Annotated in this window: 86 protein-coding genes (1 of these 86 only partly in view); 77 read left to right on the top strand and 9 right to left on the bottom strand. The window is 61.3% G+C overall.

Translation table 11 applies throughout. The annotated features are described in order from the left end of the window. The 9 genes from H3221_RS14915 to fhuF form a co-directional block, all read left to right on the top strand. Nucleotides 1-2,515: alpha/beta fold hydrolase (locus tag H3221_RS14915; protein ID WP_224490612.1), on the top strand; the 2,515-nt coding region annotated here is incomplete at its 5' end. Continuing rightward, nucleotides 2,505-3,926, top strand: a complete 1,422-nt coding sequence (locus H3221_RS14910) for an aspartate aminotransferase family protein (RefSeq protein WP_196476432.1) — start codon at nucleotides 2,505-2,507, stop codon at nucleotides 3,924-3,926. The genes H3221_RS14915 and H3221_RS14910, both read left to right, overlap by 11 nt. 260 nt (nucleotides 3,927-4,186) lie before the next feature. After that, nucleotides 4,187-6,388, top strand: a complete 2,202-nt coding sequence (locus H3221_RS14905) for a TonB-dependent siderophore receptor (RefSeq protein WP_397428054.1) — start codon at nucleotides 4,187-4,189, stop codon at nucleotides 6,386-6,388. A gap of 72 nt (nucleotides 6,389-6,460) precedes the next feature. After that, nucleotides 6,461-8,497, top strand: coding sequence for a Fe(3+)-hydroxamate ABC transporter permease FhuB (fhuB, locus tag H3221_RS14900; protein ID WP_196476431.1), 2,037 nt, complete (start codon nucleotides 6,461-6,463; stop codon nucleotides 8,495-8,497). Between the two features lie 10 nt (nucleotides 8,498-8,507). Next, complete coding sequence (locus H3221_RS14895; protein WP_196476436.1) at nucleotides 8,508-9,419, top strand: iron-siderophore ABC transporter substrate-binding protein; 912 nt, start codon at nucleotides 8,508-8,510, stop codon at nucleotides 9,417-9,419. Between the two features lie 88 nt (nucleotides 9,420-9,507). Further along, complete coding sequence (locus H3221_RS14890; protein WP_003247048.1) at nucleotides 9,508-9,708, top strand: MbtH family protein; 201 nt, start codon at nucleotides 9,508-9,510, stop codon at nucleotides 9,706-9,708. Between the two features lie 25 nt (nucleotides 9,709-9,733). After that, nucleotides 9,734-10,720 carry a TauD/TfdA family dioxygenase gene (locus H3221_RS14885; protein ID WP_196476430.1) on the top strand — a complete coding sequence of 329 codons (987 nt, stop codon included), beginning with the start codon at nucleotides 9,734-9,736 and terminating at the stop codon, nucleotides 10,718-10,720. Continuing rightward, nucleotides 10,717-11,703 carry a GNAT family N-acetyltransferase gene (locus H3221_RS14880; protein ID WP_196476429.1) on the top strand — a complete coding sequence of 329 codons (987 nt, stop codon included), beginning with the start codon at nucleotides 10,717-10,719 and terminating at the stop codon, nucleotides 11,701-11,703. Before H3221_RS14885 ends, H3221_RS14880 begins: the two co-directional genes overlap by 4 nt. A 21-nt stretch (nucleotides 11,704-11,724) precedes the next feature. Then, entirely contained in the window at nucleotides 11,725-12,468 is a 744-nt protein-coding gene (fhuF, locus tag H3221_RS14875; RefSeq protein WP_196476428.1) for a siderophore-iron reductase FhuF, read from the top strand. A gap of 10 nt (nucleotides 12,469-12,478) precedes the next feature. Here the strand turns inward: fhuF and H3221_RS14870 are convergent, their stop codons facing one another. Next, on the bottom strand, nucleotides 12,479-13,246 hold the full coding sequence (locus tag H3221_RS14870; protein ID WP_196476427.1) for an ATP-binding cassette domain-containing protein: 768 nt from the start codon (nucleotides 13,244-13,246) through the stop codon (nucleotides 12,479-12,481). A gap of 155 nt (nucleotides 13,247-13,401) precedes the next feature. Then, on the bottom strand, nucleotides 13,402-14,625 hold the full coding sequence (gene sstT, locus H3221_RS14865; protein WP_196476426.1) for a serine/threonine transporter SstT: 1,224 nt from the start codon (nucleotides 14,623-14,625) through the stop codon (nucleotides 13,402-13,404). A gap of 380 nt (nucleotides 14,626-15,005) precedes the next feature. Between sstT and H3221_RS14860 the strand changes: the two genes are divergently transcribed. Together H3221_RS14860 and H3221_RS14855 are read left to right on the top strand one after the other, a co-directional pair. Beyond that, the gene (locus H3221_RS14860) at nucleotides 15,006-16,247 is read left to right on the top strand and encodes a glutamine synthetase family protein (protein WP_192981959.1); all 1,242 of its coding nucleotides are present in this window, start codon (nucleotides 15,006-15,008) and stop codon (nucleotides 16,245-16,247) included. Nucleotides 16,248-16,286: 39 nt separating this feature from the next. Beyond that, nucleotides 16,287-17,603 carry an MFS transporter gene (locus tag H3221_RS14855; protein WP_192981839.1) on the top strand — a complete coding sequence of 439 codons (1,317 nt, stop codon included), beginning with the start codon at nucleotides 16,287-16,289 and terminating at the stop codon, nucleotides 17,601-17,603. 15 nt (nucleotides 17,604-17,618) lie between these two features. Here the strand turns inward: H3221_RS14855 and H3221_RS14850 are convergent, their stop codons facing one another. The 4 genes from H3221_RS14850 to flgA form a co-directional block, all read right to left on the bottom strand. Then, nucleotides 17,619-18,368 carry a flagellar brake protein gene (locus tag H3221_RS14850; RefSeq protein WP_072425720.1) on the bottom strand — a complete coding sequence of 250 codons (750 nt, stop codon included), beginning with the start codon at nucleotides 18,366-18,368 and terminating at the stop codon, nucleotides 17,619-17,621. Nucleotides 18,369-18,459: 91 nt separating this feature from the next. Further along, nucleotides 18,460-18,927 (bottom strand): flagella synthesis protein FlgN, encoded by a 468-nt coding sequence (locus H3221_RS14845; RefSeq protein WP_196476425.1) that lies wholly within the window; start codon nucleotides 18,925-18,927, stop codon nucleotides 18,460-18,462. A gap of 50 nt (nucleotides 18,928-18,977) precedes the next feature. After that, nucleotides 18,978-19,313, bottom strand: coding sequence for a flagellar biosynthesis anti-sigma factor FlgM (gene flgM / locus H3221_RS14840; protein WP_192981834.1), 336 nt, complete (start codon nucleotides 19,311-19,313; stop codon nucleotides 18,978-18,980). 135 nt (nucleotides 19,314-19,448) lie between these two features. Further along, on the bottom strand, nucleotides 19,449-20,207 hold the full coding sequence (flgA, locus tag H3221_RS14835) for a flagellar basal body P-ring formation chaperone FlgA (RefSeq protein WP_196476424.1): 759 nt from the start codon (nucleotides 20,205-20,207) through the stop codon (nucleotides 19,449-19,451). 77 nt (nucleotides 20,208-20,284) lie between these two features. Here flgA and H3221_RS14830 point away from each other — a divergent pair, with 77 nt between their 5' ends. From H3221_RS14830 to flgE, 6 genes are all read left to right on the top strand, one after another. After that, nucleotides 20,285-21,217 carry a chemotaxis protein CheV gene (locus tag H3221_RS14830; RefSeq protein ID WP_160017585.1) on the top strand — a complete coding sequence of 311 codons (933 nt, stop codon included), beginning with the start codon at nucleotides 20,285-20,287 and terminating at the stop codon, nucleotides 21,215-21,217. Nucleotides 21,218-21,260: 43 nt separating this feature from the next. Then, nucleotides 21,261-22,088 carry a protein-glutamate O-methyltransferase CheR gene (cheR, locus tag H3221_RS14825; protein WP_160017586.1) on the top strand — a complete coding sequence of 276 codons (828 nt, stop codon included), beginning with the start codon at nucleotides 21,261-21,263 and terminating at the stop codon, nucleotides 22,086-22,088. Nucleotides 22,089-22,407: 319 nt separating this feature from the next. Next, entirely contained in the window at nucleotides 22,408-22,815 is a 408-nt protein-coding gene (flgB, locus tag H3221_RS14820) for a flagellar basal body rod protein FlgB (RefSeq protein ID WP_196476423.1), read from the top strand. Nucleotides 22,816-22,826: 11 nt separating this feature from the next. After that, nucleotides 22,827-23,270 carry a flagellar basal body rod protein FlgC gene (gene flgC, locus H3221_RS14815; RefSeq protein WP_196476422.1) on the top strand — a complete coding sequence of 148 codons (444 nt, stop codon included), beginning with the start codon at nucleotides 22,827-22,829 and terminating at the stop codon, nucleotides 23,268-23,270. A 22-nt stretch (nucleotides 23,271-23,292) separates the two neighbouring features. Continuing rightward, entirely contained in the window at nucleotides 23,293-23,958 is a 666-nt protein-coding gene (gene flgD, locus H3221_RS14810; RefSeq protein ID WP_196476421.1) for a flagellar hook assembly protein FlgD, read from the top strand. A 36-nt stretch (nucleotides 23,959-23,994) separates the two neighbouring features. Continuing rightward, nucleotides 23,995-25,365 carry a flagellar hook protein FlgE gene (gene flgE / locus H3221_RS14805; RefSeq protein WP_196476420.1) on the top strand — a complete coding sequence of 457 codons (1,371 nt, stop codon included), beginning with the start codon at nucleotides 23,995-23,997 and terminating at the stop codon, nucleotides 25,363-25,365. Here flgE and H3221_RS14800 read toward each other — a convergent pair. Beyond that, nucleotides 25,352-25,579 carry a hypothetical protein gene (locus H3221_RS14800; RefSeq protein WP_196476419.1) on the bottom strand — a complete coding sequence of 76 codons (228 nt, stop codon included), beginning with the start codon at nucleotides 25,577-25,579 and terminating at the stop codon, nucleotides 25,352-25,354. The genes flgE and H3221_RS14800 overlap by 14 nt on opposite strands. On the opposite strand from H3221_RS14800, the gene H3221_RS14795 reads away from it, so the two are divergent. The 57 genes from H3221_RS14795 to H3221_RS14515 all read left to right on the top strand — a co-directional run bounded on the left by H3221_RS14795 (nucleotide 25,578) and on the right by H3221_RS14515 (nucleotide 84,878). After that, nucleotides 25,578-26,318 (top strand): flagellar basal body rod protein FlgF, encoded by a 741-nt coding sequence (locus tag H3221_RS14795; RefSeq protein ID WP_196476418.1) that lies wholly within the window; start codon nucleotides 25,578-25,580, stop codon nucleotides 26,316-26,318. The genes H3221_RS14800 and H3221_RS14795 overlap by 2 nt on opposite strands. Before the next feature lie 46 nt (nucleotides 26,319-26,364). Next, nucleotides 26,365-27,150 (top strand): flagellar basal-body rod protein FlgG, encoded by a 786-nt coding sequence (flgG, locus tag H3221_RS14790; RefSeq protein ID WP_072425711.1) that lies wholly within the window; start codon nucleotides 26,365-26,367, stop codon nucleotides 27,148-27,150. Between the two features lie 38 nt (nucleotides 27,151-27,188). Continuing rightward, a complete protein-coding gene (gene flgH / locus H3221_RS14785) occupies nucleotides 27,189-27,911 on the top strand; it encodes a flagellar basal body L-ring protein FlgH (protein ID WP_196476417.1) in 723 nt (240 codons plus the stop codon). 16 nt (nucleotides 27,912-27,927) lie between these two features. After that, complete coding sequence (locus H3221_RS14780) at nucleotides 27,928-29,247, top strand: flagellar basal body P-ring protein FlgI (RefSeq protein WP_397428053.1); 1,320 nt, start codon at nucleotides 27,928-27,930, stop codon at nucleotides 29,245-29,247. 13 nt (nucleotides 29,248-29,260) lie between these two features. Beyond that, nucleotides 29,261-30,445: a flagellar assembly peptidoglycan hydrolase FlgJ gene (gene flgJ, locus H3221_RS14775; protein ID WP_196476416.1), complete on the top strand. Its 1,185-nt coding sequence runs from the start codon at nucleotides 29,261-29,263 to the stop codon at nucleotides 30,443-30,445. A 9-nt stretch (nucleotides 30,446-30,454) separates the two neighbouring features. Continuing rightward, a complete protein-coding gene (gene flgK / locus H3221_RS14770; protein WP_196476415.1) occupies nucleotides 30,455-32,500 on the top strand; it encodes a flagellar hook-associated protein FlgK in 2,046 nt (681 codons plus the stop codon). A gap of 67 nt (nucleotides 32,501-32,567) precedes the next feature. Beyond that, on the top strand, nucleotides 32,568-34,247 hold the full coding sequence (locus tag H3221_RS14765; protein ID WP_224490610.1) for a flagellar hook-associated protein 3: 1,680 nt from the start codon (nucleotides 32,568-32,570) through the stop codon (nucleotides 34,245-34,247). 236 nt (nucleotides 34,248-34,483) lie between these two features. Continuing rightward, nucleotides 34,484-35,257, top strand: coding sequence for a glucose-1-phosphate cytidylyltransferase (gene rfbF / locus H3221_RS14760; protein ID WP_196476414.1), 774 nt, complete (start codon nucleotides 34,484-34,486; stop codon nucleotides 35,255-35,257). After that, a complete protein-coding gene (rfbG, locus tag H3221_RS14755; protein WP_397428056.1) occupies nucleotides 35,248-36,321 on the top strand; it encodes a CDP-glucose 4,6-dehydratase in 1,074 nt (357 codons plus the stop codon). Before rfbF ends, rfbG begins: the two co-directional genes overlap by 10 nt. Next, nucleotides 36,318-36,878: a dTDP-4-dehydrorhamnose 3,5-epimerase family protein gene (locus H3221_RS14750; RefSeq protein WP_196476412.1), complete on the top strand. Its 561-nt coding sequence runs from the start codon at nucleotides 36,318-36,320 to the stop codon at nucleotides 36,876-36,878. The genes rfbG and H3221_RS14750 overlap by 4 nt, the downstream gene beginning before the upstream one ends. Beyond that, entirely contained in the window at nucleotides 36,875-38,128 is a 1,254-nt protein-coding gene (locus H3221_RS14745) for a methyltransferase domain-containing protein (protein WP_196476411.1), read from the top strand. The genes H3221_RS14750 and H3221_RS14745 overlap by 4 nt, the downstream gene beginning before the upstream one ends. Further along, nucleotides 38,125-39,198 (top strand): FkbM family methyltransferase, encoded by a 1,074-nt coding sequence (locus H3221_RS14740; protein ID WP_196476410.1) that lies wholly within the window; start codon nucleotides 38,125-38,127, stop codon nucleotides 39,196-39,198. Before H3221_RS14745 ends, H3221_RS14740 begins: the two co-directional genes overlap by 4 nt. Nucleotides 39,199-39,210: 12 nt before the next feature. Continuing rightward, on the top strand, nucleotides 39,211-40,032 hold the full coding sequence (locus H3221_RS14735; RefSeq protein WP_196476409.1) for an NAD-dependent epimerase/dehydratase family protein: 822 nt from the start codon (nucleotides 39,211-39,213) through the stop codon (nucleotides 40,030-40,032). Beyond that, complete coding sequence (locus H3221_RS14730; RefSeq protein ID WP_196476408.1) at nucleotides 40,022-40,669, top strand: LbetaH domain-containing protein; 648 nt, start codon at nucleotides 40,022-40,024, stop codon at nucleotides 40,667-40,669. Before H3221_RS14735 ends, H3221_RS14730 begins: the two co-directional genes overlap by 11 nt. 139 nt (nucleotides 40,670-40,808) lie before the next feature. Beyond that, complete coding sequence (locus tag H3221_RS14725; protein ID WP_224490608.1) at nucleotides 40,809-44,756, top strand: TIGR00180 family glycosyltransferase; 3,948 nt, start codon at nucleotides 40,809-40,811, stop codon at nucleotides 44,754-44,756. Nucleotides 44,757-45,010: 254 nt separating this feature from the next. Next, entirely contained in the window at nucleotides 45,011-46,489 is a 1,479-nt protein-coding gene (locus tag H3221_RS14720; protein ID WP_196476407.1) for a flagellin, read from the top strand. 72 nt (nucleotides 46,490-46,561) lie between these two features. Continuing rightward, the gene (locus H3221_RS14715) at nucleotides 46,562-46,954 is read left to right on the top strand and encodes a flagellar protein FlaG (protein ID WP_196476406.1); all 393 of its coding nucleotides are present in this window, start codon (nucleotides 46,562-46,564) and stop codon (nucleotides 46,952-46,954) included. 75 nt (nucleotides 46,955-47,029) lie between these two features. After that, complete coding sequence (gene fliD / locus H3221_RS14710) at nucleotides 47,030-48,499, top strand: flagellar filament capping protein FliD (protein WP_196476405.1); 1,470 nt, start codon at nucleotides 47,030-47,032, stop codon at nucleotides 48,497-48,499. 3 nt (nucleotides 48,500-48,502) lie between these two features. Beyond that, entirely contained in the window at nucleotides 48,503-48,895 is a 393-nt protein-coding gene (gene fliS, locus H3221_RS14705; protein WP_196476404.1) for a flagellar export chaperone FliS, read from the top strand. 113 nt (nucleotides 48,896-49,008) lie between these two features. Next, nucleotides 49,009-49,389, top strand: coding sequence for a flagellar export chaperone FliS (gene fliS / locus H3221_RS14700; protein ID WP_196476403.1), 381 nt, complete (start codon nucleotides 49,009-49,011; stop codon nucleotides 49,387-49,389). A gap of 25 nt (nucleotides 49,390-49,414) precedes the next feature. Then, entirely contained in the window at nucleotides 49,415-49,708 is a 294-nt protein-coding gene (gene fliT, locus H3221_RS14695) for a flagellar protein FliT (RefSeq protein WP_010302606.1), read from the top strand. Between the two features lie 260 nt (nucleotides 49,709-49,968). Then, nucleotides 49,969-51,444: a sigma-54 dependent transcriptional regulator gene (locus H3221_RS14690; protein WP_196476402.1), complete on the top strand. Its 1,476-nt coding sequence runs from the start codon at nucleotides 49,969-49,971 to the stop codon at nucleotides 51,442-51,444. A gap of 223 nt (nucleotides 51,445-51,667) precedes the next feature. Continuing rightward, nucleotides 51,668-52,882, top strand: coding sequence for a sensor histidine kinase (locus tag H3221_RS14685; protein WP_196476401.1), 1,215 nt, complete (start codon nucleotides 51,668-51,670; stop codon nucleotides 52,880-52,882). A 3-nt stretch (nucleotides 52,883-52,885) separates the two neighbouring features. After that, complete coding sequence (gene fleR / locus H3221_RS14680) at nucleotides 52,886-54,301, top strand: sigma-54-dependent response regulator transcription factor FleR (protein WP_196476400.1); 1,416 nt, start codon at nucleotides 52,886-52,888, stop codon at nucleotides 54,299-54,301. A gap of 250 nt (nucleotides 54,302-54,551) precedes the next feature. After that, nucleotides 54,552-54,881 carry a flagellar hook-basal body complex protein FliE gene (fliE, locus tag H3221_RS14675; protein ID WP_196476399.1) on the top strand — a complete coding sequence of 110 codons (330 nt, stop codon included), beginning with the start codon at nucleotides 54,552-54,554 and terminating at the stop codon, nucleotides 54,879-54,881. Nucleotides 54,882-55,047: 166 nt separating this feature from the next. Next, complete coding sequence (fliF, locus tag H3221_RS14670; protein WP_196476398.1) at nucleotides 55,048-56,832, top strand: flagellar basal-body MS-ring/collar protein FliF; 1,785 nt, start codon at nucleotides 55,048-55,050, stop codon at nucleotides 56,830-56,832. Beyond that, on the top strand, nucleotides 56,825-57,841 hold the full coding sequence (fliG, locus tag H3221_RS14665) for a flagellar motor switch protein FliG (protein WP_160017619.1): 1,017 nt from the start codon (nucleotides 56,825-56,827) through the stop codon (nucleotides 57,839-57,841). Before fliF ends, fliG begins: the two co-directional genes overlap by 8 nt. Nucleotides 57,842-57,844: 3 nt before the next feature. Next, nucleotides 57,845-58,645, top strand: a complete 801-nt coding sequence (fliH, locus tag H3221_RS14660; RefSeq protein ID WP_196476397.1) for a flagellar assembly protein FliH — start codon at nucleotides 57,845-57,847, stop codon at nucleotides 58,643-58,645. After that, on the top strand, nucleotides 58,635-59,981 hold the full coding sequence (gene fliI, locus H3221_RS14655; protein ID WP_196476396.1) for a flagellar protein export ATPase FliI: 1,347 nt from the start codon (nucleotides 58,635-58,637) through the stop codon (nucleotides 59,979-59,981). The genes fliH and fliI overlap by 11 nt, the downstream gene beginning before the upstream one ends. 46 nt (nucleotides 59,982-60,027) lie before the next feature. Then, nucleotides 60,028-60,477: a flagellar export protein FliJ gene (fliJ, locus tag H3221_RS14650; RefSeq protein ID WP_021489636.1), complete on the top strand. Its 450-nt coding sequence runs from the start codon at nucleotides 60,028-60,030 to the stop codon at nucleotides 60,475-60,477. Nucleotides 60,478-60,562: 85 nt separating this feature from the next. Then, nucleotides 60,563-60,868 (top strand): STAS domain-containing protein, encoded by a 306-nt coding sequence (locus H3221_RS14645; RefSeq protein ID WP_074916098.1) that lies wholly within the window; start codon nucleotides 60,563-60,565, stop codon nucleotides 60,866-60,868. A gap of 2 nt (nucleotides 60,869-60,870) precedes the next feature. Then, nucleotides 60,871-62,559, top strand: coding sequence for an ATP-binding SpoIIE family protein phosphatase (locus tag H3221_RS14640; RefSeq protein ID WP_196476395.1), 1,689 nt, complete (start codon nucleotides 60,871-60,873; stop codon nucleotides 62,557-62,559). Nucleotides 62,560-62,588: 29 nt separating this feature from the next. After that, a complete protein-coding gene (locus H3221_RS14635) occupies nucleotides 62,589-62,942 on the top strand; it encodes an Hpt domain-containing protein (RefSeq protein ID WP_196476394.1) in 354 nt (117 codons plus the stop codon). Between the two features lie 107 nt (nucleotides 62,943-63,049). Further along, nucleotides 63,050-64,276, top strand: a complete 1,227-nt coding sequence (locus tag H3221_RS14630; RefSeq protein WP_196476393.1) for a flagellar hook-length control protein FliK — start codon at nucleotides 63,050-63,052, stop codon at nucleotides 64,274-64,276. Between the two features lie 240 nt (nucleotides 64,277-64,516). Further along, the gene (fliL, locus tag H3221_RS14625) at nucleotides 64,517-65,038 is read left to right on the top strand and encodes a flagellar basal body-associated protein FliL (protein ID WP_196476392.1); all 522 of its coding nucleotides are present in this window, start codon (nucleotides 64,517-64,519) and stop codon (nucleotides 65,036-65,038) included. Nucleotides 65,039-65,050: 12 nt separating this feature from the next. After that, a complete protein-coding gene (gene fliM, locus H3221_RS14620; RefSeq protein ID WP_017679168.1) occupies nucleotides 65,051-66,022 on the top strand; it encodes a flagellar motor switch protein FliM in 972 nt (323 codons plus the stop codon). Between the two features lie 70 nt (nucleotides 66,023-66,092). Beyond that, on the top strand, nucleotides 66,093-66,569 hold the full coding sequence (fliN, locus tag H3221_RS14615; RefSeq protein ID WP_196476391.1) for a flagellar motor switch protein FliN: 477 nt from the start codon (nucleotides 66,093-66,095) through the stop codon (nucleotides 66,567-66,569). Nucleotides 66,570-66,571: 2 nt separating this feature from the next. Then, nucleotides 66,572-67,003, top strand: coding sequence for a flagellar biosynthetic protein FliO (gene fliO, locus H3221_RS14610; protein ID WP_196476390.1), 432 nt, complete (start codon nucleotides 66,572-66,574; stop codon nucleotides 67,001-67,003). Next, a complete protein-coding gene (gene fliP / locus H3221_RS14605) occupies nucleotides 67,003-67,788 on the top strand; it encodes a flagellar type III secretion system pore protein FliP (protein WP_160017629.1) in 786 nt (261 codons plus the stop codon). Before fliO ends, fliP begins: the two co-directional genes overlap by 1 nt. A gap of 11 nt (nucleotides 67,789-67,799) precedes the next feature. Then, a complete protein-coding gene (gene fliQ / locus H3221_RS14600; RefSeq protein ID WP_013714993.1) occupies nucleotides 67,800-68,069 on the top strand; it encodes a flagellar biosynthesis protein FliQ in 270 nt (89 codons plus the stop codon). A gap of 13 nt (nucleotides 68,070-68,082) precedes the next feature. After that, nucleotides 68,083-68,859 carry a flagellar biosynthetic protein FliR gene (gene fliR / locus H3221_RS14595; protein WP_196476389.1) on the top strand — a complete coding sequence of 259 codons (777 nt, stop codon included), beginning with the start codon at nucleotides 68,083-68,085 and terminating at the stop codon, nucleotides 68,857-68,859. 9 nt (nucleotides 68,860-68,868) lie between these two features. After that, nucleotides 68,869-70,005, top strand: a complete 1,137-nt coding sequence (gene flhB / locus H3221_RS14590) for a flagellar biosynthesis protein FlhB (protein WP_196476388.1) — start codon at nucleotides 68,869-68,871, stop codon at nucleotides 70,003-70,005. Nucleotides 70,006-70,108: 103 nt separating this feature from the next. Next, nucleotides 70,109-72,238: a flagellar biosynthesis protein FlhA gene (gene flhA / locus H3221_RS14585; RefSeq protein WP_397428051.1), complete on the top strand. Its 2,130-nt coding sequence runs from the start codon at nucleotides 70,109-70,111 to the stop codon at nucleotides 72,236-72,238. 11 nt (nucleotides 72,239-72,249) lie between these two features. Further along, nucleotides 72,250-73,560, top strand: coding sequence for a flagellar biosynthesis protein FlhF (gene flhF / locus H3221_RS14580; protein ID WP_160017633.1), 1,311 nt, complete (start codon nucleotides 72,250-72,252; stop codon nucleotides 73,558-73,560). Nucleotides 73,561-73,672: 112 nt separating this feature from the next. Continuing rightward, on the top strand, nucleotides 73,673-74,503 hold the full coding sequence (fleN, locus tag H3221_RS14575) for a flagellar synthesis regulator FleN (RefSeq protein ID WP_162843938.1): 831 nt from the start codon (nucleotides 73,673-73,675) through the stop codon (nucleotides 74,501-74,503). Further along, on the top strand, nucleotides 74,500-75,246 hold the full coding sequence (gene fliA, locus H3221_RS14570; protein ID WP_178094620.1) for an RNA polymerase sigma factor FliA: 747 nt from the start codon (nucleotides 74,500-74,502) through the stop codon (nucleotides 75,244-75,246). Before fleN ends, fliA begins: the two co-directional genes overlap by 4 nt. A 99-nt stretch (nucleotides 75,247-75,345) precedes the next feature. After that, complete coding sequence (locus H3221_RS14565; protein ID WP_169968482.1) at nucleotides 75,346-75,720, top strand: chemotaxis response regulator CheY; 375 nt, start codon at nucleotides 75,346-75,348, stop codon at nucleotides 75,718-75,720. Between the two features lie 19 nt (nucleotides 75,721-75,739). Then, nucleotides 75,740-76,528, top strand: coding sequence for a protein phosphatase CheZ (locus tag H3221_RS14560; protein ID WP_160017635.1), 789 nt, complete (start codon nucleotides 75,740-75,742; stop codon nucleotides 76,526-76,528). 13 nt (nucleotides 76,529-76,541) lie between these two features. Then, complete coding sequence (locus H3221_RS14555; protein ID WP_196476386.1) at nucleotides 76,542-78,761, top strand: chemotaxis protein CheA; 2,220 nt, start codon at nucleotides 76,542-76,544, stop codon at nucleotides 78,759-78,761. Nucleotides 78,762-78,806: 45 nt separating this feature from the next. After that, nucleotides 78,807-79,940, top strand: a complete 1,134-nt coding sequence (locus H3221_RS14550) for a protein-glutamate methylesterase/protein-glutamine glutaminase (protein WP_125834265.1) — start codon at nucleotides 78,807-78,809, stop codon at nucleotides 79,938-79,940. A 25-nt stretch (nucleotides 79,941-79,965) separates the two neighbouring features. After that, a complete protein-coding gene (locus H3221_RS14545) occupies nucleotides 79,966-80,706 on the top strand; it encodes a flagellar motor protein (RefSeq protein WP_017679181.1) in 741 nt (246 codons plus the stop codon). A 12-nt stretch (nucleotides 80,707-80,718) separates the two neighbouring features. After that, nucleotides 80,719-81,528 carry a flagellar motor protein MotD gene (gene motD / locus H3221_RS14540; protein WP_196476385.1) on the top strand — a complete coding sequence of 270 codons (810 nt, stop codon included), beginning with the start codon at nucleotides 80,719-80,721 and terminating at the stop codon, nucleotides 81,526-81,528. Nucleotides 81,529-81,610: 82 nt separating this feature from the next. Next, entirely contained in the window at nucleotides 81,611-82,399 is a 789-nt protein-coding gene (locus H3221_RS14535; RefSeq protein WP_160017639.1) for a ParA family protein, read from the top strand. An 86-nt stretch (nucleotides 82,400-82,485) separates the two neighbouring features. After that, entirely contained in the window at nucleotides 82,486-83,289 is an 804-nt protein-coding gene (locus tag H3221_RS14530) for a CheW domain-containing protein (RefSeq protein WP_196476384.1), read from the top strand. A 95-nt stretch (nucleotides 83,290-83,384) separates the two neighbouring features. Beyond that, the gene (locus H3221_RS14525) at nucleotides 83,385-83,864 is read left to right on the top strand and encodes a chemotaxis protein CheW (RefSeq protein WP_003243242.1); all 480 of its coding nucleotides are present in this window, start codon (nucleotides 83,385-83,387) and stop codon (nucleotides 83,862-83,864) included. A 3-nt stretch (nucleotides 83,865-83,867) separates the two neighbouring features. Then, nucleotides 83,868-84,290 (top strand): DUF2802 domain-containing protein, encoded by a 423-nt coding sequence (locus tag H3221_RS14520; protein WP_196476383.1) that lies wholly within the window; start codon nucleotides 83,868-83,870, stop codon nucleotides 84,288-84,290. A 144-nt stretch (nucleotides 84,291-84,434) separates the two neighbouring features. After that, nucleotides 84,435-84,878, top strand: coding sequence for a rhodanese-like domain-containing protein (locus H3221_RS14515; RefSeq protein WP_196476382.1), 444 nt, complete (start codon nucleotides 84,435-84,437; stop codon nucleotides 84,876-84,878). Here H3221_RS14515 and H3221_RS14510 read toward each other — a convergent pair. Beyond that, on the bottom strand, nucleotides 84,859-85,200 hold the full coding sequence (locus H3221_RS14510) for an EscU/YscU/HrcU family type III secretion system export apparatus switch protein (RefSeq protein WP_196476381.1): 342 nt from the start codon (nucleotides 85,198-85,200) through the stop codon (nucleotides 84,859-84,861). The genes H3221_RS14515 and H3221_RS14510 overlap by 20 nt on opposite strands. Next, on the bottom strand, nucleotides 85,197-86,726 hold the full coding sequence (fliK, locus tag H3221_RS14505; RefSeq protein ID WP_196476380.1) for a flagellar hook-length control protein FliK: 1,530 nt from the start codon (nucleotides 86,724-86,726) through the stop codon (nucleotides 85,197-85,199). Before fliK ends, H3221_RS14510 begins: the two co-directional genes overlap by 4 nt. Nucleotides 86,727-86,955: 229 nt before the next feature. Between fliK and ccmA the strand changes: the two genes are divergently transcribed. From ccmA to H3221_RS14490, 3 genes are all read left to right on the top strand, one after another. After that, on the top strand, nucleotides 86,956-87,600 hold the full coding sequence (gene ccmA, locus H3221_RS14500) for a cytochrome c biogenesis heme-transporting ATPase CcmA (protein ID WP_196476379.1): 645 nt from the start codon (nucleotides 86,956-86,958) through the stop codon (nucleotides 87,598-87,600). Then, a complete protein-coding gene (gene ccmB / locus H3221_RS14495) occupies nucleotides 87,597-88,268 on the top strand; it encodes a heme exporter protein CcmB (protein ID WP_196476378.1) in 672 nt (223 codons plus the stop codon). The genes ccmA and ccmB overlap by 4 nt, the downstream gene beginning before the upstream one ends. A 96-nt stretch (nucleotides 88,269-88,364) precedes the next feature. Continuing rightward, a protein-coding gene (locus H3221_RS14490; protein ID WP_196476377.1) for a heme ABC transporter permease crosses the window boundary here: on the top strand, nucleotides 88,365-88,948 show its 5' portion. The gene runs 172 nt beyond the window's last position; 584 of the gene's 756 nt are visible here — the first part of the coding sequence; the start codon lies at nucleotides 88,365-88,367; its stop codon lies off the right edge, out of view.

The raw sequence follows: 88,948 nt of genomic DNA, 5'->3' as shown, positions 1-88,948 counted from the left end.
CGCGGCAGGCAAGCGCCTGGTGGGCTACGTCAGCGGCCAGGGGCTGAGCGAAAGCGAGTTGAAAACGCAGCTCAAGCAACGTCTGCCAGCGCATATGGTGCCGAGCCACATCCTGGCGCTGGAGCGCCTGCCGTTGCTGCCCAACGGCAAGCTGGATCGGCAGAGCCTGCCGGAGCCGCAGGTGGAGGCGGGTGCCTACCAGGCGCCGCGTACCGAGCAGGAACGACTGCTGGCCGAACTGTGGACCGAGCTGCTCGGTATTGGCCCGATCAGCCGCGATGCCCAGTTCTTCGCCCAGGGCGGCGACTCGATCCAGTCCCTGAGCCTGGTGACACGGCTGCGCAAGGCCGGTTGGGAGCTGACGCCCAAGGCAGTATTCCAGCATCCGCGTCTGGCTGATCTGGCTGCGGTGCTGACACCTGTCAGCACTCAAACCGCGATGGTGCTGCGTGCCAGTGGCAAGCTGCCGCTGACGCCGATCCAGGCGCATTTCTTCTCGCTGCCCATGGCCAACCGTGCGCACTGGAACCAGGCATTGCTGCTGGATGTGCGCCGACCCTTGCAGGCCGCGCCTCTGCAGCGTGCGCTGCAGGGACTGATCGAGCATCACGATGCGCTGCGCCTGGCCTTCCGCCAGGATGAAGCGGGCAACTGGCAGGCCTTCTATCGGGACGAGGAGCAGGCCGAGCGTCTGTTCTGGCAGCGCCGCATCGACTCGGACGTAGCCCTGCAGGCGCAATGCGAGGCCGCCCAGCGCAGCCTGGACCTGCAGCACGGCCCACTGCTGCGGGTGCTGCTTGCAGACATGCCCGATGGCGGCCAGCGCCTGCTGCTCGCCGCTCATCACCTGATCATCGATGGCGTTTCCTGGCGCATCCTTCTGGATGATCTGGCCCGCGCCTACCAGCAGGCTGTGGCTGGCCAGCCGGTCGATCTCGGTGACCGGCCAGGCAGCTATCAGGCCTGGGCCGAGCACCTGTGGCGCCACGCGCAGGGTGCATCGCTGGCCAGCGAGATGGACTACTGGCAGGCGCAGCGTGCCCGCCAGCGGCTGCCCGTGGATGACCCGGCCGGTGAGGCCAGTCATGCCCAGGTGCAGACCTGTACCTGGCAGTTGAGCGAAGCGCAGACCCAGCGCCTGCTGCGCGAGACCCTGCAGCAGCAGGATGCGCGTATGGACGAAGTGCTGCTCGCCGCGTTGGCCGAAGGGTTGCGCCGCTGGGGCGGCCTCGATGACAGCCTGATCGCCCTGGAAGGTCATGGGCGCGAATGGCTCGACGAGCACGCCGAGCAGGATATCGGCCGTACGCTGGGCTGGTTCACCAGTCTCTACCCGCTGCGTCTGCAGGCGCAGGAAACACTGCCGCAAACCCTGGCCGACATACGCCAGCGCCTGCGCGGCGTGCCCAACAAGGGGCTGGGTCATGGCCTGCTGCGCCATCTGGGTAACGCGGAACAACGCCGCAGTCTGGCCGAGCTGGGCGAGCCCGAGATTGCCTTCAACTACCTGGGGCAGTTCGACGCGCAGCTCGGCGATGGTCACTTCGCACCCGCCAGCGAGTCGCCGGGCACTCTGGTCGATCCTGCCTCGGCGTTGACCCGGGAGCTGGAAATCAACGGCCAGGTGTTCGCCGGCCGTCTGAGCCTCAGTTGCCGGTTCAGTGCGCAACGCCATTGCCTGCAACGCATCGAGGCGTTGCTGGCGGCGGTGGGCGATGCACTGCAAGCCCTGATCGACGACACGCCGGCCGTGTCTGCACCACGACAGGAAGCCGCGGCTGCTGCCGCGCCCAGCCCCTTGCTGCGCCTGAACCAGGTGGATGCCGGGCGGCCCACGCTGTTCTGCGTCCACCCGGTCAGCGGCACGCTGGTCGGTTACTACCCCTTGGCCCGTGCCCTGGCGCCGCATTGGCAGGTGTTCGGCTTGCAGAACCGGCAATTGCTGCAGCCGTCCTGGCGTGACCAGAGCCTCGAACGGATGGCCCGCGATTACGTCAGGGTGATGCTGGAAACCCAGCCGCAGGGGCCTTACCACCTGCTCGGCTGGTCGATGGGTGGCGCCCTGGTGCTGGCCATGGCCCGTCTGCTGGAGCGCCTGGGCAAAACGGTGGCCTTCGTCGGCCTGGTGGACGGCTATGTACCCGGCGCAGGCCTGGCCCGTGCACCACGCGCTGACGTGGCTGAGGCGTCGGTCACGGGCGACGACGACTGGCAACAGTTGCTTGCCCTGGAGCGGCACATGCACGCGCTGGCCGCGCAGCACCGGCACATCCAGCCGCTGCGCAGCCCGGTGCAGGCCTGGTGGGCCGCGCACTCGCCGGAGAACAACCGCAACGGCGAGGCGCTGCTGCAGAGCGCCCTGGGCCGCGAGTTGCAGTTGTCGAGCTGGGTCCAGGCCGACCACCTGGGCATCGTCCGCGATCCATCCTTCATCGAACACCTGGGCCGGCAACTGGCCGCGCTCGATCAATCGTCACGGCCACTGGGCCTGGAGAGTCACGATCATGCAAATTGAACCGCATTACGATCCGCTGCCGATGCCTGTCGCGCTCGATCTCGGCCCTGAGGCCACGCTGCGCGGCGCCGACTATCGCTTCGCCAGCACGGCCAGGCTGCAGCACCAGAGCGAGGTGGAGTCCAACGCGCGCAGCTATCCCAGGCGCATCCCGCTGGAGCTGCGTCGCGCCGAGGGCATCCACGTGCAGGACAGCGAGGGCCGCTGGTTCATCGATTGTCTGGCCGGCGCCGGCACCCTGGCGCTGGGGCACAACCATCCCGTCGTCTTGCAGGCCATTCGCGGCCTGCTCGATGGCAAGCGGCCGCTGCACACCCTGGACCTGATGACCGAAGCCAAGGACGAGTTCATCAATGAACTGTTCGCCTGCCTGCCGGCCGAGTTCGCCCGCGATGCGCGCATTCAGTTCTGCGGGCCAGCTGGCACCGATGCGGTGGAGGCGGCATTGAAGCTGGTGCGCACGGCCACCGGGCGCAGCCAGATGCTGGCTTTCCACGGCGCCTACCACGGTATGACCCAGGGTGCCTTGAGCCTGATGGGCAGCCTGGGGCCCAAGCAGTATCTGGACGGAATGATCAGTGGCGTGCAGATGCTGCCGTACCCCTACGCCTATCGCTGCCCGTTCGGCCTGGGCGGTGTCGAGGGCGAACGGGTCGGCCTGCATTACATCGAGAATCAGCTGTGTGATCCGGAAAGCGGTGTACTGCCGGCCGCCGGCATGATTCTCGAGACAGTGCAGGGCGAGGGCGGGGTGATCGCTCCGTCCGCCGACTGGTTGCGCGGCATTCGTCGCATCACCCGCGAGGCCGGTGTGCCGCTGATTCTCGATGAGGTGCAGTGCGGTATCGGGCGCACCGGCAAGCTGTTCGCCTTCGAGCATGCCGGCATCACACCAGACGTGCTGGTGCTGTCCAAGGCCATCGGCGGCAGCCTGCCGCTGGCGGTGGTCGTCTATCACAAGGATCTCGACCGCTGGCAGCCAGGCGCGCACGCCGGCACCTTCCGTGGCAACCAGATGGCCATGGCGGCAGGCGCGGCCACCTTGCGCCTGATCCGCGAGGAGCGTCTGGACCAGCACGCCGCCGCCATGGGTGAACGCCTGTGTGCTCACCTGCAGGCACTGCAAGTGCGTTACCCGCAGATTGGCGAGGTGCGCGGCAGGGGGCTGATGCTCGGGGTGGAAATGGTCGATCCACGGGGCAGGGCGGATGCCATGGGGCATGCACCACACAACCGTGCGCTGGCCTCGGCGCTGCAGCAGCAGTGCCTGCGTCGGGGTCTGATTCTGGAGGTGGGCGGGCGCCACTCCAGCGTTCTGCGCCTGCTGCCGCCATTGATCATCACGGCGGCGCAGGTGGATCAGGTGGCGGAGATCTTCGCCAGTGCGCTCGACGCTGCGGTCAACCATTAAGAACGTTTCACCGTCACTCCCGAAGGCGGGAGCCCATTCGATGTGGGTTCCCCGCCTGAGCGGGGAATGACAGCCATTTAATTGGCTACCTAATCAATCGATAGCAGAACGTGCCCCTTTAACGGGTGATGGCAAGGTTGTATCAAATTGCCATCTAAATGATAAAAATTACTATTTAGTTTTGCATTGATATTGGTTAGGCTAGCCAGCGTTTTTTTGACAGGCCAGCGGATTGGCTGGCGGTATCGGGGGAGAAGATGATGTCGAAAGCAGTGCAAGGTGCTGGACGTTTTCAACTGAAGTGCCTGGCCGTGGTGATTGCAGCCACATGCCATGGCATGGTTCAGGCGCAGGAGAGCGATGAGGCCAATCAGGTGACATTGCCTGCGCAAACGGTCACCGGTGAACTGGACCGCCCACAAGGCCCGGATTACGGCTACAAGGCCGAGAAAAGCCTGACCGCCAGCAAGACCAGCACGCCGCTGTCGGAGACGCCGCGTTCGGTATCGGTGGTAACGCGCAAGCGCATCGAAGACCAGAAATCGCAGAGCCTCACCGATGTACTGGGTTACGTGCCGGGTATCTTCGCGCCGCCCTTCGCTGCCGGTGATGGCCTGGCGGGAGATCTGTTCTTCATTCGTGGCTTCAACGCCACCGACTACGGCTACGGCCTGCTGCGCGACGGTTTGCGCGTGCAGGGCAACCGCTACGACACCACCAGCGAGCCTTATGGCCTGGAGCGGGTGGAAGTGTTCCGCGGGCCGACCTCGATTCTCTATGGGGAGAACGCGCCGGGTGGCCTGGTCAACCTGGTCAGCAAGCGCCCGACTGCCGCCCCGCAGGGTGAGGTGCAGCTCAGCTACGGCTCCAACGACCGTCGTCAACTCAACCTGGACGTGTCCGGGCCGCTCAATGACAGAGGCAATGTGCTGGGTCGCGTGGTGATGGTCGGTCGCGAGGCCGATACCCAGGTCGATCACGTGCAGGACAACCGCATCTATATCGCCCCGTCGCTGACGCTGAACTTCGACGATTTCAACAGCCTGACCCTGCTGTCGACCTACCAGAAGGACCGCACCAAGCTGGAGCTGGGCCTGCCGGCGGCCGGTACGCTGCTGAACAACCCCAATGGCAAAATCGACAAGGACACCTTCCTCGGTAACGAGGACTGGAACACCTTCGAGCGCGAAGTGTGGACCCTGGGTTACGAGTTCACCCATCGCTTCAATGACGACTGGCAGTTCCGTCAGAACTCGCGCTACATGCAGTCGCGCATCCAGCGTAACGAAATCTGGCCGGGCGCACTGAACAACGCGGGCTTCGGCACCAACGTGAGTTCGCAGGCGTACGACCGCTACAACAAGTCCATCACCTATTCGCTGGATAACCAGCTCGAAGGCAAGTTCGATACCGGTGCTTTGCAGCACACGCTGCTGGTCGGCGCCAGTTTCGACCGTACTTCCTTCAACCAGGACTGGAGTGCAGGGTTCGGCCCGTCGATCAACGTATTCAATCCAGTCTGGACCAGCGAGCCGACCACGCCGTTCACCATCCAGAACTCGCAACTCGACCAGCAGATGACCGGTCTCTACAGCCAGCTGCAGAGCAAGTACGAGAACTGGATCTTCCTGCTTGGTGGTCGTTTCGATACGGTGGACAGCCAGTATCGCAACAAACGTGATGCCAGTAGCCCGGTCAGCAATGCCGAGTCCGACCTGGACTACACCGACCGCGACTTCACCTGGCAGACCGGAGTGATGTACCAGTTCGAGAATGGCCTGTCGCCCTACGTCAGCTATTCCACTTCGTTCGTTCCTGTGCAGCAAACCACCAGCGCCAACGGGCCTCTGGATCCGATTACCGCCGAGCAGTACGAGGTGGGTGTGAAGTACGAGCCCAAGGGTTGGAACACCATGTTCACTGCTGCCGTATTCGATCTGCGTAAAGAGAATGACGTCTACTTCGAGTCGGCCATCAATGATTACCGTCAGGTCGGCGAGAGCCGTTCCAAGGGTGTCGAGCTGGAGGTCAACAGCGATATCAGCGCCAACCTGAACGTCACTGCGGCGTATACCTATACCGATGTGCGTATTACCAAGGATGCGCCGGGGTCGCTGCTCGAGGGCAACCAGATGACCGGCGTGCCGCGCAATCAGGCGTCGATCTGGGCCAACTACCGCTTCCTCGATGGCGCGCTGCGCGGCCTGCGTCTGGGCGGCGGCGTGCGTCACTTCGACAGCACCTTTGCTTACACCGCCGAGAGCCTCTACGGCAAGCTGGACACCGGCGACGTGACCCTGGTCGATGCCGCCATCGGCTACGACATCGACGAGAACTGGTCGGTCGATCTCAATGCCAAGAACGTCTTCGATCAGGAGTACGTCGCGGGCTGCAACAATGCCGGGCGTTGCTACTGGGGTGATGAGCGCACCTTCCTCGGTAGCGTGTCGCTGCGCTGGTAAGCGACAACATTGAGTGAGCAAACCAAGGCGAGGGGGACACCCTTCGCCTTTTTGCATAGGTAAGGACAACGGATGACGAGTTTGAGTCGCCCCGGGCAGCCAGCGGCTGCAAGCGGTTTCAGTCACGCCGGCCTGGCGCTGTTGGGGCTCGTGCTGTTGCTGGCCATGCTGCTGTGGCAGGGCGTGTTGCGCCATCCCTGGCCAACCGCCGAGGCCTGGATGGCGCCGCTGTCGTCGAGGCCATCGCTGGAGGGGCTGCTGCTGTGGTGGACCCAGCTGCCACGCGCCTTTGCCGGTGTCCTGGTGGGTGCCTGCCTGGGCGTTTCCGGTGCGATCATGCAGCTGATAACGCGCAACCCGCTGGTGTCGCCGGATCTGCTTGGCATCACCGCCGGGGCGCAACTGGGGGTCATCTTCGGCATGCTTCTGCCCGGCGCGCTGGGCCTGCCGCTGATCTTCGTCGGTGGCCTGCTGGCTGCGTTGTTCACCTTTCTCATGGCTGGCGGCTGGAACACCTCGCCGCTGCGCCTGACCCTGGCCGGGGTGGCGGTGGCGCAGACCTTCGCCGCGCTGATCGCGCTGTTTCTCAGCCTCAATGACCAGGCCGCGATGGTGGTATCGCTGTGGAATACCGGTTCGCTGCAGCAGTTGGGTTGGGGCGCGATGCACCCGGCCCTGTATCTGTTGCCGCTGATTGCCCTGGCCCTGCTGGTGCTGATGCGGCCGATGAACCTGGCCGTGCTGGGCGATGGGCAGATGCGCGCGCTGGGGCTTTCGCCGGCCTGGCTGAAAGGGCTGAGCATCGTCCTTGGCAGCCTGCTGGCGGCGCTGGCCATTCATCTGGCTGGCCCCTTGGGCTTCATTGGGCTGATCACGCCGAACCTGCTGCGCTTTGCCTTCGCCGTGGTACGACCTTCCCGATTGATCCCCTTGTGCGCGATCTGGGGCGCGCTGCTGACGGTACTCGCCGATGCGCTGGTGGCGGCGGTGGAACCCTGGTTCCAGCTGCCGTTGGGGGTGCTGTCGGCGATTCTCGGTTCGCTGGCGATTCTCTTGCTGCTGCGTTACGGGCGCAGTGGGCCAGTGGCGGCGGTCACGGCGAGCATGCCGGGCGAGAACCGGACCATGCGCATGCCCTTGTGGTCGTTCGTCGTGCTCGCAGTGCTGATCTGCGTGGCGTTGCTGGTAGGGGGCACAGCGCAGGGTGAGTCGGGCGTCTGGGCATTCTGGCAGCGGGTGTGGGCCGGCGAGCCCTTGGCCATGACCCTGCTCGATCTGCGTCTGCCGCGCCTGCTGGTGGACATGGCCGCCGGGGCACTGCTGGCGACCGCCGGCATGCTGTTGCAGGCGGTCACGCGCAACCCGCTGGCCGGCCCGGAAATTCTCGGGGTGAGCCAGATGGCGGCGCTGGTGGTGCTGCTGGCCCTGATCTTCATGCCCGAGCTGGCAGTAGCCTGGCGCTTCCCGCTGGCCTGGTTGGGCGCCGTCCTGGCGCTGATGATCGTCATCGGCCTCAACCTGCGTCATGGCCTGGAGCCGCTGCGCGTGACGCTCACCGGCTTTGCCATCAGCGGTGTGGTGCTGGCCGTGGTGAGCCTGCTGATGGCGCAGTTCACCAGCAATATCGCCCAGGCGCTGATCTGGATGGTGGGCAGCAGCTACGGGCGCACCTGGAGTGATCTGCAGGCCATGCTGCCCTGGCTGGTGATTGGCCTGGCGCTGTGCGCGGCGACCACGCGCTGGATGGATCTGCTGCAGTTGGGCGATGGTGTGGCCGGCAGCCTCGGGCTGTCAGTGCCGAGCCGGCGGGTGCTGCTGATCGTGCTGGCCAGTGCGCTGATCGCCGCGGCCGTGGCAGTGGTCGGGCCGGTGGCGTTCATCGGTTTGCTGGTGCCGCACGGCGTGCGTTTGCTGGGCTTTCATCGTGCCCGTCAGCGCCTGCTGGCGGCGCCGCTGCTGGGCGCGACTCTGCTGGCCTCGGCCGATCTGCTCGGACGCGTGCTGCTCGCGCCGCTGGACATCCCGCTGGGCATCGCCACGGCTGCCATCGGTGCGCCGTGCTTCCTGCTGCTGCTCAGCCGCGTCTATTTCAGTGACAAAAGGAGCTAGGGCGGTGGCGATGCGTCTTGTCTGTTGCCTGCTGCTGGTCTGTCTGGCGCACGGCGCCTGGGCGGCCGATGCACAACTGGTGGCCCGGCAGTCGGCTGGTGTTGGAGACGCGCCGCAGCGGATCGTCAGCCTCGATGAGCTGAGTACCGAGCTGCTGGTGTCCCTGGGGATCGAGCCGGTCGGGGTGGCCAACCTGGCCAGCTATCGCCGTTACATCGGCATCGGCAATGACCTGCTCGAAAGCAGCGTGGCGCTGGGCAGCGCGCAGCAGCCCAATCTGGAGGCCATCGCCCGGCTCGAGCCGGATCTGATCGTTGGCGTGGCCTACCTGCACCTGCCGTTGTTCGAGCGTCTCGACGGCCTGGCGCCGACCCTCATCTATCAGGTGTCGCTGGCATCGACTGGCTACGACGGTGTGGCCATCGGCGAGGCCATGCTGGAGCACCTCGGCCGCTTGACCGGGCGCCAGGCGCAGGCCGCTGCCGTGATCCGTGAAGGTCAGCAGGCGCTGGAAGCTACGCGTCAGTCCGTCCGCGAGCAAGGCCTGCAGGGCGAGCCGGTGGCGGTGCTCTATCCGCTGGTGCAGCAGGGCAGTTTCATCGCCCTCAACCAGCAGACACTGATCGGCAGCCTGATGAACCGCCTGGAGGTGCGCTCGCCCTGGACCTTGCGTTCCGCGCACAGCCTGCACCGGCGTATCGACATGCGCACCTTCGCCAGCGAGCCGGGGCTGCGCGTGCTGTTCATCGGTGGGCAGGCGCAGGCGCCGTTCTTCGCCAGCCCTCTGTGGAAGGCCCTGCCGGTCGCCCAGCAGCAGCGTTATGCCTTTCTCCCCACGCCGTACTGGACCTTTGGTGGCCCGCGCTCGACGGCTGCCATCGCGACCCAGTTGCGCGATGCGATCGAGGCGATGAATCGTTGAATTTTGTCCCCGGCCATTCGTCCTTTAAGAGAATCCTGATGGCTATCGCTATTGGCCAGGGGCAAGTCATTTTCACAGAGGTCATCGCATGAGCTTCGACAACGAGAACGCGCGCTTTCTGGTCGTGATCAATCATGAGCAGCAGTATTCCATCTGGCCCGAGTACAAGGCCATTCCCGAAGGCTGGTCCGCCGTGGGCGTGTCCGGCGACAAGGCGACCTGCCTTGCCCACATCGAAGAGGTGTGGACCGACATGCGCCCGCTGAGCCTGCGTCAGGCCATGGCGTGAACAGCGACCTGCGGGGAGCGCGACGATGAATCAAGTGATCGATCTGGCGCAGGCCGCCCTGAGCATTGAGGCCGGCCTGCCCATGCGCGTCAGTCCGCTGCACTCCGGGCAGGGTCTGCACGAACATCTGCCAGCTCTGCAGCAGTTGGTGACCGAGCATCTTGAAGTGAGCGGTGGGCTGCTGTTCAGTGGCTTCGCCGATGTCGATGTGGCCAGCTTCCAGCAGTTTACCGGCGCCTTCGGCCATCCATTGCTGAGCTACGAGTTCGGCTCTACGCCGCGTAGCCGGGTGAGCGCAGGTGGCGTATATACCTCCACCGAATTTCCTGCTCATCGGCCGATTCCGCTGCACAACGAGCAGGCCTACACCACCGAATGGCCGCTGCGCATCTGGTTCTATTGCGCCCAGGCGGCCGAGCAGGGCGGCGAAACGCCGATTGCCGATAGCCGTGAAGTCTTTCGGCGCATCGATCCGGCCATCCGCCAGCGCTTCGCCGAGCGCGGCCTGCTCTATGTGCGCAATTACGGCAATGGTCTGGATCTGCCCTGGCAGCAGGTCTTCAATACCGAAGATCGTCAGGAGGTCGAGCGTTACTGCAGCGCTCGCCGTATCGACTTCGAATGGCTCGGCGACGACGAACTGCGTACGCGTCAGCTTTGCCAGGGCGTTGCCCAGCATCCGCGTACCGGTGACTGGGTCTGGTTCAACCAGGCGCACCTGTTCCACCTGTCGGCCCTGGACGCCGATACCCAGGAAGTGCTGATTGACGCGGTCGGTCTCGAGGGCCTGCCGCGCAACGTCTACTTCGGCGACGGCACGCCCATCGAGGCGAGCCTGCTGGACGAGGTGCGCGGCGTACTCGACGCCTGCACCATTCGTTTTCCCTGGCGTGACGGCGACATCCTGATGCTCGACAACATGCTCACGGCCCATGCCCGCGATCCCTTCAAGGGGCCGCGCAAGGTGGTGGTGGCGATGGCCGAGGCCTATGGCCAGGAGGGTTTCCAATGAATGCATTACCGCTGCCTGACGGGCGTGTGCTGCAAGGTGAGTCGCGCGAGTCGGCGATCTGGCTGACCTGCGACGGCCGGCCGCTGATGCAGCTGCGCATGGGCGAAGCAAACACCCTGCAGGTGCTGGAAGTGGCCACGGCCGATCTGGCCGATGCGCTGTGGTGCGCCAGCTATTGGTGGTTCGCCACTCATCCGCAGGTGGCGCGTCTGCTCTGGCAGGGGCTGGATCAGCAGGCACTGCAGGCCTGTGGTGACTGGCTGCGCAGTGATGCCGGTGCGCAGCTTGCGCACGCCGAGCGCGGCGTGTTCTGGCAGTTGCCGCAGCCCTGGTTGCGCCAGGCGCTGCCGCCTTATCCGCAGCAGATGATGATGAGCGACGGCAAGCGTCATCCCCGGCGCCGGGCCAAGCCCCAGGGCGAGGTCTACCGGCGCTTCGATGCGCAGTTGGGCGCCTGGATATCCCTGCGTACGCTGGACATCGAGCAGGACCTGGAGCGCTTCAATCGTTGGCAGAACACGCCGCGCGTCCTGCATTTCTGGCAGGAGGGCGGTGATCTGGCGCAGCACCGCAGCTATCTCGAAACCATCGCTGCCGATCCGCATGTCTGCAGCCTGATCGGTTGCTTCGATGACCAGCCCTTCGCCTACTTCGAACTCTACTGGGCCAGGGAGGACCGCATTGCGCCTTTCTATCGCGCGGACGACTATGATCGCGGCATTCACATGCTGGTGGGTGAGCAGGCGCATCGCGGGCCGCACAAGGTGGCCAGCTGGCTGGCGGCGCTGACCCATTACGCCTTTCTCGACGATCCGCGCACAGGCCTGGTGGTGGCCGAGCCACGTGCGGACAACGCGAAGATGATCGGCTATATGCAGGCGCTGGGTTACTACCGGGAAAAGGAGTTCGATTTTCCTCACAAGCGCGCGGCGCTGATGGCGATCGGTCGCGAGCGTTTTTTTGATAGCGGGGTACTGTGTTGAACGTATCGGGAATCGCTCAGGGTGATTGAGGCACTGGCGCCGCTGTTCATCGGCGATTTCTCCTCTTATCGGGACACCCTGGTGCTGCATGACGACCCACGGGCATCGGTGCCGCTGCGCGAACTGCTCAGCGACGAGGGGCTACCGGTGCTGCTGGCGCGTTTCGGCGAGTCGTACAGCGGTGGCGACCGTCGCGCGCTGCTGTCGCAGTGGTCGAAGCATTATTTCGTGCGTCTGATCCCGCCGGTGGTGGCCGCTGCGCTGGTGCTGAACCGGCGCCTGCCGCTGCATCTCGACGGCGTGGACGTGGTGCTCGATGCGCAGTACCTGCCACAGGCGTTCAAGCTGCGCGATGCGGGTGAAGCGTTCGCCCCTGGCGATCCCTTCGAGCGTTTTGCCCATCTCCAGCACGACCATCTGGCGCCATTGATTCAGGCATTCACCGCGCAGGTGAAGATCGCGCCCAAGGTGCTCTGGAGCAACGCCGGCAATTACTTCGAATGGATTCTGACAGCGCTGGGCAAGGTGCTGCCTGCGCCCGTGCTGGCCGATGGTTTCAGCCTCCTGCAGGCGACCCTGCAGCCTGATGGACGGCGCAACCTGCTGTATCAGCCGGTGCGTTATGTCGAGCTGCAGGGCGCTGCCCTGCCTTGGCGGCAACGGCGGGTGTGCTGCATTCGCTATCTGCTGCCCGAGCTCGAACTGTGCGAGAACTGCCCGCTGCTCGATGAGCCTCCAGCACAGGCAGTTGGTTCGACGCCTTGAGGCATGCCGCTCAGTGCAGGTAGCTGATCGGCGAACCGTCTGCCGGATTGGCCATCACGCCCATGGGCACTCCGTAGATGCGTTCCAGGGTTTCACCGTGCATCAGCTCGGCTGGGCTGCCTTGCGCCAGCAGACGGCCGCTGTGCAGGGCCAGCAGGTGATCGCAATAGCGCGCGGCCATGTTGATGTCGTGCAGCACCACCAGCACGCCCAGGCCCAGCTCGCGACTGAGGTCGTGAACGCGTGACAGGACTTCCACCTGGTGGGCGATGTCCAGCGCCGAGGTGGGTTCGTCGAGCAGCAGGTAGCGCGTGTTCTGCGCCAGCAGCATGGCCAGCCAGACGCGCTGGCGTTCGCCTCCGGACAGATGATCGACCAGGCGATCAGCAAACACGCCGGTATCGGTGAGCTCCAGGGCGCGCTTGATGTGCGCGCGGTCTTCGCTGCCCAGACGCCCAAGGGCGCCATGCCAGGGGTAACGGCCGAAGCCCACCAGCTCGCGTACGGTCAAGCCTTCGGTCTGCGGTAACTGCTGAGGCAGGTAGGCCACCTGACGGGCGAAGTCGCGCTGGCCCCAGGCCGGCAACGGTTTGCCGTCGAGCAGGATGTGGCCGCCGCTGGGAGACTGCTGGCGAGCGAGCAGTTTGATCAGGGTGGACTTGCCTGAACCGTTGTGGCCGATCAGGCCAACCATGCGTCCGGCATCGATGTGCAGGCTCAGGGGATGCAGCAGGGTGCGTTCAGGAATGCTGAAACTGACGCTTTGCAATTCGAACATGAAGCCGTCCGCTGTGGGGTTGCGAAGGGCGTCAATCTAATTCAAACGCTAATCGTTATCAATTTTGTGGTGCCTGCCGTGTCCCCGATCCGCAGGGTGCGCTGCGCGCACCGCTGGCGGGCAGTAGGCTCGTCTGATGGACGAGCCTCCGAGATTCAGGCCTGACGCTGCTCTTGCGCCATACAGGCAGCGGCAGTGAACAGCACGTCCGTGGAGGAGTTCAGCGCGGTTTCCGCCGAATCCTGAACGATACCGATGATGAAGCCGATGGCGACGATCTGCATGGCCACTTCGTTGGGGATACCGAACAGGCTGCAGGCCAGCGGGATCAGCAGCAGCGAGCCGCCAGCCACACCGGACGCGCCACAGGCACTGATCGAGGCCAGCACGCTCAGCAGCAGGGCGGTGGGCAGGTCGACGGGGATACCCAGGGTATGCACCGCTGCCAGGGTCAGTACGGTGATGGTGATTGCCGCACCGGCCATATTGATGGTGGCACCCAGCGGGATCGATACCGAATAGGTTTCCTCGTGCAGACCCAGACGCTGGCACAATTGCAGGTTGACCGGGATGTTGGCGGCCGAGCTGCGGGTGAAGAAGGCGGTGATGCCGCTTTCGCGCAGGCAGGTGAACACCAGCGGATAAGGATTGCGACGAATCTTCCAGTACACCAGCGCCGGGTTGACCACCAGGGCCACCAGCAACATGCAGCCGACCAGCACAATCAGCAGGTGCAGGTAGCCGAGCAGGGCGTCGAAACCGGACTCGGCCAGGGTCGCGGCGACCAGGCCGAAGATACCCAGTGGTGCCAGACGGATCACCAGTTTGACGATGGCCGTAACGCCATTGGACAGGTCGCCCAGCAACTGCTTGCTGCTGGCGCTGGCATGACGGAAGGCGAAGCCGAGGCCGATGGCCCAGGCCAGAATACCGATGAAGTTACCCTTCAACAGGGCGTTGACCGGATTGTCGACCACGTTCATCAGCAGGGTCCTGAGCACCTCGCCGATGCCGCCGGGGGGCGTCAGCTCAGCGGCCTGGCTGCTCAACACCAGCGACGACGGGAAGGCGAAGCTGGCAATCACCGCCACCAGGGCAGCGCTGAAGGTACCGATCAGGTACATCAGCAGGATCGGGCGAATGTGGGTCTGCTGGCCTTGCTGGTGGTTGGCGATGGACGACATCACCAGGATGAACACCAGGACCGGCGCCACCGCCTTCAACGCCGAAACGAACACGTTGCCGATGAAACCGACAGACAGCGCTGCCTGCGGGGCAATGACGGCAAGGGCGATACCTGCGAGCAGGCCGATGATGATCTGCGTCACCAGGCTGGTGCGGTTGAGAAGCTGCAGGGCAGGGTGGATGGCTTGGGACATCGCGTGGTTCTCTGGTTGCTGGGCGTGTGGCAATGGCCGTCGCGCCTGGGTCGAGAGGGCTTTCAGCGCAGCCTGTGGAAGGGCGTCCGAAAAATAGCGCGCGACTCTAGCACAGCCCCACGCTGCTTCGAGGCAGCGACAGGCATCTGGACGACAGGGTGCAAGCCGGTGTCGCATCTCGGCAAGCTTTGCCTGCTTGAAATATCGAACGACTGGTGCGTATTTTGTACGCATCGTCGCCGTCAGGCGGTATTCGCGTCATTCAAGGACAACAAAAGATGAGCACTGCCAGCCGCCAGGCACTGGAAACCCTGCTGCAGGGTATCGATGAGATCGATTGCGTAACCCCGGACCTCAATGGCGTTCCGCGCGGCAAGGTGATGACGGCCGAGGGTTTTCTTGAGGGACGACGCCTGCAGCTCGCTCGCGGCGTGCTGCTGCAATGCATCATGGGCGGCTATCCGCCGGCACGTTTCTACGGCGGTGACGACGGCGATCTGGTGCTTAACGCCGAACCTGGCCAGATACACCGTCTGCCCTGGAGCGAGTCGCCGCGCGCACTGGCCATCTGCGACGCGGACGAACTGGACGGGCGTAGCTCCGGGCTTTCCACTCGCGGTCTGCTCAAGCGTGTACTGGCACGCTACGCCGAGCATGGCTGGCAGCCGGTGGTGGCGACCGAGCTGGAGTTCTTCGTGTTCGCCGCCAATCCCGATCCGCAGCAGCCGTTCCAGCCGCCATTGGGGCTGGATGGACGTCGCGAGGATGGCGGTTCGGCGTTCAGCGTCAGCTCCGGCAATGGTCTGCGGCCGTTCTTCGCTGAGGTCTATCGCTGCATGGAGGCATTGGGGCTGCCGCGCGATACGTTCATGCACGAGATGGGCGTCAGCCAGTTCGAGATCAACCTGCTGCATGGTGACGCACTGCAATTGGCTGATCAGACCTTCCTGTTCAAGCACTTGCTCAAGGAGGTCGGCTTCAAGCATGGCCTTTCCGTGGTCTGCATGGCCAAACCGCTGGCGCATACGCCGGGCAGCTCCATGCATATCCATCAGAGCGTGGTGGAGCAGGGTAGCGGTCGCAACATCTTCAGCGCGGAGAAAGGTGAGGCGACAGCGGCTTTCCATCACTTCATCGGCGGTCAGCAGGCGGCGATGGCCGATTTCACCCTGCTGTTCGCACCACACGTGAATTCCTATCAGCGTCTGTGCCATCCCTATGCGTCGCCGAACAACGCCTGCTGGTCGGCTGACAACCGTGCTGCGGGGCTGCGGATTCCGGCCAGTGCACCGGTGGCGCGGCGGGTGGAGAATCGCCTGCCGGGTGCCGATGCCAATCCTTATCTGGCCCTGGCTGCCAGCCTGGCAGCCGGGCTGCATGGCCTGGAGCGCGAGCTGCAACCCAGTGCGCCGATCCAGGGTGAGTTCGAGGTGCCGGAAGAATTGGCGCTACCCTGTACCATGCACGCCGCGATCGAGCGTCTGAAACGCAGCGAGCTGGCAATCGAACTGTTCGGTGCGGAATTCATCGAAGGTTACATCGCCAGCAAGGCCCTGGAGCTGACCAGCTTCTACGATGAAATTACGCCCTGGGAGCGTCGTGTTCTCGCCGCACAGGCTTGACGCCATTCCCGGTTACCGTACAAGGAGCTTTACCCGCCAATGCGACTGATCTGGAAGTCATTCCGCTCGCTGTACTTTGCCACTTTGCTGATGTTGCTCGGCTCCGGTCTGCTCAGTACCTATCTGGCGTTGCGTCTGGCCGACACCGTGGATGGTCTGTGGGTCGGTGCACTGATGGCGGCCAACTATTTCGGCCTGGTACTGGGTGGCAAGCTGGGGCATCGGCTGATCGGTCGGGTGGGGCACATCCGTGCCTATGTGGCCTGCGCCGGGGTAGTCACCGCAGCGGTGCTCGGCCATGGCCTGGTGGAGTGGCTGCCGCTCTGGCTGTTCCTGCGCATGCTGGTAGGTCTGGGCATGATGTGCCAGTACATGGTGATCGAGAGCTGGCTCAACGAGCAGGCTGAAGCCAAGCAGCGCGGCCTGGTGTTCAGTGGCTACATGGCGGCCTCCTATCTGGGGCTTATCCTTGGCCAGCTGGCTCTGGTCATACACCCGACGCTGGGGCTGGAGCTGCTGATGCTGGTCGCCCTGTGCTTTGCGCTGTGTCTGGTGCCGGTGGCACTGACCCGGCGCCTGCACCCGGCGCCTTTGCATCCGGCGCCGCTGGAGCTGCGTTTCTTCCTCAGTCGCGTGCCGCTGTCGCTGACGACCATCGCGGTGGCCGGTCTGCTGATCGGCTCGTTCTACGGTCTGGCACCGCTGTATGCCACGCGGATGGGCCTGTCGACCGAGCAGGTGGGTCTGTTCATGGGCAGCTGCATTCTCGCCGGCCTGCTGGTGCAATGGCCGCTGGGCTGGCTGTCCGATCGGCATGACCGTGTGCGCCTGATTCGCGGCTGCGCGGTCTTGCTGCTGCTGACTGCCTTGCCGCTGGCGGCACTGCCAGAGGTCTTTCTCGGCTTGCTGTTCTGCGTCGGCTTTCTGGTCAGCCTGATGCAGTTCAGCCTCTACCCACTGGCGGTGGCCTTGGCCAATGACCACGTCGAGCCTGAGCGCCGTGTGTCTTTGACGGCCATGCTGCTGGTTACCTTCGGCGTGGGGGCCTGCATTGGTCCACTGCTGGCCGGTGTGCTGATGCGTTTCTACGGCGCCAACATGCTCTATGTATTCGTCAGTGTCTGCGCGTTGATTCTGGTCTGGCGCATTCGTCCTGAAGTGGTGACCCATTTGCATCAGGTCGATGATGCGCCGCTGCACCATATGGCCATGCCGGGTAACGTCACCAGCTCACCGCTGGTCGCTGCGCTCGACCCGAGGGTCGATGAGCAGGCGGTGCAGGAGCAGATGCAGGAGCCAGCCGCTGCTGCGGCAGCGGCTGAAGAGGATCAGCAGAAAACGCAGGCGGGCCAGTAAGGGCTGCTGTGGGCGTCAGAAGGGGCCGTCGCTCTCGGTGCGACGCGCCTCGCGCTGCAACTGATAGACGAAGCGCTCGACCTGGCGTTGCTCCAGGCCGTTCAAACGATGAAAACGCGTGCCGACGAACGTCATGTCGACCTTGTCCTCGTATTGCACGTGACGTAACTCCACGGCGCAGGTCATGTTGCCGAAGGGCAGGTAGGCAGTGAGTCGCTCGTGTACCTGGCCATTGCTCAGTTGCTGACTGAGGTTGCCGGCGAAACGCAGTTTGCAGCCGGTGGCCGAGATATCCAGCAGATGACCTGACAGCGGTTCGCGAAGCTTGTCGCCGCTGAGTACGACCTTGACCAGATCGCTTTGCTTCAACTGCGCACGGAAGGCGCTGCGGCGCTGGTGATAGATCACTTCGGTGGGCAGCGGTGCCCAGTAGCAGGGGGCTCCCTCGAGTTCGCCAAGCTGCACGTCGTGATCACAGGTCCAGGCTACGCGTACCCCGTCGCGGAATGCCTCGACGTTGAAGGTTTCGCCTTGCTTGAGAAAACGTTCGCCATCGGTAGGGATGATCTCGTCCAGCGCTAAACGCGCACGGTCTTTATCGATTTCGACGAGGTAGCTTTGAAAACGCTGGCCACGATCCTTGAACTGGATAACCAGGGGATCATGGTTCTGTTGCAGTTGACGCAGGGTGGCAATGATCTCGACGGATGTCTTGAGCACCTTGGGCGGTTGAGGACCGCTCTCGTCGTTGAACGCACTGGACACAGTTCGGAACTCTCCGAGTCATGGACTACATCGGCACTAGAATACTGGCAGAGTGCCTGCATGTCCCTGTGCTTTTTGTTGGGGGGATGGCTCAGGCCTGGCTGAGCGGCCTTTGCTGCGCGATTCTAGCGGCACCGCCGCGGCTGTCATAGAGGCCGGGAGTCTCTGCGCCACGCAAAATGCCGAGGACGCTGCGGACCGAGGCCTGGTTGGCGCGAATCACGCGGCCATTGCGCAGATTGGCCTCTTGGCAGCGCTGCAGGAGAGCGGACAATTCTTCACTGTGCGCCAGCAGTTGATCGCCTACGGAGGACGTGCTCGCCAGCGCGGTGAGCCCCTCGCGATCGGCACTCAGACCGGCGTTTTGCAGTAGACGGCTGCGCTCGTTGCCATGCTGCTGAAGCACGGCAAGCAGCGGTTGTTTTTCGCTGAGCAGGCTATCGAGGCGCGGTAGGTCGCGTTCGGTAAGGGCCTGGAATTCGCTATCGATCAGCTCAAGCAATTGCTTTGCAGTGCCGATATCGTTGGTGAAGAGGTCAAGCAAGGCTGTGTCGTTCATGGCGGGCTCTTGGGGGTCGGGCGTCCAACACCCCCAGCGCAGCCCTGAGACTAGCGCTGGGATTCGAAGTCGAGCAGTTTCTGGGCGACACGTTTGCTGTCGACCTGATAGCTGCCATCAGCGATGGCCTGTTTCAGCTGGGCCACACGCTCCTTGTTGACGATGGGCTGATCACGCAGCTTCTCGCCGATTGCTTGCAACTGCTGTGCCTCGCGGCTCAGTTGCACTGATTCGCCGCTCTTGGCGTTGGTTTGTTCATCGTTACCGATGGCAGACGCCTGGTTCGGCTGTGCCGACTCATTGCGATTGCCAGCCTGAGTCGCGCCGGTACGCCCCGCATTGGCGGGCGTATTGGCATTGTTCAGCCGGTTGAAGTCGATGACCATGATGCAGAACCTCGGACGATATGGTGGACGCTTGCCATGCTTCTCGGCTGCAGCCGGAAAAACTTTAGGATTAATTTCATCGCGTCGTTGAATAGTGTAGGGAATCGCCACGCTTTTGCGCTACAAGAAACATGCCTACATGGCTACTTCCACCTGACCAGGGCCAACCACTCGGGCTCGAACGACTCGCTGCGAGCGCAGGTTGCGTACATTGATCTGCTCACCCGGAGCACCGTCTGTCAGGGCTTCGCCGGGCATACGCACGTTGACCGTGGAACCGCGAGCGCTGATCACCACCTGATCGCCCCGACGGATGACCTCGGCTACTTGCAGGTGGGTAGAAAGCAGGATCTGGTCGCTACCGAGCTGTCGTGTCAATTTCTTGCCGATCGCCTGGTTCAGGTCGGTGAGAAAGTTCTGCCCCAATTGTCCGACATCGCGTTCAACCAGGCTCAGATCCGCAGCCTTGACTACGCTCATGCGCTTGAGGGGGCGAGTCAGTACGACGATTGGGCGATACAAACGCACTTCAGCCGGCACGAATACGGTCCACGGTGCGCTGCCGTCGCAGCGCACCCGCGTGGTGACACGGCCCAACGGCTGCGCCGGGCTCTCCAGCGTGGTGGTCAGCGGCTGATCGCACAGCGGCAGACGCAACCGCGGGTCGAGACGGTTGACGCGAATCTCATGGCGGCCCTGAATTTCGCTACGCTGTAGATATTCAGTGGTTGCCTGCTCAAGAAAGGCCTCGGTGGCGCCGATAAGTTGCTCAGTGCTGGTAAAGGTGGCAGCCGCCGTAGTGCTGTAGCCGAGTGTCGGCAAAGCGAGTAAAACGGGCAAAGGCGCAAGGCACTTTGCCAGTAGCTGACGGAATGATGACGTTCTCTGCTTCATAAGCAATGCAAAGCAAGCCCCGTGCCGCCTGCTAGGCTCAATGGGGTAGGCGTTACTAGACAAGAAGGAGTCCGGGCATGGCCGGGTTGATGGATTCGGTTAACCAGCGCACTCAGCTGGTGGGGCAGAACCGCTTGGAGTTGTTGCTGTTTCGCCTGGAGGGCCCACAGCTTTACGGTATCAACGTATTCAAGGTGAAAGAGGTACTGCAGTGCCCGAATCTCACCATCATGCCCAAGTCCAGTCCGGTGGTGCGGGGTGTAGCCAATATTCGTGGTGGCACCATTCCGATTCTCGACCTTTCCATCGCTACCGGCAGTGCCGCTCTGGAAAATCTGAAGACCAGCTTCGTGATCATCACCGAGTACAACACCAAGGTGCAGGGTTTTCTGGTGCGCTCGGTCGAGCGTATCGTCAACATGAACTGGGAGGAAATCCATCCGCCACCCAAGGGCACCGGGCGCGATCACTACCTGACAGCGGTCACGCGGCTCGACAAGCAGTTGGTCGAGATCATCGATGTGGAGAAGATTCTTGCCGAAGTCGCGCCGACCTCGGAAGTGATCTCCGCTGGCGTGATCGATGAGCAGGTGCAGAGTCAGGCAGTGACCAAGCATGTGCTGATCGTCGATGACTCCTCGGTGGCACGCAAGCAGGTTTCGCGCTGTCTGCAGACCGTTGGCGTTGAGGTCACGGCTCTGAACGATGGCCGTGAGGCGCTCAATTACCTCAAGAAAATGGCGGACGAGGGGCATAATCCCGACAAGGAACTGCTGATGCTGATTTCCGACATCGAGATGCCCGAGATGGACGGATATACGTTGACTACGGAGATTCGCAGCGATCCGCGCATGCAGAAGCTGCATATCCTCCTGCATACTTCGCTTTCCGGTGTGTTCAACCAGGCGATGGTGAAGAAGGTCGGCGCTGACGACTTCCTCGCCAAGTTCAAGCCAGATGATCTGGCGGCGCGGGTGGTCGATCGCATTCGTGTATCGGATGGGGGCTGAAGGGTGACCTTCGGCGAATGTTATGGTTGCAGAGGCGGCACTAGTGTCTTCAGGTAATTTGGATTTCGAGCAGTTCCGGACTTTCCTGGAAAAGGCCTGCGGTATTCTGCTTGGCAGCAACAAGCAGTACCTGGTCTCCAGCCGTCTGAACAAGCTGATGGAACAGAACGGTATCAAGACCCTGGGCGAGCTGGTGCAGCGCATGCAAAGCCAGCCGCGCGGAGGGCTGCGCGAGCAGGTCGTAGATGCCATGACCACCAACGAGACCCTGTGGTTTCGTGACACTTATCCCTTCGAGGTGCTCAAGAATCGCGTGTTGCCGGAGTTGATCAAGGCTTATCCGGCCCAGCGCCTGCGTATCTGGTCGGCAGCCTGCTCGTCCGGTCAGGAGCCTTACTCGCTGTCGATGTCCATCGATGAGTTCGAACGCACCAATCTCGGTCAGCTCAAGGCAGGTGTGCAGATCGTTGCCACCGACCTTTCGCCGTCGATGCTGGCCAATTGCAAATCCGGTGAGTACGACAGCCTTGCCATGGGGCGAGGCCTTGCACAGGAGCGTTTGCAGCGCTATTTCGATCCCAAGGGGCCGGGGCGTTGGCAGGTCAAGGCTCCCATCAAGAGCCGTGTCGAGTTCCGCCCACTGAATTTGCTGGACAGCTACGCGGCATTGGGCAAGTTCGACATCGTCTTCTGCCGCAACGTGCTGATCTACTTCTCGGCAGACGTGAAGAAGGACATCCTCACGCGCATCCACGCCACCTTGAAACCGGGCGGATATCTGTTTCTTGGCGCCTCCGAGGCACTCAATGGCCTACCGGACAAGTACCAGATGGTGCAGTGCAGTCCGGGGATCATCTACAAGGCCAAATAGGCGCAAGGCATGTTTGGTATCAGCAGCGGGAGGCCTTTGGCCTCCCGTTTGCGTTTCTGAGCTCTGAAAACCATGGGCTCGGTAGGGTGCGCCGTGCGCACCAGTGGTTTGGTGTGATGGTGAAGAGGGGCGGCGGCAATCTGCCCGATCAGCTTTGCCGCTTCCTTGCCTGGGGCGGTAATACTTTGCCGCTTTGCCGCTTTCGATCGTGTAATTTGATCTCAAGCCATTGATTTATAAGTAATTAAATATATGGCACAGCCTTTGCTCTATCTCTGGCAACAGTGATCAGACGGCCCTTGTGGCAAAGGTTCAGAGCATGAGCATCAACTTCGGCAGAGCACTCGGCATCCATGAGCAGGCACTCGGCTTTCGCGCCCAGCGTGCCGAGGTGCTGGCGAACAACATCGCCAACGCCGATACGCCGAACTACAAGGCTCGTGATCTGGACTTCGCCAGTGTGCTGGCCGAGCAGAACAGCCGCATGCAGCGTGGCGGCGTTGCCCTGAATCGCACCGACACTCGCCACATCCCGGCCGAGGGTGTGAGCAGTGGCGATGCTGAGCTGCCTTATCGTACGCCGTTCCACGCGTCGCTGGATCAGAACACCGTCGACCTGCAGATCGAGCAATCGAACTACGCCGAAAACGCGGTGCAGTTCCAGGCCAGCTTCACCTTTCTCAATAGCAAATTCAAAGGGCTGACCAATGCCCTGCGCGGCGAATAAGGAGCGCGATCATGTCCCTTGCCAGTGTCTTCAACATCGCCGGAACCGGAATGAGTGCCCAGAGCACTCGCCTGAACACTATTTCCAGCAACATCGCCAACGCCGAGACCGTTTCCTCGAGCCTGGATCAGACCTACCGCGCTCGCCACCCGGTGTTCGCCACTGTCTTTCAGCAGGCACAAGACGGAGGCCGTGGCTCGCTGTTCGCTGAGCAGGATGAAGCCGGGCGCGGTGTGCAGGTGCTGGGCGTGATCGAGGATCAGGGCAGCCTGATGCCGCGCTATGAGCCTGATCATCCGATGGCCAACGCCGATGGTTATGTCTACTACCCGAACGTCAACGTGGTCGAGGAAATGGCCGACATGATTTCCGCCAGTCGTGCCTTCCAGACCAACGTTGAAATGATGAATACCGCCAAACAGATGCTGCAGCGCGTGCTGACCCTGGGTCAGTAAGACGAGACGAGGAAATCAGGGTATGAGCACCGTAAACGGCACGAGCTCAGTACTGGATCAGTACCAGCTCAAACAGGATGCACCGAAAAGCAATGACCTCGGCAAGAACGAGTTCCTCAATTTGCTGGTGGCGCAACTCAACAACCAGAACCCGCTGGAGCCTCAGGGTAACGGTGAATTCATTGCCCAGTTGGCGCAATTCAGCCAGGTCGAAGGCATCGAGAAACTCAACACCAGCATGGGCTCGATGCTCTCCAGCTTTCAGTCTTCGCAGGCGTTGCAGGCGTCTTCTCTGGTCGGCCGCAAAGTGATCGTGCCGAGCGAGAAGGCCGTGGTCGATACCAGTGAAAGCTTCAAGGCCAGCACTGTTCTGCCGGTCAGCAGCAGCAACGTTTACGTCAACATCTATGACAACTCCGGGGCGTTGGTTACCCGCGTCAATCTCGGTGAGCAGAAAGCCGGCAACGTCAGCTTCATCTGGGATGGCAAGGATTCCGATGGCAACGTGGCGCCGCCGGGCACGTACAAGTTCGAGGCGCAGGCCACCTACGGTAGTGAGACCAAGGGGCTGTACACCATGCTGCCGGCCAACGTCGACAGCGTCACCCTGGGCGGCAGCGAGCTGATGCTCAATCTCGCCGGCCTGGGCAGCGTTCCGCTTTCTCAAGTGCAGGTCATCGGCCAATAACTATTGCCGCCGGCAGTTCCGGCAAAGGAGTCTTCCATGTCGTTCAATATTGGTCTCAGCGGCCTGCGTGCCGCGACCAGCGACCTCAACGTTACCGGCAACAACATCGCCAACGCCGGTACTGCAGGTTTCAAGCAGTCGCGTGCCGAGTTCGCCGATGTTTATGCCGCTTCCGTTCTGGGTACCGGCAAGAATGCGCAGGGCAGTGGTGTACTGCTGGCGGACGTGTCGCAGCTGTTCAACCAGGGCAACGTCAACTACACCAATAACGCCCTGGATCTGGCCATCAATGGCAACGGCTTCTTCATGACCAGCAACAACGGTGAGATTGGCTACACCCGCGCCGGATACTTCGGTACGGATCGCGATGGTTACATGGTCAACAACTTCGGTTACCGCCTGCAAGGTTATGCGGCTGATGACAGCGGCAATATCCTGCCAGTGCAGTCTGATCTGCGCATCAATGCCGGTCAGCAGGAGCCCCGGGCGACTACCACTGTCACCCAGCGTCTCAACCTGAACTCCAATGCCGTACGGCCTGCTAACGCAGGAACCATGGCGGCACCCACCTTCGATCCGAGCGATTCGAAGTCCTTCAACTGGTCCACTTCGACCAATATCTACGATTCGCAGGGCAATGCCCACGTGATGAGCCAGTACTTCGTCAAGAACGAAGCGCCGGCCAACAACGGCTGGGTCATGCATGTGCTGATCGATGGGGTCAACCCGCGTGACCCATCCAGCACTCAGCCATTCAGCTATGCAGTGAACTTCGATGCCGCCGGGCAACTGTCGACACCTGCATTCACCCCGCTGGCCAGTACGCCGGCCAACCCGGCCCTCGATGCGCCAGCCATTCCGGCGGGCACGCCCAATGGCATCTTCGCTCTGGCGGATACCGATTGGGTGCCTGCCGAGGAGGATCCGGGTAATCCGGGAACTCTGGTGCCCAACGGTGCTGACAGTGAGGCTTTCACCTTCGACATGCGTGGCTCGACCCAGTACGCCGCCTCCTTCGGCGTCAACGCCGTCAGTCAGGACGGCTACACCACGGGCCAATTGGCGGGTGTCGAGATCGATGACACCGGGGTGATCTTCGCCCGTTACACCAACGGCCAGTCCAAGGTGCAAGGACAGGTGCTGCTGGCGAACTTCGCCAACGTCCAGGGGCTCACTCCTGTCGGCAAGACGGCCTGGGCGCAGTCGTTCGAGTCCGGTGAGCCGGTGATCGGCACGCCGCGCAGCAGTACCCTGGGTGCTCTGCAGGCGGGTGCGCTGGAAGACTCCAACGTCGAGCTGTCGGATCAATTGGTGAACCTGATCGTGGCTCAGCGCAACTACCAGGCCAACGCCAAGACCATCGAAACCGAAAGCGCCATCACCCAGACCATCATCAACCTGCGTTGATGAGTCGGGGCTGAAGCAAAGCGGCAAGCCTGGCTTGCCGCTTTGCCGTTGCAGGGCCGGCAAAACCCCGCCGCTGGCTTTTCTTTATGATTTTTTCATACCTGTAAAATTCTTTAAAATCAGTATCTTGTATTTGTTTTTCGAGACTGGCACGGCGCTTGCTGTAGTCAATGCAAAGAGCCAAGGGCGTGTCGCCCACTCGGAGAATTTCCATGGACAAGATGCTGTACGTCTCCATGACTGGAGCGCAGAACAACACACTGGCCCTGCGCGCCCACGCCAACAACCTGGCGAACGTTTCCACTTCGGGGTTTCGTCGCGATTTCGAGCAGGCGCGCTCCATGCCGCTGTTCGGTGAAACCCACCCGGCGCGTGTATATGCCATGAGCGAACGTCCGGCTACGGATTTTCGCCCGGGCTCGCTGCAGGAAACCGGTCGTGACCTGGATGTCGCCATTGGTGGCAAGGGCTGGATCGCCGTGCAGACACCTGATGGCAGCGAGGCCTACGTACGTACTGCCAGCCTGAATATCGATGCCCTGGGCGTGCTGCGTACCGGCAATGGTTTGCCGGTCATGGGCAATGCCGGGCCGATTGCCGTGCCGCCAGAGCAGAAGGTGGAGATTGGCCAGGACGGCACCATCAGTATTCGTGCGCTTGGTGAAGATCCCAACGTATTGGCTGAGGTCGACCGCATCAAGCTGGTCAACCCTGATCCGAAAAGCATGGAGAAGGGCACCGACGGTCTGATTCGCGTCAAGGGCCGGCCCGAGGTAGAGGCCGATGCGACCGTTCAGGTGACGTCGGGTTTCCTCGAGGCGAGCAACGTCAATGCCGTTGAAGAAATGACCGCGATCCTCTCCCTATCCCGTCAGTTCGAGCTGTCGGTAAAGATGATGCGCACCGCCGAGGACAATTCGTCGGCCATGGCGCGGGTTTTGCAAATTAGCTAATTACCAGCACGCGGCGCCGTAAAACCGGCGTCCGAGGAGAATCGATATGCTTCCGGCACTGTGGGTCAGTAAGACCGGTTTGTCCGCTCAGGACATGAACCTGACCACCATTTCCAACAACCTGGCCAACGTGGCGACCACTGGCTTCAAGCGTGATCGCGCCGAGTTCGAGGATCTGCTCTATCAGATCCGTCGTCAGCCAGGTGGCCAATCCAGCCAGGACAGCGAGTTGCCCTCAGGTTTGCAGCTCGGCACCGGTGTGCGCGTGGTGGGTACGCAGAAGATCTTCACCGCTGGCAGTCTGCAAACAACCGAGCAACCGCTGGACATGGCGGTCAATGGCCGTGGTTTCTTCCAGATCCTGCAGCCCGACGGCACTGTTTCCTATACCCGTGATGGCAGCTTTCACCTGAATTCCGATGGGCAGATCGTCACGTCCCAGGGTTTTGCCCTGGAGCCGGCGATCGTCCTGCCCAACGAAGTGCGCACCTTCACCGTCGGCGAGGATGGCACTGTCTCGGTGACCACCACCGGCAATCCGCAGCCGCAGATCATCGGCAATATCCAGCTGGCCGACTTCGTCAACCCGGCGGGCCTGGAAGCCATCGGTAACAACCTGTTCCTGGAGACTGGTTCCAGTGGCGCGCCGCAGGTAGGCAACCCGGGCCTCAATGGCCTTGGCACCACGCTGCAGAACACCCTGGAAAACTCCAACGTCAGCGTGGTTGAGGAGTTGGTGAACATGATCACCACCCAGCGCGCCTATGAAATGAACTCCAAGGTGATTTCCACCGCCGATCAGATGCTGTCCTTCGTGACTCAGAACCTCTGATTTCTTGACACTGTTGTGAACGCCGCGAGGTAGTGGTTATGAACCGGCAAATTCTCTGTTTACCCCTGTTGGCCGGCCTGCTGCTGGGCAGCGGCTGCGTGGCGCCAACAGCCAAGCCGGATGATCCCTATTACGCGCCGGTGTTGCCGCGCACGCCGTTGCCGGCTGCGCAGAACAATGGCTCGATCTATCAGGCCGGCTTCGAAAATGGTCTGTATGACGACCGCAAGGCATTTCGCGTGGGTGACATCATTACCATCACGCTGAACGAGCGCACCCAGGCCAGCAAGAACGCCAACAGCAATCTGCAGAAAGACAGCAGCGGAAACCTCGGCGTACCGAATCTGTTCGGCATGACCGTCGCCCCGGACAACCCGCTGCGAAGTCTCAGCGCCCTGGGTATGACCAACAACAATCTGAGCCTGGATTCGAGCTGGAATTCCCAGCGTGACGCCACAGGCTCTGGTCAGGCAGGGCAGAGCAACAGCTTGTCCGGTTCGGTCACCGTGACCGTCGCTGAAGTGCTGCCCAACGGCATTCTGGCCGTACGTGGCGAGAAGTGGATGACGCTCAATACCGGCGATGAACTGATGCGCATCTCCGGCCTGGTACGTGCCGACGACATCTCCACTGACAACACCGTGTCTTCCACGCGGGTTGCCGATGCGCGTATCACCTATTCCGGGACGGGCGCCTTCGCCGATGCCAGTCAGCCCGGCTGGATGAGTCGTTTCTTCATGAGCCCGCTGTGGCCGTTCTGATCTCGGGGTGCTGCAGATGAAAACCTGGCTGACTCATTCTTCGTCCCTGTTACTCGAGCACCTGTCCAATGGGTATGCGCGAGTGACGACCGGTGGCTCGGCGCGCAAGGCCTTCGCAGTGACTTCGGTTACCAGGCGAGGGGGGCGAGCTCATGGCAGTGAGTCGACACAAGCCGGGGCATGCCGTCGACAGTTCGCGGTCGCTCATCGCGGCTATCGCCGCCGTGGCGCCAACGACTGGCTGCTGCTGGCAACCATGCTGGCGTGCCTGTTGTTGAGCTTGCCGACCCAGGCCGAGCGTTTGAAGGATCTGGCATCGATCCAGGGCGTGCGCAGCAACCAGTTGATCGGCTACGGCCTTGTGGTCGGCCTCAATGGCAGCGGCGACCAGACCACACAGACCCCCTTTACCGTGCAGACCTTCAACAACATGCTGGCGCAGTTCGGCATCAAAGTGCCGCCAGGCGGCAACGTGCAGCTGAAGAACGTCGCAGCCGTGTCGGTGCATGCCGACCTGCCGGCGTTCGCCAAGCCGGGGCAGACCATCGATATCACCATTTCCTCGATCGGTAACGCCAAGAGTCTGCGCGGTGGCAGTCTGCTGATGACGCCGCTCAAGGGCATCGATGGCAACGTCTACGCCATCGCCCAGGGCAACCTGGTGGTCGGTGGTTTCGACGCCAGCGGCGCCGATGGTTCGCGCATCACCGTCAACGTGCCGTCTGCCGGTCGTATTCCCGGTGGGGCGACCGTCGAGCGTCCGGTGCCGAGTGGTTTCGATCAGGGCAATTACCTGACGTTGAACCTCAACCGCCCCGACTTCACCACGGCGAAGAACATCGTCGATCAGATCAACGACCTGCTTGGCCCTGGTGTCGCACAGGCCATCGATGGCGGCTCGATTCGCGTCAGCGCACCGCTCGATCCGAACCAGCGCGTCGACTATCTGTCGATCCTCGAAAACCTGCAGGTCGAGGCCGGCAAGGCAGTGGCCAAGGTCATCATCAACTCGCGTACCGGCACCATCGTCATTGGCCAGGACGTCAAGGTACAGCCGGCGGCAGTCACACACGGCAGTCTGACCGTGACCATCACCGAGGACCCCATTGTCAGCCAGCCCGAAGCATTCTCAGGTGGCCAGACCGCGGTAGTGCCGAATTCGCGCGTGGACGCTGAGGAAGAGGCCAAACCGATGTTCAAGTTCGGCCCTGGTACCAGCCTGGACGAGATCGTCCGTGCAGTTAACCAGGTCGGCGCAGCGCCTTCCGATCTGATGGCCATCCTGGAGGCGCTCAAGCAAGCCGGCGCCCTTCAGGCTGACCTGATCGTGATTTAAAGAGGCACAACGTATGGATTCTCGACTCTCAGCTGGCCTGCTCGGTAACGGTAAAAGCCCGATCGACAGCGGTGCCTTCACCGACCTGAACCGTCTCAACCAGTTCAAGGTGGGCGGCGACACCGAGCAGAACATCCGCAAGGTTGCGCAGGAGTTCGAATCGCTATTCATGAATGAAATGCTCAAAGCCATGCGTTCGGCCAACGCCGCGTTTGGCGAGGGCAACTTCATGAACAGCAACGAGAGCAAAACCTATCAGGACATGCACGATCAGCAACTGGCGGTGACGCTCTCCAAGGAAGGACGCGGCATCGGCCTGGCTGACGTGCTGGTGCGGCAGATGTCGAAGATCAAGCAGCCGTCGAGCCGCCCAAATCCCTTCGCGCAGATCGAGCAACCAGTCGCAGCCGTGAGCGAGTCGAAGGCTGACAAGGTCGCCACTAGCGAAGGTTTCCGTGATGACGTGGCGCTGCTCAATCGCCGTCGTCTCTCCGTGCCGGGCAAACTGGCAGATCGCCTGTTGGCCGGTATCGTGCCATCGACTGCTGAAGGCGAGGGCAAGGCCCTGGCTGGCAGTGACTGGATTCCGGCGCAGGCCAGCGCCGCGCCCAAGGATCGAGGCCTGAGCCTTGGCAATAGCGATGCATTGACGGGCCGTCGTATTGCTCAACCGCCGTTGGCGCCGGGCAAAGCCGCATTCAGTTCACCACAGGAATTCGTCGCCACCATGCTGCCGATGGCGGAGGCCGCTGCCGAGAAGATCGGTGTCGACCCGCGTTACCTGGTGGCTCAGGCTGCGCTGGAAACCGGTTGGGGCAAGTCGATCATCCGCACCCGTGATGGCGAAAGCAGTCACAACCTGTTCGGCATCAAATCTCACGGCAGCTGGGAGGGCGAGTCGGCCCGCGTGCTGACCACGGAATACAAGGGTGGCAAGGCAGTCAAGGAGGCAGCCAGCTTCCGTGCCTATGACTCCTATGCGCAGAGCTTCGACGATTACGTCAGTTTCCTGCAGAGCAACGGTCGCTACGAAAAAGCGCTGAGTGCTACCGAGACCCCGGAGCGTTTCGTCAAGGAGCTGCAGCAGGCTGGCTACGCCACCGATCCGAACTATGCGCGCAAGATCTCGCAGATCGCTCGCAAGATGCAGACCTATCAAGCAATCGCCGCTGCCGATAGCGCCACCACAAGGACTTGAGGTTGAATCATGGCTGACCTATTGAACATAGGCCTTTCGGGCCTGGCGGCGAACAAGACTTCGCTGGCTGTTACCGGCCATAACATCGTCAACGTCAATACGCCTGGCTTCTCGCGGCAGGACACGATCCAGGCCACGCGCACGCCGCAGTTCAGCGGTGCCGGCTATATTGGCTCGGGCACGACCCTGACTGATGTTCGTCGCATCTACAACGAGTTTCTCACTACCCAGGTACGCAGCAGCACGGCGCTCAACAGTGATACCAAGGCCTACCTGAGTCAGATCAACCAGCTCGATTCCCTGCTCGCGGGTAGCACCACCGGTGTCACCCCCGCCCTGCAGAAATTGTTCTCGGCTCTGCAAACCGCAGCCGAAGACCCGGCCAACGTACCTGCACGGCAGTTGGCGTTGTCGGAGGCGGAGGGGCTGGCCAAGCGTTTCAATACCGTTTACGACCGTCTGAACGAGCAGAATGCGTTCATCAACAAGCAGCTGTCGGCGGTGACCGATCAGGTCAACCAGTTGGCGACCTCGATTGCCGGCTACAACGACGCGATTGCCATCGCTGCCTCTAACGGACAGGCGCCGAACGATCTGCTCGATGCCCGTGAGGAGGCCGTACGCAAACTATCCGAGTTCGTCGGTGTGACGGTCGTGCCTCAGGACGACAACACCTACAACCTGTTCATCGGCTCCGGACAGCCTCTGGTGGTTGGCAAGGATGCGGCGCGTCTGGAGGTGGTGCCGGGGCTGTCCGACCCACTGCGTAACGAAATCCAGTTCGTCAGCGGCAACTCTCGGCAGAACGTTACCTCGTTGATCACCGGTGGCGAGATGGGCGGCCTGCTGCGCTATCGCGAAGACGTGCTCGACACCTCGCTGAACGCCGTAGGCCGTCTGGCCCTGTCGATCACCGACCAGATCAACCGGCAGTTGGGCCAGGGCCTTGACCTCAATGGTCAGTTCGGCAACAACCTGTTTCGCTCGATCAATGACCCGCAGTTGCTCAGCCAGCGCAGCCTGGCGCGCGTCGGCAACAGCGATCCGAATGCCAACCTCAATGTCACCTTGACCGACACCACGCAGCTGACCACCAGCGATTACGAGGTCCAGTTCACCAGCGCGACCGAGTACACGATTCGGCGCCTCTCCGATGGCACGCAGTTTCCGGCCAGTCCTGCGACCTTCGATATCACCACGGTGCCGGCGCCCGAGGTGGATGGTTTCTCCCTTGGTGTGGCCAGTGGCACCTTCGCTGCAGGTGATCGTTTTCAGGTGATGCCGACCCGTAACGCCGGCCGTGACATCCGCGCGGACATGAAGAATGCCGAAGAACTGGCTTTCGCCGCGCCGCTGAAAGCGGAAACCAGTCCGGCCAACATCGGCACTGGCAAGATCACTCAACCGGCCCTGCTTACCGAGATCGACATCTATGACCCGGTCGCACAGGCCGATCTGGAAACCAGCCTGCGCAATGCGCCGCCGCTGCGCATCGTCATGGGCGCCGGCGGCGGAGCGACGCAGAGCTATGATGTCGTCGATATCAACGGCAACGTGATCGACACAGGTAGCATCGTTCCAGGACAGGACAACGCACTGACCATCAGCGTGCCGGCCAACCCACCTGCGGTGCCGGCTGCTTTCGACTATCAGGTGACCGTCAGCGGTCGGCCCTCTGGCGGCGACAACTTCTCGGTATCGTTCAATACCAATGGCGTATCGGATAACCGTAATGCGCTGAACCTGGTCAATTTGCAGAACAAAGCCGTGATCGGAGTCAACCCGGCGGCGCCTGATACCACGGGGTCGAGCTTTTCCGACTCCTATGGTGACCTGGTAGAGCGGGTCGGTACGCTGACCAGCCAGGCGCGTGTGGACGGCGAAGCGACCGGGGCGATCCTCAAGCAAGCCTCCGATAATCGCGACTCGGTTTCCGGGGTCAACCTCGATGAAGAAGCGGCCAAACTGATCCAGTTCGAGCAGTACTACCAGGCATCCGCGCAGATCATTCAAGTTGCGCGTAACCTGTTCGATACTCTGATCACTTCATTCTGATAATCGCTTTCCCGAGTTCGGGAAAGCGCGGCCTGTACAGATGACAGGCGTTGCAAGAGGCAAGCCCATGGTCATGCGCATCTCATCCATTCAGGCGTTCAATAACGGCGTTTCCGGCCTGGGGCGCAACTATTCGAATCTGATTCGCACTCAGGAGCAGATCAGCAGTGGCAACCGCATCCTCACCCCAGCGGATGATCCGGTGGCCTCGGTGCGCCTGTTGCAACTCGAGCAGCAACAGGCGGTGCTCAAGCAGTACAGCGACAACCTGACTGCCGCGAATAACAGCCTGACTCAGGAAGAGACCACGCTGAACTCGGTCAATACCGTGCTGCAGCGTGTGCGTGAGCTGGCGGTGCGGGCCGGTGGCGGTTCGCTGTCGGCGGAGGACCGAAACTCCATCGCCAAGGAACTCTCCGAGCGTGAGGCCGAGCTGCTCAACCTGATGAACAGCCGCAACGCCCGGGGGGAGTACCTGTTTGCGGGGAATCTGGGCAAGACCGAACCCTTCGTGCGCAACCCGGACGGCACCTATTCCTACTTCGGTGACGAAGGGCAGCGGACGCTGCAGGTCGCCAGTTCCACCAATGTGGCGATCAACGACAACGGCAAGCGCTTGTTCGAAGCCGTCACCAACGCCAACCGCGTCGCCAATGGCAATGGAGTCAATAATCCGGCGCTGCCGTCGCCGCCCTTGCCGGCGACCACCATTCCCGCAGTACCTGCCGCTGATCAACGGGTCTTCATTTCGCCGGGGCTGGTCGAGGACAACCGCGCGTTCAACTCCGATTTCCGCGGCGGCGAACCCTATTCGCTGGCCTTCGTCAGCGGTACTGAATTCCGCATCTACGACGCCAGCGGTGCCGATGTCACTTCCGAGATCCCTGGAGGCGGCAAGGTCGATCCGCTGGTTAACGGTGGCAACGTCATCAACTTCCGCGGTATGCGTTTTCAGCTCGATGTAGTGCTGAAAGACGGTGATAACGCCCTCGACCTGGATAATCTCCTGGCCGACACCGGGACACCTGGTGCGCCAGGAATAGGTACCCACAGTTTCACTCTGCAGTCGGCGTCCACCGAGTTCGCGGTGACTCGTGCCTCCACCAACGGTTCGGCCGCCGTAGTGGCGGGAGGCAACATCGTCAACCAGGCGGTATTCGACAGCCAGTTCCCGACTTCGGGCGTGGTGCTGCGCTTTACCGATGACAGCAATTACGAGGTGTATGCTCAGCCGGTAGGCCCCAACAGCCCTGTGCTGACGACCGGAACCGTCACAGGCCCTTATCCGGCCAACTTCACCGTCTATGGCGCCGAGTTCACCCTTTCCGGCCCAGCTGCCGTTGCGGGTGGCGACGAATTTGGCGTTCAGCCGCAATTCCAGGAGCAGCGCAGCATCCTCAACACCATCTCCCGCTTGCGCCAGGCCCTGGAGTCATCACCGACCTCTCCGGCGGGGAACCTGGCCGTGCGCGATGAAGTGGCCATCGCCCTGAAGAATCTCGACAATGGTATGGGCAACGTGCTGGAAGTACAGACCGAAATCGGCGCGCGCCTCAACCTGATCGAAACCACCGGTATCGACAATGAGGACGTGACGCTGGTGAACAAATCGGTACAGGCCGAGCTGCGTGAACTCGATTACGCCGAGGCGTTGTCGCGCCTGTCGTTCCAGACCATCATTCTCGAAGCGGCGCAGCAGAGCTATGTGAAGATCTCGGGGCTGAATCTGTTCAATCAGCTGCGTTGAATTTGCTTCCTCTCTTTTCTTCCAGGGTCAGCCATTCATGAGCGTGGTGCTTGCGGGGGCGCTGCAGTGCGTCTCAGTCGTGGTAGTCACCGCTCGTGGTCCGGCACGCTAGCTCTTGTCGCTTGGATATATGACGCCCCCGATTGGACTGGCCCGGTTGTTGCTAAACCTGTATATCGGACAACAAAATGTCGACCAATTGACGAATTGATCGGGTTCCGCGCACGGGAGTAGCTATGAAGGCGGTCATTCTTGCCGGTGGGTTGGGCACACGCATCAGTGAAGAGTCACATCTCAGACCCAAGCCGATGATCGAAGTCGGCGGCAAGCCAATACTCTGGCATATCATGAAGCAGTATTCGGCTCACGGTATCCAGGACTTCGTGATCTGTCTGGGCTACAAGGGTTATGCGATCAAGGATTTCTTCGCCAACTACTTTCTGCATACCTCTGATGTCACCTTTGATATGCGCAACAACCAGATGGATGTGCATCAGAACTTCAGCGAGCCGTGGCGTGTGACACTGGTTGATACTGGCGAAGACACGATGACCGGCGGGCGTTTGCGCAGGGTCGAACGGTTCCTCAAGGAGGACGAAGCTTTCTGTTTCACTTATGGTGATGGCGTTTCCGACCTTGATATTGCTGCTCTGGTTTCCTTTCACAAAGAGCACGGCAAGCTGGCCACTGTCACTGCCGTACAGCCGCCTGGCCGTTATGGCGCTCTGGACCGGAAGGAGGGGCTGGTAACTGGTTTCGTCGAGAAGCCGCGTGGTGATGGTGGCTGGATCAACGGCGGTTTCTTCGTCTTGTCGCCCAAGGTACTGCCTTATATCGCTGCGGACGACACGGCTTGGGAAGCTGAACCGCTGAGCAGTCTTGCTGCCGAGGGCCAGCTCATGGCATTCGAACATAGGGGCTTCTGGCACCCTATGGATACCCTGCGCGACAAGAATTATCTGGAACAGCTGTGGCAGAGCGGAGAAGCACCTTGGAAGCAGTGGAGCTGAATCCAGAGTTTTGGCGCGGCAAGCGCGTCCTGATTACTGGCCATACCGGCTTCAAGGGCGGCTGGTTGGCGCTGTGGCTGCATAGCTGGGGCTCCCGGGTTACCGGCTTCGCCCTCGACCCCTCGACTGATCCAAGCCTGTTCGAACTGGCGCGAGTGAGTGAGGGCATTGATAGCCGCATCGGTGATCTGCGCGATCTGCCGAGCCTGTCGGCGGTGGTGGCCGAGGTGAGGCCGGAAATCGTCTTGCATCTAGCGGCGCAACCACTGGTGCGTGAGGGGTACGACGACCCGTTGGGCACATACTCCAGCAACGTGATGGGCACTCTGCACCTGCTGGAGGCCATTCGCCAGACGGGCGGGGTAAAAGCTTGCGTGGCGGTCACTACCGACAAAGTCTATGCCAACAAAGAATGGGCCTGGCCCTACCGCGAAAATGAGGCGCTTGGTGGCCACGATCCTTACAGCAGTAGCAAGGCGTGCTGCGAATTGCTGGCGCAGTCTTTTACAGCGTCATATTTTCCGGCCCCCCGGTATGCCGAGCACGGCTTCGCTCTGGCGACCGCGCGAGCTGGCAATGTGCTGGGTGGCGGTGATTTTTCTGCCGGCCGCTTGGTGCCGGACGTGCTGGCCGCCTGGACCCGCAGTGAGCCCGTGACCCTGCGTCATCCGCAGGCCGTGCGTCCCTGGCAACATGCCCTGGAGCCGCTTGCCGGATATCTGCTGCTGGCACAAGGTCTTCATGAACAGGGTGTGTCCTTGTCCGGCCCCTGGAACTTCGGTCCCGCCGATAGTGACGCCTATAACGTTGGCGATGTGGTGCAACGCCTGGCGGAGCGCTGGCCGCAGGCTCCCGGTGTCAGGATCGAACTCGGCGAACTGCACGAGGCGGGGCTGTTGCGTCTGGACAGCAGTCGTGCGCGGCAGTTGCTCGGCTGGCAGTCGCGTTGGTCCCTGAACGATTGCCTGCAGCGGACTCTCGATTGGCATCTGGCCTGGCAACGTGGTGAAGACATGCGCGCGGTGACCCTGGCGCAGTTGGCCAACTATTGGGAGCAGGCATGAGTGAGCTGCAGTTGATCGAGCTGCCGTTGCCCGGCCTGTTTGCCCTGCAGCACCGCGAGCATCAGGACGAGCGCGGACGTTTCGCCCGCTTGTATTGCGAAGGGAGTCTGCAGGCGTTCGGTCAGCCCTTCCATGTGCGTCAGATCAATCAGTCTCTGACCCGCGAGCGCGGTACGGTGCGCGGCCTGCACTTCCAGTACCCACCGCATGCCGAGTGCAAGCTGATCAGCTGTCTGCGTGGCCAGGTGTGGGACGTGGCGGTGGACGTTCGTCAGGGCTCGCCGACCTTCCTGCAATGGCATGCCGAGCGACTGGAGGCCGGTGATGGCCGCAGCCTTTTGCTGCCGCCGGGGTTCGCTCATGGTTTCCAGGCACTCACAGATGATGTCGAGCTACTTTATCTGCATAGTGCCGACTACGAACCTGGTCATGAAGGTGGGCTATCCGTCAGCGACCCGCGTCTGCGTGTGGAATGGCCGTTGCCGTTGAGAAACGTATCGGTCCGTGATGCCTCCCACCCCGTTCTGGATGAGCATTTTCAGGGAGTGCGCCTGTGAATTGCCGTGGTTGCGGTATGCCGGTACACCTGACGATGATCGATCTGGGGACTGCGCCGCCTTCGAACGCTTACATCAGTGCTGCACAGCTTGATCAATCGGAGCAGTGGGTGCCTCTGCGAGTCCGGGTATGCGAATCCTGCTGGCTGGTGCAGGTTGAGGACTACCGTGCGGCCGATAGCCTATTCGATGCGGACTACGCCTACTTCAGCTCCTTTTCCAGCAGTTGGCTCGCCCACGCCGAACGCTATGTAGTCAGCATGATCGAGCGCTTCGGCCTGACTGCCGGGAGCAAGGTAGTGGAAGTTGCGGCGAACGACGGCTACCTGCTGCAGTATTTCGCCGGCCACGGGATTCCCTGCCTGGGTATAGAGCCTACGGCAAGTACAGCATGTGCCGCTCGCAAGAAAGGGCTCGAGATTCGCGAGCTTTTCTTCGGTCAGATGGTCGCAGGCCAACTGGCGGATGAGGGCTGGAGTGCCGACCTGATGGTGGCCAACAATGTGCTGGCTCATGTGCCCGATATAAACGACTTTCTCAGGGGCTTCGCTGCGCTGCTCAAGCCCAATGGCGTCGCTACTTTCGAGTTTCCCCATCTACTGCGATTGATGACCGAGCATCAGTTCGACACGCTCTATCACGAGCATTACTCCTACCTGTCACTGATAGCAGTGCAGGCGCTCTGTGCGCGTAACGGTCTGACTGTTTTCTGCGTCGAGGAGTTGTCGACTCACGGAGGCTCGCTGCGAGTGTTTGTGCAGCGTGCCAAGGGAGGACACCCGGTTGATCCTGCCGTCGATGCGATGCTGGCGCGAGAAGAACGATCTGGTTTGAGAACCGCCGATTACTACGCGACTCTTTCACCTGCTGCCGAGCGCATCAAGCATGAGCTGCTGCGCTTTCTGCTCCAGGCCAAGGCCGACGGCAAAAAAGTTGTAGGTTACGGGGCTGCGGCCAAGGGGAACACGCTTCTCAATTACGCTGGTGTACGCAGTGATCTACTGGCGTGGGTGGCTGATGCAAATCCGCACAAGCAGGGCAAGTTTCTACCTGGCAGTCGCATACCCATCCTTGCTCCTGCGCAAATCGCCGAGCAGAAGCCGGATTATGTGCTGCTGTTACCCTGGAACCTGAGTGATGAACTGGCCACTGAATTGGCTTATGTCCAAAGTTGGGGTGGGCGTCTCCTGGTTGCAGTACCGGTTATTCGTTTTTTGCCAAGCGCTAGTTCCAGTGGGAGAACTCAATGAGCAATGAAAAATTCGAGATCGAGCAGGTTGCGCCAGCGCTGCGAGCCATTGGCAGCAACGATGCGGCGCGCGAGAAATTCCTGGTGCTGTGCAAGGCGATTGAAAAAGACATAACGGACTATCCGGGTAGCGTTCGTGATGACATCACGGGACCCCTCGTAGATGCCTTGCATGATGAAAGTCAGGTTGTGCGCAAGGTGCTGGCAGATGGTGCTGTCTTTGATTTTCTCTACCGAACCAAGATCGCTCGTGATTTTGTCCTCAGTTCGCCGGTCAACCCAGACCACGTCTGGGAGCCACAAACCACCAGACTGTTGGTTCATTTTGCTTCACGCTGCCAGGATGTACTGGTGGGCGGTGCTTATTTCGGGGATCAGGCTGTGCTCATGGCCCGAGCCATGCGCGACAGCGGCGGACACTGCCATGCTTTTGAGCCAAACAAGGCGCAACTAGAGATGCTGCGCCACAATGCCCGGCTCAATGGCTTGCAGAACATTCACGCATGGGAGCTGGGCTTGTGGTCCGACAGCAGCGAGCAGCTGCGCCTGGTCGGTAACGACTCTTTTGCCCACGCCGAGCCCGCTGGCAGCGACAGTGAGGATAGCTTCGCCACCATTACCGTGGACGAATACTGCACTCGACAGAACATCAAGCGGCTCGGTCTGATCATGCTGGATATCGAAGGGGCGGAGAGCAGAGTGCTGGAGGGCGCGGTTGAGCAGCTTGCTCGTCCCGCCGGTGAAGCGCCTGACATCGTTTTCGAAGTACACAGGCACTATGTCGATTGGTCCGCCGGGCTCGAGAATGCGCCAATTTCACGCTTGCTTGCCGGACACGGATATCGCCTGTTTGCGGTACGTGATTTCAACTCCAACGTGGATATGTCCGGAAGGCCGATTGAGCTGATTGCCGTCGACAAGGTTTATTTGGAGGGACCACCGCACGGTTTCAACATGCTGGCTATCAAGGACCCCAGGACCCTCGAGGGGCTGGATGTCGCGTATTGCGAAGGGGTCAGCCCGAAGCTGTTATGGCACCGAGATCCGGCTTTGCACCATCCGCTGAATTGATGGGGACAGCGCATGCTTTTCACTGTTCTGGGGGGACATGGTTTCGTCGGTTCGCATCTTCTGGCCAGGCTGAGCGACCAAGGCCACAGGGTTCATGCGCCTGCTCGTGAAGATCAGAGCTGGTTGGATGAGGACCTGGGGCATGTTTTCTACTGCGTAGGTCTGACCAACGATTTTTATGATCGCCCCTTCGATACCGTGGAGGCACACAGTGCGTTGCTGGCCAGGGTTTTGCGCGCCGGTCGCTTCGAGCGTCTGGTCTATTTGTCTTCCACGCGGCTGTACGATGCGTTACCCGACGACTGTGTAAACGAGTCCACCGTGTTGCAGCTTGATACAGCAAACCCGAGAAGCCTCTATGACCTGTCGAAATCGCTGGGTGAGAACCTCTGCCTGAATCACTCCGGTGACCGAGCATGTGTTGCCAGGCTTTCCTGTGTCTACAGCGACACACTCAGGGAGGGAGGGTTTCTCGCGCAGGTTTTGCCGCGGGCATTGAGTGGCGAAACATTTACGCTCGACAGCTCTGCCGCTTACGCCCGCGACTATGTGCATATCGACGATGTGACTGCATTGTTGCAGGACATGCTGGTCGGAGCGGGCAATGGTATTTACAACGTATGCGCCGGTGGTAATACCAGCAATGAGCAATTGATGATGGAGCTGAGGAGAATTACGGGTGCACGAGTGACATGCAGTCGCACGGACACTCAGCACATGCCCCGGGTTTCCAATGGAAAAGCTAGCCAGGCATTCGGCTTTCGGCCGCGACAACTACTCGACCATTTGCCAGCAATGCTGGAACGACTGAAAGGGTCGAATCATGGAGCTTAAGGGGACGAGTCGCGAGGCGCTGCTGGACTACCTGTGCCGGCAACTGGATACGTTTTTCCCGGATGGTGTGAGTTGCAGAGGCGAAATAGAGCGCTGCCTGAATGAAGGCCTGGCGCGCGTCGGCCACTGTATCGATGGCGTGAAGATGTGGGAAAAAGGTCGCTTCGATTATCTGCACTCCACACAATACACCCTCTTTCTATACTACCTGGCCAATACACTCTGGCGGGCAGGCGGCGATCCGCGCGTCTGTGCCAAGCTCTTCTATCTCAACAAGACATTGAATGGTATTGATCTGTTCTATGAAATCGAGATGCCCAAGGTGTTCTTCATTGGTCACTCGGTAGGCATCGTTCTGGCCAAAGCGACCTATGGCGAGTTCCTGGTGCTGTATCAGAACTCGACCGTCGGTAAAAACCATGGGGTGGCCCCTGTACTGGGCGAAGGTGTAATCCTGTATCCAAACAGTGCGGTGATCGGGCGTTCTCGCCTGGGTGACCGCAGCTTCGTTTCGCAAGGAGTCACTGTCCTCAACACCGATACGCCAGGCGCCTGCTGTGTTTATCAGGGACCAGGCGGGACTGTGGTAACCAAGCCGCCCAAGCATGACATCCTCGCGGACTTCTTCCGGCTATGACGTGCATGCTGGTGCAAGAACGTCTTCACGTACTGCAGTGAGCGATGTGCACACGAATAAACGAGCCTCCAGGTTCTGCGCATGAAGGCGCTGTTGTGCCAACTGCTTGCAGGTCGAAGGGCAAAAGAGATTTACATCGATGAAGAATGATTTGACGTTGTTGCTGTGCACCCATGGCCGTCCGGATTTTGTCCGGCGCTCACTCAGGTACTACGAGGCACTGGGGGCGAATGTCATTGTTTTGGATTCATCGAGCGATGCGATAGATGGAGGTTGCTCCGCCAATCCGGATATTCTCTACATCCATTGCCCCGAATACGGATATCAGGGATTTCGTGAGAAGCTCGAGCGAGGCGTTTCACTCGTCGATACGCCCTATATGGTTTTTGTGGCTGACGATGATTTCGTATTGCACGATGCCCTCGCTGACTCGATTGAATTCCTCCAGGCCAACTCGGACTATGGGATCTGCCACGGCTACTGCCTCATGTACCTACCTGAGAAGGATAAGGTTCATTATTTTCTGCGCGACAAGAAGGTTGTTGAGGATTTCTCAAGTGAATCCCTTGACGAGCGAATTGGTACCTTCATGTCGAACTACATTCCGCCCTGGTATGCCGTTCTGCGTACAGACATCGTCAAGGATTGGTACTCGAAGATGCCCCGTGATACGGGGATGGAGTTTCAGGAGTTTGGTCACGCGTTCTACTTTCTGGCTCGCGCCAAGGCGCGGATATTGGAAAGACCCTACGTTATTCGAGAAGTAAATTATCCTGTCTCGGACCATGGCACAGATTTGTTGGTGGCGTTATCTCATGAGTCACCAGTACTGAGCTTGGAACGTCAAAAATTCCACAGCTTCATATGTACATTGCTCGGGGAGATGGGCTTCTCTCATAGCCAGGCCAGTGAGCTTTTCATGACAGCGTGCGAGCGCTTGGCCACATGTCTCAATACTCAGCACTCCCTGACCGTTCAGGAAATATTCCACTCCGAATGGCCTGCATTCTCCGGGCGCCCGTTGTGGCGATTCGAGCCCCAGCAGTTTGTGGAGTTGCCTTTCTACAACCGGCCGTTCTTTGATGTGCTGGAGGCGGTGGATCTTTTGATTCGCGTTGAGCCGGTGGGGAAGCTGCAGGTCAGCCAGTTAAAGCATGTGCTGGCCGTGCAAGACGGCCTTGTGGCGAAAGCATGCTCGCTTGAGGTTCTTGATGATGGCTTCCGAGCAAGTCTACGTAGGGCATTCGAACAGTACCCTTTCCATCGCGAACTGACTCGACTGCTCGCCCAGCAGACCGACTCTGATGAACTGACACGATGGAGCGAGCTGTTGACGGCTGCAGGGAGGGTAGACCTGCCCGGATCGAGGCGATCCAGCTCCGGCATGGGGCCGGGGCCTGCTCGAGGAAAAGGAACGGAAGTCATCGAGCAATGGCTTGCTCAGCGGGCTTTCACGCCGAGTCAGGTGCAGTTGATAAATGAGCGTTTTAACAAGTACAGAACCCCAGCATTCACGTTCTACGTATTTGATCCGGGCGAAGATGCCGATGGCCTGGCGAATACCCTCGGCAGTTTGAGCCGTGCAGTCTTTACCCAGTTGGTACCCAGGATTGTCGTTCTGAGCGCTGCAGGAGCGCCTGTCCAGCATGATGTGCTCGGGGTGCAGTTCTTCGACACAGCCGGCCGCAATGCCATCGAGCTTCTCAACGAACTGGTCCAGGCCGATACCTGTGATTGGCTGATGTTGCTCCGCGCTGGAGAAACCCTTACCGACAGCGGCCTGCCCATGGCTGCACTGGAGTTGAGTGTCGCGCCCGCAGATTGCCTTGCGGTGTATGGCGATGAGATCCAGCGATTGTCGGATGGCACGCTGGGTGCCTGCTTCAGGCCAGACTTCAATCTGGACATGCTTCTCAGTTTTCCAGCGCTAATGGCGCGTCACTGGTTCTTTCGGCGCGACGCTCTGATTGCTGCGGGCGGTTTTGATCCGATGTTCGATCAGGCCGTGGAGTTCGACTTGCTGCTGCGGTTGATCGAGCAGGGCGGCATGGCCGGTCTTGGTCATATCGATGAGGCCCTGGTCGTGGCCGAGGCGCCCAGGCTGCAGGACAATGAGTGCGAACGCGCCACCCTGTTGCGTCACTTGGCATTGCGTGGCTACCAGGCTTCGCTGAAACCCCATATGCCGGGGCGCTACCGCATCGATTACGGTCACTCGGCGCAGCCATTGGTGTCGATCATCATCCCCACCAAGGATCAGTTGCCGATTCTGCAGCGCTGCGTGGAAAGCCTGTTGGAGAAAACGCGCTACCCGAACTATGAGGTTCTGATAGTCGACAACGACAGCCAGACGTCCGAGGCGCAGGCCTGGCTGGCTGGTGTGGAAAGCTGGGGCGAGTCGTTGGTGCGGGTCTTGCGCTACCCGTATCCGTTCAATTATTCGGCCATCAACAATATGGCGGCCCAGGCCGCGCGCGGCGAGTACCTGGTGCTGCTCAACAACGATACGGCCATCCTGCGTGAGGATTGGCTCGATGCCATGCTCAATCACGCGCAGCGTCCGGAAGTCGGTGTGGTCGGTGCCAAGCTGCTCTATCCGGATGGCCGCATCCAGCATGCCGGAGTTGTTCTTGGCCTGCGTGGACCTGCAGATCACCCCTTCATTGGCGAGGCCATGGATGCGCCGGGATATATGCAACGGCTGCAGGTTGATCAGAACTACAGCGCAGTGACGGCAGCCTGCCTGATGATCCGCAAGTCCCTCTACGAAGAAGTGGGCGGGCTCGATGAGCAAGCCTTCAAGGTGTCCTATAACGACGTCGATCTTTGCCTGAAGACGCGTGAGGCCGGCTACCTCACGGTATGGACGCCGCACGCCGTCGTGATGCACGAGGGCAGCGTCAGCCAGACCAGGGTCGATCCGGCCGCTCAGGAGGCCAAGCGCAAGCGCTTCGTTGCCGAGCAGGATGCCATGTATGCCAAATGGTTGCCGTTGATCGCCGCCGATCCTGCCTACAACCGCAACCTTTCATTGAGCGGAGCCGGATTTGCTCTGGAAGCCGACGCGCAGCTGACCTGGCGTCCGCTGGATAGCTGGCGTCCACTGCCCGTCGTGCTTGCTCACCCGGCTGACCCCTGGGGGTGCGGCAACTACAGGGTCGTCAAGCCATTCGAGGCGATGCGCGATGCGGGTCTGATCGACGGTATGCTTTCCGATGGGCTCCTGCAGGTGGCTGATCTTGCGCGTTACGACCCTGATGTACTGGTGCTTCAGCGCCAGCTGGGAGACGAGCGTCTGGAAGCCATGCGCAGGATCAAGACGCTGTCACGAGCGTTCAAGGTCTACGAGCTGGATGATTACCTGCCGAATCTGCCGATGAAGAGCCTGCACCGAGAGCATATGCCCAGAGATGTGCTGAAATCGCTGCGTAAAGGTCTGGGGTTCGTTGACCGTTTCGTGGTGTCCACCGAGGCATTGGCTGATGCCTTCTCGGGCTTGCACGCCGATATCCGGGTGATCGAAAACCGATTGCCGCGCGAGTGGTGGCAGAACCTGACCACTCAGCGTCGACGTGGGCGCAAGCCTCGTGTCGGTTGGGCAGGGGGGGTCAGTCATACGGGGGATCTGGAGCTGATCGCCGATGTGGTCAAGGAGTTGGCCGGTGAGGTCGAGTGGGTATTCATGGGGATGTGCCCGGATCGCATCCGCCCCTACGTGCAGGAAGTGCATGCAGGCGTAGATATCAACGCCTACCCGGCAGCCTTGGCAAGCCTGGACCTGGACCTGGCTCTGGCGCCTGTGGAGCAGAACCTGTTCAACGAGTGCAAGAGTAACCTGCGCCTTCTGGAATATGGCGCCTGTGGTTTCCCTGTGGTGTGTAGCGATCTGCGTTGCTACGAGGGCGAGCTGCCTGTGACGCGAGTGAAAAATCGCTTCAAGGATTGGGTCGATGCCATCCGCATGCATGTCAACGACCTTGATGCGTCCGCTCGCCAGGGCGATGCGTTGAAGGCTGCAGTCATGCGCGACTGGATGCTTGAGGGCGCGAATCTCGAGCTCTGGCGCCGTGCCTGGTTGCCGGATTGAAGTGAAATGCCGACGGGCAATGGCCAATTGCCCGTCGGAATCCCGCCAAAACCTCTGCCTCAGGCGGTTGCATTTCGCTAACCAATTGACGGTAAAGCAGAAAAAAAATCCGCAAAAAAGCTTAAATTGCCACTAAAGCTCCAGGCTCGAGGGCCGATACAAGGATCGAATGCGAACTCTATGGGCGTCTGAGCATGCAGGCCCGAGCTCGCAAGCTCAGACAAACGGTTCTAAGGTCATCTGGAGGCAATACCATGGCCCTTACAGTCAACACTAACGTTGCGTCCCTCAACACTCAACGTAACCTGAACAGCTCGTCCAAAGGTCTGGATACTTCCCTCCAGCGCCTGTCCACCGGCTTCCGCATCAACAGCGCCAAAGACGACGCTGCTGGTCTGCAAATCTCCAACCGCCTGACCAGCCAGATCAATGGCCTGGGTGTGGCTACCCGTAACGCCAACGACGGTATCTCCCTGGCGCAGACCGCTGAAGGTGCCTTGCAGCAGTCCACCGGCATTCTGCAGCGTATGCGTGACCTGGCCCTGCAGGCTGCCAACGGCTCCAACGGCGCCACCGAACGTGCCGCCCTGCAAGGCGAAGTGTCTCAGCTGCAACAGGAGCTGAACCGTATTTCCGATACCACCAGCTTCGGCGGTCGTAAAATCCTCGACGGCAGCTTTGGTTCGCAAAGCTTCCAGGTCGGCGCCAACGCTTACGAGACCATCAGCGTTTCCATCGGCTCGGCAGCCACTGACCGTATCGGCATCAACCGTGTCACCACTTCGGGTGCCGCCGGTTCTGCGATTGCCAGTGGTGCAGCGTTCAGCGCCACCTCCGGTAGTGCGTACACCTCCACTGGCTTCAGCATCACTTCCAAGCTTTCCGACGGTGCAGAGGCTATTGCCCTGACCGCCAGCGGCTCTGCCAGTGAAGTGGCCAAGGCCATCAATGCCAAGAGCGATACCACCGGCGTTACCGCCAATGCCCGTACCGTTGCAACTCTGGGTGGCTTCGCCACCAGCGGTACCATCTCGTTCTCGCTCTACGGTGCCAATAGCAAGACCGTTGAAACCGACAAGTCCACCGTTTCTGCAGTAGTGAGCGACGTGACAGACCTGCAGGCTCTGGCCGACGCGATCAACAAGGAAACCGGCAAGACGGGCATCTCGGCAGTATCCAAGGGTTCGACCATCGAACTGGTCAACGATCGTGGCGATGCAATCATGATCACCGAGTCTTCTCAGGCTGCCGAACTGACCGCACGGGACTTCAAGGGTGAGAACGATATCGGTACAGCAGCTACTATCGCTGCAGGCGGTGGTGCCCGAGTCGATGGCCAGGTGCAGCTCGAAGCGGCTGATGCCTTCCAGGTAACGGGTATGACTGGCGGCCTTGGTGCAGACACCTTCAGTGCGCTGAACTCGGTCAAGGAAATCGACATCAGCACCGCTACCGGCGCTCAGGACGCTCTGGGTATCATCAACGGTGCGATCTCCAACATTGACAGCCAGCGTGCTCAGCTCGGTGCCGTGCAGAACCGCTTCGAGAACACCATCTCGAACCTGCAGAACATCGGTGAGAACTCCTCGGCCGCTCGTAGCCGGATTCAGGATACTGACTTCGCTGCCGAAACCTCGCAGCTGACCAAGAATCAGATCCTGCAGCAGGCCGGTACTGCGATCCTGGCTCAGGCCAACCAGCTGCCGCAGGCCGTACTCAGCCTGCTGGGCTAAGCTCGAAGGCGCTAGACTACGGGGGGAAGGGCCTGGCTCTTCTCCCCGTTACCTCATTCTGAGGAGTAATTTATGGACGTCAGCTCAATTAAGCCCCAGGTCAATTCTACGGTTGTCCGCGAGGGTGGCGTCTCCAACGTCGCTGAGTCGCGGCAGAAGCAAGGTTTCTCGGATATCGCGGCGGTTTCGACTGCTGAAGAGCAGGCTGTTGCGCGCGCGGTCACTCCCGCTCAGGAGGTGAGCCGTGAGCAGGTCGAAGATGCTGTAGCGACCATTCAAGAGTTCGTGCAGTCGGTTCGTCGCAGCATCAACTTTGCAGTCGATGACGGCTCTGGACGTGTGGTTGTGAAGGTAACGGATGCCGGGTCGGGCGATGTGATCCGACAGATTCCGTCGGAGGAAGCGTTGAAGTTGGCAGAAAATCTGTCAGAGGTACGCAGCCTTTTGTTTCAGGCCGAGGCATAATCGTCTTGGCATGATTTTTGACTGATACTCTTAAAGCGACAGGGTGCAGTCGGATTTTTGACGAGGTGCAAGATCATGGCAGGTATTACGGGAATCGGTTCGGGTCTCAACATCAACGAGATCGTCACTGCGTTGGTCAATGCCGAGAAAGCGCCGAAGACCAACCAGCTCGACAATCTCGAGAAGCAGACCACTACCCGTATCTCTGCGATCGGCACGCTTACTGGGGCGATGAACTCCTTCAAGACGGCCCTCGATGCGCTTAACAAGCCTTCCTTGTTCGAGTCGCGCACTGCCAGTACGTCCAATAGCAGTGTGCTCAAAGCCACTGCCACTGCTACAGCGCCTGCCGGCACTTATAGTGTCCAGGTCCAGCAGCTAGCTGCCAGCAGCAAGGTTGCCCTGCAGTCTGTCTCGGGTGTGGGTAACGCCCCGGCTACTTTCAACAGCGGTACGCTGGAAATTTCCGCTGGCAATACCAGTATCAGTGTCGATGTCACCGCGGCCAACAATACGCTTGCCGGTATGCGTGACGCGATAAACGAAGTCGGGAAAAACAGCGGTATAAGTGCCACTATCATTACCGATGATTCCGGTTCCCGCTTGGTGCTGAGCTCGACCAAGACTGGCGAAGGCAATGACATCCAGGTAGCGGTTACCGAAGATGGTGAAACGACCGGCGGCAATGCCCTGACGACTCAAGCGTTCACGCCTGTCGCAGACCCTGGCAACGCTGGTGCTTTCCTAAAGCCCAGCTCGGACACTGGGGCGGGCGGTGTAATCAGCCAGGCCAAGTCGGCCAAGCTCACCATCGACGGTCTCCAACTGGTGCGTGATAGCAACAAGATCGAGGACGCGCTCGAAGGCGTTACGCTTGATCTCGTCGCGGCGCAGAGTGCTACCGACCTGACCGATGGCAAGACCATCAATCTCACCGTTGGTGTCGACAAGTCGAGCGTAAAGAGCAATTTGCAGAAGTTCGTCGACGCCTACAACGCCTTGATCACTTCCTCGGCGCAGCTCACGGCGGTCGTCGAAGTGGAAGGTTCCAAGCCCGTAGCAGGCCCTCTGGTAGGCGATTCCACGGTGCGCAGCATCTTGGCGGGCCTGCGCAATGAGATCGTCAGCATGACCGGTGGCGGGGACGCCGGTGTGCGTGCCCTGGCCGACTTGGGTATCACCACCGACAAGGACGGCAAGTTGTCTCTCGATGACGACACGCTGACCAAGGCGCTCGACACCAATTTCGATCAGGTGGGGGCTTACCTCACTGGCAGTGACGGCCTGATGGGGCGTCTGTCTGGTTTCGTATCCAACTATGTGGCGACCGATGGTGTATTGAAGCAGCGTGACAGTGCCTTGCGCGATACCTTGAAGAGCGTTGACTCTCAGCGCGAAAGCCTGAACAAGCGTGTCGAAAGCCTGCAAACCCGTCTTTATGCCCAGTACAACGCCATGGATTCCCTGGTAGGGCAGCTCACCCGCACCAGTGAAAGTCTGAGTGGCATGCTCGCCAATCTTCCTGGTTTCGTGAAAAAGGAATAAGCAATGGGCAAGAACCCTATCGACGCCTACAAGCAGGTCAAGACCAGCCAGGATGTTTCACCCTATCGCACGGTACAGTTGTTACTCGAAGGCGCATTGCAGCGGGTGATGCTCGCCAAACAGGCTCAGGCCGAAGGTGATACCGAAATCCGCGGGATGGCAGTAGGCAGTACCATTACCATTCTGGGTGTGCTGCAGGCGGCTCTGGACAAGGAACTGGGCGGTGAAATCGCCGAGAACCTGGATGCTCTCTACGACTATATGACTCGTCGCTTGGCGGGTGTCGCTCTGGACGATACGCCGCGCACCCTGGAGGAAGTTCAGGCGCTGCTGGGTGATATCAAAAGTGCCTGGGATGCCATTGGTCCAGAGGTCGAGCCTGCGCCTGCAGGCTGACTGATCGTTTCTTTTTCGGTTTGGCTGGGCCGTTTCAGCGACAAAAGCGTTAAAGCTTTGAGTCGCAGGGCCGATACCTGAAGTATCAGCCCATCGGTAGAGCGAGAGCGACTATGAACGCAATGGCGGCCCTCAAGCAGTATCAGACCGTCAACAACCAAGCGCAGGCCGCAGAGGCCAGCCCTCATCGACTGATCCAGATGTTGATGGAGGGTGGTCTGTCTCGTATCGCTCAGGCACGTGGTGCCATGGAGCGCGGACAGACAGCGCTGAAAGGTGAATTGATCGGCAAGAGTATTGCCATCGTCGCGGGACTGCGCGAGAGTCTCGACCACCAGCAAGGTGGCGAGCTGGCCGGTAATCTCGATAGCCTGTACGAATACATGATTGCCCGTTTGACCGAAGCCAATGTGAGCAACGAGCCGGAGCTTCTCGAAGAAGTTTCAGGGCTGCTGCGTAACGTCAAACAGGGTTGGGATGCCATCGCTCAGTAGCGAGCGAGCATCGGAGGAGAAGCGAATGAGTTCATCCGTCCAGCGTTTGCAAGCGACCGGTTCGGCCCTGCGCGATGCTCTGGCCAAACAGGACTGGGCCGCGATTGGCGAGCTCGATCTGCAATGCCGCATGGTAGTCGATGCGGCCATGGTCGATAGTCATGACGAAGAAGAACTGCGCAGTGGCCTGGAAAATCTGCTGTCACTGTATCGTGAGTTGGTGACCGTTTGTCAGACCGAGCAGCAGCGTCTGGCTGGCGAATTGGTGCAGCTCAATCAATCCCGCCAGGGAGCCAAGGTTTATCAACTTTTCGGCTGATAACCTGATGTTTACCGAGTTTAGCCAGCAGGTTCGGCTCGGTTGTCCCCTTTCTCCGTTTTCGTTTCTCCTGCTTTTTTATCGGTTGCCACTACCCGGCTCTGCAAACAGCTGCTTAGCTAATTCCATTGGCGAGCAAAAAAGTTACGCCATAAAATTGACTGGCTTCAATTTTTTGACTTTACTAGTGGCTAATTGCCGGTGCGCGTCGAAGATCTGGCGCGCAATTTCCCTCACTTCTCGGGTCAGACAAGCACAAGATGTGGCGTGAAACCAAAATCCTGTTGATCGATGACAATGCTGCGCGCCGCCACGAATTGGCGATCATTCTGAGTTTTCTCGGGGAAGAGCATCTGGCCTGTACCAGCCAGGACTGGCGCAATGCCGTTGCCGAGCTCGCGTCCAGTCGCGAAGTGCTCAGCGTCTTGCTGGGCGATGTCGAGGCCAAGGGGGGCGCGCTCGAGCTGACCAAGCAGATTGCTGGCTGGGATGAGTTCCTGCCGCTATTGACGGTTGGCGACTCCAACATCGTCGAATGGCCGGAAGATTTGCGCAGGCGGGTGCTGGCCAGCCTGGAGACTCCGCTCAGCTATAACAAGCTGCTTGATTCGCTGCACCGTGCCCAGGTCTATCGCGAGATGTACGATCAGGCCCGTGATCGTGGTCGGCAGCGCGAGCCTAATCTGTTCCGTAGCCTGGTCGGTACCAGCCGCGCCATTCAGCAGGTGCGGCAGATGATGCAGCAGGTCGCCGACACTGAGGCCAGTGTGCTGATCCTTGGTGAGTCCGGGACCGGCAAGGAAGTGGTAGCGCGCAATCTGCACTACCACTCCAAGCGTCGCGAGGCACCCTTCGTGCCGGTCAACTGCGGCGCGATTCCGGCCGAGTTGTTGGAAAGTGAGCTGTTCGGTCATGAGAAGGGCGCCTTCACCGGGGCTATCACCAGTCGGGCAGGGCGCTTCGAACTGGCCAACGGCGGCACGCTGTTTCTCGACGAGATCGGTGACATGCCGCTGCCGATGCAGGTCAAGTTGCTACGCGTGTTGCAGGAACGCACCTTCGAGCGTGTGGGCAGCAACAAGACGCAGACGGCCGATGTGCGCATCATCGCTGCCACGCACAAGAACCTGGAGAAGATGATCGAGGACGGCAGTTTCCGTGAGGACCTGTATTACCGCCTCAATGTCTTCCCCATCGAGATGGCGCCGCTGCGCGAGCGTATCGAAGATATCCCGTTGCTGATGAACGAGTTGATTTCGCGCATGGAGCATGAGAAGCGTGGCTCCATTCGCTTCAATTCGGCCGCCATCATGTCGTTGTGTCGCCATGACTGGGCTGGCAACGTACGCGAGTTGGCCAACCTGGTAGAGCGCATGGCGATCATGCATCCCTATGGGGTGATCGGGGTGGGCGAGTTACCGAAGAAGTTCCGTCATGTCGATGACGAGGATGAGCAGCTTGCAGCCAGCTTGCGCGATGAAATGGAAGAGCGCGCTGCGATCATGGCCGGTCTGCCGGGCCTCGATACGCCAGCCATGCTGCCGCCGGAGGGGTTGGACCTGAAAGACTATCTCGGCAATCTGGAGCAAGGGTTGATTCAACAAGCGCTGGATGATGCCGGTGGCGTGGTGGCGCGTGCGGCCGAGCGCCTGCGTATTCGTCGTACCACCCTGGTCGAGAAGATGCGCAAGTACGGCATGAGCCGTCGCGAAGAAGATGGTCAGGACGAGGATTGACGTGGCTGGGAGCGGCCGCGCAGCTCCAGAAGTCATGATCCCGTAGAGCTGGTGCGCATGGCGCACCCTACTGGAAAGTGGTCACCCGAAAGCCGGAGCTTTGACGCGAGCTCCGGCTTTTTTTTCAAGTAATTGATAAATAAGAATAAAAAAGTAGGCACGGGGATTGCTAAAGCTCTTGTATCCGACCGTCTTCTGACGGTGCGTCGTATGAGAGAAGCAGATGGAAGCCAACCGTCGTCCTACCGAGTCAGCCGAGCCAGGCGCACCTGCGCCGCTCGAACACGCCAGCCGCGCAGGACTGGAGCAGGCCTTTGCCCTGTTCAATCAGATGTCCAATCAGCTCAGCGAGTCCTACAGCCTGCTCGAGGCGCGGGTCAATGAGTTGAAGGGGCAACTGGCACTGGTCAGTGCTCAGCGTATGCAGGAGCTGGCGGAGAAGGAGCGCCTGGCCCATCGCCTGCAAAGCCTGCTGGATCTGCTGCCTGGCGGTGTGATCGTCATCGACGGTCAGGGCGTGGTGCGTGAGGCCAACCCCGTCGCGCGTGCACTGCTCGGACAGCCACTGGTGGGTATGCTCTGGCGCCAGGTGATCGCTCGCAACTTTGCGCCGCGCGAAGACGATGGTCATGAAATCTCCATGCGTGACGGCCGCCGTCTTTCCATCGCCACACGTTCTCTGCACGGGGAGCCTGGGCAGCTTGTGCTGCTGACCGACCTGACAGAAACCCGTCGCCTGCAGGATCAGCTTTCTCGTCATGAGCGTCTATCGGCGCTGGGGCGCATGGTCGCCTCTCTCGCGCATCAGATCCGTACGCCACTCTCCGCTGCGCTGCTTTATGCCAGCCACCTGAACGAGCAGGTACTGCCAGCCGAGCAGCAGCAGCGCTTCGCCGGGCGTTTGAAGGAGCGGCTGCACGAGTTGGAAAACCAGGTGCGCGACATGCTGATCTTCGCCCGGGGCGAGCTGCCGTTGCCGGATCGCCTGTCGCCGCCTGTCTTGTTCGATGCGCTGCGTGCGGCTGCCGATGCACATGTGGGCGATATGGCCGTGCGCTGGCAGTGCGATGTGCGCGATGGCGAGCTGTTGTGCAATCGCGACACGCTGGTGGGCACTGTGCTCAATCTGATCGACAACGCCATTCAGGCTGCCGGGCGTGATGCGCGTCTGAAGATTCATCTCTATCGCCGTGGTGATCAGCTGCGTCTATGCGTCAGTGACAACGGGCCGGGGATGAGCAGGGAAACCCTGGCGCGCCTCGGCGAACCGTTCTTTACCACCAAGACCACTGGCACCGGCCTCGGGCTGGCGGTGGTCAAGGCGGTGGCGCGAGCTCATCAGGGCCAGCTGCTGCTGCAATCGCGTGCGGGTCGTGGTACCTGCGCCATCGTTTCCTTGCCGCTGCAAGGTGCAGCGCCTCACTCGAATCAGGAGTAATCCATGGCTACCAAAGTCCTGCTGGTTGAAGACGATCGCGCGCTGCGCGAAGCCCTGGCCGATACCCTGTGCCTGGGCGGGCATGATTATCGGGCGGTCGATTGTGCCGAGGCGGCGTTGGTCGCGTTGACCGAAGAGCCGTTCGGGCTGGTGGTCAGTGACGTCAACATGCCGGGCATGGATGGTCATCAACTGCTGGCGCAGATTCGTGGTCGCTATCCGCAACTGCCGGTATTGCTGATGACGGCGTTCGGCGCGGTGGAGCGGGCGGTGGATGCCATTCGCCAGGGCGCCGCTGATTATCTGGTCAAACCGTTCGAGCCGCGCACGTTGCTGGAGCTGGTGGCCAGGCATGCACTCGGAAAATTGACGGCGGGAGATCGTGACGGTCCGGTCGCGCTCGAGCCGGCCAGCGTGCAGCTGCTGGAGCTGGCATCGCGCGTGGCGCAGAGTGATTCGACGGTGATGATCACGGGCGAGTCCGGCACCGGCAAGGAAGTGCTGGCGCGCTATATCCATCAGCAGTCGCCGCGTGCATCCGGGCCTTTCATCGCCATCAACTGTGCGGCAATTCCCGACAATATGCTTGAGGCCACCTTGTTCGGGCATGAGAAGGGCGCATTCACCGGTGCGGTCACCGCTCAGCCGGGTAAGTTCGAGCTGGCTGACGGTGGCACCATTTTGCTCGACGAAATTTCCGAAATGCCGCTGGGGCTACAGGCCAAGTTGCTGCGGGTGCTGCAGGAGCGTGAGGTAGAGCGGGTTGGGGCGCGCAAGCCGATCAACCTGGACATTCGTGTGCTGGCCACCAGCAACCGTGATTTGGCCAGTGAGGTGGCGGCTGGGCGCTTCCGTGAAGATCTCTATTATCGTCTGTCGGTCTTTCCCCTGGCCTGGCGACCACTGCGTGAACGGCCTGCCGATATTCTGCCGCTGGCCGAACGACTGCTGGCCAAGCACGTCAAAAAAATGAATCAGCCTCACGTGAGGCTGTCCGAGTCGGCTGCGCGAAGCCTGGTGCAACATCAGTGGCCGGGCAATGTGCGCGAGTTGGACAACGCCATTCAGCGCGCATTGATCCTGCAACAGGGGGGTGTGATTCAGGCGCAGGATCTGTGCCTGCATGCGCCCATCGGCCAATCGGTGCAGGCTGCGGCGCCGCGCCTGGCCGTGGTACCTAGCGTTGCGCCGCCAATGGCGCAACCGGTCGAGTCGCCGGGTGCGGTCGATGCCGGCGCGCTGGGCGAGGATCTTCGTCGTCGTGAGTTCCAGGTCATCATCGATACCCTGCGTGCCGAGCGTGGTCGTCGCAAGGAAGCTGCCGAGCGCCTGGGTATCAGCCCGCGAACCCTGCGTTACAAGCTGGCGCAGATGCGTGATGCCGGCATGGATGTCGAGGCTTATCTGTACGCCAGCTGAGACTTATCGTCGGGAGCATCGCAGCCTGTCAGGTGCAGTGCTCCATGGCGGTTCGTGTGTGTCGTCAACTTCGCGGTGCGCACGGCGCACCTACATGAACGTCCGGCCGTAGGGTGCGCTGTGCGCACCGATCATCGTGACCGGCTTTCAGGTAGTACCACTCTCCGAATTTCCGTTCATTCTGGCACCCTTGTTGCAAATACCCCTGCATAGCGCCGTTAGTGTCAAAAAGCGGGCAGTGGAGGAAGTCATGAGCCAAGGTGTCGAATTCAATCGCTTGATGCTGGAAATGCGTTCCATGCAGGCTGAGGCCATGGCGCGTCAGAAACCTGCTGCGAGCGAGCCAGTGCAAGGGGCGCCGAGTTTCTCGGACATGCTCGGCCAGGCGGTGAACAAGGTCAACGAGACCCAGCAGGCTTCCAATAAACTGGCGACCGCTTTCGAGATGGGGCAGAGCGGGGTCGACCTGACCGACGTGATGATCGCCTCGCAGAAAGCCAGCGTATCCTTCCAGGCCATGACCCAGGTGCGTAACAAGCTGGTCCAGGCGTATCAAGACATCATGCAGATGCCGGTGTAGAACCTATGCAAAATCTGCTGTGCGTCGGGTCTGCCGCGTTAAAAACAGACTCAAAATGCTCATTTACAGCTCGTAAAGTCGAGCGCGACCCCGGTCGTTTTTCGCCTGTTTTTGCCTTGCATACCTCTAGCTCGCAAGATTTTGAACAGGTTCTGAGGATTGATCCATGGCTGAAGCAGCAGTAGCAAACGTACCGGCCAAGGCCGAACCGGGTGAGCCGAAGAAGCCCCTGCTGGGCCTCAGCTTCCTGGAAAACCTCGCGGAGATGTCGGTGCTGCGTCAGCTCGGCCTGTTGGTCGGTCTGGCTGCCAGCGTGGCGATCGGTTTTGCCGTGGTGCTCTGGTCGCAGCAACCGGACTATCGTCCGCTGTATGGCAGCCTCAATGGTATGGATGCTTCCCAGGTGGTCGATACTCTGACCACGTCCGGCATCGATTACACCATCGAACCCAATTCCGGCGCGCTGCTGGTCAAGGCTGACGATCTGGCACGTGCGCGCATGCGCCTCGCTGCCGCTGGTGTGGCGCCGACCGACAACAGCGTCGGGTTCGAAATCCTCGACCGTGAGCAGGGCCTGGGGACCAGCCAGTTCATGGAAGCGACCCGGTATCGCCGTGGCCTCGAAGGCGAGCTGGCGCGTACGGTTTCCAGCCTCAATAACGTCAAGGCGGCGCGTGTGCATCTGGCCATGCCCAAGGCGTCCGTTTTCGTGCGTGATGAGCGCAAACCGTCTGCCTCTGTGTTGGTCGAGCTGTACCCGGGACGTGGGCTGGAGCCCAGCCAGGTCATGGCGATCGTCAACCTGGTGGCGACCAGCGTGCCTGAGCTGGACAAGGGCCAGGTTACGGTGGTCGACCAGAAGGGCAATCTGCTCTCCGATCAGCAGGAATTGTCCGAGCTGAGCATGGCTGGCAAGCAGTTCGACTACACCCGCCGCATGGAAACGTTGTTCACCCAACGCGTGCACAACATTCTGCAGCCAGTGCTGGGCACCGGTCGCTACAAGGCGGAAGTATCGGCTGACGTGGATTTCAGCTCGGTTGAATCCACCTCCGAAATGTTCAATCCGGATCAACCCGCGCTGCGTAGTGAGCAGCAGGTCAATGAACAACGCCAGAGCAGCCTGCCGCCGCAGGGCGTGCCGGGTGCTTTGTCCAATCAGCCACCGGGTCCGGCTGCCGCTCCGGAGCAGGCTGCTGGTGCGGCTGCACCGGCAGGCCCGGTCGCCGCGGGTCAGCCGCTGGTCGACGCCAATGGCCAGCAGATCATGGACCCGGTAACCGGCCAGCCGATGCTGGCACCTTACCCGGCAGACAAGCGCGAGCAGTCCACCCGCAACTTCGAACTGGACCGGTCGATCAGCTACACCCGTCAGCAGCAGGGGCGTCTGCGTCGGCTCTCGGTAGCGGTGGTGGTGGATGACCAGGTACGTGTCGATCCTGCGACTGGCGAGAGCAGCCGAGTGCCGTGGACGGCCGATGATCTGGCGCGCTTTACCCGTCTGGTCCAGGATTCGGTGGGCTTCGATGCCAGCCGCGGCGACAGCGTCAGTGTGATCAACACGGCCTTCACTGCCTCGCTGGGCGAGGAAATCCCCGATATTCCGTTCTACACCCAGCCCTGGTTCTGGGACATCGTCAAGCAGGTGCTCGGCGTTCTGTTCATCCTGGTGCTGGTGTTCGGTGTGCTGCGCCCGGTACTCAACAACATCACCGGCGGCGGCAGGGGCAAGGAGCTGGCAGGTTCCGGCGATGTGGAACTTGGCGCAATGGGAGGTCTGGACGGCGAACTATCCGACGATCGCGTCAGTCTCGGTGGGCCGCAGAGCATCATGTTGCCGAGCCCCAGCGAGGGGTATGATGCACAACTGAACGCTATCAAGAGTCTGGTAGCGGAAGATCCTGGCCGCGTCGCCCAGGTCGTGAAAGAGTGGATCAACGCCGATGAGTGAGAATCGTACCGCTACCAAGCTGAACAAGGTCGACAAGGCTGCGATTCTGCTGCTTTCGCTGGGTGAGACCGATGCCGCACAGGTGTTGCGTCATCTCGGGCCGAAGGAAGTGCAGCGCGTCGGTGTGGCCATGGCCGGCATGCGCAATATCCATCGCGAGCAGGTCGAGCAGGTGATGGCCGAGTTCGTCGATATCGTCGGCGACCAGACCAGCCTCGGTGTGGGTTCCGATGCCTATATCCGCAAGATGCTCACCTCTGCGTTGGGTGAGGACAAGGCCGGTAATCTGATCGACCGCATCCTGCTCGGCGGCAGTACCAGTGGTCTGGACAGCCTGAAGTGGATGGAGCCGCGCGCCGTCGCCGATGTGATCCGCTACGAGCACCCGCAGATCCAGGCCATCGTCGTCGCCTATCTCGATCCGGACCAGGCCGGCGAAGTGCTCAGCCATTTCGACCACAAGGTGCGCCTGGACATCATCCTGCGCGTGTCCTCGCTCAATACCGTGCAGCCGTCCGCGCTCAAGGAGCTCAACCAGATCCTCGAGAAGCAGTTCTCCGGCAGCGCCAACACCACGCGTGCCACCATGGGCGGCGTCAAGCGTGCGGCGGACATCATGAACTTCCTCGACAGCTCTGTGGAAGGTCAGCTGATGGACTCCATCCGCGAGGTGGACGAAGACCTGTCGACGCAGATCGAAGACCTCATGTTCGTCTTCGACAATCTGGCCGATGTCGACGACCGTGGCATCCAGGCACTGATGCGCGAAGTCTCGTCCGAGGTCCTGGTGTTGGCGCTCAAGGGCGCCGACGAGGCAATCAAGGACAAGGTTTTCAAGAACATGTCCAAACGCGCAGCCGAGTTGCTGCGCGACGACCTGGAGGCCAAGGGGCCGGTGCGTGTCAGCGACGTCGAAGGGGCGCAGAAGGAAATTCTCACCATCGCCCGGCGCATGGCCGAAGCCGGAGAGATCGTGCTCGGCGGCAAAGGTGGCGAGGAGATGGTTTAAGCCATGGCTGCCAAGGAGCCCGAGAGCGAGCTGATTCGCGCCAAGGATCTCGGCACGTTCGACCGCTGGGCGTTGCCCAGCTTCGATGCGCCGGGTGAAGACCCGACAGAAGCCGAAGCTGTTGCTGATGAACAGGTGCAGCCTCCAGCCGAGGTCGAGGAACAGGACACCGCGCAGATCGAAGAGGTCGCACTCGAAGATGTCAAACCGCTGACGCTCGATGAGCTCGAAGCCATTCGCCAGGATGCCTACAACGAAGGCTTCGCCACGGGCGAGAAGGATGGCTTCCATGCCGGCCAGATCAAGGCCAAGCAGGAGGCTGACGCGGCCTTGGCGCTGAAGGTCGGCAGCCTGGAAACGCTCATGATGCAGTTGCTCGATCCGATTGCCGAGCAGGACCAGCAGATGGAAGTGGCCATGGTGCGTCTGGTCAGCCATATGGTGCGCGAGGTGATTCAGCGTGAACTGAGCACCGACTCCGGTCAGATTCGCCAGGTGCTGCGCGAAGCGCTCAAGCTGCTGCCGATGGGGGCGGGCAACGTACGCATTCAGGTCAACCCCCAGGACTTCGAGGTGATCAAGGCGCTGCGCGAGCGTCATGAGGAAAGCTGGCGCATCCTCGAGGATGACAGTCTGCTGCCGGGCGGGTGCCGTATCGAGTCGGAGCATAGCCAGATCGACGCCAGCGTCGAGACGCGCATGGCGCAGGCACTCAAGCAACTGTTCGAGCAGCAGCGTGCGCAGAGCACCCAGCCGCCGGAAGCGGACATCAATCTGGACCTGGATCGCGACGATGCGCGTTGACCGCGTGAGTTTCGCCCGGCGTCTGGAGGGCTACAGTGATGCGATCAGCCTGCCCAGCCAACCCATACTCGAAGGCCGCCTGCTGCGCATGGTCGGTCTCACCCTGGAGGCCGAAGGGCTGCGCGCAGCCATAGGCAGCCGCTGCCTGGTCATCAACGAAGACAGCTACCATCCGGTTCAGGTCGAGGCCGAAGTGATGGGGTTCTCCGGGGGCAAGATCTATCTGATGCCAGCGGGCAGTCTGGCGGGTATTGCGCCGGGTGCGCGCGTTGTGCCATTGCCCGATGCCGGGCGCTTGCCCATGGGCATGTCCATGCTTGGCCGAGTGCTCGATGGCACTGGCCGCGCCCTGGATGGCAAAGGCGGGATGAAGGCCGAGGACTGGGTGCCGATGGATGGCCCTGCCATCAACCCGCTCAATCGCGACCCCATCAGCCAACCATTGGATGTCGGCATTCGTTCGATCAACGGCTTGCTCACTGTCGGACGCGGTCAGCGTTTGGGCTTGTTCGCCGGTACCGGCGTGGGCAAGTCGGTGCTGCTGGGCATGATGACGCGTTTTACCGAGGCCGAGATCATCGTGGTCGGGTTGATCGGTGAGCGCGGGCGTGAGGTCAAGGAGTTCATCGACGAGATTCTTGGCGAAGAAGGTCTCAAGCGCTCCGTGGTCGTGGCTTCTCCGGCCGATGAAGCGCCGCTGATGCGTTTACGTGCGGCGCAGTACTGCACGCGCATCGCCGAGTACTTTCGTGACAAGGGCAAGAACGTTCTGTTGCTGATGGATTCACTGACGCGCTATGCCCAGGCCCAGCGTGAAATCGCTCTGGCTATCGGTGAGCCGCCAGCGACCAAGGGCTACCCGCCATCGGTGTTCGCCAAGTTGCCCAAGTTGGTCGAACGCGCTGGCAATGCCGAAGCCGGCGGCGGTTCGATCACCGCGTTCTACACCGTGCTGAGTGAAGGCGATGACCAGCAAGACCCTATCGCCGATGCGGCACGTGGTGTGCTCGACGGGCACTTTGTCCTGTCACGGCGTCTGGCCGAGGAAGGGCACTATCCAGCGATCGATATCGAATCCTCGATCAGCCGGGTCATGCCGCAAGTGGTACCGCCCGAGCAGCTCAAGCAGGCGCAGCGATTCAAACAGTTGTGGTCACGCTATCAGCAGAGCCGTGATCTGATCAGTGTGGGGGCCTATGTTCCGGGTGGCGACGCGGACACCGACCAGGCCATCGCTCGCCAGCCGATCATGGCTCAATACCTGCGTCAGGGGCTGGATGAAAGTGTGGGCATGCCACAGAGTCGTGAGCAGTTGGCGGCCTTGCTGGGGCAATGATGGCGTTGATCAAGGTGTTTTTCGTCATCGCTGAGGTCGTGCATCGATGAGTCTCAGTCGCGCCAAGCGCCTGCAGCCGGTCGTCGAGATGGCAGAAAAGGCCGAACGCGAGGCCGCGCGCCAACTCGGGCATTGCCAGGGGCTGGTCGGCCAGGCGGAAGCCAAGCTGGGTGAGCTGGAACGTTTCCGTGGCGACTACCAGCAACAATGGATCAGCGAGGGCAGCAAGGGCGTTTCCGGTCAGTGGCTGATGAACTACCAGCGCTTTCTGTCGCAGCTGGAGACGGCGGTCGGCCAACAGCAGCAAAGTCTGGAATGGCATCGCGCCAATCTTGAAAAAGTGCGTGCCGTCTGGCAGCAGCGCTATGCGCGTCTCGAGGGACTACGCAAACTGGTCCAACGCTACATCGATGAAGCCCGATTGGCCGAAGACAAGCGCGAACAGAAACTGCTCGACGAGCTGGCGCAACGCCTGATCGACCGTGGCGAACCCTGAATAGAGGTTGTTTCGTCGCCGACCAGATGCTACACCTTCAAACGTGAATTGCCCTATCTGGCAAAGTCTCGACAAAGGAGTAGACATGGCCATTACCTCGCAGCCCTCGGCAGACGGGCAAGAGCTGACCATTGTGATTCGAGGACGCTTCGACTTCGCCTCCCATCAGGAATTTCGTGACGCCTATGAGCGCGTCAATCAGACGCCCAAGCGTTATCAGGTCGACCTGCGCGACACCAGCTATCTGGACAGTTCGGCATTGGGCATGCTTCTGCTGTTGCGTGATCATGCTGGCGGCGATTCGGCGCAGATCAGCCTGCTCAACTGCAGCAGTGACGTGCGCAAGATCCTCGCCATCTCCAACTTCGAGCAGTTGTTCAAGATCAGCTGAGCATGCCTGAGCGACTTGCCATTCTGATCGCCGAGGACAACGCGGCCGACCGCATGCTGTTGTCCACCATCGTCAGCCGTCAGGGCCACCGTGTCCTGACCGCCAGCAATGGCCTGGAGGCGGTGGCCCTGTTCGAGCAGGAGCGCCCACATCTGGTCCTGATGGATGCGCTGATGCCGGTGATGGATGGCTTCGAGGCGGCGCGACGAATCAAGGATCAGGCCGGCGAGGCGCTGGTGCCGATCATCTTCCTCACTTCGCTGACCGAGGGCGAAGCGCTGGTGCGTTGTCTGGAGGCCGGTGGCGACGACTTTCTCGCCAAGCCCTACAACAGGGTGATCCTTGAGGCCAAGATCGGTGCGATGGATCGTCTGCGCCGATTGCATGACACGGTATTGAAACAACGCGACCTGATCGCTCGGCACAATGAGCACCTGTTGCGCGAGCAACGCGTGGCCAAGGCGGTATTCGACAAGGTGGCGCATTCCGGCTGTCTGGATGCGCCTAATATCCGTTACATGCAGTCACCCTACGCGCTGTTCAACGGTGATTTGCTGCTGGCGGCGTACAAGCCGTCTGGCGGCATGCACGTGATGCTGGGCGATTTCACCGGCCATGGTTTGCCGGCGGCTATTGGCGCGATGCCGCTGGCTGAGGTGTTCTACGGCATGACTGCCAAAGGCCATGCCCTTGCCGAGGTCCTTCGCGAGATCAACGCCAAGCTCAAGCGCATCCTTCCTGTAGGCGTTTTCTGTTGCGCCACCGTGCTCAACATCAGCAGCAAGCGAGGCTTGCTCGAGGTGTGGAGTGGCGGGTTGCCGGATGGCTACCTGCTACATGGCGATGGTCGCCCGCGTCAGTCATTGGTGTCACGCCATCTACCTCTGGGAATCCTCGAACCAGCGGCGTTCAGTGATCGCTGCGAGGTCTATCCGCTGGCGCCGGGAGATCGTATTTTTCTGCTCAGCGATGGCGTGCTCGAGGCCAGTGACCAGCAAGGGCAGCTATTCGGCGAGGCGCGTCTGCTCGAGCTTCTGGAGTCCAATCGTCAGCCGCAGGCATTGTTCGAAGAAATCCAGCTGGCACTGGCTGCGTTCCGTGGCGAGCAACAGGATGACGTCAGCATGGTTCAGGTCGGCTTGGCCGAAGACGATGAGCGTCCTCGCCCACTGGCCTTTGCCGACAGTGGTCAGAGCAGCGTGATGGACTGGTCGGCCAGTTTCGAGTTTCGTGCACTGAGCCTGCGTCATTTCAACCCTCTGCCATTTTTGCTGCAGCTGCTGCTGGACGTGCGGGCGTTGCGGCCGCGTGGTGGCGAGCTGTATACCGTGCTTGCCGAGCTCTATTCCAATGCCCTGGAGCATGGGGTTATGGGCCTGGATTCCTCGCTCAAGCAGGATGCCAGTGGTTTTGCCGAGTACTACCGGGAGCGACGGCTGCGTCTGGCCTCCCTGCAGGATGGCTATGTCCGATTTCATGTGCAGATGCTGCCGGAAGAAGGGGGAGGGCGACTGATCGTCCGGGTCGAGGACAGTGGCCCCGGATTCGATCCGGTCACCGTCATGGCGCGCGGTGACGAAGCCCTGTGTGGTCGCGGTCTTGCCCTGGTACGTCAGCTCAGTGATGGTTTCCAGATCGCCCCGGTTGGCCAGGGGGTCAGCGTGGAGTTTTGCTGGTCCTCTGAGGCATAATGCGAGGCTGTTGTTCAGGGGGTGACACGGTGTCCGATATCCATCTCGACGATGCCGTCCTGGCGGCCCTGCAGGACGTCATGGAGGACGAATACCCGATTCTGCTCGATACCTTCGTGGCCGACTCCGAGGAGCGTCTGCGTCTGTTGCATGAAGCTACGGCCGAGGGTGACGCGCAGGGTCTGCGCCTGGCTGCGCACAGCTTCAAAGGTAGCTGCAGCAACATGGGGGCGGTGCTTCTGGCCAGTTTGTGCAAGGAGCTCGAAGACGCGGGGCGGCGCGAGGTTCTGGATCCGGCTCCGGCCCTGATCGAGCAGATCGAGCGCGAGTTCGCCATCGTCCGCATCCTGTTCAAATCCGAGCGCCAGCGCTATCGCGTCTGAGAGCCTGCTTTTAACGCAGCAGACATTGAACAGGCTCTGACGGCTTTTCCCGAGTTGGCCCGTCCTTTGCTCTGATCCTGTCACGACCCATCAGACGGAGAGCGTCCATGTCCGTGTTGCCCGACCTACGCCTGCAGGCTACGCCTGAGGTGAAGAGCAAAGCGAAGCAGCCGGCCAGAGCGCCGGAGCCCAGCAAAAACGGTGCTTCCAGCTTTGCCGAGGTGTATGCCAAGGAACGTCAGGCCAAGCCTGGCGAGCGAGCTGGCAATACCGACAAAACCAGCCAGGAGCAGAAGTCTGCGCCATCAGCAGAGGAGCCCGATGCCGCTTCTGCTGCCGCCGAGCAGCCTGCGGTTGCCGCCCCCGGCAATTCCTTGCCGACGCAGGAGGGTGCTGAAGAAGAACTCGATCCGTTGCTGGCAATGGCACTGGGTGGTATCCAGGCTCAGGTAGACGAAGCCCCACCAACCGAGGAGTCGCCTGACCTGCCGGCGCTGGTGATCACCGGCACCAGCACCGATGTCGCTGAGGCGGCCGAGTCGGTGCCGGAGGAGGAGGGGCTCGACCCGTTGGCGCTGCTCAAGCAGCCAGCGCAAGAGGCAAGCAAGGCCCAGTTGCCGCAGGACGCCGCGATCAAGAACGCGCGCGTGGCGACCAGCACGGACTTCGCCGCAGCCATGGCGGCCATGGGCAAAGGCGAGGCGACAGTGGAGAGCACTGAAGAAGCGACCCTGGATTTGCCGCTGGAAAGCCTGGCCAAGGAGGCGCTGGAGAGTCTCAAGGATAGTGCTCAGCCCACTCGACCCGATCAGTTCGTCAGCAAGCTCAATGCGCTGACGCAGGCATTCAATCATCAGGCTGGTGCTACGCAGCGTCTGCCACTGGTGCCTGGTCAGCCGGTCGCCATGCAGCAAGGCGGCTGGAGTGAGGCGGTGGTGGATCGCGTCATGTGGCTTTCCAGCCAGAACCTCAAATCGGCCGAAATTCAGCTCGACCCGGCAGATCTTGGGCGTCTCGAAGTGCGCGTGAACCTGTCTCAGGACCAGGCCCAGGTGACGTTTGCCAGCCCCAATGCCGGGGTGCGTGAAGCGCTGGAGGGGCAGATGCATCGTCTGCGTGAGCTGTTCGCGCAGCAAGGCATGAACCTGGCCGATGCCAACGTTTCCGATCAGTCGCTTAACCGTGGTTGGCAAGGGCAGGGCGAGGGTGGTCGTGGTGGTTCCGGCTCGCGTGATGGTCTGCTTGCCAGTGACGAGTTGCAGTCTGGTGTCCATCAGGAAGTGCGCAGTGAGCACGTGACCACTGGCCGTGGTTTGGTCGACTACTACGCGTGAGTAGCGGTTAAGTACTTTATGGACACTGGGCAATGCCCGAAGATCGGTGTTCCTCCGCTAGACTTGCATTCGCCCGGGTTGCCGAAAGGTGCTCGGGCGAATGCATTTTGGGTGACAGCAGGGAGCTGGACCTGTTAAATCCGCAGCCCAGAGTTAGACAAGCCTGCTCATATGCTGGCATAACACTTGCTCTTAACCCTTTGAATGCGGAAAGAACGTAGGTACTGACGGATTATTGGCATGGCTAAGAAAGAAGCGGCACCGGCTGCCGACGGACAACCCGCCGGCAAGAGCAAGCTCAAACTCATCATCCTGATCGTGGTGGGCCTGCTTCTGGCCGTTGGCCTTTCCGTGGGCGGTACCTGGTTCATTCTCAGCAAGGGCGACAAGAGCGAGCAGGCTGAGCCGGCAGAGGCCGCTGCACCGGCGGCTCCAGTGCGTCAGCCGGCTGTCTATCAGGATCTGATGCCGGCCTTCGTGGTCAATTTCAATCACCAGAATCGCACCCGCTACCTGCAGGTCAGCATGGCATTGATGAGTCGCGATACTGCCGGCATGGAAAAGCTCAAGGTGCATATGCCGGTATTGCGTAACCGTCTGGTGATGCTGCTCTCCGGTCAGGATTTTGCCGCGCTGCAAACGCCGCTGGGCAAGGAGATGCTTCTGCAGCAGGCGCTGGCCAGCGTGCAGGAACTGGCGCAGAAGGAAACCGGCAGCACTGTGGTCGAGCAGGTGCTGTTCACCAATTTCGTGTTGCAGTAGCGGGAGCCGAAGATGGCCGTGCAAGACCTGCTTTCCCAGGACGAGATCGATGCGCTGTTGCACGGCGTCGATGACGGCCTGGTCGAGACCGAGGACGCCGCGGAGCCCGGCAGCGTCAAGCAATATGACCTGACCAGTCAGGATCGTATCGTCCGTGGGCGTATGCCGACGCTGGAGATGATCAACGAGCGCTTCGCCCGCTATACCCGCATCAGCATGTTCAACCTGTTGCGCCGCTCGGCTGACGTTGCCGTCGGTGGCGTGCAGGTGATGAAGTTCGGCGAGTACGTGCATTCGCTGTACGTGCCGACCAGTCTCAATCTGGTGAAGATGAAGCCGCTGCGCGGCACCGGTCTGTTCATCCTCGACGCCAAGCTGGTGTTCAAGCTGGTGGACAACTTCTTCGGCGGCGATGGGCGCCATGCCAAGATCGAAGGCCGTGAGTTCACCCCCACCGAGCTGCGCGTCGTGCGCATGGTGCTCGACCAGGCCTTCGTCGATCTGCGCGAAGCCTGGCACGCGGTCATGGACATCAACTTCGAGTACGTCAACTCCGAGGTCAACCCGGCGCTGGCCAATATCGTCAGTCCGAGCGAAGTGGTGGTCGTGTCCACCTTCCATATCGAACTGGACGGCGGCGGTGGCGACCTGCATATCACCATGCCGTACTCGATGATCGAGCCGATCCGCGAGATGCTCGATGCCGGCTTTCAGTCCGATGTCGACGATCAGGACGAACGCTGGATCAAGGCCCTGCGCGAGGACATCCTCGATGTCAGCGTGCCGCTGGCCGCCACTGTTGCCCGTCGCCAACTGAAGCTGCGCGACATTCTGCATATGCAGCCGGGTGATGTGATCCCCGTGGAATTGCCGGACAACGTGGTCATGCGCGCCAACGGCGTGCCGACCTTCAAGGTCAAACTCGGTGCGCACAAGGGCAATCTGGCCTTGCAGGTACTGGAACCAATCGAACGCCAGCGCTGAGGCGCTGGCATCTCCGAAGGGGCCGCCAGGCCCGAAGCGAACGAATAGAGAAGCCAGGCGAGGAACCACGATGGCAGACGAAGAGAATACCTCCCCCGAGGAGCAGGCACTGGCCGATGAATGGGCCGCAGCGCTGGCCGAGGCAGGTGATGCCGATCAGGACGATATCGATGCCATGCTGGCCGGGCAGGGTGCCGCTCAGGCGGCGCAACCTGCAGCGCCGCGTGCGCCGATGGAAGAGTTCGGCAGCGCGCCGCCTACCAGCAACCTGTCGGTCAATCTGGATGGGCCCAATCTGGACGTGATCCTGGATATTCCAGTGTCCATCTCCATGGAGGTGGGCAACACCGATATCACGATCCGTAACCTGTTGCAGCTCAATCAGGGCTCGGTGATCGAGCTGGATCGTCTGGCCGGTGAGCCTCTCGACGTGCTGGTCAACGGTACGTTGATCGCCCATGGCGAAGTGGTGGTGGTCAACGAGAAGTTTGGCATTCGCCTGACCGACGTGATCAGTCCCAGCGAACGTATCAAGAAGCTGCGCTGACCATGGCTCGTCTTCTCGCTCTGTTTCTGAGCATGCCCCTGGTGGCCATGGCTGCCGAACCTACCGGCAAGGCGGCGACCCCCATGGCTGGCAGCGACATAGCCGGCCAGCTCGGTCAGTTGCTGCTCGGCCTGCTGCTGGTGATCGGTCTGATCTTCCTGCTTGCCTGGCTGCTGCGTCGTGTGCAGCAACTGGCTCCGCGCGGTGGTCAGGTGATCAAGCTGCTGGCGACTCAGGCGCTGGGCCCGCGTGATCGCCTGGTGCTGGTGCAGGTGGGCAATGAACAGATATTGCTGGGCCTGTCTGCCGGGCGGATCACTCCGCTGCACGTGCTCAAGGAGCCCGTGCACCTGGCCGACGCCGAGCAGGCCACACCGGAATTTGCTCAGCGCCTGATGGAGCTGCTGGGCAAGGATCAGAAGGACAAATCCTGATGCTGCGTTTGTTGCTGGTGCTGGTGCTGAGTCTCGCCGCATCGCTGGCGTTCGCCGAAGACCCGCCTGGCGCCAGCACGCTGATTCAGCAGGGCAGCAGTCCGCTATCGATCCCGGCCATTACCCTGTCGACGGACGCGGAGGGCCAGCAGGAGTACTCGGTCAGCCTGCAGATTCTGCTGATCATGACGGCGCTCAGTTTCATCCCGGCGTTCGTCATGCTGATGACCAGTTTCACCCGCATCATCATCGTCTTTTCCATTCTTCGCCAGGCGCTGGGCCTGCAGCAGACACCCTCGAACCAGATACTGGTCGGCCTGGCGCTGTTCCTGACGATGTTCATCATGGCGCCGATTTTCGACCGGATTAACACCGATGCGTTGCAGCCTTATCTGAACGAGGAGATCGTCGCTCAGGAGGCGCTGACTCGGGCAGAGGGGCCGATCCGCGATTTCATGCTGGCGCAGACTCGCGAAAGCGACCTGGAACTGTTCGTGCGACTGTCCAAACGCACCGACCTGGCCGGCGTCGAGGACGTGCCGTTGACCATTCTGGTGCCGGCGTTCGTCACCTCCGAGTTGAAGACCGCGTTCCAGATTGGCTTCATGATCTTCATTCCGTTTCTGATCATCGACATGGTGGTCGCCAGTATCCTCATGGCGATGGGTATGATGATGCTTTCGCCGCTGATCATCTCATTGCCGTTCAAGATCATGCTGTTCGTCCTGGTCGACGGCTGGGCGCTGATCATGGGCACCCTGGCCGCCAGTTTCGGCACGTTATAACGAGGCCTTTGATGACTCCCGAGGTTGCGGTTGACCTGTTTCGCGAAGCGCTATGGCTGATCGTCCTGATCGTTGGTCTGGCGGTGGTGCCCAGTCTGGTGGTGGGGCTCATCGTGGCGATGTTCCAGGCTGCCACGCAGATCAACGAGCAGACACTGAGTTTTCTGCCGCGTCTGATGGTGATGCTGATCACCCTGATCTGGGCCGGACCCTGGCTGGTGAGTCAGCTGATGGAGTACACCCAGACGTTGATCCAGAACATTCCGTACCTCATCGGTTGAGGGGCTGGGCGCGATGCTGGAATTGAGCAACGAGCAGATCAGCGCCTGGGTCGGCCAGTTCATGTTGCCGTTGTTTCGTATCGCCGCGATGTTGATGGTGATGCCCATCATCGGTACCCAGCTGGTGCCGACTCGTGTGCGTCTCTATCTGGCGTTGGCGATCAGCGTGGTGCTGGTACCGTCCTTGCCGCCGATGCCACAGATCGATGCGCTCAGCCTGCGCAGCTTGCTGTTGATCCTCGAACAGGTGCTGATCGGCGCCATGCTCGGTTTCATCCTGCAGTTGTTCTTTCATTTGTTCGCGGTGGCCGGGCAGATCATTGCCATGCAGATGGGCCTGGGCTTCGCGTCCATGGTGGATCCCACCAATGGTGTATCGGTGCCCGTGCTCGGGCAGTTCATGCTGATGTTGGTGACGTTGCTGTTTCTGGCCATCAACGGCCATCTGGTGGCGCTGGAGATTCTGGCGGAAAGTTTCGTCACGCTGCCATATGGCCAGGGCCTGATGGTCAATCATTACTGGGCGCTGGCTGGCAAGCTGGGCTGGGTGATCGGTGCCGGCCTGTTGTTGACCTTGCCTGCCGTCACCGCGTTGTTGGTGATCAACCTGGCGTTCGGCGTGATGACCCGCGCGGCACCGCAGCTGAACATCTTTTCCATTGGCTTCCCGCTGACCCTGGCCCTGGGCCTGGTGATCTTCTGGGTGAGCCTCTCCGATTTCGGCAACCTGTTCCAGGCGCTGACCAGCGACGCCCTGCAGCAGCTGGGCGAATTCGCTCTGACGCGATGAGGAGTCAGCATGGCTGAGAGCGAGAGTGGCGCCGACAAGAGCGAGGAACCCACAGGCAAGCGACTTGAAGAGTCGCGCAAGAAAGGCCAGATCGCTCGCTCCAAGGAGCTCAATACACTGGCGGTGACCCTCACCGGCACCGTGGCGCTGATCATCTTCGGCGCCTATATGGGCAATGTGCTGATGGACATCATGCGCGGTAATTTCAGCCTACCGCGTGACGTGTTGATGAACGAGGGCAGTATGGCCCAGTACCTGCTGGCTTCGGGCAAGCAGGCGCTGCTGGCGACGCAGCCGTTTTTGCTTGCCTTGCTGATCGCCTCCATAGCCGGCCCCATTGCTCTGGGTGGCTGGCTGTTTTCAGCCGAGGCGTTGCAACCCAAGGCCAGCCGGATGAACCCGCTGGCAGGCCTCAAACGCATGTTCTCGGTTCAGGCGCTGGTCGAGCTGTTCAAGGCACTGGCCAAGTTTCTGGTCATCCTTGCGGTGGCGTTGGTGGTGATTTCGGCGGATCAGGACGATCTGCTGGCGATTGCCAATGAACCGGTCGAACCCGCTATCCTGCACAGCCTCAATGTGGTCGGTTGGAGCGCGTTCTGGTTGTCCTGCGGGCTGATCCTGATCGCCGCAGTGGATGTACCGTTCCAGCTTTGGAGTCACAAGCAGAAGTTGATGATGACCAAGCAGGAGGTGCGCGACGAGTACAAGGACACCGAGGGCAAGCCTGAGGTCAAGGGGCGCATTCGTCAGCTGCAACGTGAGATGGCCGAGCGGCGCATGATGCAGTCAGTGCCCCAGGCCGACGTGGTGATCACCAACCCGACGCACTTTGCGGTGGCGCTCAAATATGACCCCGAGAAGGGCAGCGCGCCGCTATTGCTGGCCAAGGGGGGCGACTTCCTGGCATTGAAGATCCGCGAGATTGCCCAGGAGCACCAGGTGATGGTGCTGGAGTCGCCAGCGCTGGCCCGGGCCGTTTATCACTCGACCGAGTTGGACCAGGAAATTCCTGCTGGCCTGTATCTGGCCGTGGCTCAGGTGCTTGCTTACGTCTATCAGTTGCGACAGTACCGGGCAGGCAAGGGCAAGCGGCCTGGTCCGTTGCCGGACCTGCCGATTCCGCCGGATTTACGTCGCGACTCGTAAAGAGCGCCTCTTACGCTGTCCCGTCATTTCTGGAACGCTTCTTGCCATTACCCCTTCAGGACGCACTTTCGCGTCAAAAGATTGAATGGCTTGGGGTAGGGACGTGGCAGTAGATCGCGCACAGTTAATCGGTGATGTCCGCAGCAATCTGGCGGGCCTGCGTCACGGCAATCTGGGTATTCCCCTGCTGCTGCTGGTCATGCTCGGCATGGTCATGTTGCCGATCCCGGCCTTCCTGCTCGACGTGCTGTTCACCTTCAGCATCGCGCTGTCGATCGTGGTGCTGCTGGTCAGTATCTATGCGCTGCGGCCGCTGGACTTCGCTGTATTCCCCACCATCCTGCTGGCAGCCACGCTGTTGCGTCTGGCCCTGAACGTGGCGTCGACGCGCGTGGTGCTGCTCAACGGTCACGAGGGGCATGGAGCGGCTGGCCAGGTGATCCAGGCCTTCGGTGAAGTGGTGATCGGCGGCAACTACGTGGTGGGTATCGTGGTGTTCGCCATCCTCATGATCATCAACTTCGTGGTGGTCACCAAGGGTGCCGGGCGTATCTCCGAAGTCAGTGCGCGCTTCACCCTCGATGCCATGCCCGGCAAGCAGATGGCCATCGACGCCGACCTCAACGCTGGCCTGATCGATCAGAGCGAAGCCAAGAAACGCCGCAGTGAAGTGTCTCAGGAGGCAGACTTCTACGGCTCGATGGACGGTGCCAGCAAGTTCGTCCGTGGCGATGCCATCGCCGGCCTGCTGATCCTGTTCATCAACCTCATTGGCGGTATCGCCATCGGCGTGCTGCAGCACAGCCTGCCGTTCGCCGAGGCGGGCAAGGTCTACACCCTGCTGACCATCGGTGATGGCCTGGTTGCGCAGATTCCCTCCCTGCTGCTGTCCACTGCCGCAGCGGTCATGGTGACTCGCGTTTCTTCCTCTGAAGATATGGGCGCGCAGGTCAATCGGCAGATGTTCGCTTCGCCACGCGCGCTGGCCGTGGCGGCGGCAATCATGATTGCCATGGGCCTGGTGCCGGGCATGCCGCACTTCTCCTTTATCAGCCTCGGCCTGATCGCTGCTGCCGGCGCCTACTGGATCGCCAATCGCCAGCGCAAGACCAAGGAAGAAGAGGTCAAGGAGGTCCAGCGCCAGCAGGAACTGATCCCTGCGCAGAAGGCGCAGGAGGTCAAGGAGCTGGGTTGGGATGATGTCACCCCGGTGGACATGGTCGGTCTGGAGGTGGGTTATCGCCTGATTCCGCTGGTCGACCGCAACCAGGGGGGGCAACTGCTGGCGCGGATCAAGGGGGTGCGCAAGAAGCTGTCGCAGGAAATGGGCTTTCTCATGCCCTCGGTGCATATCCGCGACAATCTCGATCTGGCGCCCAATGCCTACCGTTTGACGCTGATGGGCGTCAGCGTGGCTGAGGCCGAGGTTTATCCGGATCGCGAATTGGCGATCAACCCTGGCCAGGTGTTCGGTCCGCTCAATGGCATCGCCGCCAAGGATCCGGCGTTCGGTCTGGAGGCCGTGTGGATCGACCCGACTCAGCGCGATCAGGCGCAATCGCTGGGCTACACCGTGGTCGACGCCAGTACCGTGGTGGCCACTCACCTCAACCAGGTCCTGCACAAGCATGCTCACGAGCTGCTGGGGCACGAGGAAGTGCAACAGTTGATGCAGTTGCTGGCCAAGAGCTCGCCGAAGCTGGCCGAGGAGCTGGTGCCGGGGTTGGTGTCGCTATCGACCCTGCTCAAGGTGTTGCAGGCGCTGCTGCAGGAGCAGGTGCCGGTGCGCGACATCCGTACCATCGCCGAGGCCATCGCCAACGTCGCGCCGAAGAGTCAAGATCCCGCCGCGATGGTCGCCGCGGTGCGCGTCTCGCTGGCCCGCGCCATCGTCCAAGGTATCGTGGGACTAGAGCCGGAGCTGCCTGTGATAACCCTTGAGCCAAGGTTGGAACAGATCTTGCTGAACAGTCTGCAGAAGGCCGGTCAGGGCGGTGAGGATGGCATCCTCCTCGAACCGGGCATGGCCGAGAAGCTGCAGCGTTCCCTGGTGGAAGCGGCGCAGCGCCAGGAAATGCTCGGCAAGCCGGTGATTCTGCTGGTGGCCGGACCGGTCCGGGCAATGTTGTCGCGCTTCGCGCGGCTGGCGGTACCCAGCATGCATGTGCTGGCCTACCAGGAAATTCCGGACAACAAGCAGGTCACCATAGTCGCTACGGTTGGCCAGAACTGAGGTAAAGGGTCATGCAGGTTAAACGCTTCTTCGCCGCCGATATGCGAACCGCCATGAAACTGGTGCGTGACGAATTGGGCGCCGACGCCTCGATCATCGGCAATCGCCGTGTCGCCGGTGGTGTCGAGCTGACTGCAGCGCTGGATTATCAGGCGCCGATGCCGGTGCGCCCGAACCCGGCGCTGGAAGCCGAGCTGCGCAAGACCCAGGCGCGCATCGCCAGCGCTCAGGCTGAGCTGACCACGCGTGCCGAGCAGGATGCCGGCAAGGACCGCCAACTGTTCGCCAATGAGTCGTTGCTGGCGCCCGAGCTGCCGGCGACCCTGGTCAAGCCGCAGCGCCCGGTCGAGGCCCCTGTATCGGCTGCGCCTGCGGTCGACCCGCGTGCACTGGAAGCCATGCGTTTCGAGCTGCACGGCTTGCGTGAGTTGATCGAAGTACAGCTGGGTTCCATCGCCTGGGGGCAGCTGCAAAATCGCCGCCCGCAGCAGGCCAACCTATGGCGTCGCCTGCAGCGCATGGGGCTGTCTGCCGAACTGTCGCAGGCGTTGCTGAGCAAAGTGGCCGGCGTTGCCGAGCCGCGTCAGGCCTGGCGCATGCTGCTGGCGCATCTGGCTCACGCGATCACTACACCCAAGGTCGAGCCGTTGGAAGAGGGTGGTGTGATCGCCCTGGTCGGTCCGGCCGGCATGGGCAAGACCACTACCCTGGCCAAGCTGGCTGCGCGTTATGTGCTTAAGTACGGCGCACAACAGGTCGCTCTGGTGAGCATGGACAGCTTCCGTATTGGCGCGCAGGAGCAGCTCAAGACCCTGGGGCGCATCCTCGGTGTGTCGGTGACTCAGATCGACCCTGGTCAGTCTCTGCTGCAGGCTTTGGCGCCGCTGGCCAAGAAGCGCGTGGTGCTGGTCGATACCGCTGGCCTGCCAGGCAACGATCCGGCGCTGCGTCTGCAGTTGGAAAGCCTGGCCTCGGCACGGATCAAGGCGAAGAATTATCTGGTACTGGCCGCAACAAGTCAGAGCCAAGTGCTCAAGGCCGCCTACCATAGTTACAAGCGTTGTGGCCTTTCAGGCTGCATACTGACGAAGTTGGACGAAGCCGCGAGTCTGGGTGAGGTTTTAGGTCTGGCTATAGGCCAGCAACTGCCGGTAGCCTATGTGACGGACGGGCCGCGGATTCCGGATGATCTGCACGTGCCGCGTAGTCACCAGTTGGTCAGCCGTGCCGTAGGGCTGCAGGCTGCCGAGGAGCCGAGTGAAGACGCCATGGCGCAGTTGTTCGCCGGCCTTTATCACAATCCGGCCAAGCGGGCCGGCTGAAGTAGCGAAATTGTTGCACCCTCTCGCACATGGTGCGGGAGTGAACGGCCCGACAGGTGTTTTTCAACGGCCTGTGGGGCCAAGTCGAAGTTAGACAAGGTGTAGAAAGAACATGGGTATGCATCCCGTACAGGTGATTGCGGTGACTGGCGGCAAGGGTGGCGTCGGCAAGACCAATGTGTCGGTCAATCTGTCCATGGCCCTGGCCGATCTCGGCCGTCGGGTGATGTTGATGGACGCTGACCTTGGCTTGGCCAACGTCGATGTTCTGTTGGGCCTGACGCCCAAGCGCACCCTGGCCGATGTCATCGCAGGCGAATGCGATCTGCGCGATGTTCTGCTGCAGGGGCCGGGCGGCGTGCGCATCGTGCCGGCTGCCTCCGGTACGCAGAGCATGGTCAGCCTCACGCCGATGCAGCACGCCGGGTTGATCCAGGCGTTCAGTGACATCAGCGAAAATCTTGACGTGCTGGTGATCGACACCGCCGCCGGTATCGGCGATGCGGTGGTCAGCTTCGTGCGTGCCGCGCAGGAGATCCTTGTGGTGGTCTGCGATGAGCCCACCTCGATTACCGACGCCTACGCGCTGATCAAACTGCTCAATCGCGATCATGGCATCAGCCGCTTCCGCGTACTGGCCAATATGGCTCACAGCCCGCAGGAAGGACGCAATCTCTTTGCTAAGCTGACCAAGGTGACGGATCGTTTCCTCGATGTCGCCCTGCAGTATGTCGGTGCCGTGCCCTACGATGAGTGCGTGCGCAAGGCCGTGCAGAAGCAGCGCGCCGTCTATGAAGCCTTCCCTCGATCCAAGTGCGCCCTGGCGTTCAAGGCGATAGCTCAGAAGGTAGATACCTGGCCGTTACCGGCCAATCCCCGTGGTCATCTGGAGTTTTTCGTCGAGCGTCTGGTGCAACAACCGACCGCAGACTCGGCCGTATGACAGCAGCCTCTGGACTTCGTATGTACAACAAGGCTCAGGCGCAGGACTCCCAGCACCAGCTGATCGAGCGCTATGCGCCTCTGGTCAAGCGTATCGCCTACCACTTGCTGGCCCGTCTGCCGGCTAGCGTGCAGGTCGACGATCTTATCCAGGCCGGCATGATCGGCCTGCTCGAAGCCTCGCGCAAATACGACTCCGGCAAAGGCGCCAGTTTCGAGACTTTCGCGGGTATCCGTATTCGCGGCTCCATGCTCGATGAGGTGCGCAAGGGTGATTGGGCGCCGCGTTCGGTACACCGCAACAGCCGTATGGTCAGCGATGCCATTCGTGTCGTTGAGGCAAGAACCGGACGTGACGCTAAAGATCACGAGGTTGCGGCCGAACTCCAATTGAGTCTGGAGGATTACTACGGCATTCTTGGCGACACTTTGGGCAGCCGCCTGTTCAGCTTCGACGACCTGCTGCAGGACGGCGAGCATGGCGGGTTGCACGAAGACGCCGGACACTCTCACCTCGAACCTTCGCGGGACCTCGAAGACGAACGCTTCCAGGCGGCGTTGGCCGATGCCATCGCTGGCTTGCCGGAGCGCGAACGTCTGGTGCTGGCGCTGTATTACGATGAAGAACTGAACTTGAAGGAAATCGGTGAAGTGCTGGGGGTTAGCGAGTCACGCGTGAGTCAGTTGCACAGCCAGTGCGCAGCGCGTTTGCGCTCGCGGCTGAGTGAATGGCGTGCTGCCTGAACGCGGTGTACTCGAAGGCGCAAACGGTTTCATGATTAAAGGACGTAGTTGCAAGCGCAATACGTTTGGGACTGTACGGAGGTCGACTTGGACAAGAACATGAAAATCCTCATCGTTGACGATTTCTCGACGATGCGACGGATCATCAAGAACCTCTTGCGGGACTTGGGTTTCACCAACACCGCGGAAGCCGATGACGGCACCTCGGCGCTACCGATGCTGCAAAGCGGCAGCTTCGACTTTCTGGTGACCGACTGGAACATGCCCGGCATGACCGGCATCGATCTGCTGCGTGCCGTACGTGCCGACGAGCGCCTCAAGCACCTGCCGGTGCTGATGGTGACCGCTGAAGCCAAGCGCGATCAGATCATCGAGGCGGCCCAGGCCGGTGTGAATGGCTACGTGGTCAAACCCTTCACCGCTCAGGTGTTGAAGGAAAAGATCGAGAAGATCTTCGAGCGGGTCAACGGCTGATGTCAGCCGCGAGGGTGCTATGGAACACGATGACTCCACGCTGGGTGACCTCGAGTCGACCCTGAAAAACAATGCCCGCGATCTGGTCGATAGCCTTGAACAGGGTAACTTCGGCGCTGCGGTGCAACTGATCAACGAGCTGAACAAGGTCCGTGATCGCGGGCTGTATCATGAGGTCGGCAAACTGACCCGTGAACTGCACAACGCCATTGTCAATTTTCAACTCGATCCGCGCATGCCTCATGCCCAGGAGCTGTCGCAGATCGCCGACGCGACCGAGCGTCTGAACTACGTCGTGACCATGACCGAGAAGGCCGCCAACCGGACCATGGATCTGGTCGAGCAGAGTGCGCCGCTGGTCAACGACCTCAGTGACGAAGCGCAGAGCCTCAGCGCCGAATGGGGCCGTTTCATGCGCCGCGAAATCGGGGCTGACGGTTTTCGTGAGCTGGCCAAGCGTGTCGAGCTGTTCCTCGCCCGCAGTGAGCGAGATGGCGTAAAGCTCTCCGGCCACCTCAACGACATTCTGCTCGCGCAGGACTATCAGGATCTCACCGGCCAGGTGATCAAACGTGTCACCCAACTGGTGACCGAAGTGGAAAGCAATCTGCTCAAGCTGATGCTCATGGCCAGCCAGGTCGACCGTTTTGCCGGTATTCAGCACGATCACGAAGCGCTGCGTACCGAACAGGAAAAATCAAAAGAGCCATCGCGGGGTGAAGGTCCGCAGATTCATGCCGATAAGCGTGATGACGTCGCCTCCAGCCAAGACGATGTCGACGACCTGCTGTCCAGTCTAGGGTTCTAAGGAGCACACAAATATGAGCTTCGGCGCCGATGAAGAGATCCTCCAGGATTTCCTGGTAGAGGCCGGCGAGATTCTCGAACAGTTGTCCGAACAGTTAGTCGAGCTGGAAAGCCGACCGGACGACATGAACCTGCTCAACGCCATCTTTCGCGGTTTTCATACCGTCAAGGGCGGAGCGGGTTTCCTCCAGCTCAACGAGCTGGTGGAGTGCTGCCATATCGCCGAAAACGTCTTCGACATCCTGCGCAAGGGTGAGCGTCGCGTCGATTCGGAGCTGATGGATGTGGTGCTCGAGGCTCTTGATGCAGTCAATGGCATGTTTGGCGAGGTGCGTGAGCGTCGCGAGCCCACGCCCGCGTCGCCTGAGCTTCTGGCGGCACTGGCGCGCCTGGCCGAACCGGGCGGCGCCGAGGCGGCTCCTGAGCCCGAGCAGCAGGCCGAGCCGGAACCCGCTCCGGCGCCTCAGCCGGCCGCGTCGTCCGCCCCCGCAGGCGACATCACCGACAGCGAATTCGAGCAACTGCTCGACGCGTTGGGTGAAGCGCCGGCTGCCGCCCCGAGTGCGCAGGCCAGTGCCAGCGACGAGATCACCGATGACGAGTTCGAGTCGCTGCTCGATCAGTTGCACGGCAAAGGCCAGTTCGCCGGTACGGTCGAAACGCACGCCGCTGCGGTAGTCGCTTCTGCGCCTGCTGGCGCACCGGCAGGCGATGACATCACCGACGATGAATTCGAAGCGCTGCTCGATCAACTGCATGGCAAGGGCCAGTTCTCGGCCACGGCCGAAGCCGCTGCTCCGGTTGCAGCCGTAGCTGCAGCGCCCGCTCCGGCGGGTGATGAGATCACCGACGACGAGTTCGAGTCGCTGCTCGATCAATTGCACGGCAAGGGCAAGTTCGTGCCGCCCGCTGAGCCGGCGCCCGCGCCTACCGCTGCGGCTAAACCTGCAGCAGCGCCCAAGGCCGCTGCACCAGTCAAACCCGCAGCAGCCAAGGCTGAGCCTGCTGCTGCTCGTGCCCCTGCCGCGCCTGCGCCGGCTGCCGACAAGGCGCCGGCCGCGAGCGAAGCAGAAACCACTGTACGGGTCGACACTGCGCGCCTCGACGAGATCATGAACATGGTCGGCGAGCTGGTGCTGGTGCGCAACCGTCTGGTGCGCCTGGGCCTGAACAGCGGCGACGAGGCCATGTCGAAGGCGGTATCGAACCTCGACGTGGTCACGGCCGATCTGCAGACCTCGGTGATGAAGACCCGGATGCAGCCGATCAAGAAGGTGTTCGGTCGTTTCCCGCGTCTGGTCCGGGATCTGGCGCGCAACCTGAAGAAGGAAATCAACCTCGAGCTGGTGGGCGAAGAAACCGATCTCGACAAGAACCTGGTCGAGGCCCTGGCTGACCCGTTGGTGCACTTGGTGCGCAACGCCGTCGACCATGGTGTGGAAACGCCGGAAGAACGCGAGAAGAGCGGCAAGGCCCGTGCTGGGCGCGTAGTGCTGTCCGCCGAGCAGGAAGGCGACCATATCCTGCTGTCGATCACCGACGACGGCAAAGGCATGGATGCCGACGTGCTGCGCGCCAAGGCCGTGGAGAAGGGCCTGCTGGACAAGGACGCAGCCGATCGTCTCAACGAGTTCGAATGCTACAACCTGATCTTCGCCCCGGGCTTCTCGACCAAGACCGAGATTTCCGACGTTTCTGGTCGTGGCGTCGGCATGGATGTGGTGAAGACCAAGATTTCCCAGCTCAATGGCACGGTCAACGTGTTCTCGCAGAAAGGCCAGGGCTCGAAAATCATCATCAAGGTGCCGCTGACCCTGGCGATCATGCCGACGCTGATGGTGATGCTGGAGAACCAGGCCTTCGCTTTCCCGCTGGTCAACGTCAACGAGATCTTCCATCTCGACCTGTCGCGCACCAATGTGGTCGATGGTCAGGAAGTGGTGATCGTGCGCGACAAGGCGCTGCCACTGTTTTATCTCAAGCGCTGGTTGGTCCCACAGGCCTTCCATGAAGGCCAGCGCGAAGGCCATGTGGTGATTCTCACCGTTGGCAGTCAGCGCATCGGCTTTGTCGTCGATCAACTGGTCGGCCAGGAAGAAGTGGTCATCAAGCCACTGGGCAAGATGCTGCAAGGCACGCCCGGAATGTCCGGTGCCACGATCACGGGCGACGGACGCATCGCGTTGATTCTCGACGTACCGAGCATGCTCAAGCGCTACGCTCGACGTTTCTGATGTTTCGCGGCGTGGACCTGAAGTCCACGCCGTCTAGGAGTGTGTATGGCAGTCAAGGTCTTGGTGGTGGACGACTCCGGTTTCTTCCGTCGGCGCGTGTCGGAAATTCTGTCTGCTGACCCCAGTATTCAGGTCGTGGGCACGGCCACCAATGGACGGGAAGCCATCGATCAGGCGTTGGCGCTCAAGCCCGACGTGATCACTATGGATTACGAGATGCCGATGATGGACGGCATCACCGCAGTGCGAAACATCATGCAGCGCTGTCCGACACCGGTGCTGATGTTCTCCTCGCTGACGCATGAAGGCGCCCGCGTCACGCTCGATGCGCTGGATGCGGGTGCGGTGGATTTCCTGCCGAAGAACTTCGAAGACATCTCGCGCAACCCCGAAAAGGTCAAGCAGATGCTGTGCGAGAAGGTGCACAGCATCGCTCGCAGCAATCGCCGTTTCAGTTCGGCCGCAGTGGCTCCGGCGCCGACTGCGGCTAGTCTTAGTGCGGCGCCGACAACTCGTCCAGCCGTTTCGGCGCGACCTGCCCCGGCCCCTGCGGTTCCAGCGCGACCAGTGTCAGCGACCGGTGGCGCTGCCTCCGCATCGCCTGCGCCCAAGCGCAAGGCCTACAAGCTGGTGGCCATCGGCACCTCGACCGGTGGCCCGGTGGCGCTGCAGCGCGTGTTGACCCAGCTTCCGGCCAATTTTCCGGCGCCGCTGGTTCTGATCCAGCACATGCCGGCAGCCTTCACCAAGGCGTTCGCCGAGCGCCTGGACAAGCTGTGCCGCATTCAGGTCAAGGAAGCCGAGGACGGCGATATCCTGCGCCCAGGCCTTGCATTGCTGGCTCCTGGTGGCAAGCAGATGATGGTCGATGCGCGCGGTGCGATAAGAATCCTGCCGGGGGACGAACGCCTCAACTACAAACCCTGTGTCGATATCACCTTTGGCTCTGCCGCCAAGTCCTATGGCGACAAGGTACTGGCCGTGGTGCTGACGGGCATGGGCGCCGACGGTCGTGAGGGCGCGCGCCTGCTCAAGCAGGGCGGCAGCCAGGTGTGGGCTCAGGACGAGGCCAGTTGCGTGATCTATGGCATGCCCATGGCCGTGGTCAAAGCCAATCTGGCGGATGCGGTCTACGGCCTGGATGACATCGGCCGGCACCTGACCGAGGCCTGCCAGTGACGGACGCTAAATCGGAAACATGCGCATGGATGTACTGAGCCTTATTGGCGTCATTCTGGCATTCGTTGCCATTCTGGGCGGCAATTATCTCGAAGGCGGCCATGCTGGGGCCCTGCTCAACGGTCCGGCGGCGCTGATCGTCATCGGCGGGACATTGGGCGCGGCCTTTCTGCAGGCACCGGTGCAGGTGTTCAAGCGTGCCATGAGCATCATGCGCTGGATCTTCTTCCCGCCACGCATCGATCTGGTCGGCGGCATCAATCGTGTGACCGGGTGGAGCATGGTGGCGCGCAAGGAAGGCCTGCTCGGTCTGGAAGCGGTGGCTGATGCCGAGCCTGACCCCTATGCGCGCAAGGGCCTGCAGTTACTGGTCGACGGCGCCGAGCCGGAATCCATTCGCAGCATTCTGGAAGTTGATCTCTACACTCAGGAGGCGCGCGATATCCAGGCCGCCAAGGTGTTCGAGAGCATGGGCGGCTATGCACCGACCATTGGCATCATCGGTGCGGTGATGGGCCTGATCCACGTGATGGGCAATCTGGCTGACCCGAGCATGCTTGGCAGCGGTATTGCCGTGGCGTTCGTCGCTACCATCTACGGCGTTGGTTTCGCCAACCTGCTGCTGCTGCCGGCAGGCAACAAGCTCAAATCCATCGCGCTGCGCCAGTCGCGTTACCGCGAGATGCTCCTCGAAGGCATCCTGTCCATCGCCGAGGGTGAAAACCCGCGCTCCATCGAACTGAAGCTGCAAGGCTTCATGGACTGATGGAGGTTTGGCATGGCGCGCAGGCGGCATCATGAAGAGCACGAGAATCACGAGCGCTGGCTGGTGTCCTATGCGGACTTCATCACCTTGCTCTTCGCTTTCTTCGTGGTGATGTATTCGATCTCTTCGATCAACGAAGGCAAGTACAAGATCCTCTCGCAGTCGCTGACCGGCGTATTCAACGAGCCTGATCGCTCGATCAAGCCGATTCCGGTCGGTGAGGAACGGCCGCGTACCAGCGAGCCGGACAACACCTCCATGGACGATCCGAGTTCGGACTCGAACTTGCAAAGCATCGCTTCCAGCGTGCGTGAAGCGTTCGGTGATCTGATCCAGAGTGATCAGCTGACGGTACGCGGCAACGAGATGTGGATCGAGATCGAGCTCAGCTCCAGCCTGCTGTTTCCCAGCGGTGACGCCATTCCGAACAACCAGGCATTCGATATTATCGAGAAGGTCGCCAAAATCCTGGCGCCGTACCAGAACCCGGTCAAGGTCGAAGGTTTCACTGATAACCTGCCGATCCAGACTGCTCAGTACCCAACCAACTGGGAGTTGTCTTCGGCACGGGCGGCGAGCATCGTACGTATGCTGGCCATGGACGGCGTCGATCCTTCACGTCTGGCGGCCGTCGGTTACGGTGAGTTCCAGCCGGTGGCGGACAATGCCACTGCCGAGGGCAGGGGGCGTAATCGCCGGGTGGTGCTGGTGATTTCGCGCAACCTCGATACGCGACGCGGCGCTGGCAGTGCTGCGACCCAGCAGTCAGGGGCTGGCACGCAACCTGCACCAGCGTCTGCGTCGGGGGTTCCACAGTCGTGAGCCGTCAAATCCCAGTCGCCTGCTGCGTGCATGCGACAGCCATTCTCGGCCTGAGCGCCTCTTGCCGGGAGGATGAGAGAAAATGAAAGTCTGGGCAGTAGCCAATCAGAAGGGTGGGGTCGGCAAGACCACCACCTCTATCGCTCTGGCAGGCCTGTTGGCCGATGCCGGCAAGCGTGTGGTCGTGGTCGATCTCGATCCGCATGGGTCGATGACCAGTTACTTCGGCCATGACCCCGATGTACTGGAGCACAGTTGTTTCGACCTGTTCCTGCATCAGGGCAACGTGCCGCAAGGCCTGCCCAAGCAGTTGTTGCACAGCACCAGTCACGAGAATATCGCCCTGTTGCCGTCGAGCACCGCGCTGGCCACGCTCGAGCGCCAGTCGCCGGGGCAGAGTGGCCTGGGGCTGGTGATCGCCAAGAGTCTGGCGCAGCTGTGGGAAGATTTCGATCACGCCGTCATCGACAGCCCACCATTGCTCGGCGTGCTGATGGTTAACGCCCTGGCTGCCAGCCAGCAACTGGTTATTCCGGTGCAGACCGAGTTCCTTGCGGTGAAAGGCCTGGAGCGCATGATCACCACGCTGGCGATGATCAACCGTTCGCGTAAGCAGGCCTTACCCTACACCATCGTGCCGACGCTGTTCGACCGTCGTACCCAGGCGTCCATGAGCACGCTGCGGGTGCTGCGCAATACCTATCCCGAGCACCTGTGGCCGGCCTATATCCCGGTCGATACGCGTTTGCGCGATGCCAGCCGGGCAGGACGCACGCCCTCGCAGTTCGATGCGGGCAGCCGAGGGGTGATCGCCTATCGTGCGCTGCTCAAGCACCTGCTGAGTCATCAGCCGGCGGCACAGGTGGCTTGAAATGAGCGTCTGTGTTGAACTGCGACACTCAAGTCGAAGCATGCAGCGGCCGATAGGCTGTCAAGATCTTATTCCGAGTTCCAGTCATGAGTCGTAACCTCGCCACTGCCACGCGTTCCCAGCTGGCCCTGCAGTCCTACCTCGACGGGCTGCTGCAGGAGGCTGCTGCCGAACTGGAGATGTCCGTCAGTCTCGACGAGTTCGAGGCCGCTGTGCTCGAGGAGCAGGTGCGCGATGCGCGGCTGGTCGAGCCGGCAGCACTCGCCAGTGTGGTCGAGCCGCAGGTGCAGGTGGCCGTTGCCCCGGTTGAATTGCTCGCGCCGATGCAGGCTGAGGTCATCGACGAGGCGCCGCCAGAGCCTGCTCCTGCTGCCGAGCTGGCGCCGCAGCCGGCTGCTCTGCTGGCCGATGGTCGCCCTGCCTGGGCCGAGGAGCCGTTTGAATGCCTGCTGTTCGACGTTGCCGGGCTGACTCTGGCCGTGCCGCTGATTTGCCTGGGCTCGATCTACCCGCTCGAGGGCCAGGAGCTGACACCGCTGTTTGGTCAGCCGGATTGGTTTCTTGGCATCCTGCCGAGCCAGGCCGGTAACCTGAAGGTACTGGATACCGCCCGTTGGGTGATGCCGGACCGTTACCGCGAGGACTTCCGCGAGGGCCTGCAGTACGTGATTTCGGTGCAGGGCTACGAGTGGGGACTGTCGGTGCATCAGGTCAGCCGTTCGATTCGCCTGGACCCGAGCGAGGTCAAGTGGCGCAGTCAGCGTACCCAGCGTCCCTGGTTAGCCGGCACGGTGATCGAGCACATGTGCGCGCTGCTCGACGTGGCGGCACTGGCCGAGCTGATCGCCAGCGGCGGGGCGAAACGCCTGAATGGCGGAAAGCTGCATTGAGAATGGGTGAGCCTGTGCCAACGGGCTCTATAGTTGATGACAAGCGGGTCGACCCGCGCATGCCGCACTGAGCGGTTTTTGATGAGGCTAGGGACATGAAGAAAAGTTCTGCACAAGGTGCCGAAGATCCGATTCTGCAGTGGGTGACCTTTCGCCTGGACAACGAGACCTACGGCATCAACGTGATGCAGGTGCAGGAAGTCCTGCGTTACACCGAGATCGCCCCGGTACCGGGTGCTCCGAGCTATGTGCTGGGCATCATCAACCTGCGCGGCAATGTGGTGACTGTGATCGATACCCGCCAGCGTTTCGGCCTGGGTTCGGCGCCGGTCACCGACAACACCCGTATCGTCATCATCGAAGCGGACAAGCAAGTGGTCGGTATCCTGGTCGATAGCGTGGCCGAAGTGGTCTACCTGCGTCAGTCCGAGATCGAGACAGCACCGAACGTCGGCAACGACGAGTCGGCCAAGTTCATCCAGGGCGTTTGCAACAAGAACGGCGAGCTGCTGATCCTGGTCGAGCTGGACAAGATGATGTCCGAGGAAGAGTGGTCGGAGCTGGAGAGCATCTGAGCCATGTCCGAGTTCGCCATGCTTGCCGCGGCCCTGGCCTTCGTGGCGCTGCTATGCGTGGCACTGGGCATCGTCTGCCAAGGCCTGTACCGCAACCAGCAGCGACTGCTGGCCGAGCAGGCCAAGCGTGACGCCGTGCGCGATACACGGATCAGGGAGCTGAGCAAACGCCTCGACGCCTACCTGACCGGCAGCATTCGCATGGGCGAAGAGCTGCATGAGCTGCGCCGCGTGGTGGCGCCGCTGCCGGACAAGGTCAGCCAGATCGAACAGCGCGACCCCAGCAGTCTGTCGTTCACCCAGGCTGCACGCCTGGTAGGCATGGGCGCCAGCGTCGATGACCTGACCCAGTCCTGTGGCCTGAGCAAGGCCGAGGCCGAACTGATCAGCCGCCTGCACACACCCAAGGCAGGCCAGTCGCAATAGCCGTCCTTGTGCCTTGACGCATAGTCGAGTGCGTTCTTAGCGGGCCTCGCGGCCTGCGCAATCAATCCTAGCGTCCCTGAGCGTCCATCTACGCTGATAGAAGGCAGCGGTTCGTCCGGCTGTGGTCGTCACGGGGGATTGCTCATGCATCGTCTGGTTGTGTTTCTCGTTGGATGGCTGCTCTGCCAGCCCCTGGTTGCCCAGGAGGCGCCGCTGCAGGTCGCGGGTGCGATCACGGTCAACGTCATGCAGGCCAAGCACCTGCACGACCATGGCGCACTGTTCATCGATGTGCGGCCGGCCCGCGAGTGGGGTTGGGGGCATGTCGAGGGTGCCATTCATCTCGACCTGCGCGGGCACTTTGCAGCTCTGGCGCAGGTGCCGTGGCCGCGCGAGGTGCCCCTGGTCATCTACTGTGACAGTGAGGTGTGCGCGCAGAGTGCCGTTGCGGTCGAGCAGGCAGTTGGCTGGGGTTTTACCCGTGTGTTCTATTTTCGTGGCGGTTACTTCGCCTGGCAGTTATTCGATATGCCAAGCAGCAAGGGCAGCACCAACGAACGGCTGGCGCTCAGTTCGCCGGCCCCTTGAGCAAGGGCAGCGGCGGGGTGACGTCGCGCTCGGCATCGGCCTCGAAACCCGGCGGGGTCTTGCCTTGCAGGTGCCAGGCGAAGGCGATGATCTCTGCAATGCAGCGATACAGCGCTTCAGGGATGGCGTCGCCCAGTTCCAGGCGCGCCAGCAGGCGCACCAACTCGGCATTCTCATAAATCGGTACTTCGTATTCGCGAGCGATGGCGAGAATGGCTTCGGCCAGTTCGTCATCGCCCTTGGCGCTGAGTATCGGCGCGTTCTGCCCGTCGTAGTTGAGGGCAATGGCCTGACGTGCTTCGGACTGCGGCTTGCGGCTCATGCGGTTTCATCCACCCAGCGTTGCTCCAGCGATGTCTTCGGCCCTTGCGGCGGCATGCCCTGGCTGCAGGCCAGTTCACCCACCTCCAGACCTGCGGCTTGCAGGCGTTCACGCAGGTTGCCCAGTTCGGCGCTGATCAGTGAAACAGTATCGGCGCGTTCGGCCCATAACTGGCTGGAGAGGCTGCCGCGTAGCAGCTGAGCGCGAACCTGTAGCGGGCCAAGATGATCGAGGTCGAAGGCCAGTTCCACACGCCAGAGCGTTTCCTTCTGTTCCGCTTTTTCCGCCTTGCCGCTGTCCTCGCGCTGCAGTTTGAGCTGCAGGGGAATCACCTCCTGCTGATGGCGCATGGGCAGTTCCAACTGCCAGGTGGTCAGCAGGTTGCCGTTGGCGTCGACCTGGGTTTGCGCCAGGCTCGACAGTTGGTGGGTCTGCAGTCGTGAAACAGCTGCTGCGGCGAGCTTCAGCAGGGTTTCCAGGTCGGCCTCGTCATCCATGTTCTGCAGCAAGCGCGAGGGCAGGGGAAAGGTCAGTGCCTGCTGACGCGCCGAGCCAGTAGCGCCTGCGCCGAGCAGTTGCCGGGCCAGGTTGGGCAGGTTCTGGTTGAGAGCGTTCTGCAGGCCGGCAAGGGGGCCGGAGGCGCCCGGCAATTGCGGCATCAGTTGGGCGATCAGGCGCAGCAGGTTGGCCTTCAGGTCCTGCGGTAATGTGCTGGTCTGTCCCTGCAGCAGTTTGGCTTCGAGCAGCAGACCGCTGCCTTCGAGTGCCTGCGCCAGGCCTTTGGCGGTGCTCAACTGGGTGCTGTCGGGGAGGGCGCCAAGCAGTTTGTCGATACTGCCGCGCAGCGCTTCATTACCGCCGCTCAGCGTCTGCAGCCCCTTGAACAAACCCTCCAGCGACGCCTGGCGATTCTGCTGGGCGGCCAGTTGCTGGCCCAGCACCAATTGATCGAGGCGGCCGCTGAGCGGCAGGAAGGCGAGGCTCTGGCTACCCTGCACCTGGGCGCTGAGCAGGCTGCCGAGCGGCAGGGCCAGCGGGCTGTCGAGCGCCAGCTGGCTACCAGCGAGCGGGGTGTTGAGCAGGTTCACCACCAGGCGATAGATCGACTGCGCGCCCTGTGGCGGCAAAACGTCGCGGCTGACCACTTTGCCCTGGACCAAAGTGCCGGGCGGCAGTTGCTGCAGGTCGAGGCTGGTCAGCGGCTTGTCGCCGCCAGCTTGCAAAACCAGCGCCAGGCGAGTATCCGACAGGGCGGTGACCACCAGCGCACTACCCTGGGCCAGTGGCCTGGGGCTTTCGGCTTGCAGAGTCGCCTGTTTGCCACCTGCGAGGGTCAGCTTGAGCAGCAACTGGAAGCTTTGCGCCTGCTCGCGAATCGCCACGACTTCGGCCTTGGCGCTTTCGCCGGCCGCCAGCATGCCTTCCAGCGGCTGTAACAGGCGCACGGCCAGGTCTGCTGCGGTCGCGGTGTTGCGAACCACCGGCACGGAAGGGGGAAGCGGGCGTGGGCTGCTGATTTCGCTCATGGGCTTTCGTGAAGCTCCGTCCTGTGCGGGTGCCGTAGGATGCGCCGTGCGTACCGGTTTCGACTGCTGGTATGCATGGCACACCCTACGCGATTAACACCCTGTCGAAAATGCTGACTGCGGGGACAGTGATGCGACATGTATAATGCCGGCCCGTTGCGCAGCGCACTTCCGGCACGCGTCAGTATAGCGGCCGGAGCACCGTCGACTTTAACCCTGCCAGGTATCGATGACCCGTCCCGTTCCTCTTCTCGAAGCCGTAGCGCTCAGCTGTGAGCGGGACTGGCGCCTGCTCTTCGAGCAGCTGCATTTTGCCCTGCAGCCGGGTGACATGTTGCAGATCAGTGGCCCCAACGGCAGCGGCAAGACCAGCCTGCTACGGCTGATCGCGGGCCTGCGTCAGCCGACCTCCGGCAACATCCTCCTGCAGGGCCAGACCCTGGCCGAGCAACGCAGCGAGCTGGCGCGCAACCTGCTGTGGATCGGCCATGCCGCCGGTATCAAGGGCCTGCTGACTGCCGAAGAGAATCTGGCCTGGCTCTGCGCCCTGCATCGTCCGGCCAGTCGCGAGGCTATCTGGCAGGCGCTGGAGGCCGTCGGCCTGCGCGGTTTCGAGGATGTTCCCTGCCATACCCTGTCGGCCGGCCAGCAGCGCCGTGTCGCCCTCGCACGCCTGTATCTGGCCGATACGCCGCCTCTGTGGGTGCTCGATGAACCGTTCACTGCGCTGGACAAGAGCGGTGTGGCGCAACTCGAAGCGCACCTGGCCGGTCATTGCGAGCGTGGCGGTGTGGTGGTGCTGACCACTCACCACAGCCTGCAGCACAAGCCAGCGACTTATCGCGATCTGGATCTGGGGCAGCACGCCGCATGAGCAACGTCTTCAATCAGTTGTTATCGCGCGAAATGCGCTTGCTCGCTCGTCGTCCGTCCGACCTGGCCAACCCGCTGGTGTTCTTCGCCATCGTCATCGCACTGTTCCCTCTGGCGGTAGGGCCGGAGACGCAATTGTTGCAAACCCTTTCTCCGGGCCTGGTCTGGGTCGCAGCGCTTTTGGCCGTGCTGCTCTCGCTGGACGGGCTTTTCCGCAGTGATTTCGAGGATGGCTCGCTCGAACAGTGGGTCCTTTCGTCGCACCCCCTGCCTCTTCTGGTGTTGGCCAAGGTGCTGGCACACTGGCTTTTCAGTGGTCTGGCGCTGGTTTTGCTGGCGCCTGTACTGGCGCTGATGCTCGGTCTGCCTGAGCGTTGCCTGCCGGTACTGCTGATTTCCCTGCTGCTCGGCACCCCGGTGCTGAGCCTGCTCGGCGCGGTGGGCGCGGCGCTCACCGTTGGTCTCAAGCGCGGCGGCCTGCTGCTGGCGCTGCTGATCCTGCCGCTGTACATCCCGGTGCTGATTCTTGGCAGCGGGGCGCTGCAGGCGGCCTTGCAAGGACTGCCGGCTAGCGGCCACCTGTTGTGGCTGGCGAGCCTCACTGCCCTGGCGGTGACCCTGACACCTTTTGCGATTGCCGCCGGTCTGACCATCAGTGTCGGCGAATAAGAACGAACCGTGATGTAGCCCGGATGGGATCCGGGAGCTCTCGATAGCCTCCCCGGATTGCATCCGGGCTACGTAGTAGATGATGAGTCGAACTGAATGAACTGGACGTGGTTTCACAAGTGGGGTTCGCCCAAGTGGTTCTATGAGATGAGTGGCCGCTGGCTGCCTTGGCTCAGCATCGCTGCCGTGGTGCTGATCACCGTAGGCCTGATCTGGGGCCTCGCGTTTGCGCCGCCGGACTATCAACAGGGCAACAGCTTTCGCATCATCTATATCCACGTGCCTGCGGCCTTCCTCGCCCAGTCGATCTACGTGACGCTGGCCATTGCCGGCCTGGTCGGGCTGGTATGGAAGATGAAACTGGCCGACGTCGCCTTGCAGCAGGCTGCTCCCATCGGCGCCTGGATGACCGCAATCGCGTTGCTCACCGGCGCCATCTGGGGCAAACCGACCTGGGGCACCTACTGGGTGTGGGACGCGCGCCTGACCTCGATGCTGATCCTGCTGTTCCTCTACTTCGGCGTCATCGCCCTGGGCAATGCCATCAGCAACCGTGACAGCGCCGCCAAAGCCTGCGCCGTGCTGGCCATCGTCGGTGTGATCAACATCCCGATCATCAAGTATTCGGTGGAATGGTGGAACTCGCTGCACCAGACCGCCACCTTCAAGATCACTGAAAA

Origin of the sequence: Pseudomonas chaetocerotis (assembly GCF_015712105.2) — a bacterium.
In the GTDB taxonomy this organism is placed as follows: Bacteria; Pseudomonadota; Gammaproteobacteria; order Pseudomonadales; family Pseudomonadaceae; genus Aquipseudomonas; species Aquipseudomonas chaetocerotis.
The sequence above is the reverse complement of the archived record's forward strand: the minus strand, read 5'-3'. Positions and strand labels throughout refer to the sequence as shown.

Bases quoted from the DNA above. Each gene is read 5' to 3' on its own strand.
- rfbF (WP_196476414.1), top strand. From the start codon at position 34,484: ATGAAGGCGGTCATTCTTGCCGGTGGGTTGGGCACACGCATCAGTGAA.
- fliI (WP_196476396.1), top strand. From the start codon at position 58,635: ATGCGCGTTGACCGCGTGAGTTTCGCCCGGCGTCTGGAGGGCTACAGT.
- H3221_RS14725 (WP_224490608.1), top strand. From the start codon at position 40,809: ATGAAGAATGATTTGACGTTGTTGCTGTGCACCCATGGCCGTCCGGAT.
- H3221_RS14630 (WP_196476393.1), top strand. From the start codon at position 63,050: ATGTCCGTGTTGCCCGACCTACGCCTGCAGGCTACGCCTGAGGTGAAG.
- flhF (WP_160017633.1), top strand. From the start codon at position 72,250: ATGCAGGTTAAACGCTTCTTCGCCGCCGATATGCGAACCGCCATGAAA.
- flgJ (WP_196476416.1), top strand. From the start codon at position 29,261: ATGGATTCTCGACTCTCAGCTGGCCTGCTCGGTAACGGTAAAAGCCCG.
- H3221_RS14550 (WP_125834265.1), top strand. From the start codon at position 78,807: ATGGCAGTCAAGGTCTTGGTGGTGGACGACTCCGGTTTCTTCCGTCGG.
- fliD (WP_196476405.1), top strand. From the start codon at position 47,030: ATGGCAGGTATTACGGGAATCGGTTCGGGTCTCAACATCAACGAGATC.
- H3221_RS14515 (WP_196476382.1), top strand. From the start codon at position 84,435: ATGCATCGTCTGGTTGTGTTTCTCGTTGGATGGCTGCTCTGCCAGCCC.
- H3221_RS14740 (WP_196476410.1), top strand. From the start codon at position 38,125: ATGAGCAATGAAAAATTCGAGATCGAGCAGGTTGCGCCAGCGCTGCGA.
- fliF (WP_196476398.1), top strand. From the start codon at position 55,048: ATGGCTGAAGCAGCAGTAGCAAACGTACCGGCCAAGGCCGAACCGGGT.
- fliM (WP_017679168.1), top strand. From the start codon at position 65,051: ATGGCCGTGCAAGACCTGCTTTCCCAGGACGAGATCGATGCGCTGTTG.
- fliQ (WP_013714993.1), top strand. From the start codon at position 67,800: ATGACTCCCGAGGTTGCGGTTGACCTGTTTCGCGAAGCGCTATGGCTG.
- fhuB (WP_196476431.1), top strand. From the start codon at position 6,461: ATGACGAGTTTGAGTCGCCCCGGGCAGCCAGCGGCTGCAAGCGGTTTC.
- fliS (WP_196476403.1), top strand. From the start codon at position 49,009: ATGAACGCAATGGCGGCCCTCAAGCAGTATCAGACCGTCAACAACCAA.
- H3221_RS14530 (WP_196476384.1), top strand. From the start codon at position 82,486: ATGAGTCGTAACCTCGCCACTGCCACGCGTTCCCAGCTGGCCCTGCAG.
- H3221_RS14910 (WP_196476432.1), top strand. From the start codon at position 2,505: ATGCAAATTGAACCGCATTACGATCCGCTGCCGATGCCTGTCGCGCTC.
- flgH (WP_196476417.1), top strand. From the start codon at position 27,189: ATGAACCGGCAAATTCTCTGTTTACCCCTGTTGGCCGGCCTGCTGCTG.
- H3221_RS14895 (WP_196476436.1), top strand. From the start codon at position 8,508: ATGCGTCTTGTCTGTTGCCTGCTGCTGGTCTGTCTGGCGCACGGCGCC.
- flgC (WP_196476422.1), top strand. From the start codon at position 22,827: ATGTCCCTTGCCAGTGTCTTCAACATCGCCGGAACCGGAATGAGTGCC.
- H3221_RS14860 (WP_192981959.1), top strand. From the start codon at position 15,006: ATGACGGCCGAGGGTTTTCTTGAGGGACGACGCCTGCAGCTCGCTCGC.
- H3221_RS14640 (WP_196476395.1), top strand. From the start codon at position 60,871: ATGCCTGAGCGACTTGCCATTCTGATCGCCGAGGACAACGCGGCCGAC.
- motD (WP_196476385.1), top strand. From the start codon at position 80,719: ATGGCGCGCAGGCGGCATCATGAAGAGCACGAGAATCACGAGCGCTGG.
- H3221_RS14525 (WP_003243242.1), top strand. From the start codon at position 83,385: ATGAAGAAAAGTTCTGCACAAGGTGCCGAAGATCCGATTCTGCAGTGG.
- H3221_RS14780 (WP_397428053.1), top strand. From the start codon at position 27,928: ATGAAAACCTGGCTGACTCATTCTTCGTCCCTGTTACTCGAGCACCTG.
- H3221_RS14845 (WP_196476425.1), bottom strand. From the start codon at position 18,927: ATGAACGACACAGCCTTGCTTGACCTCTTCACCAACGATATCGGCACT.
- fliO (WP_196476390.1), top strand. From the start codon at position 66,572: ATGGCTCGTCTTCTCGCTCTGTTTCTGAGCATGCCCCTGGTGGCCATG.
- fliP (WP_160017629.1), top strand. From the start codon at position 67,003: ATGCTGCGTTTGTTGCTGGTGCTGGTGCTGAGTCTCGCCGCATCGCTG.
- H3221_RS14885 (WP_196476430.1), top strand. From the start codon at position 9,734: ATGAATCAAGTGATCGATCTGGCGCAGGCCGCCCTGAGCATTGAGGCC.
- H3221_RS14510 (WP_196476381.1), bottom strand. From the start codon at position 85,200: ATGAGCCGCAAGCCGCAGTCCGAAGCACGTCAGGCCATTGCCCTCAAC.
- fliT (WP_010302606.1), top strand. From the start codon at position 49,415: ATGAGTTCATCCGTCCAGCGTTTGCAAGCGACCGGTTCGGCCCTGCGC.
- fliH (WP_196476397.1), top strand. From the start codon at position 57,845: ATGGCTGCCAAGGAGCCCGAGAGCGAGCTGATTCGCGCCAAGGATCTC.
- flgE (WP_196476420.1), top strand. From the start codon at position 23,995: ATGTCGTTCAATATTGGTCTCAGCGGCCTGCGTGCCGCGACCAGCGAC.
- fliK (WP_196476380.1), bottom strand. From the start codon at position 86,726: ATGAGCGAAATCAGCAGCCCACGCCCGCTTCCCCCTTCCGTGCCGGTG.
- ccmA (WP_196476379.1), top strand. From the start codon at position 86,956: ATGACCCGTCCCGTTCCTCTTCTCGAAGCCGTAGCGCTCAGCTGTGAG.
- flgA (WP_196476424.1), bottom strand. From the start codon at position 20,207: ATGAAGCAGAGAACGTCATCATTCCGTCAGCTACTGGCAAAGTGCCTT.
- H3221_RS14905 (WP_397428054.1), top strand. From the start codon at position 4,187: ATGTCGAAAGCAGTGCAAGGTGCTGGACGTTTTCAACTGAAGTGCCTG.
- fleN (WP_162843938.1), top strand. From the start codon at position 73,673: ATGGGTATGCATCCCGTACAGGTGATTGCGGTGACTGGCGGCAAGGGT.
- flgG (WP_072425711.1), top strand. From the start codon at position 26,365: ATGCTTCCGGCACTGTGGGTCAGTAAGACCGGTTTGTCCGCTCAGGAC.
- fliJ (WP_021489636.1), top strand. From the start codon at position 60,028: ATGAGTCTCAGTCGCGCCAAGCGCCTGCAGCCGGTCGTCGAGATGGCA.
- H3221_RS14685 (WP_196476401.1), top strand. From the start codon at position 51,668: ATGGAAGCCAACCGTCGTCCTACCGAGTCAGCCGAGCCAGGCGCACCT.
- H3221_RS14555 (WP_196476386.1), top strand. From the start codon at position 76,542: ATGAGCTTCGGCGCCGATGAAGAGATCCTCCAGGATTTCCTGGTAGAG.
- H3221_RS14560 (WP_160017635.1), top strand. From the start codon at position 75,740: ATGGAACACGATGACTCCACGCTGGGTGACCTCGAGTCGACCCTGAAA.
- fliN (WP_196476391.1), top strand. From the start codon at position 66,093: ATGGCAGACGAAGAGAATACCTCCCCCGAGGAGCAGGCACTGGCCGAT.
- H3221_RS14890 (WP_003247048.1), top strand. From the start codon at position 9,508: ATGAGCTTCGACAACGAGAACGCGCGCTTTCTGGTCGTGATCAATCAT.
- H3221_RS14735 (WP_196476409.1), top strand. From the start codon at position 39,211: ATGCTTTTCACTGTTCTGGGGGGACATGGTTTCGTCGGTTCGCATCTT.
- H3221_RS14565 (WP_169968482.1), top strand. From the start codon at position 75,346: ATGAAAATCCTCATCGTTGACGATTTCTCGACGATGCGACGGATCATC.
- H3221_RS14765 (WP_224490610.1), top strand. From the start codon at position 32,568: ATGGTCATGCGCATCTCATCCATTCAGGCGTTCAATAACGGCGTTTCC.
- H3221_RS14730 (WP_196476408.1), top strand. From the start codon at position 40,022: ATGGAGCTTAAGGGGACGAGTCGCGAGGCGCTGCTGGACTACCTGTGC.
- H3221_RS14855 (WP_192981839.1), top strand. From the start codon at position 16,287: ATGCGACTGATCTGGAAGTCATTCCGCTCGCTGTACTTTGCCACTTTG.
- fliG (WP_160017619.1), top strand. From the start codon at position 56,825: ATGAGTGAGAATCGTACCGCTACCAAGCTGAACAAGGTCGACAAGGCT.
- H3221_RS14645 (WP_074916098.1), top strand. From the start codon at position 60,563: ATGGCCATTACCTCGCAGCCCTCGGCAGACGGGCAAGAGCTGACCATT.
- H3221_RS14750 (WP_196476412.1), top strand. From the start codon at position 36,318: ATGAGTGAGCTGCAGTTGATCGAGCTGCCGTTGCCCGGCCTGTTTGCC.
- H3221_RS14520 (WP_196476383.1), top strand. From the start codon at position 83,868: ATGTCCGAGTTCGCCATGCTTGCCGCGGCCCTGGCCTTCGTGGCGCTG.
- flgK (WP_196476415.1), top strand. From the start codon at position 30,455: ATGGCTGACCTATTGAACATAGGCCTTTCGGGCCTGGCGGCGAACAAG.
- ccmB (WP_196476378.1), top strand. From the start codon at position 87,597: ATGAGCAACGTCTTCAATCAGTTGTTATCGCGCGAAATGCGCTTGCTC.
- flgD (WP_196476421.1), top strand. From the start codon at position 23,293: ATGAGCACCGTAAACGGCACGAGCTCAGTACTGGATCAGTACCAGCTC.
- H3221_RS14880 (WP_196476429.1), top strand. From the start codon at position 10,717: ATGAATGCATTACCGCTGCCTGACGGGCGTGTGCTGCAAGGTGAGTCG.
- fliA (WP_178094620.1), top strand. From the start codon at position 74,500: ATGACAGCAGCCTCTGGACTTCGTATGTACAACAAGGCTCAGGCGCAG.
- fliR (WP_196476389.1), top strand. From the start codon at position 68,083: ATGCTGGAATTGAGCAACGAGCAGATCAGCGCCTGGGTCGGCCAGTTC.
- flhB (WP_196476388.1), top strand. From the start codon at position 68,869: ATGGCTGAGAGCGAGAGTGGCGCCGACAAGAGCGAGGAACCCACAGGC.
- fliL (WP_196476392.1), top strand. From the start codon at position 64,517: ATGGCTAAGAAAGAAGCGGCACCGGCTGCCGACGGACAACCCGCCGGC.
- H3221_RS14690 (WP_196476402.1), top strand. From the start codon at position 49,969: ATGTGGCGTGAAACCAAAATCCTGTTGATCGATGACAATGCTGCGCGC.
- H3221_RS14715 (WP_196476406.1), top strand. From the start codon at position 46,562: ATGGACGTCAGCTCAATTAAGCCCCAGGTCAATTCTACGGTTGTCCGC.
- H3221_RS14720 (WP_196476407.1), top strand. From the start codon at position 45,011: ATGGCCCTTACAGTCAACACTAACGTTGCGTCCCTCAACACTCAACGT.
- fliE (WP_196476399.1), top strand. From the start codon at position 54,552: ATGAGCCAAGGTGTCGAATTCAATCGCTTGATGCTGGAAATGCGTTCC.
- H3221_RS14535 (WP_160017639.1), top strand. From the start codon at position 81,611: ATGAAAGTCTGGGCAGTAGCCAATCAGAAGGGTGGGGTCGGCAAGACC.
- sstT (WP_196476426.1), bottom strand. From the start codon at position 14,625: ATGTCCCAAGCCATCCACCCTGCCCTGCAGCTTCTCAACCGCACCAGC.
- flgM (WP_192981834.1), bottom strand. From the start codon at position 19,313: ATGGTCATCGACTTCAACCGGCTGAACAATGCCAATACGCCCGCCAAT.
- H3221_RS14870 (WP_196476427.1), bottom strand. From the start codon at position 13,246: ATGTTCGAATTGCAAAGCGTCAGTTTCAGCATTCCTGAACGCACCCTG.
- H3221_RS14830 (WP_160017585.1), top strand. From the start codon at position 20,285: ATGGCCGGGTTGATGGATTCGGTTAACCAGCGCACTCAGCTGGTGGGG.
- fleR (WP_196476400.1), top strand. From the start codon at position 52,886: ATGGCTACCAAAGTCCTGCTGGTTGAAGACGATCGCGCGCTGCGCGAA.
- H3221_RS14545 (WP_017679181.1), top strand. From the start codon at position 79,966: ATGGATGTACTGAGCCTTATTGGCGTCATTCTGGCATTCGTTGCCATT.
- fliS (WP_196476404.1), top strand. From the start codon at position 48,503: ATGGGCAAGAACCCTATCGACGCCTACAAGCAGGTCAAGACCAGCCAG.
- H3221_RS14800 (WP_196476419.1), bottom strand. From the start codon at position 25,579: ATGGAAATTCTCCGAGTGGGCGACACGCCCTTGGCTCTTTGCATTGAC.
- flgB (WP_196476423.1), top strand. From the start codon at position 22,408: ATGAGCATCAACTTCGGCAGAGCACTCGGCATCCATGAGCAGGCACTC.
- H3221_RS14795 (WP_196476418.1), top strand. From the start codon at position 25,578: ATGGACAAGATGCTGTACGTCTCCATGACTGGAGCGCAGAACAACACA.